Annotated in this window: 85 protein-coding genes, 2 tRNA genes and 3 pseudogenes; 44 read left to right on the top strand and 46 right to left on the bottom strand. The window is 68.0% G+C overall.

Annotated features, from left to right (window positions below; all coding sequences use genetic code 11):
* Window positions 1-91: 91 nt before the first annotated feature.
* Together HLA95_RS18410 and HLA95_RS18405 are read right to left on the bottom strand one after the other, a co-directional pair.
* Window positions 92-1,360 (bottom strand): annotated as a pseudogene (locus tag HLA95_RS18410) (HAD-IC family P-type ATPase); the annotation flags it as partial.
* A gap of 229 nt (window positions 1,361-1,589) precedes the next feature.
* Window positions 1,590-2,222 (bottom strand): helix-turn-helix transcriptional regulator, encoded by a 633-nt coding sequence (locus HLA95_RS18405; RefSeq protein ID WP_191061536.1) that lies wholly within the window; start codon window positions 2,220-2,222, stop codon window positions 1,590-1,592.
* A gap of 113 nt (window positions 2,223-2,335) precedes the next feature.
* On the opposite strand from HLA95_RS18405, the gene HLA95_RS18400 reads away from it, so the two are divergent.
* The 11 genes from HLA95_RS18400 (at window position 2,336) to HLA95_RS18350 (ending at window position 11,287) form a co-directional block, all read left to right on the top strand.
* Entirely contained in the window at window positions 2,336-2,731 is a 396-nt protein-coding gene (locus HLA95_RS18400) for a hypothetical protein (RefSeq protein ID WP_191061535.1), read from the top strand.
* A 74-nt stretch (window positions 2,732-2,805) separates the two neighbouring features.
* A complete protein-coding gene (locus HLA95_RS18395) occupies window positions 2,806-4,293 on the top strand; it encodes a portal protein (protein ID WP_222184100.1) in 1,488 nt (495 codons plus the stop codon).
* Window positions 4,290-4,520 (top strand): Bbp19 family protein, encoded by a 231-nt coding sequence (locus HLA95_RS18390; protein WP_222184098.1) that lies wholly within the window; start codon window positions 4,290-4,292, stop codon window positions 4,518-4,520. Before HLA95_RS18395 ends, HLA95_RS18390 begins: the two co-directional genes overlap by 4 nt.
* Window positions 4,521-4,556: 36 nt before the next feature.
* Complete coding sequence (locus tag HLA95_RS18385; protein WP_255592059.1) at window positions 4,557-5,354, top strand: capsid assembly protein; 798 nt, start codon at window positions 4,557-4,559, stop codon at window positions 5,352-5,354.
* A gap of 184 nt (window positions 5,355-5,538) precedes the next feature.
* The gene (locus HLA95_RS18380; RefSeq protein WP_191061922.1) at window positions 5,539-6,357 is read left to right on the top strand and encodes a phage capsid protein; all 819 of its coding nucleotides are present in this window, start codon (window positions 5,539-5,541) and stop codon (window positions 6,355-6,357) included.
* Between the two features lie 4 nt (window positions 6,358-6,361).
* Window positions 6,362-6,631: a hypothetical protein gene (locus HLA95_RS18375; RefSeq protein ID WP_191061923.1), complete on the top strand. Its 270-nt coding sequence runs from the start codon at window positions 6,362-6,364 to the stop codon at window positions 6,629-6,631.
* A 74-nt stretch (window positions 6,632-6,705) separates the two neighbouring features.
* Window positions 6,706-7,278: a phage connector family protein gene (locus HLA95_RS18370; RefSeq protein WP_191061924.1), complete on the top strand. Its 573-nt coding sequence runs from the start codon at window positions 6,706-6,708 to the stop codon at window positions 7,276-7,278.
* The gene (locus tag HLA95_RS18365; protein ID WP_222184096.1) at window positions 7,275-9,200 is read left to right on the top strand and encodes a phage tail protein; all 1,926 of its coding nucleotides are present in this window, start codon (window positions 7,275-7,277) and stop codon (window positions 9,198-9,200) included. Before HLA95_RS18370 ends, HLA95_RS18365 begins: the two co-directional genes overlap by 4 nt.
* Window positions 9,200-9,631, top strand: a complete 432-nt coding sequence (locus HLA95_RS18360) for a hypothetical protein (RefSeq protein WP_191058299.1) — start codon at window positions 9,200-9,202, stop codon at window positions 9,629-9,631. The genes HLA95_RS18365 and HLA95_RS18360 overlap by 1 nt, the downstream gene beginning before the upstream one ends.
* 31 nt (window positions 9,632-9,662) lie before the next feature.
* A complete protein-coding gene (terL, locus tag HLA95_RS18355; RefSeq protein ID WP_191058300.1) occupies window positions 9,663-11,150 on the top strand; it encodes a phage terminase large subunit in 1,488 nt (495 codons plus the stop codon).
* Between the two features lie 49 nt (window positions 11,151-11,199).
* Window positions 11,200-11,287: transfer RNA gene (locus tag HLA95_RS18350), tRNA-Ser, on the top strand.
* 308 nt (window positions 11,288-11,595) lie between these two features.
* Here the strand turns inward: HLA95_RS18350 and HLA95_RS18345 are convergent.
* Window positions 11,596-12,366 (bottom strand): SDR family oxidoreductase, encoded by a 771-nt coding sequence (locus HLA95_RS18345; RefSeq protein WP_191058301.1) that lies wholly within the window; start codon window positions 12,364-12,366, stop codon window positions 11,596-11,598.
* A gap of 443 nt (window positions 12,367-12,809) precedes the next feature.
* On the opposite strand from HLA95_RS18345, the pseudogene HLA95_RS18340 reads away from it, so the two are divergent.
* From HLA95_RS18340 to HLA95_RS28365, 3 genes and pseudogenes are all read left to right on the top strand, one after another.
* Window positions 12,810-13,636: pseudogene (locus HLA95_RS18340) on the top strand (LLM class flavin-dependent oxidoreductase); the annotation flags it as partial.
* A gap of 21 nt (window positions 13,637-13,657) precedes the next feature.
* The gene (locus HLA95_RS18335; protein WP_191058302.1) at window positions 13,658-14,140 is read left to right on the top strand and encodes a cupin domain-containing protein; all 483 of its coding nucleotides are present in this window, start codon (window positions 13,658-13,660) and stop codon (window positions 14,138-14,140) included.
* 486 nt (window positions 14,141-14,626) lie between these two features.
* Window positions 14,627-15,394 (top strand): LLM class flavin-dependent oxidoreductase, encoded by a 768-nt coding sequence (locus tag HLA95_RS28365; RefSeq protein ID WP_255513123.1) that lies wholly within the window; start codon window positions 14,627-14,629, stop codon window positions 15,392-15,394.
* Here HLA95_RS28365 and HLA95_RS18325 read toward each other — a convergent pair.
* Complete coding sequence (locus tag HLA95_RS18325; RefSeq protein WP_191058303.1) at window positions 15,366-16,109, bottom strand: sulfite exporter TauE/SafE family protein; 744 nt, start codon at window positions 16,107-16,109, stop codon at window positions 15,366-15,368. The two genes, HLA95_RS28365 and HLA95_RS18325, sit on opposite strands and share 29 nt — an antisense overlap.
* 211 nt (window positions 16,110-16,320) lie before the next feature.
* Between HLA95_RS18325 and HLA95_RS18320 the strand changes: the two genes are divergently transcribed.
* Window positions 16,321-17,565 carry an MFS transporter gene (locus HLA95_RS18320; RefSeq protein ID WP_191058304.1) on the top strand — a complete coding sequence of 415 codons (1,245 nt, stop codon included), beginning with the start codon at window positions 16,321-16,323 and terminating at the stop codon, window positions 17,563-17,565.
* Between the two features lie 53 nt (window positions 17,566-17,618).
* Here HLA95_RS18320 and HLA95_RS18315 read toward each other — a convergent pair whose 3' ends face one another.
* Window positions 17,619-19,319: a BCCT family transporter gene (locus tag HLA95_RS18315; protein ID WP_191058305.1), complete on the bottom strand. Its 1,701-nt coding sequence runs from the start codon at window positions 19,317-19,319 to the stop codon at window positions 17,619-17,621.
* 245 nt (window positions 19,320-19,564) lie between these two features.
* Between HLA95_RS18315 and HLA95_RS18310 the strand changes: the two genes are divergently transcribed.
* Entirely contained in the window at window positions 19,565-20,218 is a 654-nt protein-coding gene (locus tag HLA95_RS18310) for a hypothetical protein (protein WP_191058306.1), read from the top strand.
* Between the two features lie 1,016 nt (window positions 20,219-21,234).
* Here HLA95_RS18310 and HLA95_RS18305 read toward each other — a convergent pair.
* Together HLA95_RS18305 and HLA95_RS18300 are read right to left on the bottom strand one after the other, a co-directional pair.
* Window positions 21,235-22,191, bottom strand: coding sequence for an alpha/beta hydrolase (locus tag HLA95_RS18305; protein ID WP_222184094.1), 957 nt, complete (start codon window positions 22,189-22,191; stop codon window positions 21,235-21,237).
* The gene (locus HLA95_RS18300) at window positions 22,188-23,051 is read right to left on the bottom strand and encodes a hypothetical protein (protein ID WP_222184092.1); all 864 of its coding nucleotides are present in this window, start codon (window positions 23,049-23,051) and stop codon (window positions 22,188-22,190) included. The genes HLA95_RS18305 and HLA95_RS18300 overlap by 4 nt, the downstream gene beginning before the upstream one ends.
* A gap of 378 nt (window positions 23,052-23,429) precedes the next feature.
* On the opposite strand from HLA95_RS18300, the gene HLA95_RS18295 reads away from it, so the two are divergent.
* Together HLA95_RS18295 and HLA95_RS18290 are read left to right on the top strand one after the other, a co-directional pair.
* Window positions 23,430-24,350, top strand: a complete 921-nt coding sequence (locus HLA95_RS18295; RefSeq protein WP_222184091.1) for a PfkB family carbohydrate kinase — start codon at window positions 23,430-23,432, stop codon at window positions 24,348-24,350.
* Window positions 24,347-25,708 (top strand): glutathione S-transferase family protein, encoded by a 1,362-nt coding sequence (locus HLA95_RS18290; protein ID WP_222184089.1) that lies wholly within the window; start codon window positions 24,347-24,349, stop codon window positions 25,706-25,708. The genes HLA95_RS18295 and HLA95_RS18290 overlap by 4 nt, the downstream gene beginning before the upstream one ends.
* Before the next feature lie 47 nt (window positions 25,709-25,755).
* On the opposite strand, the gene HLA95_RS18285 is transcribed toward HLA95_RS18290, so the two are convergent.
* From HLA95_RS18285 to HLA95_RS18275, 3 genes are all read right to left on the bottom strand, one after another.
* Entirely contained in the window at window positions 25,756-26,655 is a 900-nt protein-coding gene (locus HLA95_RS18285) for a carbohydrate ABC transporter permease (protein WP_191059559.1), read from the bottom strand.
* Window positions 26,648-27,598 (bottom strand): carbohydrate ABC transporter permease, encoded by a 951-nt coding sequence (locus tag HLA95_RS18280; protein WP_191059558.1) that lies wholly within the window; start codon window positions 27,596-27,598, stop codon window positions 26,648-26,650. The genes HLA95_RS18285 and HLA95_RS18280 overlap by 8 nt, the downstream gene beginning before the upstream one ends.
* A 73-nt stretch (window positions 27,599-27,671) precedes the next feature.
* On the bottom strand, window positions 27,672-28,964 hold the full coding sequence (locus HLA95_RS18275; protein ID WP_223861499.1) for an ABC transporter substrate-binding protein: 1,293 nt from the start codon (window positions 28,962-28,964) through the stop codon (window positions 27,672-27,674).
* A 196-nt stretch (window positions 28,965-29,160) separates the two neighbouring features.
* Between HLA95_RS18275 and denD the strand changes: the two genes are divergently transcribed.
* A complete protein-coding gene (gene denD / locus HLA95_RS18270) occupies window positions 29,161-30,135 on the top strand; it encodes a D-erythronate dehydrogenase (RefSeq protein WP_191059556.1) in 975 nt (324 codons plus the stop codon).
* Window positions 30,136-30,176: 41 nt separating this feature from the next.
* Here the strand turns inward: denD and arsH are convergent, their stop codons facing one another.
* The 5 genes from arsH to HLA95_RS18245 form a co-directional block, all read right to left on the bottom strand.
* Window positions 30,177-30,887 (bottom strand): arsenical resistance protein ArsH, encoded by a 711-nt coding sequence (arsH, locus tag HLA95_RS18265; protein WP_191059560.1) that lies wholly within the window; start codon window positions 30,885-30,887, stop codon window positions 30,177-30,179.
* A gap of 2 nt (window positions 30,888-30,889) precedes the next feature.
* Window positions 30,890-31,969 carry an ACR3 family arsenite efflux transporter gene (arsB, locus tag HLA95_RS18260; protein WP_191059555.1) on the bottom strand — a complete coding sequence of 360 codons (1,080 nt, stop codon included), beginning with the start codon at window positions 31,967-31,969 and terminating at the stop codon, window positions 30,890-30,892.
* A gap of 20 nt (window positions 31,970-31,989) precedes the next feature.
* Window positions 31,990-32,412 (bottom strand): arsenate reductase (glutaredoxin), encoded by a 423-nt coding sequence (arsC, locus tag HLA95_RS18255; RefSeq protein WP_191059554.1) that lies wholly within the window; start codon window positions 32,410-32,412, stop codon window positions 31,990-31,992.
* The gene (locus HLA95_RS18250; RefSeq protein ID WP_191059553.1) at window positions 32,409-32,762 is read right to left on the bottom strand and encodes an ArsR/SmtB family transcription factor; all 354 of its coding nucleotides are present in this window, start codon (window positions 32,760-32,762) and stop codon (window positions 32,409-32,411) included. The genes arsC and HLA95_RS18250 overlap by 4 nt, the downstream gene beginning before the upstream one ends.
* A gap of 91 nt (window positions 32,763-32,853) precedes the next feature.
* Window positions 32,854-34,116: an MgtC/SapB family protein gene (locus HLA95_RS18245; protein ID WP_222184087.1), complete on the bottom strand. Its 1,263-nt coding sequence runs from the start codon at window positions 34,114-34,116 to the stop codon at window positions 32,854-32,856.
* 483 nt (window positions 34,117-34,599) lie between these two features.
* Between HLA95_RS18245 and HLA95_RS18240 the strand changes: the two genes are divergently transcribed.
* Complete coding sequence (locus HLA95_RS18240) at window positions 34,600-35,007, top strand: hypothetical protein (protein WP_191059687.1); 408 nt, start codon at window positions 34,600-34,602, stop codon at window positions 35,005-35,007.
* A gap of 211 nt (window positions 35,008-35,218) precedes the next feature.
* Here HLA95_RS18240 and HLA95_RS18235 read toward each other — a convergent pair whose 3' ends face one another.
* Entirely contained in the window at window positions 35,219-36,217 is a 999-nt protein-coding gene (locus tag HLA95_RS18235; protein ID WP_191059686.1) for a 4-hydroxyproline epimerase, read from the bottom strand.
* Between the two features lie 93 nt (window positions 36,218-36,310).
* Here HLA95_RS18235 and lysM point away from each other — a divergent pair, with 93 nt between their 5' ends.
* A complete protein-coding gene (gene lysM, locus HLA95_RS18230; RefSeq protein WP_191059685.1) occupies window positions 36,311-36,757 on the top strand; it encodes a peptidoglycan-binding protein LysM in 447 nt (148 codons plus the stop codon).
* Window positions 36,758-36,796: 39 nt separating this feature from the next.
* Here the strand turns inward: lysM and HLA95_RS18225 are convergent, their stop codons facing one another.
* The 6 genes from HLA95_RS18225 to HLA95_RS18200 form a co-directional block, all read right to left on the bottom strand.
* A complete protein-coding gene (locus tag HLA95_RS18225; RefSeq protein WP_191059684.1) occupies window positions 36,797-37,564 on the bottom strand; it encodes an SDR family NAD(P)-dependent oxidoreductase in 768 nt (255 codons plus the stop codon).
* Between the two features lie 37 nt (window positions 37,565-37,601).
* Window positions 37,602-39,113: a tripartite tricarboxylate transporter permease gene (locus tag HLA95_RS18220; protein WP_191059683.1), complete on the bottom strand. Its 1,512-nt coding sequence runs from the start codon at window positions 39,111-39,113 to the stop codon at window positions 37,602-37,604.
* A gap of 3 nt (window positions 39,114-39,116) precedes the next feature.
* Window positions 39,117-39,587 carry a tripartite tricarboxylate transporter TctB family protein gene (locus HLA95_RS18215; RefSeq protein WP_191059682.1) on the bottom strand — a complete coding sequence of 157 codons (471 nt, stop codon included), beginning with the start codon at window positions 39,585-39,587 and terminating at the stop codon, window positions 39,117-39,119.
* A gap of 15 nt (window positions 39,588-39,602) precedes the next feature.
* Window positions 39,603-40,589: a Bug family tripartite tricarboxylate transporter substrate binding protein gene (locus HLA95_RS18210; protein WP_370467503.1), complete on the bottom strand. Its 987-nt coding sequence runs from the start codon at window positions 40,587-40,589 to the stop codon at window positions 39,603-39,605.
* A gap of 89 nt (window positions 40,590-40,678) precedes the next feature.
* Window positions 40,679-42,028 (bottom strand): branched-chain amino acid ABC transporter permease, encoded by a 1,350-nt coding sequence (locus HLA95_RS18205; RefSeq protein WP_191059680.1) that lies wholly within the window; start codon window positions 42,026-42,028, stop codon window positions 40,679-40,681.
* Between the two features lie 6 nt (window positions 42,029-42,034).
* Window positions 42,035-42,838 carry an HpcH/HpaI aldolase family protein gene (locus HLA95_RS18200; protein ID WP_222184083.1) on the bottom strand — a complete coding sequence of 268 codons (804 nt, stop codon included), beginning with the start codon at window positions 42,836-42,838 and terminating at the stop codon, window positions 42,035-42,037.
* Between the two features lie 574 nt (window positions 42,839-43,412).
* On the opposite strand from HLA95_RS18200, the gene HLA95_RS18195 reads away from it, so the two are divergent.
* From HLA95_RS18195 to HLA95_RS18180, 4 genes are read left to right on the top strand one after another with little or no spacing between them, the layout of a single operon-like run.
* The gene (locus HLA95_RS18195; protein ID WP_191059714.1) at window positions 43,413-45,341 is read left to right on the top strand and encodes a serine protein kinase; all 1,929 of its coding nucleotides are present in this window, start codon (window positions 43,413-43,415) and stop codon (window positions 45,339-45,341) included.
* Between the two features lie 41 nt (window positions 45,342-45,382).
* Window positions 45,383-46,591 carry a YeaH/YhbH family protein gene (locus tag HLA95_RS18190; protein ID WP_191059715.1) on the top strand — a complete coding sequence of 403 codons (1,209 nt, stop codon included), beginning with the start codon at window positions 45,383-45,385 and terminating at the stop codon, window positions 46,589-46,591.
* Window positions 46,592-46,603: 12 nt separating this feature from the next.
* On the top strand, window positions 46,604-46,933 hold the full coding sequence (locus HLA95_RS18185) for a hypothetical protein (RefSeq protein ID WP_191059716.1): 330 nt from the start codon (window positions 46,604-46,606) through the stop codon (window positions 46,931-46,933).
* The gene (locus tag HLA95_RS18180; protein ID WP_191059717.1) at window positions 46,930-48,330 is read left to right on the top strand and encodes a SpoVR family protein; all 1,401 of its coding nucleotides are present in this window, start codon (window positions 46,930-46,932) and stop codon (window positions 48,328-48,330) included. Before HLA95_RS18185 ends, HLA95_RS18180 begins: the two co-directional genes overlap by 4 nt.
* Here HLA95_RS18180 and HLA95_RS18175 read toward each other — a convergent pair.
* Together HLA95_RS18175 and HLA95_RS29190 are read right to left on the bottom strand one after the other, a co-directional pair.
* Window positions 48,286-49,836 (bottom strand): M48 family metalloprotease, encoded by a 1,551-nt coding sequence (locus HLA95_RS18175; RefSeq protein ID WP_191059718.1) that lies wholly within the window; start codon window positions 49,834-49,836, stop codon window positions 48,286-48,288. The two genes, HLA95_RS18180 and HLA95_RS18175, sit on opposite strands and share 45 nt — an antisense overlap.
* Complete coding sequence (locus HLA95_RS29190; protein ID WP_222184082.1) at window positions 49,833-50,627, bottom strand: thermonuclease family protein; 795 nt, start codon at window positions 50,625-50,627, stop codon at window positions 49,833-49,835. Before HLA95_RS29190 ends, HLA95_RS18175 begins: the two co-directional genes overlap by 4 nt.
* On the opposite strand from HLA95_RS29190, the gene HLA95_RS18165 reads away from it, so the two are divergent.
* From HLA95_RS18165 to HLA95_RS18120, 10 genes are all read left to right on the top strand, one after another.
* Window positions 50,600-50,676 (top strand) — tRNA-Arg (locus HLA95_RS18165). The two genes, HLA95_RS29190 and HLA95_RS18165, sit on opposite strands and share 28 nt — an antisense overlap.
* Window positions 50,677-52,341: 1,665 nt before the next feature.
* Window positions 52,342-53,160 carry an ABC transporter permease gene (locus HLA95_RS18160; protein ID WP_191057760.1) on the top strand — a complete coding sequence of 273 codons (819 nt, stop codon included), beginning with the start codon at window positions 52,342-52,344 and terminating at the stop codon, window positions 53,158-53,160.
* Entirely contained in the window at window positions 53,150-54,607 is a 1,458-nt protein-coding gene (locus HLA95_RS18155) for an ABC transporter ATP-binding protein (protein WP_191057759.1), read from the top strand. Before HLA95_RS18160 ends, HLA95_RS18155 begins: the two co-directional genes overlap by 11 nt.
* Entirely contained in the window at window positions 54,604-56,112 is a 1,509-nt protein-coding gene (locus HLA95_RS18150; RefSeq protein WP_222184080.1) for a sulfotransferase family protein, read from the top strand. The genes HLA95_RS18155 and HLA95_RS18150 overlap by 4 nt, the downstream gene beginning before the upstream one ends.
* A gap of 64 nt (window positions 56,113-56,176) precedes the next feature.
* Window positions 56,177-58,006, top strand: a complete 1,830-nt coding sequence (locus tag HLA95_RS28955) for a glycosyltransferase family 4 protein (protein WP_191057758.1) — start codon at window positions 56,177-56,179, stop codon at window positions 58,004-58,006.
* Window positions 58,003-58,860, top strand: coding sequence for a glycosyltransferase family 2 protein (locus HLA95_RS18140; protein WP_191057757.1), 858 nt, complete (start codon window positions 58,003-58,005; stop codon window positions 58,858-58,860). Before HLA95_RS28955 ends, HLA95_RS18140 begins: the two co-directional genes overlap by 4 nt.
* Before the next feature lie 26 nt (window positions 58,861-58,886).
* A complete protein-coding gene (locus tag HLA95_RS18135; protein WP_191057756.1) occupies window positions 58,887-60,056 on the top strand; it encodes a glycosyltransferase family 4 protein in 1,170 nt (389 codons plus the stop codon).
* A gap of 2 nt (window positions 60,057-60,058) precedes the next feature.
* A complete protein-coding gene (locus HLA95_RS18130; protein ID WP_191057755.1) occupies window positions 60,059-61,186 on the top strand; it encodes a class I SAM-dependent methyltransferase in 1,128 nt (375 codons plus the stop codon).
* Window positions 61,187-61,608: 422 nt separating this feature from the next.
* Window positions 61,609-63,465: a hypothetical protein gene (locus HLA95_RS18125; RefSeq protein ID WP_191057754.1), complete on the top strand. Its 1,857-nt coding sequence runs from the start codon at window positions 61,609-61,611 to the stop codon at window positions 63,463-63,465.
* Between the two features lie 214 nt (window positions 63,466-63,679).
* Window positions 63,680-64,363: a GNAT family N-acetyltransferase gene (locus HLA95_RS18120; protein WP_191057753.1), complete on the top strand. Its 684-nt coding sequence runs from the start codon at window positions 63,680-63,682 to the stop codon at window positions 64,361-64,363.
* A 30-nt stretch (window positions 64,364-64,393) separates the two neighbouring features.
* Here HLA95_RS18120 and HLA95_RS18115 read toward each other — a convergent pair whose 3' ends face one another.
* Window positions 64,394-65,077 carry a protein-L-isoaspartate(D-aspartate) O-methyltransferase gene (locus HLA95_RS18115; protein WP_191057752.1) on the bottom strand — a complete coding sequence of 228 codons (684 nt, stop codon included), beginning with the start codon at window positions 65,075-65,077 and terminating at the stop codon, window positions 64,394-64,396.
* A gap of 175 nt (window positions 65,078-65,252) precedes the next feature.
* On the opposite strand from HLA95_RS18115, the gene HLA95_RS29185 reads away from it, so the two are divergent.
* Window positions 65,253-65,759 carry a flavin reductase family protein gene (locus HLA95_RS29185; RefSeq protein ID WP_191057751.1) on the top strand — a complete coding sequence of 169 codons (507 nt, stop codon included), beginning with the start codon at window positions 65,253-65,255 and terminating at the stop codon, window positions 65,757-65,759.
* A gap of 24 nt (window positions 65,760-65,783) precedes the next feature.
* On the opposite strand, the gene HLA95_RS18105 is transcribed toward HLA95_RS29185, so the two are convergent.
* The 5 genes from HLA95_RS18105 to HLA95_RS18085 all read right to left on the bottom strand — a co-directional run bounded on the left by HLA95_RS18105 (window position 65,784) and on the right by HLA95_RS18085 (window position 70,905).
* On the bottom strand, window positions 65,784-67,100 hold the full coding sequence (locus HLA95_RS18105; protein WP_222184078.1) for a M20 family metallopeptidase: 1,317 nt from the start codon (window positions 67,098-67,100) through the stop codon (window positions 65,784-65,786).
* Window positions 67,101-67,175: 75 nt separating this feature from the next.
* A complete protein-coding gene (locus HLA95_RS18100) occupies window positions 67,176-67,955 on the bottom strand; it encodes an N-formylglutamate amidohydrolase (RefSeq protein ID WP_191057749.1) in 780 nt (259 codons plus the stop codon).
* A gap of 17 nt (window positions 67,956-67,972) precedes the next feature.
* Entirely contained in the window at window positions 67,973-69,304 is a 1,332-nt protein-coding gene (locus tag HLA95_RS18095; RefSeq protein ID WP_191057748.1) for a type I glutamate--ammonia ligase, read from the bottom strand.
* Entirely contained in the window at window positions 69,301-69,954 is a 654-nt protein-coding gene (locus HLA95_RS18090; RefSeq protein WP_191057747.1) for a cysteine hydrolase family protein, read from the bottom strand. Before HLA95_RS18090 ends, HLA95_RS18095 begins: the two co-directional genes overlap by 4 nt.
* Before the next feature lie 39 nt (window positions 69,955-69,993).
* A complete protein-coding gene (locus HLA95_RS18085) occupies window positions 69,994-70,905 on the bottom strand; it encodes a MurR/RpiR family transcriptional regulator (protein WP_222184076.1) in 912 nt (303 codons plus the stop codon).
* 705 nt (window positions 70,906-71,610) lie between these two features.
* Here HLA95_RS18085 and HLA95_RS18080 point away from each other — a divergent pair.
* Window positions 71,611-73,074 (top strand): CAP domain-containing protein, encoded by a 1,464-nt coding sequence (locus tag HLA95_RS18080; protein WP_191060181.1) that lies wholly within the window; start codon window positions 71,611-71,613, stop codon window positions 73,072-73,074.
* A 3-nt stretch (window positions 73,075-73,077) separates the two neighbouring features.
* On the opposite strand, the gene HLA95_RS18075 is transcribed toward HLA95_RS18080, so the two are convergent.
* Together HLA95_RS18075 and HLA95_RS18070 are read right to left on the bottom strand one after the other, a co-directional pair.
* Window positions 73,078-73,584, bottom strand: coding sequence for a metallophosphoesterase family protein (locus tag HLA95_RS18075; protein WP_191060180.1), 507 nt, complete (start codon window positions 73,582-73,584; stop codon window positions 73,078-73,080).
* Between the two features lie 66 nt (window positions 73,585-73,650).
* Entirely contained in the window at window positions 73,651-74,136 is a 486-nt protein-coding gene (locus HLA95_RS18070; RefSeq protein ID WP_191060179.1) for a YciE/YciF ferroxidase family protein, read from the bottom strand.
* 241 nt (window positions 74,137-74,377) lie between these two features.
* Here HLA95_RS18070 and HLA95_RS18065 point away from each other — a divergent pair, with 241 nt between their 5' ends.
* Entirely contained in the window at window positions 74,378-75,661 is a 1,284-nt protein-coding gene (locus HLA95_RS18065) for a cystathionine gamma-synthase family protein (RefSeq protein ID WP_191060183.1), read from the top strand.
* Window positions 75,662-75,676: 15 nt separating this feature from the next.
* Here HLA95_RS18065 and HLA95_RS18060 read toward each other — a convergent pair whose 3' ends face one another.
* The 7 genes from HLA95_RS18060 to HLA95_RS18030 all read right to left on the bottom strand — a co-directional run bounded on the left by HLA95_RS18060 (window position 75,677) and on the right by HLA95_RS18030 (window position 84,455).
* Window positions 75,677-76,660, bottom strand: coding sequence for an FAD:protein FMN transferase (locus HLA95_RS18060; RefSeq protein ID WP_191060178.1), 984 nt, complete (start codon window positions 76,658-76,660; stop codon window positions 75,677-75,679).
* A gap of 14 nt (window positions 76,661-76,674) precedes the next feature.
* Window positions 76,675-77,187 (bottom strand): nitrous oxide reductase accessory protein NosL, encoded by a 513-nt coding sequence (locus tag HLA95_RS18055; RefSeq protein WP_222184075.1) that lies wholly within the window; start codon window positions 77,185-77,187, stop codon window positions 76,675-76,677.
* Window positions 77,184-78,011 (bottom strand): ABC transporter permease, encoded by an 828-nt coding sequence (locus HLA95_RS18050; RefSeq protein WP_191060276.1) that lies wholly within the window; start codon window positions 78,009-78,011, stop codon window positions 77,184-77,186. Before HLA95_RS18050 ends, HLA95_RS18055 begins: the two co-directional genes overlap by 4 nt.
* Complete coding sequence (locus HLA95_RS18045) at window positions 78,008-78,931, bottom strand: ABC transporter ATP-binding protein (protein WP_223861570.1); 924 nt, start codon at window positions 78,929-78,931, stop codon at window positions 78,008-78,010. Before HLA95_RS18045 ends, HLA95_RS18050 begins: the two co-directional genes overlap by 4 nt.
* Window positions 78,928-80,217, bottom strand: coding sequence for a nitrous oxide reductase family maturation protein NosD (locus HLA95_RS18040; RefSeq protein WP_191060275.1), 1,290 nt, complete (start codon window positions 80,215-80,217; stop codon window positions 78,928-78,930). Before HLA95_RS18040 ends, HLA95_RS18045 begins: the two co-directional genes overlap by 4 nt.
* Window positions 80,218-80,221: 4 nt before the next feature.
* Complete coding sequence (gene nosZ, locus HLA95_RS18035) at window positions 80,222-82,147, bottom strand: TAT-dependent nitrous-oxide reductase (RefSeq protein WP_191060274.1); 1,926 nt, start codon at window positions 82,145-82,147, stop codon at window positions 80,222-80,224.
* A 70-nt stretch (window positions 82,148-82,217) separates the two neighbouring features.
* Window positions 82,218-84,455 (bottom strand): 4Fe-4S binding protein, encoded by a 2,238-nt coding sequence (locus HLA95_RS18030; protein WP_322100147.1) that lies wholly within the window; start codon window positions 84,453-84,455, stop codon window positions 82,218-82,220.
* A gap of 197 nt (window positions 84,456-84,652) precedes the next feature.
* On the opposite strand from HLA95_RS18030, the gene HLA95_RS18025 reads away from it, so the two are divergent.
* Together HLA95_RS18025 and HLA95_RS18020 are read left to right on the top strand one after the other, a co-directional pair.
* Entirely contained in the window at window positions 84,653-85,537 is an 885-nt protein-coding gene (locus HLA95_RS18025) for a ferritin family protein (protein ID WP_222184073.1), read from the top strand.
* A 22-nt stretch (window positions 85,538-85,559) separates the two neighbouring features.
* The gene (locus tag HLA95_RS18020; RefSeq protein WP_223861625.1) at window positions 85,560-85,982 is read left to right on the top strand and encodes a c-type cytochrome; all 423 of its coding nucleotides are present in this window, start codon (window positions 85,560-85,562) and stop codon (window positions 85,980-85,982) included.
* A gap of 372 nt (window positions 85,983-86,354) precedes the next feature.
* On the opposite strand, the gene HLA95_RS18015 is transcribed toward HLA95_RS18020, so the two are convergent.
* From HLA95_RS18015 to HLA95_RS18000, 4 genes are all read right to left on the bottom strand, one after another.
* A complete protein-coding gene (locus tag HLA95_RS18015; RefSeq protein ID WP_191060885.1) occupies window positions 86,355-87,584 on the bottom strand; it encodes an NnrS family protein in 1,230 nt (409 codons plus the stop codon).
* Between the two features lie 65 nt (window positions 87,585-87,649).
* Complete coding sequence (locus HLA95_RS18010) at window positions 87,650-88,087, bottom strand: pseudoazurin (protein WP_223861626.1); 438 nt, start codon at window positions 88,085-88,087, stop codon at window positions 87,650-87,652.
* A gap of 112 nt (window positions 88,088-88,199) precedes the next feature.
* Entirely contained in the window at window positions 88,200-89,273 is a 1,074-nt protein-coding gene (locus HLA95_RS18005) for a DUF8744 domain-containing protein (RefSeq protein ID WP_191060887.1), read from the bottom strand.
* 4 nt (window positions 89,274-89,277) lie between these two features.
* The gene (locus tag HLA95_RS18000) at window positions 89,278-89,646 is read right to left on the bottom strand and encodes a metal-sulfur cluster assembly factor (protein ID WP_222184071.1); all 369 of its coding nucleotides are present in this window, start codon (window positions 89,644-89,646) and stop codon (window positions 89,278-89,280) included.
* A gap of 191 nt (window positions 89,647-89,837) precedes the next feature.
* Between HLA95_RS18000 and HLA95_RS17995 the strand changes: the two genes are divergently transcribed.
* Window positions 89,838-90,542 carry a Crp/Fnr family transcriptional regulator gene (locus HLA95_RS17995; protein ID WP_191058454.1) on the top strand — a complete coding sequence of 235 codons (705 nt, stop codon included), beginning with the start codon at window positions 89,838-89,840 and terminating at the stop codon, window positions 90,540-90,542.
* Here HLA95_RS17995 and HLA95_RS17990 read toward each other — a convergent pair.
* Window positions 90,514-90,774: a DUF1858 domain-containing protein gene (locus tag HLA95_RS17990; RefSeq protein ID WP_191058455.1), complete on the bottom strand. Its 261-nt coding sequence runs from the start codon at window positions 90,772-90,774 to the stop codon at window positions 90,514-90,516. The genes HLA95_RS17995 and HLA95_RS17990 overlap by 29 nt on opposite strands.
* A gap of 273 nt (window positions 90,775-91,047) precedes the next feature.
* Between HLA95_RS17990 and hemN the strand changes: the two genes are divergently transcribed.
* Both hemN and HLA95_RS17980 read left to right on the top strand, forming a co-directional pair.
* Window positions 91,048-92,361, top strand: coding sequence for an oxygen-independent coproporphyrinogen III oxidase (gene hemN, locus HLA95_RS17985; RefSeq protein WP_222184068.1), 1,314 nt, complete (start codon window positions 91,048-91,050; stop codon window positions 92,359-92,361).
* Between the two features lie 47 nt (window positions 92,362-92,408).
* On the top strand, window positions 92,409-93,602 hold the full coding sequence (locus HLA95_RS17980; protein ID WP_191058456.1) for an NnrS family protein: 1,194 nt from the start codon (window positions 92,409-92,411) through the stop codon (window positions 93,600-93,602).
* A 258-nt stretch (window positions 93,603-93,860) separates the two neighbouring features.
* Here HLA95_RS17980 and proA read toward each other — a convergent pair whose 3' ends face one another.
* Window positions 93,861-99,755: an anti-phage protein ProA gene (gene proA / locus HLA95_RS17975; RefSeq protein ID WP_222184067.1), complete on the bottom strand. Its 5,895-nt coding sequence runs from the start codon at window positions 99,753-99,755 to the stop codon at window positions 93,861-93,863.
* 1,142 nt (window positions 99,756-100,897) lie between these two features.
* Here proA and HLA95_RS17970 point away from each other — a divergent pair.
* A complete protein-coding gene (locus HLA95_RS17970; RefSeq protein WP_191058458.1) occupies window positions 100,898-102,202 on the top strand; it encodes a tyrosine-type recombinase/integrase in 1,305 nt (434 codons plus the stop codon).
* Here HLA95_RS17970 and HLA95_RS17965 read toward each other — a convergent pair.
* A pseudogene (locus HLA95_RS17965) lies at window positions 102,182-102,300 on the bottom strand (IS5/IS1182 family transposase); the annotation flags it as partial. The gene HLA95_RS17970 and the pseudogene HLA95_RS17965 sit on opposite strands and share 21 nt — an antisense overlap.

Below are 102,300 nucleotides of genomic sequence, written 5' to 3'. Positions count from 1 at the left end.
GGATACGTTGGTGCAGACGGATCAGGACAGAACGCACAAAACCACTTGCAGACGGGGCGGGCCATACGTTCCTGAATGTCGATCCGGCCTAGGCGACGAAGGCCAGGACCGCCACCAGGACGACCAGCGGGACGAACCAGCCCGACACCTGGTCCGCCAGCCGCTGGATCGGGGCTCGCGAGCGCTGGGCGTCGGCCACCATCTGCACGATGCGCGCCAGCACCGTCTCGCGCCCGACCTTCTCGGCGCGCAGCACGAGCGTGCCGGTCTGGTTGAGGGTGCCGCCGATGACCTGGTCGCCGGCGCTGCGGGTGACCGGCATGGATTCGCCGGTCACCATCGATTCGTCGAGCGAGGAGCGGCCGTCCTCGACGATGCCGTCCACCGGGACCTTCTCGCCCGGGCGCACCCGGAGCCGGTCGCCCGGCACCACCGCGTCGAGCGGCACCTCCGCTTCGGTGTCGTCCGGTGCGATCCGCCGCGCGGTCCTGGGCGTCAGGTCGAGCAGCGCCCGAAGTGCCCCGGAGGTCCGCTCGCGCGCCCGCAGCTCCAGCACCTGGCCCAGCAGCACCAGCACGGTGATCACCGCGGCGGATTCGAAATAGACGGCGACCGTGCCATCCGGTGCCTGGAACGCCTGGGGGAAGATCCCGGGTGCCAGGGTCGCGACGAGGCTGTAGCCCCAGGCGACCCCGGTACCGAGCGCGATCAGGGTGAACATGTTGAGGTTGCCGGTCCGGACCGAGGCCCAGCCGCGGGTGAAGAACGGCCAGCCGGCCCAGAGCACCACCGGCGTCGCGAGCAGGAAATGGATCCAGATCGATACCCTCGGCGGCACCAGGCCATGGACCACCGGCAGGAGATGGCCGCCCATCTCCAGGAGGAATACCGGCAGGGCCAGGACCAGGCCGATCCAGAACCGCCGGGTCATGTCGGCCAGTTCCTCCGGATTGGGCCCGGCCGCAGCGCTCGCCACGTCCGGCTCCAGCGCCATGCCGCAGATCGGGCAGCCGCCGGGCCTGTCCTGCCGGATCTCGGGATGCATCGGACAGGTATAGATCGTGCCTGCCGGCTGCGGCGCCGGTCCGGCACGGCTGCCATCGCCGGTCAGATAAAGCTCCGGGTCGCTTGCGAACTTCGCCCGGCATCCGGTGGAGCAGAAATGATAGAGATGGCTGCGATGCTCGGCGGTCGCGGCGGCGCGGTGCGGGTCGACCATCATGTGGCAGACCGGGTCCTGTACCCGACCATCGTCCGGCGCGGCCGCGGGGGCGGGCCGGTGTCCTGCATGGCCATGGTCATGGGCGGCGTGCCCATTGCCGACACCATTGCCGACGCCGTGCCGGGCTTCGCCTGCCATTGCTGGCCTCCTCGGACCAGCGGCCGTCGAACGGCCACTGCGCTGCATCCGGCTCAGGGGATAGGGCTGCCAGCCGCAGGAAGGTCAAGCAGCCGGGGCTGGGCCAGGCCCGGTCGAGGCCGAAGAAGCCCCGTACAGTACCGGTCGGGAAGCACGGCAGAAGGGCGAGCGTTGCGGTAGGAGAGGAAGCCGCCGATGCCCGGAGGCTGGTGGGCAAGGTCGGCCTGGCCTACTGGCTGGCCCAGACGATCCGGGCGATCCAGGCGACCTCGTCGATCGCGAAGTTCGCCTCCTGTCCGTCCGGGCGGTCGACCACCACGCGCTGCGCGGTGCGCCGGGACAGGCTGCCCAGGTGGAGCGTGCCCTTGCGGTCGGCCAGCACGATCCGGTCGCCGCGGCGGATCGAGGAGGAGGGCGACACCACCAGCAGGTCGCCGCGCCGCCAGGCAGGCGACACGTCCTCGGTCAGTTCCAGCGCGAAGGCGTGGCCGTCCTCCAGGCCGGGGAAGTCGACATCCTCCCAGGCATTGCCCTGCGGGAAGCCCGAGGCGTCGAACATCTGGCCACCCTGGGCACGGTCCAGCGGCAAGGAGCGCAGCCGCCGCGACACCGGCGGTGCGGCGGCACCGTCGCTCCCGTCCATGAGGGCCACGAACTCGGCCATGGTGGTGTTGGTCGCCTCGAGGATCTTGGCGATGCTCTCCGTGGAGGGCCAGCGGGCCTTGCCCTGCTTGGTGGCGCGCTTGCTCTTGTTGAAGGTGGTGGGATCCAGCCCCGCGCGCTTGGCCAGCCCGGAGGCCGAGTAGTTGTTCTTCGCGGCCAGGCGGTCGATCCCCACCCAGACATCGCCATGCGTCATCATAGGAACCAGCTCCGAGCAAACAAATAAAGATCCTACTGCACTAGGAACATCATCTTGACGATGCGCGGTCCTGTCACTAGGCTCATGATCCTAATTTTCGAGAGCCCACACCCATGGCAGAGCCCGGGTCAGCCCCCGCGATCGTCGTGTTCGAAGACCGGTCCGACTGCCGCTGGCTCGCCTGGCTGAAGCCGGGCTTCCGCCATTGCTACTGCCTGATTCGGGCCGAACGGGGCTGGATCCTACTGGATCCGCTGCTGCAGGACCTTCGACTCGCCTGGCTAGACCTGCCGGAAGAAATCGATCCCGTCGAGTATTATATCCACACTGGCCGTATCGTTCTCAGTGGCTGGACGCGGGAGTTCCCGCGCAGCTCACTGCGCGCGCGGCCCATTACTTGCGTCGAGGTCGTCAAGCGCGCGCTCGGGTTGGGTGGTCGATCAGCTTGGACACCTTACCAGCTACATTCCCTGCTGCTGCGCGAGGGCTGGACCCGTCACGCCGCTTGACGTTCCTAAAGTTATAGGAATATAAGCTTATTCACTGACCTGCGCGGATCGGCCCCCAGCACGGAGCCCAAGCGATGCCCCCCGTCGACCTCGAACTCGACCTGCGTTATCGCCGGGCGCGCGAACGGCGTCGGCCCTTCGAGCCGGTCTGGCGCGACTGCCTGGCCTTCACCATGCCGCAGCGCATGCCGGGCCTGGAGGCGGCACCCGGGCGTGGCAGCGACCGCCTGTTCGATGCCACCGCCGCCGATGCGGTCGAGCAGCTCGCCGCCTCGCTCCTGGGCGAGCTCACCCCGCCGGGCTCGCCCTGGTTCGGCCTGCGCGCCGGCCCGCAGGTGGCATCTGCCGAGCGGCCGATGGTCACCGAGGCGCTGGAGGCCGTGGCCGCCCGGCTGCAGGGCGCCTTCGACCATGCCAACTTCACCGTGGAGATCCACCAGGCCTTTCTCGACCTGGTGACGCTGGGCACCGCGACCCTGCTGTTCGCCGAGGCGCCGGCCGGCCGGCCCTCGCCCTTCCGCTTCTCCGCCATCCCGGCGACCGAAATGGCGATCGAGGAGGATGTGGACGGCGCCGTCGTCGGCCATTTCCGCACCAGCACCCTGCCGCTGGCAGGCCTGCGTAGCCGCTGGCCGGACGCGGTGCTGCCGCCCGATCTCGCCGCCGGCAATGGCGAGCAGCCCTGCCGCGTGATCGAGGCCGTGGTGCCGGGCGGCACCGGCTTCGACTACCGGGCCTGGCTCACCGACGACGACGGGTCCGGCCGCGCGATGGCCCTGCTGGCGGACGGCCGCTTCGAGCATTCGCCCTTTATCACCTTCCGCTGGGTGAAGACCGCGGGCGAGGTGTATGGCCGCTCGCCGATGATGACGGCCCTTCCCGACGTGCGCACTGCCAACAAGGTGGTCGAGCTGATCCTCAAGAACGCGTCGATCGCGGTGACCGGCATCTGGCTGGCGGAGGACGACGGCGTCCTGAACCCGGCCAACATCAAGCTGGTGCCGGGCAGCATCATCCCAAAGGCAGTGGGCTCGGAGGGGCTGAAGCCGCTCGAGATGCCCGGACGGTTCGACGTCAGCCAGCTCATCCTGGACGATCTGCGCGCCCGGATCCGGCACACCCTCCTGGTGGACCGGCTGGGCCCGGTCCAGAACGCGCGGATGACCGCGACCGAGGTCCTGGAGCGCTCGGCCGAGACCACCCGCCTCCTGGCCGCCGTGTTCGGCCGGCTGCAGGCGGAGCTGCTCACGCCGCTGGTGGCGCGCGGGCTGGCCATCCTGGCCCGGCGCGGCGAGATCCCCGACGTCCGGCTGGACGGGCGCATGGTGGAGCTGCGCTACCAGTCGCCGCTCGCCCGCCGCCAGTCGCGCCAGGACGTGCAGAACACCCTGCTCTGGCTGGAGAGCGTGCGCCAGATGGGCGACCACGCCGCGAGCGTGGTCGACCTGCCCGGCGCCGCGCGCTGGCTCGGCCACACGCTGGGCGTGCCGGCCGAGCTGATCCGCGAGCAGGGCCTGCTCGATGCCTTCCAGGCCGAGTTCCTGCGCGAGGTGCTGCCATGAGCGAGCCTCTGGCACTGCCCGGCGGCACGGGCGACGAGCTGGCCCGCTGCGCGGCCAAGGTGTTCGCCTCGCCCGAGGGCCGGCGGCTGCTCGACCATCTGGAGCGCACCTATCTCCTGCGCCGCATGCCGCCCCAGGCGAGCGATCAGGAGCTGCGGCACCTCGAGGGCCAGCGCTGCCTGGTGGCCCACCTCCAGTCCCTGGCGGCTCGCGGCCTCGGCCGCTGACCGCCCTCCCCACCGACCAGATCGAGACCTCCCGCCATGGAACAGGACCAGATCGAGAACGAGCCGGCGCAGGACGCTGCGGCACCCGCGATCGGCGAGCCCGAGCCGGAACCGCCGACGGAGCCCCTGCCCCTGCCGGAGGCGGCCGAGCCCGGGATCCCGGAGAAGTTCCGCGGGCCGGACGGCCAGCTCCGCGCCGACATTCTCCTGAAGAGCTACTTGGCGCTGGAGCGCAAGATCGGCTCGATGCTGCCGGCCCCGGACGACCCGGATGACCCGGCGGCGCGCGATCGGCTGCTCGCCGTGCTGGGCCGGCCCAAGGATCCGGCGGACTACCAGATCGAGCGCAAGGCCGAGTGGCTGGAGCAGGACCGGGAGCTGGATGCCCGGCTGCACGAGGCGGGTTTCACCAACCGGCAGGCCCAGCTCGTCTACGACCTGGCCGCCGAGCGGATCGCCCCCCTGGTGGAGGCGACGCTGGCCGAGTTCGAGGGGCTGCGCGCGGCCGAGGCCGGCCGGGCCCGCCTGGCGGAGCAGTTCGGCGGGCCCGAGCGGTTCGCCGCGGTGGCGGAGCAGCTCAAGGCGTTCGGCGAGCGCCACCTGGACCGGGCGACCTACGAGACGCTCGCCCGCTCCTATGATGGGGTGATGGCGCTGCACGCGATGATGCGCGCCAAGGAGCCGGAGATCGTGGCCGGCGGCGACCCGGCCACCGGGGCACCGGACCCCGACCGGCTGGCCCAGATGATGCGCGACCCGCGCTACTGGCGCGACCGCGACAAGGATTTCGTGGCGCGGGTGACCGACGGCTACCGCCGCCTCTACGGCGGCTGATCGCCAGAAGGGCATCCCGCGCCCGGGACCACGGCGGCGGCCGGGCGGACAACCCCGCAAGCGGGGCCCGCCTGCCCGCCATGGCTTCAACCAGCGACGGCTTTTCGCCAAGGCCCGGTCCCCTGCGGTCCGGACAACCCGCGCGCACGGCCACGCGGCGACCAACGACAAGGAAGGACCACCAATGTCCACCTCGATCGACCAGGCCTTCGTCAAGCAGTTCGAACGCGAAGTGCACGAGGCCTATCAGCGGCAGGGCAGCAAGCTCCGCCACACCATCCGGGTCAAGAACGGCGTCGTCGGCAGCTCGACCGTCTTCCAGAAGGTCGGCCGCGGCACTGCCACCACCAAGGGGCGCAACAGCGTCGTGCCGGTGATGAACGTGGAGTTCGCCACCGTCGAGGCCCGCCTCTTCGACTATTATGCCGGCGAGTGGGTCGACCAGCTCGACGAGCTCAAGACCAACATCGACGAGCGCAGCGTGCTCGCCAATGCCGGCGCCTTCGCGCTCGGCCGCAAGACCGACGAGCTGATCATCAACGCGCTCAAGACCTCGTCCCAGGTGGCCGGCACCGATGCCGACGGCCTGACCAAGGCCAAGGTCCTCAAGGCCTTCGAGATGCTGGGCGCCAACGACGTGCCGGACGACGGCCAGCGCTTCGCCGTGGTCGGCTGGAAGCAGTGGTCCGAACTCCTGAACCTGGCCGAGTTCGCCAACTCCGAGTTCATCGGCGATGCCGAGCTGCCCTGGAAGGGCACCCAGGCGAAGATGTGGCTCGGCACCACCTGGATCCCGCATTCGGGCCTGCCGCTCGAGGGCACCAGGCGCAGCTGCTTCTGGTACCACAAGTCGGCGATGGGCCATGCCATCGGCCAGGACGTGAAGACCGACATCAGCTGGCACGGCGACCGCGCCGCCCACTTCGTCGCTTCCTCGATGTCCCAGGGTGCCGTGCTGATCGAGACCGCGGGCGTCGTGACGATGCCGTGCCTGGAGGACTGAACCGATGGCCTATCAATCCGAGAACCTCAGCGTCCTGTCCTACGCCAACGGCTTCACGCTCTGGCACTACCGCACCCCGGACGCTGCGACCGCGGTGGACAATGCCGGCTATTTCAACCAGGCGGCCAAGATGCTGCGGGTCGGCGACTTCATCATGCTGAATGCCGGCCTGGGTACCTCACCCACCCACGGCATGATGGTGGTCGTCGCGAATGCGTCCGGCATCGTCGACATCTCCAACATGGTCCAGTTCGGCGTGCTGAACTCCGACTGACCGGCCAAGGCGGCTGCGATCGACCCGGGAGGCCCGCCGGCCTCCCGGGCCACCGCCAGCTCGAGGACAAGCTCATGGCGTACAGCGACGTCGATCTCTGCTCGCAGGCCCTGGTACGGCTGGGTGCCACCCCTATCGGGTCGTTCGCCGACGGCAGCGCGGAGGCCACGGTGGCGTTCCGCCTTTATGGCCTGGTGCGCGACGGGCTGGTCAGCGCCCATCCCTGGAGCTTCTCGATCGCCCAGGCGGCATTGAGCGAGCCCGCCGCCGCGGGATCCGCCGACTTCGCCTGGCGGCACATGCTGCCGGCCGACTGCCTCCGGGTCATCTCCGCCGGCTCGGACCGGCGTGGCCGCGGTGCGGAATACCGGGTGCTCGGCACCGCGCTGTTCACTGACGAGCGCGCCGTCACGCTGACCTACCAGCGCCGCACGCCGGAGAGCGACTACCCCGCCTTCTTCGCCGCGGCCCTGGTGGCCCGGCTGGCGGCCGAGTTCTGCCTGCCGGTGACCGAGAGTGCGAGCCGCGCCGAGGTCCTGCGCCGTGCCGCCGACCTGGAGCTGCGCCAGGCGCGGCTGGTCGACAGCCAGCAGAGCACGCCCCGGCGCTTCGAGGACTTCACCCTGATCGAGGCCCGCCTCGGATGAGCGCGGTCACCCTGATCAAGACCGGCTTCACGGCGGGCGAGCTCGACCCGCGCCTGGTCGGGCGCTCCGACCTCGACGCGCTGGCCAAGGGTGCGGCCCTGCTGGAGAACGTGGTGGTGCAGGTCACGGGCGGGGTCACCCGCCGGCCCGGCATGCGCCGGTCCACCGACGTGCCGGGCGGCATGCGCCTCGTCCCCTTCGACGGGGCGGATGGCGGTGCCGTCCTGGCGTTCGGCCCGTTCAAGGTCGACGTGATCATCGGCGACGCGGTCGCCGCCACGCCCAACACGCCGGCCGCGGCCAACTGGAGCAGCCTCCAGGTGCCGCAGCTCTCGTTCGCCCGGCTCGGCGAGAGCCTGCTGATCTGCCATCCCGACCTGGAGCCGCGCCAGCTCGTCCGGCTGGCCTCGGGCGGCTGGCAGTTGCGCAAATGGTCGTTCGCCATCCCGCAAGGTGCGCCGGCACCCTTTCCCTATCGCGAGCCGTTCGCCCGCTTCGCCGCGGACGAGGTGGCGCTCCAGCCGGTGAAGACCGGGCTGGCGGCCGACCAGCCGATCCCGCGCGATTCGCTGGTGACCCTCTCCGCGTCAGCGCCCGTGTTCACGGCACTCCATGCCGGGACGCGCCTGCGGATCAAGGGCCGCCAGGTGACGGTCCAGAGCGTGCAGAGCACCACGGAGGCGATCGGCCTGGTGCTGGAGGCGCTGAACGACGGCCAGACCACGCGCGACTGGGACGAGCAGGCGTTCAGCCAGGCGCATGGCTACCCGATCACCGTCGGCTTCTGGCAGGACCGGCTGGTGGTGGGCGGCTCGCGCGACCTGCCCGATGCCATCTGGATGTCCCGGACCGGGCGTTATTTCGACTTCGACGAGGGGACCGGCCTGGACGACGAGGCGTTCCGCTTCCGGCTCGGCACCGAGCGCAACCACGCGATCCGCGCCCTGGTCTCGGGCCGGCAGCTCCAGGTGTTCACCAGTGTCGGCGAATGGGCCCTGTCCGGCGACCCGCTGACGCCTGCCACGATCCGCGCCGACCAGCAGACCGGCATCGGCTCGCCGGTCGCCCGCAGCCTGCCGCCGGTCGAGGTCGATGGCGCCACCCTGTTCGTCAGCCGCAGCGGCAAGGAGCTCCGGGAGTTCCTGTTCACCGACGACCAGCAGGCCTTCCAGGCCGCCGACCTGGCGGTGCTGGCCCGCCATCTCCTGGCCGACCCGGTCGACATGGCGTTCGACCCGATCCGCCGCCTCGTCCTGCTGGTGCGCGCCGACGGCAGCATGGCCGCTGCCACGATCGACCGGGAGAACGGCATCGTCGCCTGGTCCAGGCTCACCACCAACGGCCTGGTCCGCGCGGTCACCCATCTGGATGGCCGTACCTGGCTGCTGGTGTCGCGCAACGGCACGGTTTCGCTGGAATATCTGGACGATGCCCTGGGCGTCGACGGCGCCCTGACGTTCACCGCCACGACGCCCCGCACCGTATGGGCGGGCCTGGAACGGTTCAACGACCGCCAGGTCTGGCTGATCGGCGATGGCCGGCCGATGGGCCGCACCGTCGTCACCGACGGCAGCGTGGTCCTGCCCCAGCCGGTCGGCACGTTCGTCGTGGGCCTGGCCTTCACCCATGTGATCGAGCCGGTGCGTGCCCTGCCCTTGCCGAACCGGGTCCAGGATGCCCGTTACCGGGTGGTCCGCCTCTCGTTCCGCCTGCTCACGACGCTGGCGCTGCGGCTGGATCTCGGCAGCGGCCCGGTCGCCCAGGCCCTGCCGGCCGTGCCCGGCGGCTTCACCGGGGACCATGCGGTCCGGGTGCTCGGCTGGCGGCGCGGCATCGAGACCACGCCCTGGCGGATCGCGCAGGACGAGCCCTCCCCCTTCACCCTCCTTTCCGTGTCCCACCAACTGCAGGTGATCGACTGATGGGTGCCGCAACCAGCCTCGCCACGCTCGGCCTCTCCGCGCTGCTGGGCCAGCAGAAGAAGAGCCGGGCCAACGACCTGATCGAAGCCGACCGGGTCCAGAACGCTCAGGAGATCAAGCTCCGGCAGAGCATCGAGCGCCGTCAGCGCGAGCAGCAACTCGCCAAGGCGCTGGCCAGTGCTCGCGCCCGCGCCGGCTCGGCCGGGATCGGCTCCTATCGGGGTGCCGCGGATGCGATCGCCAGCGGCCTCAAGCGCCAGGCCCGCACCGAGCAGGCCGAATCCGACGCCGAGGCCCGGCTGGCACTGCAGGGCAACGACACAAAGGCCGCGCTGCGCCAGCGCAACAACCTGCTGGACCAGCAGGGCAGCGTGCTGGGCCAGGGTGCCCGCGTGCTCGGCGGCCTGGCCGGCGGCTCCCTGCTGGACTGAGCCCACCCCATCCGCGTCCGGATCCGCCGCCATGCCAAGCCGCCGCAGCTTTCGCCAGTTCGTCTGGGTTTATAACCGGCTGCAGGGCCGCACGACCCCGGCCCTGCATGTCCGGATGACGGACTGGCTGGAAGCGTGCTGGCGCGGCGGCGACCGGCGCCTCTTGCTGATGGTGTTCCGCAATGCCGGCAAGTCTACTCTGGTCGGCCAGTTCTGCGCCTGGATCCTGGCCGAGAACCCGGACCTGCGGATCCTGGTGCTGTCGGCCGAGCAGAACCTGGCCGACAAGATGGCGCGCAATGTCCGCCGCGTCATCGAGCGCCATCCGTTCTGCGAGCATCTCCTGCCCGACCGCAAGGAGCAGTGGGCGGCCGACCGGTTCACCGTCGCCCGCCCCCACGACTTCCGCGACCCCTCCTTGTGCTCGCGCGGCATCACCGGAAACCTGACCGGGCTGCGCGCCGACGTCGTGATCTGCGACGATGTCGAGGTGCCCAACACCTCCGACACGCCCGGCAAGCGCGAGGAGCTGCGCGAGTGCCTGCGCGAGCTCGACTACATCCTGATGCCCGAGGGCACGATCCTCTATGTCGGCACGCCGCACAGCTTCTACTCGCTCTATGCCGAACAGGCCCGGGCCGAGTTGAAGGAGGCGGCGCCGTTCCTGGCCGGCTACCGGCGCCTGGCCATCCCGCTCCTCGACCCGCAGGACGGCAGCTGTGTGTGGCCCGAGCGATTCCCGCCGGACGTGGTCCGGCGGATCCGCGAGCAGACCGGCCCCGCCAAGTTCCGCTCGCAGATGCTGCTGGAGCCGACCCATGTCCACGAGGTGCGCCTCGAGCCCGAGCGGATGCGCCGCTACCGGGGCGAGATCGAGCTGGCCAGCAGCAATGGCGAGACCGTGCTCACGATCGGCGGCCGGCGCATGGTGTCCGCCACCTGCTGGTGGGACCCTGCCTTCGGCGCGCCGAAAAAGGGTGACGCCTCCGTGGTCGCCTGCGTGTTCGTCTGCGAGGCCGGCGACTACTGGCTGCACGGCCTGCGCTACTTGACCCACGACCCCGCCCGCGTCGCCGAGCAGGACGAGGCGGCGCAGCTCTGCCAGCAGGTCGTGACGTTCGCCGATACCATGGCCCAGCCCGCGATCCGGATCGAGACCAACGGCATCGGCCGCTTCCTGCCCTCCCTCTTGCGCCAGGCGGTCGCCCGCGCCCGGACCGGCTGCGCGGTGATCGAGCGGGTTTCCAGCCGCAGCAAGGTCCAGCGGATCCTGGACGCCTTCGACCCGCTTCTCGCCTCCGGCCGCCTCCACGTCCACGAGGAGGTGTGGCAGGGCGGCTTCGTCCAGGAGATGCGCGAATGGCTGCCCGACCGGGACAGCCGCGACGACGCCCTGGACGCGGTCGCCGGCTGCATCCTGGAGGAGCCGGTACGCTTGTCCGGCCTCCATGCCCTGCGCACCCGCCCGAACTGGCGCGCCGCCCGTCCCACCATCGCCCCGTCCAGCTTCGACCTCTGAGCCCAGTTGCATCCCCGGCGCTGGCACCGTATGCGCGTCGCTGCGGCAGGGAAGCGTGGCCGAGTGGTTGAAGGCAGCGGTCTTGAAAACCGCCAAAGGGCAACCTTTCGTGGGTTCGAATCCCACCGCTTCCGCCACTCCTTGCGGCCAACGTGTTGAAAAGCATTAGTTTGTTTCGCTCGTTGACGCAGAGCCCCTACACTGGCCCTCACACGCAGAACCGCCCCAGGTAGCCATTCCGGGGGCGGCTGGACGGTGTCGAGGCTGATCAGGTCGTCTGCGACATCCAGTAGAACTGACCCTCACCACAACTGGCATCCAAGGCCTCTCGAAAGCCCACCTCGACCCAGGTCGGCATCGAGCCGTCCAGGACGAGCTGACGGCCGATCCCTCTCGGCTGTTGCCCATGCCGTTCCACCGATTGGGGCACGGCGAGTTCGAGAACTCAGACGCCTCCCGACACGCGCACCACCGTTGCCGTCAGGTAGGACGCCTCGTCCGACAGCAGCCACAGCACCGCATGGGCGATCTCCTGCGGCTGGGCGATCCGCCCCATGGGCACGCGCGAGGCGACGCGCGCGGGCCGATCGGGATCGCCGCCGGCAGCATGAATGTCGGTGAAGGCGGTGCCGGGTGCCACGGCGTTGACGCGGATGCCCGAGGAAGCGACTTCCTTGCCGAGACCGACCGTCAGGGCATCCACCGCGGCCTTGGTGGCCGCGTAGTGAACATACTCGCCGGGTGCGCCGAGGGTGGCGGCGATCGACGAGATGTTGACGAGGCGCCCGGCGATCCCGGCCGCCTGCCACCGCCGCACGGCCTCCTGCGCCACCAGCATCGTGCCGAGCAGGTTCACGTCGATCGTGCGGCGGAGCACCTCCAGCGGCAGGGTCGCGAAGTTGCCGATCCGGCCGGTGATGCCCGCATTGTTGACCACGGCCGTGGGCGGCCCGAGCATGGCCGTAGCCTCGTCGAAGAGCACGGCGGCGAAGCCAGGATCGGCGACATCACCTCGAACGGCGTGGACGCGCGCGCCGCTCGTGCGAAGCTCCTCCAGCAATGCCTGCGCAGCGGCCGCATCCTCACGATAGCTGAAGCAGACGGCATAACCGCGAGCTGCCGCAGCCCGCACGATCGCCGCGCCGATGCCACGACTGCCCCCGGTTACTGCCAGGACATCGTCAACATGGTTCTGCTCGTTTCCGGTGTTGGACAACAGGTCGTCTCCCTGCCGAAAGTGGCTTTGCCGGAATAGCTATGGCGCAGTTCGCATCTGCCCGAACCCACCGAAGGACGTGAGGTTCTGATACGCCCGCGTAGGCAGCCGCGCGCCACCAATTCTTCCCTGAATAATAGCTTTTATAGTTTTCACGCCGGAGCCGGAGCCGGAGCGCGGCAAGCCGGGGCTGCATGAAGGTGCATGCCGCTGCGTGCCGACGACGGAAGCCATGATGACCAGGCAGATCCGCTTCAACGCCTTCGCCATGAACTGCGTCGGCCACCAGTCGCCGGGCCTGTGGGGCAAGCTGCTGGAAGTTAACTAGGAGGACGGCCCGGTCGTCCGGGGCCGGGAAAACCGCGTCTTCACCCACCCGGAGAAGGTCCATGAGATCGGGCACCAGGGCCGCTTCTTCCAGGTGCCGGGCTACCATCTGTGCGAGCCCTCCCCGCAGCGCACGCCCGTGCTCTACCAAGCGGCTGAGCGGCGGCCGTGCTGCAATCCACGTGATCTCGGGCGGCGACGATGCCGACCAGCAGAAGGACGGCGACTATCTTTCCCATGCCGAGCGCTACGCGCGCACCGACGAATATGTCGACATCCTGAAGCGGATCTGGACCGCCGATCGCCCGGTCGACCACGAGGGCCGCTACTACCGGTTCAAGGGCGCGTTCTCCGACGTGAAGCCTGTCCAGCAGCCGCACATCCCGATCTATTTCGGCGGCTCCTCCGACGCGGCGACCGAGGTCGCCGGGCGCCATGCCGACATCTATGCGCTTTGGGGCGAGACACTGGCCCAGGTGGAGGAAACGGTCGCAAAAGTGCGTGCGGCCGCTGCCCCGCATGGCCAAAGCCCGAGATTCAGCCTGTCGATCCGGCCGATCCTGGCGGCCACGGAGGCGGCGGCCTGGGCAAAGGCGGAGGCGATCTTGGCCGAGACCAAGCGGGTGCGCGGTCAGGCGATGCTGGGCGCCGCCCCCGATCCGGCCAACGCGGCCCGCAGCGCCTCCTGGAGGCGGCAGCCCAGGGCACGGTGGTCGACCAGCGCTTGTGGACCGCGATCGCCGCCGCGACCGGCGCGCGCGGCAACACCACCGCCTTGGTCGGCACCCATGAGCAGGTCGCAGAATCGCTGCTCGCCTATTACGATCTGGGCGTGACCACCTTCCTGATCCGCGGCTTCGATCCCTTGGAGGATGCCGAGCAGTATGGCCGCGAGCTTTTGCCGATCGTGCGGGCGGAAGTGGCCAGGCGGACCAGGCGATAAACGGTAGGGCCGGAGGAAACGATGAGCGACGAGACCAGGATCGACTGGCGCGAGCACGGCGTGCGGGTGGTGCCGGGCAGCAGCCTGGACACCAACACCCCGCAGACGCCCGGCATGAACCGTGCCGCCGCGATCAACTTCGCCCGGGTGGGCGCCCAGAAGATCTGGGCCGGCACCGTCACCATCCATCCCCATGCCAAGACCGGCGCCCATCACCATGGCGAGCTGGAAAGCGTGATCTACGTGCTGCGCGGCAAGGCCCGGATGCGCTGGGGAAACAACCTCGAGTTCACCGCCGAGGCGGGACCCGGCGACTTCATCTACGTGCCGCCCTTCGTGCCGCACCAGGAGATCAACGCCAGCGACAGCGAGCCCCTGGAATGCGTGCTGGTGCGCAGCGACCAGGAGGCGGTGGTGGTCAACCTGGACATCCCGACCGTCGAGCAGCCCGAGACCGTCCATTGGGTCGACCCGATCCACAAGGCGCCCGGCACCACCGGATGAACCGGAAGGCCGGCACCTCGGTGCCGGCAACCTCCCCACCAACCTGGCGTGCCGCCAACCCGGCACGATACCGCGTGATCGGGATGCCGTGAGCCGCGAGATCCGCCTCAACGCCTTAGATGAACTGCATCGGCCACCAGTCGCCGGGCCTTTGGCGTCATCCGGACGACCGCTCGCCGACTACCATGCGCTGGAATACGGGCCCGATCTCGCCCAGATCCTGAAGCGCGGCCGGTTCGACGGCCTGTTCTTGGCCGACGTGCTGGACACCTACAACGTCTATGGCAGCAATGCCGATGCCGCCCTGCACAACGCCGTCCAGGTGTCGGTGAACGACCCGCTCATGCCGATCTCGGCCATGGGGGCGGTCACCCGACACCTTGGCTTCGGAGTGACCGCGACCCTGCCCTACGAGCCGCCCTTCACCTTCGCCCGGCGCATGTCGACGCTCGACCACCTGACCCGGGCTGGATCGGCTGGAACATCGTGCCTAGCTATCTGGACAGCGCCGCCAAGGGCCAGGGCAGGGAACGCCAGACCGCGCATGACGACTGCTACGACCTGGCCGAGGAGTACACGGAGGTCGTCTACCGGCTCTGGGAAGGCTCCTGGGAGGACAATGCCATCCTGCGCGACAAGTCCCGCGGCATCTTCGCCGATCCCGCTAAGGTCCATAAGGTCAGCTTCGAGGGCCGGCACTACCCGGGTGGACGCCATCCATCTGTGCGAGCCCTCGCCGCAGCGCACGCCGGTGCTCTACCAAGCCGGCTCCTCGACCAGGGGCCGGGCGTTCGCCGCACACCAGGCCGAATGCTGTTCGTGTCCGGCCCCTCGGCAGGCGTGATCGCCAAGCGGGTGGAAAGCATCCGGGCCCGGCCTGCCGAGGCCGGACGCAACTCGGCCGCGATCCGGATCTTCAGCCTCGTGCCCCTGATCCCGGGCGAGACCGACGCGGAGGCCAGCGCCAAATTCGCCGACTACCGCCGCTTCGTCAGCGACGAGGCTGCCCTGGTCCTGTTCTCCGGCTGGACCGAGATCGACCTTGCCCGGTTGCGCACGGACGAGGTGGTCGAGCATGTCCGCACCGAGGCCGGCCATTCGGCGCTGGAAAACATCACCGTGGCCGATCCGGCAAAGCGCTGGACGGTAGGCGAGGTAGCCCGCTGGGGCGGGATCGGCCCCGTCCGTCGCGCGCGTCGGGCGGCTCTACCCTCGTTCCCGGAGGTCACGCCCACACGAAGCTGTACAGGCTGATGGCGGCCTGGGCCGACACTACGCTGGCGACCAGGCCCAGGGCCAGCTTCTGCGGCATGATCCGGATCAGCCAGCCGGTCAGCGGTGCCGCGAGCGCGCCGCCGATCACCAGCCCCAGCACGATCCGGCCATACTCGGCCAGGTCGAGATGCAGCATGAACGTTGCCGAGATCGCCACCGTGACGAAGAACTCGGCGCAGTTGGCCGACCCGATCGAGCGCCGCGGCTCCCCGCCCGTGGCCATCAGCGACGACGCCACGATCGGCCCCCAGCCGCCGCCCCCGATCGCGTCGAGAAAGCCGCCCCCGGCACCCAGGACCTGCGGCGGCGGCCTGAAGCCCTGGTGCACCCGTCCGCGCACCCGGTCGATGATCAGCAGCGCCATGCCGGCCAGGTAGAAGGCGACGAAGGCCTTCACGATGTCGGCCGGCAGGCCGGTGAGCAGGTAGGCACCCACCACACCCCCCGCCACGCCGGTGACGACCAGCTTGAGGAACAGGCGCTTGTCGACGTTGCGGTGCCAGACATGGGAGCCGCCCGAGATCCCGGTGGTCACGATTTCCGCCGCATGGACCGAGGCGCTCGCCATCGCGGGCGGCAGGCCGAACGCGATCAGGCTGGACGAGCAGAGCACGCCGAACGCCATGCCGAGCGCGCCATCGACCATCTGGGCGAAGAAGCCGATGGCCACGAACATCAGGATGTCGATGTCCATCGCTGCCTCCGCGAGGTCCGGACGGGTCGCTGATCCGGACGCGCAACGCCAGCAGGGGGCGGACGTTCCGCCCGCGGCCGCACCACGGCCAGGGGCGGGATGTCACAGGCAGGGCTCAGGCCCGGTCCCGTCGCATGGCCCCCTGGCAGCGCGGCGCGATGCTGTCCGCACCGTCAGTTGACAGGGCATCCCGCCCGCGCAAAGAGGCGCCATGCTCCAGCGTGCCCCCCTCATTACCCCTGTCCTGTTAGCCGGCAGCCTGGTGGTGCTGGTGGGCTTCGCCATCCGCGCCTCGTTCGGCGTGTTCCAGTTGCCGATCGCGACCGAGTTCCACTGGCCCCGCGCCGAGTTCTCGCTCGCCATCGCGATCCAGAACCTGGCCTGGGGTTTCGGCCAGCCGCTGTTCGGCGCGCTGGCCGAGAAGATCGGCGACCGCAAGGCGATCGTCCTGGGGGCGCTCGCCTATGCGCTGGGCCTGGTCCTCTCGGCCGGCGCCACCCTGCCGATCCAGCACCAGCTCTACGAGGTGCTGGTGGGGCTGGGTGTGGCCGGCACCGGGTTCGGCGTGGTGCTGGCCGTGGTGGGCCGGGCCTCGTCGGCCGAGAACCGCTCCATGTCGCTCGCCATCGTCACCGCCGCCGGCTCCGCCGGCCAGGTGCTGGGCCCGCCGCTGGCCGAGGGCCTGCTGGCAGCGATGCCCTGGCAGCACGTGTTCCTGGTATTCGCGGCGATGATCCTGGCGGTGCTGGTGGTGCTCCCCTGGATGCGCACCCCTGCCCCCGCCTCCAGGGCGGAGCTGCAGGAAAGCATGGGCAGCGTGGTGCTGGGTGCCCTGCGCGACCCGAGCTTCGCCATGATCTTCCTGGGCTTCTTCTCCTGCGGCTACCAGCTCGCCTTCATCACCGCCCATTTCCCGGCCTTCGTGGCCGAGAGCTGCGGGCCGATCATGCTCGGCAGCGTGCTGCACGCCATGGGGGTCACCACCACCAACGCGCTGGGGGCGGTCGCGATCTCCATCATCGGCCTCGGCAACATCGCAGGCACGCTGCTGGCAGGCTGGGCCGGCAAGCACTTCACCAAGAAATACCTGCTGGCCGGGATCTATGCCGGCCGCACCCTGATCGCCGCCTGGTTCATCCTGACCCCGATGACCCCCGCCACCGTGCTGATCTTCTCTGCGGTGATGGGCAGCATGTGGCTCGCCACCGTCCCCCTCACCTCCGGCCTGGTCGCCCATCTCTACGGGCTGCGCTACATGGGCACGCTCTACGGCATCGTGTTCCTGAGCCACCAGCTCGGCAGCTTCATGGGCGTCTGGCTGGGCGGCCGGCTCTACGACGCCTATGGCAGCTACGACACCGTCTGGTGGGTGGGCGTCGGCGTCGGCGCCTTCAGCGCCCTCGTCCACCTGCCGATCCGCGAGACCGAAAGCCCCCTGGCGGCCGCCGCACGCTGAGCCGGCAGGCCGGCCGCTCTGTCCGGCTGCACCCGTCCGCCTGCGCTGCTGTCTCACCCGTCCGGGCGAGCTTGCGTTGCCGGCCCGGATCGGCGGGGCTCGTTCATCAGGCCCCGCAGGATGGCATAGCACGCGCCGAGCAGGACGAGCGCGAACGGAAAGCCCGTGGAGACGGCCATCGCCTGCAACCCGGCCAGCCCGCCACCCAGCAGCAGCGCGATCGCCACCATCCCACCAAAGGTAGCCCAGAAGACGCGCTGGGGCGTGGGCGCGTTGATCTTGCCGCCGGCCGCGATCGTGTCGATCACCAGCGAGCCTGAGTCCGACGAGGTGACGAAGAACACCACCACGAGCACGATGCCCACCAGCGAGCTCAGGAAGGTCAGCGGGAGCCGGGTCAGCATGGCGAAGAGCTGCAGCTCCAGCGGAGCCTCCTGCGCGCCGGTGAAGCCACCGTTCAGCACCTGGCTGATGGCGGTGCCGCCCATGGCCGTCATCCAGAGGACGGACAGCATGGTCGGGACGAGCAGCACCGCCACGAGGAACTGCCGCACCGTGCGCCCCCGCGATATCCGGGCGATGAACATGCCCACGAACGGCGACCAGCTGATCCACCAGGCCCAGTAGAAGGCCGTCCAGCCATGCCGGAAATTGTCGTCGTCCCGCCCGAACGGGTTGGCGAGCGCCGGCAGGTACGCGGCATAGGCCACGATATTGGTGGCGAATCTGGTCAGGATGTCGAGCGTGGGGCCGGCCAGGATGACGAACAGCAGCAGGAGTGCCGCCAGGCTTAGGTTCAGCTCGGACAGGCGCTTCACCCCGGCGTCCAGCCCGGCCATCACCGATCCGAGCGCGATCGCGGTGATCACGATGATCAGGACGACGAGCGCCGCGTTCGAGGTCGGGAAGCCGAAGAGGAAGCTCAGGCCAGCAGCGATCTGCTGTGCGCCGATCCCCAGCGAGGTGGCCAGGCCGAAGATCGTGGCGAGGATCGCCACGATGTCGATCACGTGCCCCGGCCAGCCCCAGATCCTTTCGCCCAGGATGGGATAGAAGCAGGACCGCAGCGTGAGCGGCAGGCCCTTGTTGAACGAGAAGAGCGCCAGTGCCAGCGCTACCACGGCGTAGATGGCCCAGGGGTGCAGGCCCCAATGGAAGATCGTCGCCGCCATGCCGAGCCGCCGGGCGGCCACCGGGTCCCCCTCCGCACCCCCGAGCGGGGCCCAGTCGGTGCGGACCCCGGCCGCATCGGTCGTCACCCCCCCGAAGGCCGCGCTGAAATGGCCCAAAGGCTCGGAAACCCCGTAGAACATCAGCCCGATGCCCATGCCGGCGGCAAACAGCATGGCGAACCATGACACGTAGCTGTAGTCCGGCGTGGCCTGCGGCCCGCCCAGCCGCACGCTGCCCAGCGGCGTGACGATCAGGGCCAAGCAGAGCAGGACGAAGATGTTGCCGGCCAGCAGGAAGAACCAGTCGAGCGTTGCGGTCAGCCAGTCGCGCAGGCCGACGAACAGCGGCTCGACCTCGTTCTGGAACGCCATCGTCAGGAAGGTGAAGGCGACGATCGCGAGCGCCGAGACGGCGAAGACGACCTGGTGGATGTCGAACGACAGCAACCCGCTCCGGGCGATGTTGTGCTGCCCGATCTCGTACGAGGTCTCGATGATCTCGGTCCGGCCCTCGGGCTCGCGGATCGGTTCTGCGCCTGAAGTGCTGGCCGCGCCGTCGGCCCCATCGGTTGGCTGTGCCATGGGTCAGGTCCTTTGGTCCTCAACCGGGAAGCCGGCTGGATGTTCCCCGCCGGCATTGACCGGGGCGCGTCTCGAACGATCTCATGACACGGCGCCTGCGCCAGGAGGCCGATGAGCAGGGATGTGGTCGCCCGCCTTTCCGAGGCACCACGCACTCCTTGGAACTGCCACCGGACCGGTCTGCCCCGGGCGCTGGAGCCCTGCCATCCTCCCGTCCGGCAAGATCGACGAGCACCCGGGGACTCATGCTGAACTGGTTGAGCGAGCACAGCGAGGCGGTGAATGTCGTCCTCAATCTCGCCATGCTGCTCGTCTGGATCGCCTACCTTCAGGTCTTCGTCTCGAGCTACCGTCGCCAGCGGCAGGCCAATATCCTGATCAGCGTCGGCGGCGGATCGGGCCTCGATGCCCGCTGCCTAGTCAGCAACCTGAGCCAGGGCGCCATCTATATCCGGAGCCTCCTCCTCGACCTGACCACGGCGGAGGGCGCCTCCAGCCATTCCGTCACCGAGATCGAGGACCTCGAGGAGTGGCAGGGGCCCACCGATCTGAACCTGTGGACACGCCAGGGCCCGCTCGACCCCGGGTGCATCCGGGACATGGGCACGTTCCGCGCCATGCTGCACCATGCCATCCGGGCGGGGCGGCCCCCTGAGGAACAGGCCGCCATCCCGGCCATCGACGCGATCGAAGCGATCCGCGTGACCGTCATCGCCCATTATGGACCCGAAGACCTGCTGGTTGCAGCCGAACAGAGCTACACGCTCCATCGCCGGGATGGCTCGACCTGGCTCAGCCCGCAGGCGGTCACCCCCCGCCAGATCCGCTCCCGTGGCGAGCGCAAGCGGCTCAGAGCCCGGCTGGAGCAGGAGGTCAACGAGGACAGGCGGACGATGTAGCTCCAATGGACGAGGAGGGCCGGAAGAAGGCCTCGTGATCATCGGCGCACCGCTCGTACCGGACCGTCAGGCGGCGGAAGCAGCTGAACCGGAACAGGGTGCGCGCCACGACCCGGCGATGCCGGCCCGAGCGCTCGCTGCTGTTCACCCCGGGCCGGGCGATCCGAGGCTGGATCCGGCGCCGGCGCCGAGCCTCGCGGCAGCGTGGCACGTCACCAGCCTCGTCCGCGTGAAGCCTGGCCGGACGCTGCCGAAGGTCACCCGCGCCGTTGCCGGACCGGCGGCACGGCATCGATCGGATCCTCGAACACGCGGCTGTCATAGCCGTTGGCGGCCCAGCCGGACGGCGGAACGCGCCCCCCTGACCATTGCTGATGACGCGGCGCTCCCTGGCGGGCCTCCGCCCGTGGGGTCCGGGCCGTTACGCCACCACCGTACCACCACATCGCGGATCAAGCAGGAGGTCCCCAGGGCCGCCCTGAACTCACCGAGCGTAATGTCGAGCGTGCGATCCACAAGTTGCAGGATCAGCGCTGCATGCGCCTCGATCCGCGACGAGCGTCGGTCGCCACCCAGTGCCCCGGGCAGGATCGAACCCGTCTCGCGTAGCCGGGCACACCAGCGGATGGCACTCGACGCACTGCCCCCCACAGCGTGCCGCGGCCGTATCGGCACGACGCGCCTGCCGATACGGCCCGCACCACCCGCTCGCGAAGATCGACCGACAGCGCCTTCGACATTCCTCTGCCAGTCTCCCTACCGGCCAGCAGCTCGAATCACATCCTCAGCCCTTTGATAATCCCACCGCCTCAGTCCGATCGGAAACCGCTCCAGGGAATCCCTGCTCGCACTGCGGGAGCGATCTCGGGCCGCGCGGAGTGCCAGGATCGGACCAGGAATTGCTGTATCCACAGGGGCGCATGCACCTGGACGGCGCAAGTGCCCACCATCGCCGGGAGGTGCCGGGCGAACTCGGTGACGGGGCGAGCGCCCGGTCCCCCGGTTGCCTCCACGGGTCATGCCCATGGCCGGCTGCCGTCGGCCGAGCTCAGGCGCCTCGCGGCCGCCACCAGGCGAGCAAAGGCGGCACCGGCCGGGGCGGCGACGTGGCGGGCGCGCAGCCAGGCATGGGGCAGTCCCGCTTCCACCACCGCGTCGGCCGCGACCCCGGCAGCACGCAGGCGCGTGGCATAGGCGAGCATGTCGGAGGCCAGCGGATCGTACTCGGCGGCGGTGAGGAAGGTGGGCGGCAGGCCGGCGGGGTCGGCGGCCTCGCCTGGATGGAGGCGGAGATCGTGGCGGTCAGCGGGCTCGGTGGGGCGGCCCAGATAGAGCTGGAGGTAGCGGCGCATGTCGGCGGCGGACAGGCCAGGCGCGTCGGCCATCGCCGTGCGCGAGGGCAGCGTGTCGTCGGCGCATAGGGCCGGATAGACCAGCAATTGCCCCGCCGGCATGGCCAGGCCCTGGTCCCGGCAGGCCTGGCTCACTGCGGCGGCGAGGTTGCCGCCGGCGCTGTCGCCGCCGAGCAGCAGCCGGTCAGGTGCGATGCCCAGTTCGGCGGCAGCAGCCCGCACCGCCCGATAGGCTGCCAGCGCATCGTCGAAGGCGGCCGGGAACGGGTGCTCGGGCGCCAGCCGGTAGTCCACCGCCACCGCGACGCAGCCGGCCGCATCCGCCAGGTCCGCCACCACGCTGTCATGGCTGTCGAGGTCGCCCACCACCCAGCCGCCGCCATGGAACCACAGGATGCCGCCACCCAGCGGCCGCGCCGGCCGGTAGACCCGGCATGGCCGGTCGCCGAAGCGGCGATCCTCCGTCACCAGGCCCGGCGGGTGCGGCCTGCCGAAATGCCGCCAGGCCCGGGCATAGGCCCGGCGCTGCTCGTCGATCCCGGCGCCGGGCGGCAGCGAAGCCAGCCGCTCGCCCTCCCGGAGCCAGGCCTCGATCGCCGGATCCAGCCGGTAGCGGGTCATGTGCAGGTGCTGTCCGCCAGCCCGGCCTCCTGGGCAAACGCCCGGGTCTGCAGCCACCAGTCCGCCGCCGGGTCCCATTTCAGGCGCGCGCGCTTGCCGTCCGGCGTGGTCCGCTCCGGCGCGATCGTGCCCCACAGCACCGCACCGTCGCAGCCGCTGTCCTTCACCTTGTCCAGCTGCTGCAGCCAGAAATCGCCTTCGATCAGGGCCAGCTCCAGCTTGCGGTTGTGGTCGTGATATTGCGGCCAGAGGAACGGATACATCGGCTTGCCGATCGCATGGCCCGCCTCGAGCATGCCGTCGGCCATCCGCATCCAGCCGTCGCGGTCCTTGTAGTAGGCGTAGAGGGTCGGATAGAGGTCGTCGACCGCATCGGCGAGCTTCTGCCACTGCTGGACCTTCTGCCGGTAGACGACCAGCCGCCCTTCCCGGCCGGGCTGGAAGGCCCAGTAGTCGCGCACCGGCACCATCGAGTAGTAGCCCAGCCGGACCTTCGGCATGAGCTTGCGCATGTGCTCGATGATCTGGACGAACTTGTCGACTTCGTCGCCTTCCCAGTGCTCGATGTCCAGGACGATCCGGTCGTGCCCCTCGCCCAGGAGCTTGGGCACCAGCTTCGTCTCGACATGGTCCAGGTCCGGCTCGTCCCAGTTGCGGCTCGGCCAGAACTCGTAGGCATAGACGACCCGGATCGGCGTCAGCCCGCAGGCCACGAGATTGTCCGGCTTGCCGACGAAGCGCATGGCGTCGAACAGCCGGAACTTCGCCTCGGCCCGGGCCGGTGCCGCCGCCAGCAGCGGGGGCAGCGCGCCCGCGGCGGCAAGGCCGGTGGCACCAGCGACGAAGCGGCGTCGGTCCAATAGAATCGTCCTTCTCCCCCAAACTCAGTCCTTGCCGGCCCACGGAGCCGCACACGCGGAACGGCCCCGGCCGGCACGGTCCAACTGCCGGCGGCACCCTTTCCTGGCAACCGGGTGCGGCGATTGGCCGGCCCAGCCCTCGCCCAGCCGCCCGCCGGCCCCGCCGTCACGCATCATTCTCTAGCATCATCCGGTTAACCGGAAATGAATGCCGGGCAAATCTTCGTATCGGAGAACATGCCCCGGCCCATGGCATCTGGCGGGCGGATGCCCCCGCATGGCATGGCTGGACAGGCCGCGCGCTTGGCGGCATCACCGGCGCTGCATCGATCGGATCTGGGGATCGATCGGGCAAGGCGCGGGCGGAGGCATGCGGCCATGATCATCATTCCCGGCTCGATCAACGCCGACCTGCTGTTCCCGGTGCAGACGCTGCCGGCACCGGGCGAGACCGTGCTCTGCCCGTCCTACACCATGGCGCCCGGCGGCAAGGGCGCGAACCAGGCGGCCGCCGCGGCCAAGGCCGGGGCGGAGGTCCGCTTCATCGGCCATGTCGGCGACGACGCCTATGGGCCGGTGGTCCGCCAGCTCCTGGCCGATGCCGGGGTCGAGGTGGCGGGCTTGGCCGTGTCGCCCAGGCCCACGGCGGTTGCGGTGATCGGGGTGGACGCGCACGGCGAGAACCAGATCATCGTCGCATCCGGCGCCAATCTCGACACCCATGCCGGCCAGGTGCCGGACGAGCTGCTCGGGCCCGGCACCACGCTGCTCTGCCAGAACGAGATCCGCACGGAGGAGAGCTTCCGGGCCTTGCTGCGCGGCAGGGCCAGACGTGCCCGGACCATCTTGAACCTGGCACCGGCCACGTCACTGCCGGGCGAGGTCCTGGATGCGCTGGACCTGCTGGTGGTGAACGAACTGGAGGCCCGCACCGCCGCCCGCGCCGGTGCGGGCGACGGCGATGCCCGAGCCCTGGCGGAACGGCTGGTGGCAGGGCGCGATCTCGCCGTGGTGGTGACGCTGGGTGCCAAGGGTGCGATCGCCTTGCAGGCTGGCAAGCTGCTGAAGGTCGGTGCCCTGCCGGTCGATCCGGTCGACACCACCGGTGCGGGCGACGCCTTCACCGGCGTGCTGGCCGCCTGCCTGGACCGTGGCCTCGGCCTGGAGCTGGCGCTGCACCGTGCCGCGGTGGGCGCCGCGCTCGCCTGCGAGCGCCTGGGAGCCCAGAGCGCCCAGCCGACGCTGGCCGAGATCGAGGCGCGGGCCGGCCAGTTGCCCATGCCCGAAAGCCTCGGATGATGGCCACGGGGGCGGCCGCCGGCACGAAAGGGGCTGCACCCTCGCTCATGCTGGGCAGCCGGCAGGCCGGCTCGCCGGCACTCCCGGTCTGGCTGGTGCTGCGCCAGCTGGGCATCCCCTTCGAGGAGGCGCCGTTCCGGCCGGTGCCGGTGGCCGGCCGGCTGCCGTTCGCGGTCGAGCCGCCCCCGGACCAGGTGCCCCTGCTCCATGCGGGCCGGCTGCTGGTCTGGGGCGCCTTGCCGATCCTGGAACATCTGGCCGAGCGCCATGCCGGGGTCTGGCCGGCTGATCGGGCCGCCCGTGCGGCAGCTCGGGCAGTCGCGGCCGAGGCGGCGGATGGCTTCCCGCAGCTGCAGGCACTGGCAGCGGGCGAGGCGGCCGGCCTGCTGCCGCAGCCGCGCGCGATCGGGAGGCTCACCGGGGAACTGCGCCGTCTCCAGCGCCTGGTCGACCGGCACCGGCACCTGGCTGCTGCCGGCGGGCCATTCCTGTTCGGGACGTTCAGCGGTGCCGATGCGATGCTGGCCCCATTGCTGGGCCGCGTGCTCCGCCAGGCCTTGGCCGCCGACCCGGTCGCCACCGGCTATTTCCGGGCCCTGACAGCCCTGCCGGCCTGCCAGGCATGGCTGGCAGAAGCCCTCCAGCCGGCAGAGGCAGCCGCACCGCCGACCATGCCCACTCACCTGATCGCCCCGGAAGCGGCCGAGCAGGCGCAGGAGCAGACCGAACCGCAGCCCGACCCGCCGGTCGAGGAGCCGCCGGTGCCCACACCTCCGGTGGAGGAACCTCCGCCGGCCGAGGCACCCTCCTCCCCGCCGCCACCACCACCGCCGCCGCCCCGGCTGGAGGATGTCGACCGGCCGCCCATCACCTATCTGGAGGACCCGCCAGCGCTCCGCTGGCGGCGGCTGCCGTTCCTGGAGCGGATCGTCCCGCCGCCGGCGGCCCCCTCCCTGCCGCCGCTGCCGACGCGGGCATCCGCCCCCGCTGCCGCAGCGCCGCCGGTGCCGCCGCCCGCGGCGGCACCGGCCGAGCCGGTCGTGCCGGCACGACCGGTCCACCAGCCGCGCGCACCCGTCCTGCCGCCGGCAGAGCCCCCGCCCGCGGAGCCGGCCCGGCCGGAGCGGGCCGTGCCTGCGGCGGAGGGCGAGGATCCGCTCCTGTTCCGCCTGCGCCGGCCGGGCACGGTGGGCGAATCCGGCAGCCGGCCCGTGAACCGGTTCGCCCGGGCACTCGGCACCGGGCGCCAGCGCGACCCGCAGGCCCAGCCCCCGGACGACCCGAACGAGCCGCCGGGCGGCGGGGGCCGCCCCGCGGCGATCAAGCCGATCGGCTTCTCGACACAACGACGGCGCTGATCAGGACGCCGCCGAATGGCCCGACGCAATGACGCCGGGCCGCCCGGTCATTCCTTCACCGCCCCGGTCAGGCTCGACACGTAATAGTCGACGAAGAAGGAGTAGATCAGCGCTACCGGGATCGAGCCCAGGAGCGCGCCCGCCATCAGCGAGCCCCAGTGATAGACGTCGCCTTCCACCAGCTGGGTCAGCACCGCCACCGGCACGGTCTTCTTCTCCGAGCTCTGGATGAAGGCCAGCGCGTAGATGAACTCGTTCCAGGACAGGGTGAAGGCGAAGATCCCGGCCGAGATCAGCCCCGGCACCGCCAGCGGCAGCGTCACCTTCCACATGATCTGCAGCCGGGTGGCGCCGTCGATCAGCGCGCACTCCTCCAGCTCATAGGGGATCGACTTGAAGTAGCCGATGAGCAGCCAGGTGCAGAACGGCACCAGGAAGGTCGGGTAGGTCAGGATCAGCGCCAGCGGGCTGTCGTACAGGCCCATCTTGAAGATCATCGTCGCCAGCGGGATGAACAGGATCGAGGGCGGCACGAGATAGGCCAGATAGATGGCGAGCCCGACCCACTGGCTGCCCTTGAAGCGCAGCCGCTGCACGGCATAGGCCGCCAGTACCGAGACGAACAAGGACAGCACCGTGCTGCACACCGCCACCACCATGGTGGTCCACAGCCACTGCGGATAGTCGGTCTGGAACAGGAGGCGGTTGATGTGCTCCAGCGTCGGCGAAGAGACCCAGAACGGGCTGTAGTCGTTGAAGTTGTAGAGCTCCGCGTTCGGTTTGAACGCGGTGATCACCATCCAGTAGAACGGGAACAGCAGGGTCAGCAGGAACAGGATGAGCGGGACATAGACCACCATCATCCGGCGGGGGAGCGAGTCCCAATTGATCACCCCGGTGCGCTCGGTGGTGATCACCGGTGCCTTCTCGGCGGCGGCCTCAGTCATCGCTGCCTCCCTGCTGCCACTTGCGCCGCGCCAGCGCGACATAGGAGAAGATGGTGGATGCCACCAGGAACGGGATCATCGCGACCGCGATGGCCGCACCCTCGCCTAAGTAGCCGCCCGGGATCGCGCGCTGGAAGGCCAGCGTCGCCATCAGATGGGTGGCGTTGTTGGGCCCGCCGCGGGTGATCGCATAGACCAGCTGGAAGTCGGTGAAGGTGAACAGCACCGAGAAGGTCAGGACGACCGCCAGGATCGGCATCAGCATCGGCACGGTGACGTGGACGAACCGCTCCCAGGCGGTGGCCCCGTCGATCATCGCGGCCTCGTAGAGCGAGGGCGAGATGGTCTGCAGGCCCGCCAGCAGCGAGATCGCCACGAACGGGATGCCGCGCCAGACATTGGCCGCGATCAGCGACAGCCGCGCGTTCCAGGGCTCGCCCAGGAAGTCGATATTGGTGTCGATGATGCCCATGCCCTTGAGCACATAGGAGATGATCGAGAACTGCGGGTCGTAGATCCACCAGAACGCGATCGCCGAGAGCACGGTCGGCACGATCCAGGGCAGCAGCACGATCGCGCGGATCAGGCTCTTGAACGGCAGGTGGTGGTTGAGCAGCAGCGCCAGCCACAGGCCCAGCGCGAACTTCAGGATGGTCGCCAGGACCGTGTAGACGATCGTGTTGAAGACCGAGAGCCAGAAGACCGAGTCTTCGAACAGGTAGGTGTAGTTCTCGAGCCCGATCCAGATGCCGTCACGGCCGATCCGGGTGTCGGTGAACCCCAGCCAGATGCCCAGGCCCAGGGGATAGCTCAGGAAGGTGAGGAGCAGGGCTGCCACGGGCAGCATGAACAGGATGGCAAGCACGCGACGGTCGTCGAGCTTGCGCGACAGCCAGGACTGTTCCGGGCGGCGTCCGTCCCAGACAGTGGCAGCGCTGGCCATGGTTCCTCCCAGGGAATTGCGCATCGTGCGGTGGCCGGGCCGCCGAGGGCGGGCCCGGCCATCCGGTCAAGGCTCAGCGATAATAGCGCTCGGCGCGGCGGGTCGCTTCCGCAATCGCATCGTCGGGCGAGGCAGCGCCGCTGACCACGGAGGAAACCATGGTCACCACGATATAGTCGGCGAGCGTGCCGGCACTCGCATAGCCGAGCGGCCCCTTGTACCCGTAGGGCAGCGATTCGGTCATGATCTTCTGGTACGGCGTGTGCTTGGGGTCTGCCGTCCAGATCGGGTTGCCGTCATAGGCGTTGAGCGAGTGCGCCCAGTAGCCGATGCTGGCCTCCTGCCAGGGCCCGTACTGCTCCTTCTCCATCATGAAGCGCAGATATTCCTTGGCGGCGTTCGGGTACTTGGTGTGCCCGAAGATCATGCCGCTCACGGTCAGCGCCGTCTCGGTCGGCCGGCCGACCGGGCCGATCGGCATGGCGGCATGGCCGATATCCTCGGCCAGCGCCTTGACGTTCGGGTCGTCCGAGGTCTTGGCGGCGTAATAGACCGAGATGCCGTTGGCGACGACCGAGACCTCGCCGGCCAGGAACGCCTTGTTGTTGGACGGGTCCAGCCAGGACAGGGTGCCCGGGATGAAGGTCTTGTAGAGCTCGGTGCCATAGGCCAGGGCCGCGCGGGTCTCCGGCGAATCCAGCGTCACCTTGCCGTTCTCGTCGACCACCGAGGCGCCGTGCGCCCAGAGCATCCAGTGGCAGAACGTGTTGGCGTCGCCCTCGGCCTGGCCCAGCGTGAAGCCGACCGGATGGCCGATGCCCTGCAGCGCCTTGGCCAGCTCCAGGAAGCCCGCCGTGTCCTTCGGGAACTCGGAGAACCCGGCCTCCTTCATCCAGGAGTCGCGGTAGACCATCTTGCCACCGGAAGCACCCACCGGGATGCAGATCCAGTTGCCGTCCGGGCCCTTGCCCATGGTCTCGGCGAGCGGCGCCCAGCCGCCGTACTTCTTGCCGAGATAGTCGGCGAGATCGGTCAGATCGAGGATCTTCTCCGGGTACTGGTGCGGGTCGTCGTTCCAGGCCAGCACGATGTCCGGCCCGGTGCCGACATTGGCGGCGACGGCGGTCTTCGGCCGCAGATCCTGCCAGCTTTCCTGGTCGACCCGGACGGCGACCCCGGTCTGGTCGGTGAACTTCTTGGAGTTGGCCAGGAACAGTTCCTCGTCACCGGCCACGAACTTGGCGGGGCGCAGGACGCGCAGCTCCGCACCACTCTCGATCTCGTAGCCGGGTGCCGGCACGTCGGCCGCCACGACCTCGGCCCGGGCACCCCGGCCGAGCAGCGTCCCGCCGGCCACGCCGGCCATCAGTCCTCCGGACATCAGTCCCAAGGTGGATCGACGGTTGAACGACCGCATCCTGTTCGCCTCCCTGCAGGCATTAATCATCTTTGTTACCCGACCTGTCATGCGGAACCCCAAGGGATCGGTCAAGGCGCGATGGTCACGGGATCGGTTGCGGGCTAGGAGATCGCCAGCGAAGGCGCGGCAGGGAGAATTGGGGATGCGCGTTCTGGTCACGGGCGGGGCCGGCTTCATCGGCAGGAAGCTGATCGCCCGCCTCCTGAAGGACGGCCGGGTCTGCGGCGAGAAGATCGAGCGGATCACCTGCTTCGACGTGGTGGCCCCGCAGGGCCTGCCCGCGGACGACCGGCTCGAGGTGATCACCGGCGACCTGTCCGCTTCCACCCAGGTGGGCATCCTCATGGGCAACCAGCCCGGCATCGTCTGGCACCTGGCCTCCGCCGTCAGCGGCGAATGCGAGCAGGACTTCGACCTGGGCTATCGGGTCAACCTGACCGGCACGCTCAACGTGCTGGACGCCGCCCGCCGGGCCGGCCATGTGCCGAAGCTGATCTTCACCTCCTCGGTCGCGGCCTTCGGCGGCCCGCTGCCCGACCCGATCCCGGACGCGCAGATCCTCACCCCCCAGACCTCGTACGGCGCGCAGAAGGCCGCCTGCGAGCTGCTGGTCGCCGACTATTCACGCAAGGGCATGATCGACGGCCGCTCGCTGCGCCTGCCCACCATCGTGGTCCGCCCCGGCCGGCCGAACGCCGCCGCCTCCAGCTTCGCCAGCTCGATCGTGCGCGAGCCGCTGGCCGGCGAGAGCGTGGTCTGCCCGGTGGCCCCGGAAGCCAGGATGTACAGCCTGTCGCCGCGCAAGGTGATCGACGCCCTGGTCCACGCCGCCACCATCCCGTCCGAGGAGATCGGCCAGGTCCGCTCCCTCACCCTGCCGGGCCTCACCTACACCCAGGCCGAGATGATGGCGGCCCTGGAGCGCGTCACCTCCAGGCAGGTCGTCGATCGCGTCACCTGGACCCCCGACCCGTTCATCCAGAAGATCGTCGCCGGCTGGCCCACCACCTTCGCGCCTACCCGCGCGGAGCAGCTGGGCTTCCAGCGCGACAGCAGCCTGGAGGAGATCATCCAGGCGCATATCGACGACGAGCTCGGCGGCAGCTGGGCGAAGTAGAGCCCGTTGTCCTGCCGGCGGATGCCCCGCCGGCAGGCGGCTCACATCGCTTCGGGAAGCCTGAAGCGCTCCTTGCGCTCGCTGTACCGGTCGGTGAGCTGGTCGACATGGGAGCGGGTGAGCAGGGTGAAGCGCACCAGTTCCTCCATCACGTCGACGATCCGGTCATAATAGGGCGACGGCCGCATCCGCCCCTGCTCGTCGAACTCCTGATAGGCCTTGGCGACGCTGGACTGGTTGGGGATGGTGAACATCCGCATCCAGCGCCCGAGCAGCCGCAGCGTGTTGACCGCGTTGAAGCTCTGCGAGCCGCCCGAGACCTGCATGACCGCCAGCGTACGCCCCTGGGTCGGGCGGATCCCCCCGATCGCCAGCGGCAGGTGGTCGATCTGGGCCTTGATCAGCCCGGTGATCTGGCCGTGGCGCTCCGGGCTGCACCAGACCTGCCCTTCGGACCAGATCGCGTGCTCGCGCAGTTCCTGCACGGCCGGGTGGACCTCGCCCTGCACCTGGTCGGGAAAAGGCAGGTCGGACGGGTCGAAGATCCGGGTCTCCGCGCCGAAGAAGCGCAGGAGCCGCGCGGCCTCCTCGACCGCGAGGCGCGAGAAGGAACGCGGGCGCAGCGAGCCGTAGAGCAGCAGGATGCGCGGCGGGTGCCCGTCGCTGGCAAGACCGGTGCCCGGGCGCTGAAGGGCACAGGCCATGTCCAGGGCCGGCAGATGGTCGGGGTCGGGAAGGTCGCGCAGGCGCATGGTCATGCCTTGATGGCCGCATGGACGGCACGGTCTCGGGGGAAGAAGCGCTGGCCCAGGCGGAGCGCTACATGCACCAGCAGGATCAGCACCGGCACCTCGACCAGCGGGCCGATCACCGCGGCAAACGCCACCGGCGAGGCCAGGCCGAAGGCGGCGATGGCCACCGCGATGGCCAGCTCGAAATTGTTGCCGGCGGCGGTGAACGCGATTGCGGTGGTGCGCGGGTAGTCCGCCTCGATCAGCCGGCCCATGGCGAAGCTGATCACGAACTGGATCAGGAAGTAGAGCGAGAGCGGGATGGCGATCCGCAGCGCGTCGAGCGGCAGCCGGACCAGGTCGCCGCCCTTCAGGCTGAACATCGCGACGATGGTGAACAGCAGTGCTGCCAGCGTGACCGGCCCGATCCGCGGCAGGAATTCCCGCTCGTACCAGCCCTGTCCCTTCCGGGCGACCAGGATGCGCCGGGTCAGAAAGCCCGCCAGGAACGGGATGCCCAGATAGATCAGCACTGCCTCGGCGATCGTCCAGAAGCCGACATCGATCACGCTGCCCTCCAGCCCGAACAGAGGCGGCAGGACGGTGAGGAAGATCCAGGCATAGATGCTGAAGAACAGGATCTGGAAGATCGAGTTGAACGCCACCAGCCCGGCCACATACTGGTTGTCGCCGCGCGCCAGCTGGTTCCAGACCAGCACCATCGCGATGCAGCGGGCCAGGCCGATCAGGATCAGGCCGGTCATGTATTCGGGCTGGTCGCGCAGGAAGATCACCGCCAGCACGAACATCAGCACCGGCCCGATCAGCCAGTTCTGGACCAGGGACAGGGCCAGCACCCGCTTGTCGGCGAACACCTGGTGCAGCTCCTCGTAGCGCACCTTCGCCAGCGGCGGGTACATCATCAGGATCAGGCCGATCGCGATCGGGATGTTGGTGGTGCCCACCGACAGCCGGTCGAGGGCCGCCGGCAGCCCGTCGAACAGGGTGCCGAGCAGGACGCCCAGCGCCATCGCGGCGAAGATCCAGACGGTCAGGTAGCGGTCGAGAAAGGACAGCCGGGAGGCCGGCGCTGGCGAAGCCATGGGATGTTCCTGGCAGGAGATCAGACGAGGCGGCGGCCGTCGGCGGCGACGACCTGCTGGCCATCTTCCCTGGTGAACGCGCCCTGCTGCGGGTTCGGCAGGATGTCGAGCACGGTCTCGGACGGCCGGCAGAGCTTCACGCCCAGCGGGGTGACCACGATCGGCCGGTTGATCAGGATGGGATGTTCCAGCATCGCGTCGACGAGTTGCTCGTCGGTGAGGGAGGGATCGCCCAGGCCCAGCTCGGCAAAAGGCGTGCCCTTCTCGCGCAGGAGGTCGCGCACGCCGATGCCCATGCGGTCGATCAGGCTCACCAGTTCGTCCCGGTCGGGCGGGGTCTTCAGATACTCGATGACCACCGGCTCCTCGCCGCTGTTGCGGATCAGGCCGAGCGTGTTGCGGGACGTGCCGCAGGCCGGGTTGTGATAGATGGTGACGGTCATGAGGATCTCGGCTGAGGCGGGCAGCAGGGCAGCAGCTCGGTGAGCAGCGGCCCGCACAGTTCGGGGCTTCCGGCGCAGCAGTCCTTGACGAGGTAGAGGGTCAGCGCCCGCAGCCCGTCCAGCCCGGCCCGGTAGATGACCGACCGCCCCTGGCGCTCCGATCTGGCCAGCCCCGCCCGGGCGAGGATCGCCAGATGCGCCGACATCGTGTTCTGCGGCACGCCCAGCAGGCGCGCGATCTCGCCGGCCGGCAGGCCATCCGGCTCGTGCTTCACCAGCAGGCGGAAGGTTTCCAGCCTGGTGGCCTGGGCCAGGGCCGCCAGGGCCTCGACGACGGCAGGTGCATCCATATATCCAGATTTAACGATATGATCGTCGGCCGTCAATCGGCCTGCCCTCAGGGTGCGGCCGAACCAAGGATGAGCGGGACCGCCTCGCCGTTCAGCCCTGGGCCAGCAGGAACGCACCGGCCCCGGCAGCGATCGCGACCGCGCTCCCGCCGGTCACCAGCACCGCCAGCCGTGGTGAGCCGAGCGCACCCGCCATGACGCACTTGACGGCCGTGTTCACCGCGACGGCGATGGCAATCGCCCCCGCGGCCACTTCCAGCGAGATGCCGCTGCCGGCCATCCGCGCCATCGACAGGGTCAGGGCGTCCACATCGGCGAGGCCGGAAACGGCGGCCAGGACGTAGAGACCGGTATCGCCGAACCGGTCGCCCACGAGCTTGGCCAGCAGCATGACGACTGCGATGATCGCCGCCATCTTCAGGGCGACCCCGAGCTCCAGCGGGTTGGTCAGCGTCAGCTCCGGCCCCTCGCCCTCCCCGCCGGTACGGCGCAGCAGCAGAAAGCCGCCGCCCGCCAGGAACACCAGGATCGCCGTGCCGAGTGGCCAGGCCAGCGGCAGCACCAGCGCCGGGTTCAGCGCAAAGGTGACCACCAGCACCCGGCCGACCATTACGGCACTCGCCAGCAGGATGCCGCCGGCCAGCACGCCCGCTCCCTCCGCCCTCCCCTTGGCCATCCGCGCCAGGGTGAGCGTCACCGCCGTGGACGAGGCGAGTGCCCCGGCCACGGCCAGCAGCACGATCCCGGCCCGCGCGCCGATGATCCGCACCGCGACATAGCCGACGAAGGACAGGGCCGCGATGATGATCGCCAGCAGCCAGATCTCGGCCGGGTTGAGCGCGTCCCAGGGATCGACCGGGCGGTCCGGCAGGAGCGGCAGGAGCAGGAAGCTCATCGCCAGCAGCACCAGCCCGGCGCGGATCTCCGGCCAGGTCAGCCGCCGCAGCCAGGCATGGAGTGGCTGCTTGAGCGCCAGCAGGGCGGCGACCGCCACGGCCGCCGCGACCGCGACCCGGACCTCGCCCAGCACCGCATAGGCGCCGAGCGCGAAGGTGAGGATGCCCGCGACCACGCCGGTGGCGCTGAAATCCTGGTCGGCCTGCGCCTCCAGCCAGTGGAACGCGGCAAAGGCCAGGCTGAAGGCCAGGAGGCCGGCTGCCAGCACCAGCGCCCCGGCGAGCGGCACCAGGGCCGCACAGATGCCGCCCAGTAGGCCGCTCAGCGCGAAGGTGCGAAAGCCCGCGGCACGCTCGCCCTCCCCCTCGTCCCGCGCCCGCCAGCCGCGCTCCAGCCCGATGAGCAGGCCGATGCCCAGTGCCACCGCCAGCCGATGGAGAAGTTCGTCCGAGAACATGGCCCGCCCCAGTATTCGGCGGGACGGACCGGTCGTGCGGCTCGTCCCCCGGCCAGGGCAAGCATGGCTGCCGCAAGCTGGCTAGCCGGTCCCGGCCCCGACCCTATCGAAGAACCGGCTGGCGAAGCAGCGCAGCGACGCGCACAGGGCCATGCCGCAGATCTCCGTCAGGGACAGCCGGCACGCAGAAGCCGGCATCAGGCGATCATGCGCGGTCCCGCAACCGCCGCCGGCAAGTAACCGCCGGCCGCACATGAACGAACGTCATCATGACGGCGACCTGGACGTCCGCATCCTCCACCCCGGGGCAGCATGACCGGCACGTCACAACCTGCTGATTTCTTCGTGCATGCCGCAACTGCTCCTGGCGCGGCCCACGGCCCGCTCGTAGAAGCCGCGCATACTTTATCCATACGACAGGTGCCCCATGTCCCGGCCCGCCCTTCATCGTCATGCCCATTCATTTCATTTCGGATATTCATCATGGCATCGAAATGGCGCCGAATCGGAGCCTGGCCCGAGAACGTCCTGATCCAGGCCCAGCAGGACGAGCGCGACGGCAAGTTCCAGGCCCTGGTCGGCCAGCGGATCCTGGTCGGGTACACCTTCAAGGACCGTGACGGCAACGTGCAGGATCACGCCCAGTACACGGGCTGGATCGTGGCGGCCTCGCCCGACGCGATCGAGATCGAGGACGACGTGACCGGCGATGTGTTCAGCATCCCGGCCATCCTGGACAATCTCACCGTACCGGCGCCTGGCCGGTACCGGCTGAAGAAGTCCGGGCGCATCGTGATCGACCCGGATCTCTACACGACCTTCGACATCTATCCGGCCCCGGAAGACTACGAGACCGGGGAGGACGAGGAGGAGTTCGGGATGCAGGCCTGAATCCCGGTCGGGCCGACGGCGCCCTGCGGCGTCGCCGGTACCTCGCAGCCGATCGGCGATTTCCGGACATGCCGGAGCCTGGTCATGCTATCATCGCCGGCCAGATCTTCAGGCCAGGCTTTGGCCCCAAGCGAAGGCGGCGATTCGCTTTTTGCACAAACGAACCCGAGCGGCCAATTTTCTTCAGCTAACTCAGTGACTTAACTAGCCCTCAGACCAGTGAGAACCCGCGCCAGAACGGGTCACGGTCGTCCACGATGATGGTGTTGTAGCCGGTGGTGCGCGCCCAGCCGGCGATCGACGGGATGATCGCCGGGATGCCGGCCAGCTCGGTCGCCGCCTCCACCCTGCCCTCGAACAGCGAGCCGATGATGCTCTCGTGGACGAAAGCGTCACCGACCTTCAGCCGCCCCTTGGCAACCAGCTGCGCCATGCGCGCCGAGGTGCCGGTGCCGCACGGGCTGCGGTCGATCGCCTTGTCGCCATAGAACACGGCGTTGCGGGCATGCGCCCCCTTCTGGGTCGCCTTGCCGGTCCACTGGATGTGGCTGACCCCCCGGATGGTCGGGTCGAGCGGATGGACCGGCTCGACCAGGGCCTGCAGGCGGCGGCGCAGCTCCGGCGAGAGGCGCTGGATCTGCCCGGCCGAGAGCTCGGCCATGTCCCGGAAGCTCGGCTGCGGCTCCACGATCGCGTAGAAATTGCCGCCATAGGCGATGTCGACCACCAGCTCGCCCAGTTCCGGGCACTCCACCCGCACCTCGCTCATGGCGAGATAGGAGGGCACGTTGGTGAGCCTGACCTTCTCGACGAACCGCCCGTCCCGCTCGTACTCGGCCACCACCCGCCCGGCCGGCACGTCCAGCAGCAGCCGGCCCTTGGCCTTCGGCACGACATGGCCCTGCTCGATCGCCATGGTGACCGTGCCGATCGTGCCGTGCCCGCACATCGGCAGGCAGCCCGAGGTCTCGATGAACAGGATGCCGACATCGCCGTCGGGCGTGGTCGGCGGATAGAGGATCGAGCCGGACATGACGTCGTGGCCGCGCGGCTCGAACATGAGCGAGGTCCGCACCCAGTCCCAGTGCCGCAGGAAGTCCTGGCGCTTCTCGGACATGGTCGCACCCTGGAGGTCCGGCCCGCCGCCGGCCACCAGCCGCACCGGGTTGCCGCAGGTATGGCCGTCCACGCAGAAGAAGGTGCGGTTCAAGCTCGGCTCCTCATGCTGGGCACCGTTGTCGCCAGCGGCACCGCGGTCCCCGGCCGCCGTTCCTCCTTCAATCGCAAATCAAGGAGATGCGCCATGGGCCTCATCGATTTCGTCAAGGCGGCCGGCCGCTCGCTGGGCATCGGCACCGCCGATGCGGCGCCCACCGCCGACGAGCTCAAGAAGGAGGCAGCGAGCCATGGGCTGGACGTCTCGGGCGTGGACGTCGCGGTGGACGGCGACAAGGTGACGGTGAAGGGCGGGGCCAAGTCCCAGGAGGAGAAGGAGAAGATCATCCTGGCCATGGGCAACGTCGCGGGCGTGGCCAAGGTCGAGGACCAGATCGCTCCCGCCGTGGCAGCAGAGGCGGAGGGCGCCAGCTTCTACACGGTCGAGAAGGGCGACACGCTCTCGGCCATCGCCAAGGCCCAGTATGGCGATGCCAGCAAGTACCCGGCCATCTTCGAGGCCAACAAGCCGATGCTGAAGCACCCGGACAAGATCTATCCGGGCCAGGTCCTGCGCATCCCCAGGCAGGGCTGAATCGAAAAGGGGCCGGTCGCCCGGCCCCTCCTTCTTGCCTCAGACCCAGCCGCCGTCCGCGATATAGGTCTGGTTGGTCATCGCCGAGCTGTCGTCAGCGGCCAGGAACAGAGTGAGCCTGGCCATCTCGGCCGGCTGGAGCTGGCGCTTCAGGCACTGGCGCTTCATCAGCTCCTCGATGCCCTCCGGGGTCAGCCAGAGCGACTTCTGCCGCTCGGTCATGATCCAGCCGGGGGCGATGCAGTTCACCCGGATGTCGTAGGGGCCGAAGTCGCGGGCCAGCGCCCGGGTGAGCCCTGCCACCGCCGACTTGGCCGTGGTGTAGCCCGGCATGCCGCCCTGGCCGATCATCCAGCTCGTCGAGCCGAAATTGATGATCGAGCCGCCGCCGGCCTCCTTCATCATCGGGAACACCGCCTGGGCGGCGAAGAACTGGTGGCGGAGGTTCACCGCGAACCGCTCGTCCCAGTATTCCGGCGTCACCGTGTCGAAGGCGTGCCGGTCATCGCGCGCGGCATTGTTGACCAGGACCGTGACCGGCCCGTTCGCCTCGGCCGCCTTGGCGATCGCCGCCTTGAGCTGGTCGATGTCGCGCACGTCCGCCTGGCAGAACAGGACTTGGCCGTGGCCTTCTTCGGCCAGCCGGGCGACCAGCGCGTTGCTGGGCTCTTCGGCCAAGTCGCAGAACGCCACCTTCGCCCCCTGCTGGGCGAAGGCCTCGGTGATGGCGGCTCCGATCCCGGAACCGCCGCCTGTGATGAAGACCGACTTGCCCTTCAGGCTCGGATAGATCGCCCAGCCGCTCACCGTTCTGCCTCCTCGATGCCCGCAAACGTCCTGCGGCTCATGTGACCGAAGCTTCCTCGTCCGTGACCAGCGGCGGCTTGGCCCGGATCATCGACCAGATCAGCCAGATCCAGGCCGCGATCACGATCACGCCCAGGACCGCGGAGATCGGCCGCTCGAAGAACGCCAGGAGGTTGCCGTCGGCCTTCATCATCGAGGTCATGAAGTTGTTCTCGACCAGCCCGCCCAGCACCAGGCCCAGGATGGTGGGTGCGATCGGAAAGCCGTTCTCCTCCATGAAATAGGCGATGATGCCCATGGTCAGCATGATGCCGACGCCGAACAGCGTGTTGTTCATGGCGAAACTGCCGACGACGCAGGCCATCAGGATCAGCGGCATCAGGACCTCGCGCGGCACCTTCAGCACGTGGCGGAACGTCTTGATCGCTACCCAGCCGAGCGGGAGCATCACGATGTTCGCAATCATGAACACGATGAAGATCGCGTAGAGCATCTCCGGCTGGTCGAGCATCAGCGTCGGGCCGGGGTTGAGGCCCTTCATGTAGAGCACGCCGATCACGATCGCGGTGATCGAATCGCCGGGAATGCCGAACACCAGTGCCGGGACCCACGCACCGCTGAGCGAGGAATTGTTGGCCGCACCGGCGTCCACCACGCCCTCGATATGGCCGGTGCCGAACTTCTCCGGTTCCTTGGAGAACTTCTTGGAGATCGCATACGTCACCCAGGCGGCGATGTCCGAGCCTGCACCCGGCAGGAAGCCGATCATCACGCCGAGGACGGAGCTGCGTAACGTGTTCCACTTGTACTTCAGGAACAGTGCCCACTGGCCCCGGAACACCGAGCCCAGCTGCTTGGTCTGCAGGCTCTCCACCTTGCGTGTGCCCAGCACCCAGCGCAGCAGCTCGGAGATGGCGAACATGCCGATCATGACCGGGATGAAGTCGATGCCGCCCAGGAGCTCGACCGAGCCCATGGTAAAGCGCGGCTGCCCGGCCGTGGGGTCGATCCCGACCGTCGCGATGAACAGGCCGAGCAGGACCGAGACCAGACCCTTGATCGGGTGGCCGGTGCTGATGAAGATCGCGCAGGTCAGGCCGAAGATCGCGATCCAGAAGAACTCGAAGGACGAGAACCTGAGCGAGATCTCGGCGAGCGCCGGGGCGGCGAACGCCAGGGCCAGGCTGCCGAAGATGCCGCCGATCGCGGAGAACACCAGGCAGCAGCCGAGCACCAGTTCGGCCTGCCCCTTCTGGGTCAGCTTGTAGCTGTCCGCGACATAGGCTGCCGAGGAGGGGGTGCCGGGAATGCGGATCAAGGCACCCGGGATGTCGCCGGCGAAGATCGCCATGGCGGTCGCGGTCACGATCGCGGCCACCGCAGGGACGGGCGGCATGAAGAAGGTGACCGGGATCAGCAGCGCGGTGGCCATGGTGGCAGTGAGCCCGGGCATGGCGCCCACGAACATCCCGAACAGACCGGCCAGGGTCATCACGGTGAGGTTATAGGGATCGATGACGATCCAGAATGCCTGAAGGATCGGGTCCATGGCCTACCACATCCACCTGGACAGCGGCCCCAGCGGCAGGGGGACCAGGAGCAGCTTCCGGAACAGCCAGTCGATCACCACCGAGCCGATGACGCCGACCAGGAGGGCCTGCGGGATCTTGCCACCCCAGTAGCGGGCGGACAGTACGGTCAGGACGATGGTGGAGGAGATCAGGAAACCCAGCACGTCCCAGACCAGCATCAGGAACACGACGCTGCCGAGGGTCAGGAGCGCGTCGAAGATCCTGCCGGGCGCGCGCGCCGCCGGATCGAGCCCGAACGCAGGTGCCCGCGCCCGGATGCCGGTGAAAATGAGGACCAGGCCACAGATCGTGAACCCGGTGGCGATCAGCGACGGGACAAATGCCGGGCCATAGTCCTGGCCCGGCATGTCGGCAAATCCCGCCGCCTGCTGAAAGATCAGCCCCGCTCCGATCAGGAGGATGAGGCCGAACACCCAGTCGGCAACGCGCATGTAGAAAGCTGCCCTTTACTCGGCCTTGGCGAGGCCGATGTCCTTCATGATGCCGCCGAACATCTCGTCACGCTCGGCCATGAACGCCTTGAACTCTTCTGGCGGCAGGTAGACCGTACCGAAGCCCCGGCCGCTCATGAAATCCTGGTAGGCGGCGGAATCGTAGATCTTCTTCATGGCGGGCACCAGCTTGTCGACCGCCTCCTGGTCCATGTTCAACGGACCGGCGAAGCCGCGCCAGGAGCCGACGCTGAAGTCGATGCCTTCCGCTTCCTTGACGGTCGGGACATCCGGGAAGGCCGGGTTGCGCTCGTCCGCCATGACCGCCAGGCTCTTCACCCGGCCGGCGTCGATCAGCGCCTTGGCCTCGGGGATCGAGCAGGGTGCGAAGTCGACACCGCCCGAGAGCATGTCCTGCAGGCCGGCCGCGGCACCCTGGCTGGGGATCCACTGGACCTTGTCGGCGGGGATGCCGGCTGCCTTCAGCAGGCCGCCCAGGCCCACGTGCCAGATGCCGCCCTGGCCCGTGCCGCTCGCCTTGAACGTGCCGGGCTCGGAGTTCCTGATGTCCTCCAGCAGCTCGCCGACCGTGTTCCACTTGGCATCGGCCGGGACGTTGAGCGCCGGCGGGTCGTCGTTCATCAGGGCCAGCGGCGTGTAATCCTCGCCGCTCAGCTCGGTCAGGCCCTGCCAGTGCATGATGCCGATCTCGGAAGTGATGATCCCGATCGTGTAGCCGTCCGGCTGCGCGGTCGCGATGGCGCTGTGCCCGACCACGCCGCTGCCGCCGGTGCGGTTCACGACGTTGACCGGAACGCCCAGTTCCTTCTCGAGCTCGGAGGCCACGATACGGGCCGTCGCATCGGTGCCGCCGCCGGCACCCCATGGCACGATCATCGTGATCGGCCGCTCGGGATAGGCAGCCTCGGCTGCGCCCAGCGTTCCAAGCGTCAGCATGGTGGTGGCCAGAACGGCCAACGCGCCACGACGGATCATCATCATCCCCCTTTGTTGGAGCCCGGCCCTTCGGCAAAGCCCGGATTGTCGCGCGGACGCTAGACGAGGGTGCCCGGCCTGTCACCGCTTTAACTTTAACCAGAGTGAAGCTGCTCTTCAGGTGACGGCTGCCGCGGGGTGCCCAGCAGGCCTTGCGGCCGGAAGACCAGCAGCGCCACCAGCACGGCCATCACGTAGACGTCGCGCCACGCAGCGCTGCCATAGCCGGCAGCGGCGGTCTCGACGACCGCGATGATGAAGCCGCCGGCAAAGGCGCCGGGCACCGAGCCCAGCCCGCCGAGCAGGGCGGCGGTGAGCGCCTTGAAGGTGATGGCACCACCCATGAGGTGGTCGGCGACCCCATACTCCGCGACGAGCGCCAGGCCGCCGATGCCGCCCAGCGCACCGCCCAGGAGAAAGGTCCGCCCCACCACCCGGTCGACGTCCACACCGACCAGGCGCGCCGCAGCGAGATCCTGGCTCACCGCGCGCAAGGAGCGGCCATACTCGGTCCGGCCGATCAGCCAAGCCAGCCACAGCGCAACCAGGCAGGTCCCGGCCGCCACAAGGAGATGGCCGGACGTCACCGAGACGTCGAAGCCATGGCCCTCGATCAGCACGATCCGGGCATCCGCCACCACCGACATCTGCCGCGGCCGGTTGCCGACGGCCAGTCGCACCGCCTCGTTGCCTGCGATCATCAGGCCGATGGAGGCGATGAGCGCCCCGCTGCCGTTCCGGTCGCGGATCGGGCGGAAGACCAGGCGGTCGGCGAGCCGGGCGCCCTGCCCCGCGATCAACGCCACGACCGGCAGGGCCAGCGCCACCACCACGCCTGCCGGCAGGCCCAGCCGGAGCTGCAGGCCGACATGGACGATCAGGAACAGCCAGCCGCCCAGCGCCACCAGCGGGCCGAAGCCGAACATGATGGTGCGGGCCGCAGCGGCGATCAGGGTGAAGGCCACCGCCACCAGCGCATAGACACAGGCGAGTGTGAGCGCGTTCAGCACCTGCTGGAGGAGATAGAGCAGCCGGACGGTCGGGGTGGCCGGCACCTTCTCCAGCACCACCCGGGCCTCGCGCTGCTTGAGGCGCAGCATCTTGAGTGCCTGCTGCACGTCGTAGCGGCTGAGACGGCCGAACCGGGAGCTTTCCACCTGGGTGAACTGCCAGGCACCGCCGCTGGCCGATCGCGGCAGGAACCAGCAGCGGATCCAGCCTGGCCCGGCCCTGCCGCCGGTCCAGGCGATCCGCACCCCGAACGGGCGGTCCTCGCCTTCGTCGTCGGTGGCGACCGTGATCGAGGCCGGGTTCGTGACGAAGACCGGGAGCAGTTGCTGGCAGGCGCCGATCGCGTCGCTATGCCCGGCCGCCGCCACCTGTCCCGGCAGCAGGAGGCAGGCGAGCAGGGCCAGGCACGGCCCGGCACCTCCCGCCCGCCTCATCGGGGCTCAGCCGTAGGGGCCGGCCGGCCGCCCGGGCAGACCGGCGCCGCCGCGCACCCGGGCGAGGTCGGCGCGCGCCGCGGCAGCCAGGAGCGGCACGTCGCCGGCACCCGCCACGAGGGCATAGCCTTCCGCGAACAGTTGCTCAGGGGTGCGCGCCGCACTCGGCACCGTCCCGTAGGGCTTGCCCACCTTCTTCAGGTTGCCTTCGGCCAGCTCGACCAGGGCCCGGACCTCCGGGTCGGCGAGCTGCTCGAGCTTGCCGATCGTGCCGGCCATGTCGTTGACCCCGATCAGCACCATGTCGACCCCGTCGACCCGGGCGATGCTTTCCGCGCGCTCGGCGGCCCCGGCACTCTCGATCTGGGCGATCAGGAACAGGTTCTCATGCCACTTGGCGCGGTAGTCCGTGTCGCGCCCGTAGCCGGAGCAGCGCAGCGCCGGGGCGGCGTAGCCGCGGCGGCCGTAAGGCGGGTAGAGGCAGGCGGCCACGGCGGCCTTCGCCTCCGCCTCGTTCTCCACCATCGGGATCATCACCGAGGTGGCGCCGGCATCCAGGATCCGCTTCAGATAGACCTGATCGTTCCACGGCACCCGGACGATCGGGTCCGCACCGCCCACGATGCAGGCGCGCATCAGCTCGATCGCGGTCTCGATGGAGGCTGCGCCATGCTCCTGGTCGATCACCAGGAAGTCGTAGCCGGCCGCGGCCAGGAGCTCGGTGTTGGCGGTCGAGCCGGTCGATACCCAGGCACCGTAGAGCTGCTCGCCCTCGGCGAGCCGCCGCTTGATCCGGTTGCCACCCTGCATGCTTGTCTCCTCCCTGGGCCCGCGCCGGGATAGCCCCCGGGCGAGAGCCATGGCAAGGGCGCCACCCGCGCACGGGGGCCGCCGCGGTCGCCCGGCCGGTCATTCAGGCCACAGTTCGATCGCGTGCCGGAGGAAACGACCGGCCTGCGGCGTCCCGCCGCTTGAGCGGGGGGTAGGGCTGCATACCATCGATTGGGCAGACCTGCCGCCGAGCCACGTGCGCCCGCCCCGGCCAGCTTGCCTTTGCTTCGCTGCGCCGTAACTTTCAGGTTTCACCAGAAGTCCAGCGCGCAAACTATGGCGTATGTCACTTTATCGGGCGATTCCGATCTTGGCGGGTCCGCCCTGGCTGGGCTACCTTTCCTGATCCGAGAAGGAAGGCAGCAGCCAGGTGTGGGTTGACTGCATCTATACGCAGCATTCGGGCCATGCTGCTTGCGCGAGGCGCGAATTCGTTTAGTGTTCTCAACCATTGGATATACTCAGGAGTCGTAGAGCTGGAAGACAGGACGGACTGACTGCCGTTCGAGGTTCGTGCGTTGAACGTAGCCCCCTTCCGAAGGATGCGGAGACCGTGAGCACTACCGTCGACTTTGCCGCCATCATCGCCGAAGACCGCAAAGCGAGGGCGCAGGAAGAATGGCAGGGAACGTTCCTTGACTACCTGGAAAAGGTGAAGGCCGAGCCCAGCCTGGCGCATCATGCGCATCGGCGGTTCCACGACATGATCATGGCCAAGGGCGTGCACCATCTGGATGCCGAGGCCGACCCCAGGATCAAGCGCCTGTTCGGCGACCAGCCCGTCAACGCGTACGGCTTCTTCGAGGACGAGTTCTTCGGGATGGAGCGCACGCTCGACAAGATCGTGCGCTATTTCCATTCCGCGGCGATGGGCGGCGAGGAAAGCCGCCAGGTGCTCTATTTCCTGGGCCCGGTGGGTTCGGGCAAGAGCTCGCTGGTGGCGCGGCTGCAGCGCGGGCTGGAGGAGCTGCCGCCGGTCTACGTGATCGATGGCTGCCCGACCTTCGAGGACCCGCTGCACCTGATCCCGCGCCACCTGCGCTCCGCCTTCGAGGACATGCTGGGGGTGCGGATCGAGGGTGACCTCTGCCCGGTCTGTCGCTGGAAGCTGAAGGAAACCTGGGAAGGCAAGTACGAGGATGTGCCGATCCGGACGGTGCGCTTCTCCAAGCGGGCCCGGCGCGGCATCGGCGTGGTGCCGCCGGTCGACCCGAACAACCAGGACACCTCGGTGCTGATCGGCTCGGAGGACATCTCCAAGCTCGACCGCTATTCTGAGGGCGACCCGCGCGTGCTCGAGCTGAACGGCGCCTTCAACGTCGGCAATCGCGGCATGGTGGAGTTCATCGAGGTCTTCAAGAACGACCCCGAATATCTCCACACCATGATCACCGCCACCCAGGAGAAGTTCGTCCCGGCACCCGGCCGGCACGGCACCATCCATGTCGACACGGTGATCGTGGCGCACTCCAACGAGGCCGAGTGGCAGCGCTTCAAGGCCGACCACACCAACGAGGCGATCCTCGACCGCATGGTGGTGGTCAAGGTGCCCTACAATCTGCGGCTCTCCGAAGAGACCAAGATCTACGAGAAATTCCTGAACAAATCGCAGTTCAACGCCAAGATCGCGCCGCATACGCTCGAGATCACCTCGATGTTCGCGATCCTCTCCAGGCTTGAGCCGACCTCCAAGTGCGATCCGCTTACCAAGCTCAAGATCTATAACGGCGAGGAGGTCCTGGAGAAGGGCCGGCCGAAGAAGGTCACCTCGCACGAGCTGATGGAAGACGCCAAGCGCGAGGGCATGTTCGGCATCTCGACGCGCTTCATCATGAAGGCGATCGACACGGCGCTCACCAAGAACGACGGCGTGATCCACCCGATCAACGTGCGCGAGTCGCTGATCGGGATGGTCAAGGAGACCGAGCTCCCGGACAACACCAAGAAGCAGTATCTGGAGTTCCTGCAGGACACGCTGCACAAGGCCTATCTCGACCTGCTCGAGAAGGACATCACCAAGGCGTTCGTCTACAGCTTCAAGGACCAGGCCGAGACCCTGTTCCAGAACTATCTCGACCACGCCGAGGCCTATGTCACCAAGACCAAGGTCAAGGACAAGCAGACCCGCGACGAGATGCAGCCTGACGAGGGCTTCCTGAAGTCCATCGAGGAGCAGATCGCGGTGATCGGCCCGGCCGCCGACGGGTTCCGCCAGGAGGTGATCGCCTATCTCTGGTCGGCCACGCGGCGCGGCGAGAAGGTCGCCTACACCTCGTACGAGCCGCTCAAGGAGGCGATCGAGAAGAAGCTGATGAACTCGGTCCGCGAGATCAGCCGGATCGTGACCAAGGCCCGGACCCGGGACGAGGAGCAGCGGCAGAAATATGACAGCATGGTCACGAATCTCATCGCGCAGGGCTATAGCGAGGAGAGCATCGACACCATCTTGAAGTATGCTGCCAACCATCTCTGGAAGGATTGAGGGGGCGCGTTTTCCGGTAATCCAGACGCAGGGGAGCTTCCTTGACGACTGTCTTCCGTCCTTATGAGGAAAGCGACGCGCTGCGATCCGACCGCAGCGCCGGCGACCGTCAGCGCCATCGCGAGAAGCTGCGCCGCTCCCTGCGCGAGAATATCGCCGACATCATCGCCGAGGAGAGCATCATCGGCCGGGATGGCGACAAGATCGTCAAGGTGCCGATCCGCGGCATCAAGGAATACCGGTTCGTCTATGGCGACAACGAGGGCGGGGTGGGCACCGGCAACGGTGACACCAAACCCGGCCAGGTCGTGGGCCAGGCGGGCGACGGCGAGCCCCAGCCCGGCCAGGGCCGCGCCGGATCGGATCCCGGCGTCGACTATTACGAGACCGAGATCAGCATCGACGAGCTGATCGAGATCATGTTCGAGGACCTCGAACTGCCCGACATGGAGCGCAAGATCCTGCGCGAGGTCATGTCGGATTCGACCTTCAAGCGGCGCGGCTACCGCAAGCGCGGGCCGCGCGTGCATCTGGACCGCAAGCGCACCGCCAAGGCCCGCATCCGGCGGATGATCGCTGCGGAGACCGACACGGCCGAGCTGCGCAGCAACCTGCTCAACGAGCCGGAAAGCCCGGAGGAACGGTTCCCCTACCGGCGCGAGGACCTGACCTACAAGCGCGTGATCACCGACGTCCGCGAGGAAAGCAACGCGGTGGTCATCTGCATCATGGACACGTCCGGCTCGATGGACCGGATGAAGAAGTACCTGGCGCGCTCGTTCTTCTTCCTGCTCTACCAGTTCGTGCTGACCCGCTACCAGAACGTGGAGCTGGTGTTCATCGGCCACCACACCGAGGCCAAGGAGGTCAGCGAGGAGGATTTCTTCCACAAGGGCGAGAGCGGCGGCACGATGATCAGCTCCGGCTACAAGAAGGCGCTGGAGATCATCGAGGAACGCTTCCACCCGGAGCTGTGGAACATCTACGCCTTCCACTGCTCGGACGGCGACAATTTCGACAGCGACAACGAGGCGACCATCGCCGCGGCCAGGCAGCTCTGCGAGATCTGCAACCTGTTCGGCTATGGCGAGATCAAGCCGCTGGGCTCGCACTATTACGAGAGCTCGATGCTGGAGCGGTTCCGCGCCGTGGATGCCAAGAACTTCCACAGCGTGCTGATCGAGCGCAGGGAGGACGTCTACCCGTCCTTCCGCCAAGTCCTGTCCAAGGAACGGGCGGACGCCGGCTGAAGGACCGCGCCCATGGCCTACTGCGTGATCGTCGACGACCTCTACCACTACATGGACGAGGACGCCCGCTGCGAGGCGGGCGTGTTCGCCACCGCGGACGAGGCGCTGGCCTGCTGCATCCGGATCCTCCAGTCGGACCTGAAGGCAATCGCGGCCAGTTGCAAAACCGCGGACAGCCTGTACGGCCAGTGGCTGAGCTTCGGCGAGGACCCGTTCATCGTCACCACCGACGGTTCACCCCCCGTCGAGTGGAGTTCGCGGCAATATGTGTTCGCCCATGGCGCCGAGGTGATCGCTTCGGTCCAGGGCGCTGCCTCCCCGCCTGATGGAGCGACCGCATGACCAACTGGACGCTCGACGAGCTGGCCCGCTGGGACGACAGGATCCAGGAGAAGGTCCAGGAGTTCGGGCTGGACTGCTACCCGCAGGAGTTCGAGGTCTGCGACCAGACCGCAATGCTGGGCTACATGGCCTATCACGGCATGCCCTCGCACTATCCGCACTGGTCGTTCGGCAAGTCGTTCGAGAAGACCAAGACCATGTACGACCATGGCGTGTCCGGCCTGCCCTACGAGATGGTCATCAACTCCGACCCCTGCCTCGCCTACCTGATGCGGGACAATTCGCTCTGCCTGCAGATCCTGACCATCGCCCACGTCTACGGCCATAACGACTTCTTCAAGAAGAATTTCAACTTCGCGGCCGGCACCCGGGCAGGCGAGACGGTGGCGATGTTCAAGGCCCGTGCCGACCGGGTCCGGCGCTACCAGGAGGACCCGTCGATCGGTGCGCTCGCGGTCGAGGAGTGGCTCGATTCCTGCCACGCCCTGTCCTTCTCGCGCTCGAAGAACCCGTCCGTGCCGCGGCTGAGCCAAGCCGACCAGGTGCGCCGCGCGATCGAGGCGGCCAACCCGCCCGAGGACCCGTTCCCGCTCCTGTCGCGCCGGGCCGAGGTGCGACCCCCGGACCTGTCGCGCGTGCCGCTGGAGCCGGACGAGGACCTGCTCCTGTTCATCCGCGACTACCGCCGCGACCTGGCCGACTGGCAGCGCGACATCCTGACGATCGTGGACGACGAGGCGCGCTACTTCATCCCGCAGATCGAAACCAAGATCATGAACGAAGGGTGGGCCAGCTTCTGGCACCACAAGATCATGAATTCTCTCGATCTGCCCCAGGACATCCACCTGGAGTTCCTGGTCCGCCACAACCAGGTGGTCTGCCCGCACCCCTGCTCGATCAACCCCTACCATCTGGGCTTCGTGCTCTGGCACCGGATCGAGGAGAAGTTCGGCGGCGCCGATACGCCCGAAGGGCGGAGGAAGATGTTCGAGGTCCGCGAGAGCGACCGGGACAGCTCGTTCCTGCGCCGCTTCCTCGATGCCGAGACCATGCGCGAGATCGACATGTTCTCCTATGCCCAGCGCGGCGAGCACTACGTGGTCGACGAGGTGGCCGAGGAGGGCTGGGAGGACATCAAGGCCAAGCTGATCCGCCAGACCGGCACCGCCTCGATGCCGACCATCAAGATCCACGACGCCGATTATGGCGGGGCGCGCGGCCTCTACCTCGTCCACGAGCACGAGGGGCGCGACCTGGAGGTGACCCATGCCGAGAAGACGCTGGGGCACCTGCGCCATCTGTGGGGCGGCAAGGTCTGGCTGCGCTGCATCCTGCGCGGCAAGCCGACTCTCCTATGCTCCGGGCCCGACGGGTTCGACGCCAAGCTGATCAACTGATCCTTCGGCCTCCGGTCCGGCCTCGGCCACGGGCGTGCCGCCGGTGGCCGGAACGATCAGCTTGACCCGCTGCCCCGGCTCGGGCTGGCCGCCGTCCAGCGGCAGGCCGTTGATCAGCCGGGCCTCGGCCAGGAGGTCGGCGTCGCTCGTACCCATCAGCGTCTCCAGTCGCTCGCCCGGGCGCACCTCGTGGACGCGGATCATCTGACCGGGATAGCGCGCCGCCTCGGCGGGCGAGAGGAAGCGGAAGGATTCGATCGCCGCCTGGTAGGTGCCGACGCTGCGCTGGTCGAGCTGCGGCGCCACGAACTGGAAGCGCCACACTTTGGCATCCGCGGCATCGATGGCGCCGACCAGCACCTGGCGCACCTGATTGCCGACCCGGCCGACCGCCAGGCCGGTGGCGGCCGCATGGCCATCGATCTGGCCAGGCCACACCGCCCGGGTCGCCCCCTGCCCCGGCCATTCCCGCTGCAGATAGCTGGCCACGTCCGGCGTGGACCGCTGGGCACCGTCGAACACCATGACCGCGCCGTCCGCGGAGCGGCCGATCACCTGCGTGGGCGAGTTGGCGAGGGTGAAGCCCGGTGGTGCATCGAAGCGGAAGCCCAGGCCGGGATGGACGAAGCTGCGGCCCAGCACCAGGCCCTCGGCCGGATCGTCGCCGTAGCGCATCCCGTCCACCGCCAGGAGATAGGCGTCGCGGTTGCGCCGGATCGGCCCGTCGGCCCGCTCCGCCGCGGCCTGGGCTGCCCGGGCCACCCGATCGAGCGTGCGTGGGTGGCTCGCATAGATGGTCTGCTCCGGGTCCGCGCTGCGGCCGGTGCGTGCCGCCTCCAGCTGGGCCTGCCCTTGCAGTCGGCCGAGGAAGCTGGCCATGGCCCGCGGGTCGTAGCCTGCCCGGGTCAGGTAGCGGATGCCCAGTTCGTCGGCCTCGAACTCCTGCTCGCGCGAATAGCTCATCACCCAGGCCGGGGCTGCAGCCTGGGCGAGCTGTGCGGCCGCCCTCGCTCCGGCCTCCCCGCCGAACAGCCCGCCCATCAGTACGCCAAGCATGCCCGTGCCCTGCGCGACCGTCGACTGGGTGTGCCGCTGCGCCGTGTGCCGGCCGGTGACGTGGCCGATCTCGTGCGCGATCACGCCGGCCAGCTCGGCCTCGTCGGCGGCCAGCGCCAGGATCCCGCGGGTCACGTAGACATAGCCGCCCGGCAGGGCGAAGGCGTTGACCACCGGGCTGTTCAGCAGCGTGAAGGTGAATTGCTGCTCGGGCAGCTCGCTCACCGCCACCAGCCGCTGGCCGACCTCCTGGACGTAGGCAGCGGTCCGTTGACCCTCATAGGCGTCGCCGAACTCGGCCAGGACCTTCGGGTGCTCCTGCAGGCCCAGACGCAGCTCGTCCTCCTGCGACAGGGTCGTGTACTGCAGCTCCCCGGTCGCAGGGTTGCGGACCTGGGTGCAGCCGACCAGCGCGGCGCTGATCAGGAGCGAGAGAAGGATCCGCTTCATGGCATCGGCTCGAGTTCCAGTGGATGACGCAGTTCCAACATGGGGCCGCTGGCGAAGAACGGCCAGCCGCGCACCTCCACCTCCCGCCCCACCAGACCAGCCGGGTCGCACCCGGCGGCGATGAAGGCGGGCAGATTCGCCTTGGGGATCCGGACGCCGAAATCGGTCCGCCAGTCCGGCCCGAAGTCCAGAAAGTCCGCCTCGAAGCGCCGGCTGTGCGCCACCACCCGCCCCCGGACCAGCGCGAACCGGCCGATCCGGCGCCCGGCATCCTCCGGCGTGGCCACGGCCCGGTCCAGCTCGCCCCAGATGCCGCGCCCGGCCCGGCGACCCTGAGCCTCCTCGGCCAGCAGGCCCTTGAGGGCTTGGTCGTCCTCCTCCCCCGTCCGCACCACGGCCAGCCCCGCGCGCAGCAGGGCAGCCCGCAGGTCCCGGCCCTGCCCGTCCCGGAGGCTGCCGACCAGGCGCCCGAACCGGTCGGCCCGGTCCAGGACCGAGGGCACCAGCTCGCTCCCCTCCGCCAGCTCGCGCGCCCGGGCCAGCCCCCTGCCGGCCAGCCCGTCCGGCCGATCCGGCACCACGATCGAGGCCAGCCGCAGGAGGCGTCCATCCGCCAGCCGCCACTCGTCCGCCCGCACCGGCACCAGCGCCGCCTGCCCGAACGCCGCGGGCGCCACCAGGCCGCCCGCCAGCCCGGCCAGCAGCCTCAGGACGCTGCGACGACTGGCCGAAGCCCGGCGCCAGTGGTACAGGACAGCGGAGCGCGCCCGTAGCTCAGCAGGATAGAGCACAGGATTCCTAATCCTGGGGTCGTGGGTTCGAATCCCGCCGGGCGCACCAGTCTTTTCAAAGGCTCGGTCTGATCCTGCTGCCGAGCATTCTAGCATCGGCCGGTTCCAGCCATCCAATCGCCATCCTTATGATGCACTGCCCACCTCGAGGCTGCTGCATGCTTGCGCGCAGCCGCATGCGAGGAGGCATGGCAGCGGTTTGCCAAACCCTTATAGGGCCTACGCTCCGGACCAATATCCGCACGTCATGTAAGCAGGGCTGCCCTGCCCTTCGGTAATGCAGCGCACTGCAAATCCGCTGCCCATGAGTTCAAACTCGGAACGGATCCGAACCCACAGACTCGCCAGCCGGCGGTTTTCAAGACCGCTGCTGCCGGTGGCATCCCCCTCAGGATGCGGAGGCTCTGGCCAGCTTGCCTTGCTCGTTGGCGTTCGCAGTGCGCGGCTAGGCAGCAGGGAACTCGATCACATTCCGAGATCGAGCGGGCGTCCCAGCCTCCTCGTGTAGGCTGCCCCACATCTCGATGTGGTTCGCAAAGTACCGCAGGGCGCTACGCTCCGCCTCGCCGGCGATCGATACAACGACAGTCAGCTCGACCAGGTGCCATGGCCCACCAACCTGCCGATGGACGATCCGCTCGACAGTTGCTTGGTACCGGTCGGGGCATGACCGCCGTCGCGTCCGTACAGCTGGCTTGGTGCACCACAGCGATTGCGGCGTGCAGCATATCTCGATCCGCTACACCGAGCGGCCCAACAGCCGTCCGGGTTCACCGCAGATCCAACCCACTACACCCTGGGACCAAGCAGCCAATGCCTTTGCTCGGCTCGCCGATCGCTCGCTACCTTACCTTCGCCGGACCATCTGGCTGCGCAGCCTTGGCGAGATGACGCGGCTTTTGCCCTTGCATGTGCTGCCTCGGGAGCAAGAATCATCGCCATTGAACTTTTTGAGGCATTCGCAGCTCATGTTCCAGCAAGCCAAAGTGATGGCCCTGCCCAAGCCGAGCATAGCTGCAATGCGGTGCTGTCCCTGCTGATCCTGGACTCCCTACCCCGGACGAGACGAGCAGCACGGGAGATGGTCCGGATCACCGAGCCAGAACGCACCGTGGCTGGGGCAGCATGGATCTCTGGGGACGGGTTCTCCCTTCCTTGCGTCCGGGCAGACACTGCGGCTCTGGTTGATCCGGAGAGAGGCGCGTTTTGCGCGAAGCAGCCCTCTGGTCCGTCGGCCGAGCCCATCGGACTGGCAACCTTGTGGATGGACGGCAGCTTGCTGCAGGTCGAGCAGACTTCGCCCACCATCCGCATGAATCGCACCTGCGATGGCAGAGGCCCGCTCCCCCGGACAGGGCAGAGCTGATGCCCAGATCTCAGGTCGTACGACGGAGCAGTTCGCGCCGATCGCACGCCATCTCGAGCTTGCTTATCCTGTCGACCTTGAAGACCTGCCTCGTTCAATCGCCGCAATGCCCGAGCGGCGGCGGTATGCGCGACGGAGGAACGAAGCCCAGGGCCAATCGAGCCATGCCAATGTCTATCCGGGTCGGAACACGCTTCAGAGGCCTTGATCATGTACAGACTTGATGCAGGAGTTAGTCGCACGGACAGGGTGGGCTGCAACTATTCGAAGATCATTAATCAAGACTACAGTGTTCTTTGGATGGCCGCATGGATATGACGATCAGGCCTGCTCGGGGGTGTTCATTTTATGCAGATCTATAGCGCCTCCCCGGTCGAGCTGGTGGCGAGCCTATGGCGCAACCGCCATCTTGCCATGGTCCTGGCCAGGCGGGAGGTGGAAGGACGCTATCGCGGTTCCATCATGGGAATCCTCTGGTCTCTTTTTCAGCCCATGCTGATGCTGGCGGTCTACACGTTCGTCTTCAGTGTGGTCTTCAATGCTCGCTGGGGAAGCAGCGACGCATCGCGAGCCGAGTTCGCATTGACGTTGTTTGCAGGCCTGCTGGTATTCAACATTTTCGCCGACTGCCTGACTCGCTCTTCCAACCTCATCATAATGAACACGAATTTGGTCAAGAAAATAATGTTCCCAATAGAGATTCTTCCTGGTGTCATCATGGCTTCGGCATTGTTTCATGCCGCAGTGAATCTTCTCGTATGGTTGGTATTTTATGTCTTGATCATAGGGCCGCCGCACCTGGGTATTCTCATGTTCCCGATAGTCATAGCTCCATGCGTTGCGTTTACCATGGGGCTGTCATGGATGATTGCTGCTCTGGGTGTATTCCTTCGGGATGTTGCTCAGGTTGTCGGAGTGCTCGTCACGGCGCTGATGTTTCTCTCGCCAATCTTTTACCCGGTATCATCGCTGCCTGCCTCCTACCGGCCGCTGATGCTGATCAACCCGCTCACCCCCGCGGTGGAGCAGGTGCGCGACGCGCTCATGTGGGGAAAAGCGCCGTCCTGGGACCTATTTGTGGTCTATCTACTCGCAGGCATGGTGGTGGCGTGCCTGGGCTTCGCATGGTTCCAGAAGACCCGCAAAGGATTTGCTGATGTCCTCTGAAGTCGCCATCAAGGTCAGCGGCCTGGGGAAGTGCTATCATATTTACGACAAGCCGCATGATCGGCTGCTGCAGATGCTCAGGCGTGGGCGCAAGCAGTACTATCGCGAGTTCTGGGCGCTGAGGAATGTTTCGTTCGAGCTGAAGAAAGCCGAGACCGTCGGCATCGTCGGCCGGAACGGCAGCGGCAAGTCGACCCTGCTGCAGCTCATCTGTGGCTTGCTCAATCCGACCGAAGGCAACGTCCATACCAGTGGGCGCATCGCCGCCCTTCTCGAATTGGGTTCGGGATTCAATCCCGATTTCACCGGCCGGGAGAACGTCTTTCTGAATGCAGCGGTCCTGGGTCTCAGTGAGGCAGAGATCAAGGCCCGGTTCGACCAGATCGCTGCCTTCGCCGATATCGGGGATTTTCTCGACCAGCCGGTAAAGAGCTATTCCAGCGGCATGAGCGCCAGGCTGGGCTTTGCCGTTGCGATCAATGTCGATCCCGACATTCTCGTGGTGGATGAAGCGCTCGCGGTCGGTGACGAGGCCTTTCAGCGCAAGTGCTTTGCCCGGATTGGCGCTCTCCGTGCCGGAGGAACCACCGTTCTCTTCGTCAGCCATTCGGGCGCGACGGTCGTGGAACTATGTGATCGGGCGATCCTGATCGACCGCGGCGAATCCATCCTGATTAGCGACCCCAAGCTCGTGATCGCGAAATACCAGCGCCTGGCCTACGCGCCGCCTGCCCGACAGGAACAGGTCCGCCGGGCCATCCTCGCGATGCACGAGGACGAGGCTGGAACCGCCGCGCCGTTCAGCCGTGAAGACGATGCAGAAGACGACGAAGTCGGGCAGGCCGGTGACAACGATGCGCCCGAACGGATGCCCGGCAAGCATGAAGCGAGCGCCTACTATGACAAGAACCTGGTACCGGCCAGCACGGTATCCTACACGCCCAACGGCGCCGTGATCGACAACATCAGGATCCTGGACAAGACGGGCGCTACCGTCAATATCATCACCTCTGGACAGACCTACCGCTATTGCTACGAGGTGCGTTTCACGCATGCGGCATGCGCCGTCTACTTCGGGATGGTGCTGAAGACCATCAGCGGATTCGAGATCGGTGGCATGGGTTCGCACGAGGTCTCGGATGCCGAACCGTATATAGCAGGTGGTTCGGTGGTTCGCGTGACCTTCTGGTTTCGCAACATGCTGCGTCCAGGGATCTATTTCGCGAATGCCGGGGCCTACTCCTATGCGATGGAGAACCAGCAGGTCCTGCACCGGATCATCGATGCGCACATGTTCCGGGTCATTGCCGCTCCGTCCATGCGGTGGAACCTGAGCGGCGTCGTCGACATCTCGAGCCCGCCGCGATGCCATCTCGATATCGTGACCGACGCCGTGCCGGTGCCTTCGGATCACGATGAGATGCAGGAAAGGCGGGTCACGACGTGATCGACGCTGATGGCCAGTCACTGGCGTTCCTGCTGGGTGTTCCCCGCTCGGGCACGACTCTCCTGTCCCATCTGCTGGACAGTCATCCGGACATCGCTTCGCCCCCCGAGCCCTGGCTGATGTTCGCGGTGGAGGCGATCGGCAAGGCCCATTCGCTTCATCCGGCCGGAAGCCAGCTGATCGGGCAAGGCTATCTGGAGTTTTCCCGCGACCTGGATGTACGGTGCGCGAAAGCCTCCTACGCAGCGACGCTCTACAACGAGTATCTTCAGAAGAACGACAGCCGGATATTCGTCGACAAGACGCCGAGATATTATCAGATCATCGATGAAATCGCCCTGATCTTTCCCAGGTGCAAGTTCGTCTACCTGAAGCGGCATCCCTTCGCCGTTGCGGGGTCCTTGAAGTCCACCTGGAACTTCGACCTGACCGCGGCCATGGCTGCCTCGGACAACGAGCTGTTGTTCGACCTGGTGCTGGGTTACCGCAGGCTGGAGCGTTTCGCTGCCGGCAACCCGTCCCGGGTGCATGCATGCACTTATGACGAGCTCGTCACCGATTCGGGGCAGGTCCTGCGGTCGGTGCTGGCCGTTCTCGGTGCCGATCCGGATGTGGCTTCGCCGTCGTTCATCTCCGAGAAGCTCGAGCGTCGCCGGGGCCGCCTGGGTGACCAGAAGATCCTGGAGACTCGCTCCATCCACCAGAACAGCCTCTGGGCCTGGCGTGATGTCCTCACCCGCGAGGAGAAGCAGGCCGTCCACGACATCTTCTCGGAGGAAGGAATCGTGGCGCTGGGCTTTGGCGATCTCATTCCTGCGCTTCGTGCGGAAGGGATCGTCGATCATGGACCGGCCCGGGCCCAGGAGATCGCAGCCGAGGTCGAGGAGAGCTACCGTTCGTGGCTGAACCTTGTCGACGCAACGACGCGCGAGCACCCGGAGGCACCGAAGCTGGCCGCAGCGCTGCGCAAGGCGGCAAGGCAACCCGATGACGCGATCAAGCTGCTCGGGGTGGAAGAGGATCCACTGGCGCTGATCGAGAGGCAGGCGACGACGCTGGGACGTCTGGAGAACGAACGGGCACGCCACCTGGAACGGATCTCCGAGCTCAGCCAGATGCTTGAAGGGCTGGAGCGGGAGCGACCAGCATGGCAGAGCCTGGAACAGACGGTTCGCACGCTACTGGAGGAGACGGGGGGCGAACGAGCAGCACGGCAAAGCCTCGAGCAGATGATCCGCGCACTGCTGGAGGAGACGGACAGCGAACGAGCGGCACGACGCAACCTCAAGCAGATGGTCCGCGCACTGTTGGAGGAGATGGGCAGCGAACGAGCAGCACGACGCAACCTCGAGCAGATGGTCCGCGCGCTGCTGGAAGAGACAGGCAGCGAACGAGCGGCGCGGCAGAACATCGAGCAGGTCCTTACTCATGTTCTGGATATCGTGAAAAATAATCAGAAGAAGTTGTCCTCCGGGCTGCATAAGCTCATTGGTGGATGGAAATAGTGCCACCCGCGATGGCAGGAAGGTCGGCGGAGGCATAACTCTTCCAGGAGAAAGCTGGTCCAGCGTGATCGTCGACATCAATCAATTGGACGACGAGAAAGCATCCTGCCCGAAATTAGGGTGCAATGGCAGAAAACACTTCGAATATCTTGTGGATGACAGTTCGATTTTTGCTAGAAATCCGCTTCCGAGGTTGGCAGAATTCGTTTCAACATTAATAATACTGGATGATTATGAGGGGGTCGAAATGCGTAGCCTGAAGACGGTTGCGGTAGATTTGACCCCAATCCTGCCCGGGGCACAGAATGGCGGCGCGAAGATATTCGCGATCGAACTGGTTAGAGAGCTGGCGAAGCTGGCGCCGGACACGCGCTTCATCCTGATGACGCAACGGGCAGCGCATGACGAACTCTCTCATCTCGATGCGCCCAACGTCCAGCGTGTCCTGGTGCCGGGTATCGGAGCGATCGAGCGCGAGCGAGGCGTGGGCAGGTTATTGTATAGCCTGCGCGCTGCGATATTCCGGCGCGTTCCCAGAAGGCTGGCGGTCGTCATGTCGCACGTCGCGGCGCACCTGATCAAAGGAACCTTCGTCCGGCCGCCGGTTGCGGATACCAAGGCGGACTTGCTGTTCTGCCCGTTTACGGCGCCGGTGTTCTACGAGCCGGGTGTCCCGACCGTGACAACGATCCATGACATCCAGTACATGGTATATCCTCAGTTCTTTTCTGCCGAGGATTCAGCCAACCGGGACCTGGCGATCCGGAACTCCTTTCGTTTCTCGAGCGCGATCGCGGCCATTTCCGATCATGTGCGCGAGGCCGTGCTTGCGCATGGCCCGCCTGACCCGAACCGCGTTCGGACGATCCACCACCGGATGGCGCGCCGGCTCGAGAACAAGTGGTCGAGCGCGGATCGGGACAAGGTCTTTACGATGCTCGGCCTCGAGCCCGACCAGTATCTGGTTTACCCGGCCAACTTCTGGCGGCACAAGAATCACGAAATGTTGCTGACGGCCTTCGCCATGGCTCGTCATCGCGGGCTGCCGGATCATGTCCGCCTGGTCTGCACGGGAGCGCCAGATCCCCGGCGGGATCATGTGATGGATTTGGCGGAACGAATGCAGCTGGGCGGGAAGGTCATCTTCCCCGGACATCTCGCGGATGCCGAGTTCGCGGCACTCGTCGGCGCTGCCCGCGGCCTGATCTTTCCTTCGCTCTTCGAAGGCTTTGGCCTGCCGGTGGTCGAGGCGATGGCCCTGGGCGTACCGGTTGCCTGCAGCAATGTCGCCTCGCTGCCAGAGGTCGCGTGCGGTGCGGCGATGTTGTTCGATCCGCGTGTCCCGGATGAGGTCGCCGAAGCGATCATGCGTCTGGTCACGGATGAGGCCGCGCGGGAAGCCTGGAGAACGGCTGGCAGGCAGCGGGCGGAACAGTTCGCCGACTCAGGGGCGATGGCGCGCGAGTACTGGGCCCTGTTCGGCTTTGCGCTGGACACGTTCGCCGGACGTCGTCGTCTTTCGGGCGTTCACCCTGACGGCTGGGCCGGCGCTGAGATCCTGCTCGAGCTTGCGCATGACGATGATGCGGGAGCCGTCGAGATCGACGTCCTCGCCCCAGAGTGGCTTCCCCATCCTGCGGTCCTAGTCTGGGCCGTCTTCTCCGACGGCACGACGATCAAGACGCAGCCGCTCCAGCGGAGCGAACGCCGCACGCTCCGGTTCGACCTGCCTGGCGCCGGTGGGGTCGCGAGGATCCGGGTAACTCCCTCCTTTGTCCCGGCACGGCTCGGATCCAGCCCGGACCACAGGAAGCTTTCGATCATCGTCGAGCGCTGCGAGCTCATCCGCTCCGACAGTGACCGCTTGCGGCTGTTCCCGGAGGCTCACGTGTGACGGTCAGCATCGTTACGCCGTCCTTCAACCAGGCTCGTTTCATCGAACGGACACTGGAGAGCGTGATCGAGCAGGATGTCCCCGGACTGGAACATGTCGTGTTCGACGGAGCCAGCACCGATGGCACGGTCGATATCCTCAAGCGCTATGACGATCGGCTGTACTGGGTGAGCGAGAAGGATCGTGGCCAGACCCACGCCGTGAACAAGGGGCTGCACGCGACCAAAGGATCCATCATCGGCTGGCTGAACTCGGACGACATCTATTATCCCGGTGCCGTCAGGAAGGTGCTCCGCGTCCTGGACGAGAACCCGGACATCGATGTCGTGTACGGCTTGGCCGACCATATCGATGTGCAGGACCGGGCCTTCGAGCCCTACCCGACCGAACCCTGGGATTTCGACCGCCTGCGGGACACCTGCTTCCTCTGCCAACCCGCCGTGTTCTTCCGTCGCCGGGTCGTCGAACGTTGCGGCATGCTCGACGAGCGCCTGACCTACTGCATGGACTACGAGTACTGGCTTCGCATCGCGACGATGGGAGCGAGGTTCTGCTACCTGGAAGAGAAGCTGTCCGGCTCGCGGCTGTACGCCGAGAACAAGACCCTCGGATCCCGCGTGAAGGTTCATGCGGAAATCAACGATATGCAGCGGCGGCTTCTCGGCAGGGTGCAGGATGCCTGGCTGTACAACTATGCCCACGCCGTCGTCGAGGCACGGGTCGACCGGTCGAAGCACCCGAGACGCTTCGTCTGGGAAGTCGGAGCAAGGTCATTGCTGGCAGCGATGTGGTGGAACCATGGGATATCCAGCGACATGTGGCAGGTGACGAAGAACTGGCTCCTCAAGCGCTGAGAAATAGACCAGATCCAAGGCAAGTGATGCATATCGGGTTCGATGTCAGCCAGACCGGCGCGGGGAAAGCGGGTTGCGGCTATTTCGCGGATGCCATGGCCCGCGCGCTGGTGGATGTCGCGCCCGAGCACAGCTACGCGTTCTATCCCAGTTTCGGCGATTTCTATCTCGACCCCAAGATCCCTGCGCGGAACCCTTATCCCGGCCGCGCCGTGCATTACGGCCCGCGCTTCCTCACGCGCGAGAGTGCCGCCGCCTTCTGGAACGCTGCACGGCTCGAACAGGCGCTGCACCATCCGGACATCATTCACGCGAACAATTTCTGGTGCCCCACCCAGGTCCGGCAGAGCCGCGTGGTCTACACGCTGCACGATCTGGGGTTCACCATCCAGCCCGACTGGACCACGGAAGCCAATCGCGTCGGATGCTTCGACGGCGTCGTCCGCGCCGCAGCCTATGCCGACTGGATCATCGCGGTGTCCGACGCATCCAGGCGCCATTTCCTGAAGCTGTTCCCCTTCTTCCCGGAAGACCGTGTCGCCGTGGTTCATCCCTGCTCCCGGTTCCACGAGCCGCTCGGCAAGGGCGTAGCGCCCAAGTCTATGGCGCATGTCGAGCCCGGGGCATTCTGGCTGTCCGTCGGGACCATCGAGCCGCGCAAGAACCAGATCCGGCTGGCCGAGGCCTACGCCGCCTACCTCCGGGCAGGCGGGCCCGCCATGCCGCTGGTCTTCGCCGGGGGAGAAGGCTGGCTCATGAACGACTTCCATCATCGGCTCGAAGAGCTGGGCATCGCCTCGAACGTGATCTGCACGGGATATGTTTCGGACGAGAACCTGGTCTGGCTCTACCGCAACTGTTACGCCAATCTCTATCCGTCCCTCTTCGAGGGCTTCGGGCTGCCCATTCTCGAGGGGATGCAGTTCGGCGCGCCTACGATCTCGTCGAACAGCAGCTCACTGCCGGAAGTAGGCGGCGACGCCGCTCTCCTGCTCGATCCGGAGGCGACCGAGGCATGGACGGCGGCCATGTTGATGCTGGCGCGCGACCGCACGCAGCGCGAACGGATGTCCGCCGATGCCATCGCGCGCAGTGCGCTGTTCGATGGGGTGTCCAGCGCCAGGAAACTGGAAGCGGTCTATCAGGCGGCATTGGCGCAGCCCAAGCGCCAGATCCAGACTCGTACAAGGGGATAGAGTTGAGCAAGCGGCCATGGATCAACCTCCTCCGGCGGTCGTTCTCCGGATCGACCGATCTTCTGCCGAACCATGGCAGGCCGGCTTCTGCAGCGGGCGGGACGATCCCGGCCCAGTCGACGGGCGAGCCGGCCTTCAGCCCCGAGAAGGTGGTCGCCAGTCTCTACGAGGTCGCCCTGCGGCGCGCCCCCGATCGCAAGGGGCTGGAGGATCACGCCCGGTCGCTGAGGAATGGCGCGTCGCTCGATGACGTCATGAGGAGCTTCCTGCACTCGAAGGAATTCGCGGCGAAGGTCTACGACTATGTCGACCGCTTCCCGCTGGATGCGAGCGGCCCGCTGCGCATCGACCTCGACGGCGCCGAAGGCCGACATGCCGGCCTTTGGCGGCACGTCGCGGAGGTATGGTCCGAGTACGGGGTGAGCGACCCGTACTGGTCGGTCCTGACGGACGAGCGCTGGCGGGCACGCAACATGGTCCGTGCCGATGTCCTGGAGGAGTTCTACAAGAGCGGCGCGAACGGGCTCCGGCGGCTCGAGACCTGGTTCGCAAGGAACGAGCTCGAGATCGATCCCGAAACCGTGTGCGCCGAGTACGGCTGTGGCGTGGGACGCTGCACCCTGTGGCTCGCGCGCCGCTTCCGCCGGGTCGTGGCGTTCGACATCTCGCAGAATCACATCGACGCGGCCCACAAGGCGCTCAAGGAACGGGGCGTCACCAATGTGGACTTCGTCCTCGTGCGAGGGCCCGAGGATCTGAGGCATCTTCAGGGGGTCGACCTGTTCTTCTCGATCATCGTGCTCCAGCACAACCCGCCGCCGATCATCGTCGACATCCTCGAGGCCGCGTTCGAAGGGCTGAAGCCGGGCGGGATCCTGTACTTCCAGGTGCCGACCTATGGCGCGGACTACTCCTTCATCGAGCAGGAATACCGCCACGTGCAGCGAAGAAAGACCATGGAGATGCACTGCGTACCGCAACGCGTGATCTTCGATCTCGCTGCGCGCCACGGCCTGCGCCTCATCGAGGTCCAGCCCGACAACATGACCGGCGCGCCACAGATCTGGGTCTCCAACACCTTCCTGATCCACAAGCCGGCAGAAGCCGGTGCCGGCCTTGCCGCTGTCTGACCAGGGAGGGCTTTCCGCCGGCTCATCGAAAGTGACGGGCAGCCGCTTCTAAAATGACCATCAGGTCATGTCCGTCACTCGCGGCCGGCACCGGCGTCATTCTGGAGATCACCTTTCATTGAATCGGTGCCACAACCTTCTGGCGTGAAGATCTATGCCCACGAAGCCCGGTCGGATAGGATGGTTCTGCTTGGCCGCAAGCCATCTTCTCAGGCAGGAGGGTACTTTTGGCAATTTCCATTAGGTTGCAGAAGAACCCACAGTACCATCTTGCAAATCATGAACTAAGCTCCGCGGAACAGATTGCTCGGCAAGTTTCTATATGGCTACTGACGTCTTTATCTGTATTTCTCATACTTCTATGGCACAACTGGATTTACCTGGTATCGGATACGGCCCCTCACAGTGACATCGCCGCCGACATGCTGCTGATTGAACGGGCACGGCATGACTGGCTGCTGGTCGGCCACTACTCGCGCTTCGGCTTCAATCACCCAGGACCGTTCTTCCTTTATCTTCGCCACCTCGCCGAGGTTCTGAGCGGGCATCGATTGCCCAGCCCCTACAGCGCCCATCTGCTGGCAGTCATCGCCACCAGCTCGTTCTTCGTCGGGATCGCGGCGTCCGCCGTGGCGGCGCTTCTGGACACCCGCCGGGGTGCCGCCGTCGCTGTCGCCGCCACCACCGTTCTCGTCCTGCTGGTCCAGGACAATGGTGTCGGCATCCTTGCTCACCCCTGGATACCTTTTCAGCTGGTTGCGCCGTTCCTGGCCTTCATCCTGTTGCTGGCTGGCACGGCACAGGGACGGCTCTGGATGCTGCCGGCCGCCAGCCTGTGCGGTGGTGCGCTCGTCCATGGCTATTGGCCGCTGGTTCCGTTCGTCGGGCTGCCATGGCTGCTGGCGCTGGCATGCGGCTCCATCCAGTATCGTCGGCACGACCCCAGGCAAGCCGGGCTTCCGGCCGCCCCGTTCGCAATCTCGGCCACGGTCATCGCCTTATTCGTGGCACCTCTGCTCTTGGACATGGTGATCAATCCGCCAGGCAACCTCGTCATGCTCTGGAACGTCACCCGGGCAATCACGCCCGAGAGCGGGGCTTCCGTGGGCGAGGTTGCGGCGTTCGTTCTGCAGTTCTGGAAGCCTGCCCTGCCTGCCTATTCCGACCTGGCGATAAGCTCGGTCTCGCCGATCCTGTGGGTCGCAGCGGCGGTCGGCAGCGTGGTCATGTTCCGGGACAGGGAAGCCCGGGCCGTCGTGCTGCACGTGGTTGCTGTGACGGCGCTGATGACGCTGCTGCTGGCTTTCTATGCGTGGCGGGCCCCAGGCCCGCTCTACCCATTCATCGCGCAATTCTATCTCGGCGCGCCGCTGGCGGTGGTCACTATCGCCATTGCTGCCGGGATCAAGGGGGCGATGCGCCGGGCCTCTCAGTCTGTCGGCATCGTCGTCGCGGCGTTTGGCATTGGCTTGGCGTTCCACGGGGCCTTCACTACCCCAAATCAGCACGTCGCCGGGCTTCGTGAGCTGTCGGATGGCGTGGTGAAGGATCTGCATGACCGGGCAGACGACGCTGTCCGAATCGAGTTCGAGGACCACCAGCACTGGGTGTTCGTGACCGGCTTGGTGCTCGATCTCGAACGCGCGGGCATCCGCACCTGTGTCGAAGCCCCCCATCTGGCCGTCATGTTCACACCGGAACGCGTCTGCAAGCGATCGACACCCGGCCAGACCTATGTGCTGACCACGAGCTCGGCCTGCGCCGGCGAGTGCATCGTCCGATCCCAATCACTGGGCCTCGGTCTGGCCGTGCCTGCCAAGGTCCCACCCTACCAGGTCGGGCAGCTTCTCGGCTTCTCCCCCGACCACGACACGAGCCGACCCTATCGCGCCAGCGGCTGGTCGATCCCAGACCTCGATGGCACCTTTTCCAATGCATCGGAGGCGGAACTGATCCTGCCGGTTCGACTTGAGACAGACGCTCCCCTGCAGCTGCGGGCCCAAGCATGGAGCTTCGTGGCGGAGGAGCTGTCCCGCCAGGAGATCGAGATCCTGGTGAACGGACGCTTCGTCGGGAGGTGGGAATTTACTCTCGCAGACGCACGCGGTGAACGCACAGCGATAATTCCCGCCGAGATCGCAAGAGAGCAGGAACCTATGTCCATCGTCTTCCGCATGCCGAACGCGACATCGCCGCTGTCGCTCGGCCTGTCCACGGACGCACGCCAGCTCGGCATCGGCCTTCAGTGGTTGAGGCTCGATGCGGTAGCAGGCGGTTGAACATCGGCCGGCCATGGCCCTGGCCCTGGCCCTGGCCCTGGCTCTGGCGAATGGCGTCACCTGAACCGGCCGATCGAGATGTGGCCGCAGCCAGCAGTGTGACGTTCCCGGGATTTCCGCATACTCGCTGCGGTGGCAAGCTGCCGGCACGCCAGGCATCCATGGCATTGCCCGGGGCTGGAGGTTCGGCTTCGTCGGCGGAGAACGGAACAGCATGCAGCGCCAGGTCCTCCAGTTCCTGCAAGGCTACCTGAACGCCCGCGGCAATGCCGGCTCCGAGATCGACCTGTCGGACGATCTCGCCGTGGTCCGCTACCGGGTGCCGATGGGCCGGTCGGCGGAGCTCTTCTACTGGGGCACGGGGCGCCGGCAGTTGCCCCTGGAGGCGGGCATGTGGCTGACGGTGATCGGCGCCGAGGCCATCGCCCACCTGCCGGTTCTTTGCCCGTCGATGCAGAAGCTGGTCGACGAGCACCTGATGGCAGCCGACCTTCCGCTCGCTGCCGGGGCAGCGGCAAAGGTCGAGGTCGCCGAGATGGAGGGTCCCGAGGCGGTAGCGGCGTTCAACCGGCTGGGGCTGTTCGCGCCGATCCCGGACGATCCGGCAGATCGCGCCCAGGCTGCCTTCATCCGTGCCGACTACCAGGGAGAGCCGGCGGCAGCAGCTCGGTTCGGCTGGGCCGACCCTGACCTGGACGTGGTCGACCACGTGCTGACCCAGCCGGCATTCCGGCGCCGCGGGCTGGGCGAGACGCTGATGGCGGCCATGGCCGCCAGGGCAGGCCGGGATGGTGCGCGACGCATGTTGCTGATCTCATCGCAGCAGGGCCGGCGGCTGTACGAGCGGATCGGCTTTCGGACGCTGGCGCCGGTCGAGGTCTACCAGCACGACGGCTGACGATCACCCGGCGAGGTTGCCGGTCGGCCTTCAGCCGGAAGGATCGGGCTCCGCTCCGGTCGTGGACGGGGTCGGCCAGCCTTCGGCGCCGATCAGCGGCACGAACCAGACGGCGCCCAGGTCCTCCTCGCGGAAGTGGGTCTCGCTCTGCCGGGTGAGCTTGAGCAGGCACTGCTCGCCGCCCGGCCCCACCGGCATGACCAGCCGTCCGCCGATCGCGAGCTGCCGCTTGAGCGTGGCGGGCACGACGGGCCCGCCGGCGGCGGTGATGATCGCATCGAAGGGGGCTGCGTCCGGCCAGCCGAGCGAGCCGTCGCCCAGGTGGACCTGGACGTTGCGGTACTTCATGAGCTCCAGGCGCGCCCGGGCGATCTCGGCCAGGCGCGGGTGCCGCTCGACCGTGTGCACTTCCCGCACGATCTCGGCCATGATCGCGGCGGCATAGCCCGAGCCGGCACCGATCTCCAGCGCCCGGTCATCCGGCTGGAGCTCGGCCGCCTGCAGCATCATGGCGACCACGAAGGGCTGCGAGATGGTCTGGCCCTCGCCGATCGGCAGCGGGCCGTCGACATAGGCGGCGTCGCGCTGGCTCTCGGCGATGAACGCCTCCCGCGGCACGCTTGCCATCGCGGCCAGCACGCGGGGGTCGGTGATGCCGCGGCCCTTGAGCTGCCGCTCGACCATCCGTGCCCGGGCCAGCACCAGGTCCGTCATCGTCCAGTTCCCCGCCTGCCCGGGCCCCGCCGCCCTTGGCCGCAGCCCGCCAGGGTTTCAGGAACGCCCGTCCTGCCACAAGGTTGCGGCTCCGGGCATGCCGCGCTGCTTGCCGATCGGCGGAAAACGCAGGACACCGGCGCGAGCGGCGGGCGTGAACGGGCGGGAGAAACGGGTGAGCGTGAACCGGGTGTCCTATATCGACGGGATGCGCCGCCTGGCGGCCAGCGTGACGATCGTGACCACTGGCCAAGCACCCGACCGGTTCGGCCTGACCGCGACCGCGGTGACCTCGGTGTCCGCCGACCCGCCGACCCTGCTCGCCTGCATCAACCGCGATTCCGATTCCTTCCAGCCGATCCTGCGCAATCGCCGCTTCGCGGTGAACCTGCTCCGCCCGGAGCATGGCGAGCTGGCCAGCCGATTCGGCGGCCGCTTCGCGGAGAGCGGCGAGCCGCGCTTTGCCGCCGGCAATTGGGTGGCGGGCGAGCACGGCGTACCGGTGCTGGCCGATGCGCTGGTCGCCTTCGAGTGCGCGCTGGAAACCGTCCATGACGGCGCCAGCCACGGCATCCTGGTGGGCCAGGTCCTCTCCGTCACCATGACCGGCAGCGGCAGCCCGCTGCTCTGGTTCGAGGGCGACCTCGCCCAGGCCACGCGCCTGGTGCCGGCCGGCGACTGAGCGCCGGCCGGCAGGCTGCAGCGGTCAGCGCACCCCGCACCAGTCGATGACCGCGCCGGCGATCACCTTGGTGGCCTCGACCAGTGAGGCGAGGTCGACATATTCGTCGACGCCGTGGAAGCCGTCGCCCGAAGGGCCGAAGATCACGCCATCCACCCCTGCCCCGGCATAATGGGCAGCGTCGCAGACCGCGACGAAGCCCCGGATCTCGGGTGCCTTGCCGAGCCTGGTCTTGTGCTCGACCAGCGAGCTGACCAGCGGGTGGTCGACCGGCGTGTTCAAGGCCGGGAAATGCAGCCCGCCCAGCTCCCACTGCACGGTGGGCGGATGATCACGCAGCCAGCTATCGGTCTGGGCGAAGTGGTGGACGAAGGCCTCGAAGTCGCGGCGGACCTCGGCCGAGCTCTCGTTCGGCAGGAACTTCATGTCCAGGTCCAGCACCACCACGTCGGGGATGATCGCCGGGTTGGTCATGATCGTCGGCAGGCCGTTCTCGCCGAGCCCGGCACCCCCCTGGATCACGCCGACATTGATCGTGTTGAGGCCGACCGGCACCAGCGGATGGTCCTTGGCCCGGCCACGGTCGTTCTCGTAGTGGCGCAGCGCCTGCATGAAGCGGTTGACGAGGTCGATCGCGTTCACGCCCGGCTCCAGCCGGTCACCTGTGTGCCGCTGCGGGTAGATCTCGTTGTAGCGCCAGCCGGCATGGGCGGTGCGGCCGCGAATGGTGACCCGCACCCATTCGAGCCCGCCCTCGGCCGGCAGCACGTCGCCCCAGGTGGGCTCGGCGACCAGCACCGCCTTGGCGAGCTTGCCCCGCTTGACCGCGTCCATGGCGCCGAAGCCGCCGGCCTCCTCGTCGACCACCGCGTGGAGCGCGAGGCGGCCCTCCAGTTCCAGCCCGGCCCGGCGGATCGCCCGGGTAGCCGCGATGCAGGCGGCCACCCCGCCCTTCATGTCGATGGCACCCCGGCCGTAGAGCCGGCCGTCCCTGACCTCGCCGCCGAACGGGTCGACCGTCCAGTCCGACGCAGCGCCCACCGGCACGACGTCGATATGGCCGCACAGGATCAGGCTGCGCTCCTCCGTGCCTGGCCGCTCGCCCACCAAGTTCGGCCGGCCCGGCAGGACGTCCCACTGCTCGGTGGCGAAGCCTTCCTCCTGCAGGATCGGCTCCAGCAGCGCCTGCAGCTCGGCCTCACGGTTGATTGCCGGGTCCGTCTCGAATTTCGGGTTGACGGTCGGCACCCGCACCATCCGGCTGGTCAGGTCGACCAGCCAGTCGCGCTCGGCATCGATCTGCGCCTGCACGGCCGCAATCGCCGCGTTCCGGTCCGACATGAAGGCTCCCTTCTTGTAACAGCCGCTCATTCCCTGCGGCTCACCACATCATGGATGACGCTGCCCGCGCCTCGTTCACACGGCTTCTTCCAGGGCCGCGCGCAGCCGCTCCACCCACTCCGCCACCCCCGCCTCGTCCCGGATCAGGTCGTGGCGGATCTCCACCAGGATCGCCGGCAGCGCCCGGTCGGTGCCATGGACCGGCAGGGCGTAGTCGGTCTCGCGGTCGACCTGGTAGGGCTGGTTGGTGCCGATCACCAGGGCACGGTCTTTCGCCAGCGCCCCCACCACCTGGAGTGCCAGTTCCTCCGAGCGGTCGAACAGGATGCCGGCATGCCAGGGGCGCCGCTCACCCAGGAACACCGGCGTGAAGCTGTGGATGGTGACGATCCGGGTCGGCAGCCCGGCTTCCCGGCGCCGGTCCAAGAAGGAAGCGACCCGGCGGTGGAACGGCTCGAAGATCCGGGTGCGCCGGCGCAGGATCTCGGCCGGCGGCCGGTCGCGGTTGCCGGGGATGTCGGTGGCTTCCGAACGCACCGGGATGCTGGACGGCACGCCGAACGGCCGGTTCAGGTCGACCAGCAGGCGCGAATAGGTGCCGAGAAAGGCCGGCGCGTCCAGGGCTCGGGACAGGCCGCGCGTAACCGACTCGGCACCGATGTCCCAGGCGATGTGCCGCTCCAGATCGGCGGGTCCGAGGCCCAGGCCGCGATACTCCGCCGGCAGGTGCCGCGAGGCGTGCTCGCAGATCAGGACGGTGGGCGAGCTGCCGGCCTCGTTCAGGACGGCCACCGGCTCCGGCCAGTCCTGAGATGGGTTCTGCGGCCCGGCATCCACGGCCGGCCCCTCACCCATCGTCCATCCGTCCGCCATCAGTAGAGCGCCCGGTAGATCGCGCAGATCTCGGATTCGTCCCGGCCGTCCAGCCGGGCGATCTCGGCACGCTTGACCGCCAGGTAGCTCTCGACCAGTGCCGGCCCGAACCAGCCGGTCACGGTGGCATCGGCCTTGAACGCGGCCAGCGCCTCCTCCAGCGAGAGCGGCAGGCGGTGCAGGCCCAGGTGATGGCACTCGGCCGGATCCATCAGGGCCGGATCGCCGCTGACCACCGGCGGAGGGGCCAGCCGCTCGGTGATGCCGGCGAGCCCGGCCCGGACCAGTGCCGCCAGCGCCAGGTAGGGATTGCCGGTGGCATCGGCCGCCCGATACTCGACGTTGAACTGCCGGGCGACGTCCCGCCCGCCAATCCGGACCGCCGGGCAGATCCGCAGGGTCGCCTCGCGGTCGCGTTCGCCCAGCCAGGTGTAGGAGGCGCTCCAGTTGTGCGGGGCCAGGCGGTAGTAGGAAGGGACACTCGCCGCGGTGAGTGCCGTCAATGCCGGCAGGTGGCGCAGCACGCCGGCCAGGAACGCCAGGGCGACCTTGGACAGGCCGCCCGGTCCGGCCGCGTCGTGCATGGCCGGCCGGCCTGCCTCGTCCAGGAAGCTGAAATGGATGTGCACGCCGTTGCCGACGCCGCCGCGCTCCGGCTTGGGCGTGAAGCTGGCCCGCCGGCCGAGATGCAGCGCCACCTCGCGGGCGATCTCGCGGATCGCGATCGCCCGGTCCGCCGCGGCCAGCGCGTCGGCCGGCGCATGGGTCACCTCGAACTGGTGGGGGCCGTATTCGGCCAGCACCATCTCCGGCTCGATGCCGGCCTGCTCCATGGCGGCCATCATTCGCGGGGCGAACGGATCGGCAGCCCGCAGCGCGCCGAACGAGAAGGCATGGCCGGGTGGCGTGGCCGGATCGGCCGGTGCCAGCTGGAACTCCTGCTCGAAGGTCGCCTGCATGCGCAGGCCGGTGGCCTCCTGCAGTGCGGCGAGGGCGGCCTTGAGCTGGCTGCGCGGGCAGCAGGACCAGGGCGTGCCGTCCAGCTCGGTGAGGTCGCCCATCACCATGTCGAACAGGGTCGGCGCCCCGCTCCGGTCAGTGGAGAAGCGCGCCTCCATGTCCGGGATGATCCGCAGGTCACCGGTCGAGCCCCAGGGGTTCGGGTCGGCGATCACGTTGAACGCGGTCAGGCACAGATTGGCCGGGACCCAGCCCACGCCGGTCTGGGCGATCCGGTCGAGTCGGTCATGGGTCACCGGCCGGCCGCGGGTGATCGCGGCCAGATCAGTCGTGACGATGCTGGCGAGCGGGGTCGTGTTCCAGTCGGTCATCGGGCCGCCTCCATGCCGAGCGCCTGGAAGCGCGCCTCGACCGTGGCGGTGTCCGTCACCCAGCAATAGCCGCCGAACGCCTTGAGCGCCGTGGCGTGCCGCTCCGGCGTGGGTGCCGCGCAGGCATCGGCCACGCAGGTGATGAGGTAGCCGCGATCGGCACCGTCGCGCACCGTCATGTCAACGCACTGGTCGGTCAGTATGCCCGCCACCACCAGGTGCCGGATGCCCAGGTTCTTCAGAAGATAGTCGAGGTTGGTGGAGTTGAAGACGCCGGACGAGGTCTTGGGCAGCATGATCTCGTCGCCCACCGGCGCCAGCTCCGGCGGCGGCAGCCCCTCGGGCAGGCTCGGCGGAATGTGGATCGGCGTGAGCTTGTGGTCGAGCGAGCGGTCGCGGCCGTCCTCGGTCAGGCTCTGGATGATGGTGTGCAGCACCTCCACGCCCGAAGCGCGCGCCGCGGCCAGGAGCCGGCGCTGGTTCGGGATCACCACCTCGCGGTTGATCTTGTAGAAGTAATGGTCAGGGGCCCAGTCGGCATGGTCGGGGTCGAGCCCCGGCTCCAGCCAGATGCGCTGCATGTCCACCAGGAGCAGTGCCGTCCTGCCCCGGGCATAGGGCTCGTCGCGGCGCGGCAGGGTCTCGGTCATCTGCGAAACTTTCTCCAGGTCGAACGGTGGGCCGATGGTTCAGGATGGTAGCGGCTTGCGGCGCCGCCCGGCAGCGGCCGCGGGCGGTTCCGGCGTCGGGCCGTCCAGGGTGACGGCATTGGCGTGGCGGATCCGCTCGACCTCCGCGATGCGCCGCCGCGCCGGCTCGTCCAGCCGGGCGATCACGTGGGCCAGCAGGGCCTCCATCTGCGCTACCACCGGTGCCAGCGTGTCGTAGGGCGAGCCCGCCTCGATGGGTGCCACCAGCACCACCTCGGCACTCTCGGCGATCGGCGAGCGCCAGGGATCGGTGAACAGGACCACCGCAGCACCGCGCTCAGCAGCCTGTCGGGCGAACGCGACGACGTCGGCCTGATAGCGGCGATAGTCGAACACGATCAGGAGGTCGCGCCGGCCGAGATCGACCAGCCGGTCGAAGTCCACCGGCGACAGGATGCCCAAGTCCTGCACGCCCGGCCGGAGCTGGCCCAGATAGCTCGCCAGCATGGCGCCGACATTGCGGCTGAACCGGCCGCCCAGCACCAGGACACTGCCCCGGGTCTCCCAGATCAGCCGGGTGGCCCGCTCGTAGCTGTGGACCGGCGTGGCCGCGCGCAGGTCGTCCAGGTTGCGCAGCACGGTGGCGAGATAGGCCTGGCCAATGCTGTCGGCAGCACCGGACGGGCGCTTGGCCTCCATCATCAGCAGCGGCGAGCGCAGCCTGGCCTCCACTTCCTCCAGGAGTTCCGCCTGGAAGGCAGGGAAGCCCTCGTAGCCGAGCTTGACCACCAGGCGCACCACGGTCGGGTCGCTCACGCCGGCACGCCGGGCCAGGCTGGTGGCGGTGCCCAGCCCGGACATCGGGTAGTCGGCGAGCAGGACCTGGACGATCTTCGCCTCCGAGGGAGTGAGCGACAGGCCGGCCTGCGACAGGCGATCACGCAACCCCATCCGTTCTCCGGCAAAACGCGCCACCCGCTGCGACCATGGCGGCGCCGACCATGGACCAGCCGGCGGGGATAGTGAAGAGGAACCGACAGAAACCCGCCGGATCGCTGCTCCTGACAGGTGATCGACAGCCGCGGGTGGATGTCGGCCCGGTCGATCACCGCGGAAGATTGCAGGGAGATGAACGAGCTGAGGCAGGCGTAGCGGATCCGGCTCTTGGAGCGGATCGCGTCATGATGGAACTCCGGAAGCGGCACCTGTCGTTCGGTCCTGCCGTGTCCGGTTCAAGATGGCGGCTTGGTACGCGGCTCGGCCGACGGGGTCCGGCCGACCTCGTGGCGGGTCCTGCGACAGGAGCAACAGTCATTCCGCAGAGCTAACACACTACCAATGAAGACAATTATAAGTTGTGGGTCATTATTCAAATACTATCATCACTAGTATCGGAATTCGAGATCCACCGTACAAGCAATGGTATTAATCAATATATACGTCTATTTAATCTTTTCCGGAAAATTTTTTCTATCGTACTGAACAGGGACGAGGTAACATCTCCGTACGGGCCGAACCTGCAAGATCACGATGCCGGGATCGTGTGCCGCGTGAATCGAGCGCCGGCATGCCAGAAGCATGCGCAACCGGCCGAGCGCTCCACGACGCAATCGGGCCCATCAGGACGATCCCGGCGAACGGACAAGGACCAGTGACGTGCCTACGCAACCCACTGTTGACGAGCAGTACCTCCTCGAACTCGTCAATATCGAGCGCGCCGAGGCCGGCGTGCAGCCGCTCGCCTTCGACCTGAACCTGAACAGCGCCGCCGATAGCCATACGGCGTGGATGCTCAGCACCGACACCTTCTCGCATACCGGTGCGGGCGGCTCGAATGTCGGCGACCGGATCGAGGCCGCCGGCTATACCGGCTGGAATAGCTGGGCCGAGAACATCGCCATGCAGTCGGTGGGCGGTCCCGCCGGCCTGCACGACGAGGCCGACCGGATGCATGTCGGGCTCATGAACAGCCCCGGGCATCGCGCCAACATCCTGAACGGCAACCTGCGCGAAATCGGCATCGGCCTGCAGTCCGGCGAGTACCGGGGCGGCACGGCCGCCATGGTCACCGAGGTGTTCGGCCGCCAGGGCGGCCCGGCGATCCTGACCGGCGTGGCCTTCAAGGATGCCGACGGCGACAAGGCCTACGATCCGGGCGAAGGACTGGGCGGCGTGACGGTCAAGGTGACCGGCAGCGGCGGCAGCTTCACCACCCAGACCATGGCCACCGGCGGCTATCAGCTCGACCTGGCGGCAGGGAGCTGGACGGTCACCTTCTCCGGCAACGGCGTGAGCCAGACCCGGCAGGTCACCATGGGCACGCAGAACCTGAAGCTGGACGCGAACGGCACCGGGGCGACGCCGGCCCCGGAGCCCGAGCCGACGCCGACCCCCACGCCTCCTCCTGCCCCTGTGCCGGAACCGGACAGCCTGCTCGACCTGCCCTACAGCCAGGCGGCCACCACGACCAGGCTCGGGACGAGCGGCAATGACCGGCTCTACGGCACGGACGGCCACAACCTGATCGATGGCAAGGCCGGCCAGGACTATCTGAGCGGCGGGCGCGGCGACGACACCTACCGGGTCGACAGCACCGGCGACACCGTCGTGGAAGGCCGCGGCAAGGGCGTGGACACCGTGCTGAGCAAGGCGAGCTGGCACCAGCTCTCCGCCCATGTCGAGAACCTGTTCCTGCAGGGCGACACGATGCAGGTCGGGATCGGCAACAGCGTGGGCAACATCCTGAAGGGCAACGGGGTCGCCTCCTACCTGGACGGCGGGGCCGGCGACGACGTGCTGATCGCGGGCAAGGGCAGCCAGACGCTGAAGGGCGGCGAGGGCGACGACCTGTTCGTGTTCGAGACGGCCGGGAGCGGCCGCCGGGTCACCGACTTCGAGCCGGGCGAGGACCAGATCGACCTGCGCGACCTGTTCGAGGACTTCGACGGCGGCGTGCCGGTGCTTGGCCAGCATGTCCTGCTGAAGGCCAACACCGTCGGCGGTACGGAGATCCGCGTCGACCTGGACGGGGCCGGCGGTGCCGCACCGAGCCTGGTGGCGACGCTGGACCAGGTGGCGCCTGCGGATCTGCAGGCCGGGCGCGACCTGATCTGGTCGTGACCGTCAGGTGACACGATAGCGACGCCCGGCCAGCATCGTCGCGAGGCTGACCGGGCGGAACTTCCAGGCGTCCACGCCAACGTCGATCTGCCGGGTCAGCGGCTTCAGCCGGCCATGGGAATGGCCGTGCAGGTCGATCGCACGCTTGCCCATCCCGTTCCAGGTGCGGAATGGATAGTGGCAGAGGACCAGGCGCACCCCGTCGGCGGTGAGCTCGCGGTAATGCGCCATGCTGGACCAGCCGCTGGCCTCCAGCGTGGCGTGCCCGTCATTGTTGCCGATGATCAGGTGCTTGGTGCCGTTGAGCTGGGCGAGCAGGTCCTCGACCCTCGCCCGGTCGCCCCGGGCGAAGTCGCCCAGATGCCAGACCTCGTCCCCTGCCCCGACGGCCGCGTTCCAGCGCTCCACCAGTGCCCGGTCGTGCTCGGCGAGCGAGCCGAACGGGCGCCGGTCGATGCGCAGGACGCGGGGGTCGCCGAAATGGGTGTCGGCGGTGAAGTACCAGGCCAAGCGTCCGCCTCGTGCGCTGGCGGGTCGATCAGCCGCCCGGCCCGGTGGGCGGGCGGCTGGCCCGGCTCACGCGGCCTTGGGGTTGATCGCATCCTCGGCCAGCTCGGACAGCGCCTCGTCGGTGCTCTCCTCCTCGGCCAGCGTCTCCTCCAGCAGGCCCTGGGCCTCGGTGTGGCCGAGCTGCTTGGCCCAGGCGATCAGCGTGCCGTAGCGGGTGATCTCGTAATGCTCGACGGCCTGGGCCGCGGCGATCAGCCCGGCATCCAGGGCACCACCCTGGAACTCGGACATGATCTCCTCGCCTTCCGCGATGATGCCCTGGATCGCCTTGCACTCCACGCCCTGGGGCTGCTCGCCCAGTTGCTGGAAGACCTTCTCCAGGCGCTTCACCTGGTTCTTGGTTTCCTCCAGATGCACCGCGAACGCACCGCGCAGATCCTCGCTCTGCGCGGCCGCGGCCATCTGCGGCAGCGCCTTGATGATCGCGTTCTCCGCGAAATACGTGTCCTTCAACTGATGCAGAAACAGAGACTGCAGGTCTTTGTCCGCCACGTTCGTGCTCCGTTCCAGGTAGGAAAGCACAGCCTCAACCTCGCGATGCCGGCACCGGTTCCGCCCGGCTCCCCGTCCGGAGGGCGCCCACTCGCCCGCCGATCAGGATGCAACGGACCCGCCTCCTGCGCGTTCTGCCGGGCAGTGCGACGAAACGGTCCCCTCAGCGGTGGTTGCCCTGGACGAAGGGATGCCGCCACCCTTCCTGTCCGGGAGCCCAAGGAGAACAGCCATGCCGCCGATGACCCCCAAGCACTCCAAGCGGACCCATATCGGCAACCATCTGCTCCACCCCGAGACGCAGATGATGAATTACGGCTTCGACCCGTCCCTCTCGGAGGGCGCGGTCAAGCCGCCGGTCTTCCTGACCTCGACCTTCGTGTTCCGCACCGCCGAGGAAGGGCGGGACTTCTTCGACATGGTGGCCGGCCGCCGGGAGCCGCCGGCCGGCGAGAGCGGCGGCCTCGTCTATTCCCGCTTCAACCATCCCAACAGCGAGATCGTCGAGGACCGGCTGGCCGTGTTCGAGCGGACCGAAAGCTGCGCGCTGTTCTCCTCAGGCATGTCGGCCATCTCCACCGCCATCCTGGCCTTCGCGCGACCGGGCGACGTGGTGCTGCACTCCCAGCCGCTCTATGGCGGCACTGAGACCCTGCTGACCAAGACGCTCCTGCCGTTCGGCATCAGCGCGGTTGGGCTGGAGGACGGCACCGACGAGGCGGTGATCCGTGCTGCCGCCGAGCGGGCCATGGGCCAGGGCCGCGTCTCGATGATTCTGGTCGAGACTCCCGCGAATCCCACCAACAATGTCGTCGACATCGCGATGCTGCGCCGCGTCGCCGACGAGATCGGCAGCCGGCAGGGGCACACCCCGGTCTTCGCCTGCGACAACACCATGCTGGGGCCGGTGTTCCAGCGCCCGATCGAGCATGGCGCCGACCTGTCGCTCTACAGCCTGACCAAATATGTGGGCGGCCATTCCGACCTGATCGCCGGCGCCGCTCTCGGCTCCCGCGCCGTGATCCGGCCGATCAAGGCGCTGCGCGGTGCGATCGGCACGCAGCTCGACCCACATTCCTGCTGGATGCTCGGCCGCTCGCTGGAAACGCTCAGCCTGCGCATGGAGCGCGCCGACCGCAACGCGCACGCCATCGCGGAATTCCTGCGCGACCACGCCAAGGTCGCCAAGGTCCACTACCTGCCGTTCAGCCCGCCGGATTCCGCCGCCGCACGCATTTCCGCGGCCCAGTCGACCGGGGCGGGCTCGACCTTCTCCTTCGACATCCAAGGCGGCCAGGAGGCGGCGTTCCGCTTCCTCAACGCGCTGCAGATCTTCAAGCTCGCGGTGAGCCTCGGCGGCACGGAGTCCCTGGCGAGCCTGCCGGCGAGCATGACCCATTCGGGTGTGCCGGTGGAGGTGCGCGAACGGATGGGTGTGCTGGAATCCACCATCCGCCTGTCCATCGGCATCGAGCACCCGGACGACCTGATCGCCGATCTCGCCCAGGCGCTCGCAGCGGCATGAGGCGTGTGCAGGCGGCTAGCCCGCCTGCACCACCCGGGTGCCATCCGGCAGGGTGAAGTGAGCCTCCAGCCCTAGGCTGCGGACGATGGGCGCGGTCTGCTCCAGCGGCATCAGCGCGAATGCCGTGGAGGCGGCATCAGCGATGGTGGCATTGGCGGCCACGACCGAGACCGACCGGTAGCGCCGGCTGGTTCGGCCATCCGCCGGGTCGAAGATATGGTTGAAGCGGCCGGTCGGATCGAGCCGGGTGCCCGAGCCGGCCGAGGTCGCGAGCGACCGGTCCTGCAAGGCGACCTGGCCGGCGATCCGCGCCGGATCGTCCGGATCGGCCAGCCCCGCGGACCAGGGGCCGCCATCGGGATGGCCGCCGATCGCGCCGATCTCGCCCATGTCGACCAGCGCATGCTCGATGCCGGCCAGGCGCAGGCGCTCCACGATCCGGTCGGTGACATAGCCCTGCGCGATGCCGTTCAGGGTAAGCTGCATGCCGCGCCGTGCCAGGCGGATCCCCCGCGGATCCGGGTCCAAGCCGCTCTGACCTACCAGGGCCAGGGCCGCTTCGATCGCCCCTGGCGGCGGGCCGGCCGGGTCCGCATCCGCCTTTGCGAAATGGCCGGCATAGAGCTTCCAGAGCGGCTGCACGGTGACGTCGAAGGCACCCCCGGTCAGCGTGCCGAAGCGCTGGCACTCGGCCAGGAGGCGCACCAGGTCCAGCGGCGGATCGTCCAGCCGGCCCTCGCGGTTCAGGCGGACCACCGCCGATTCGCTGCGATACAGGCTGAAGATCCGCTCCAGCCGCTCGAGCTCGGCCAGACTCTGCCCGATCAGCCGGTCGGCCATGGCTTGGTCGGGATGATGGATCTGCATGGTCGCGGCCGCACCCAGCGCGGTACCGCGCCAGACCCGCGCCTGCGGCAGTGGGGCCGCGTGCAGGCTGGCCAGCGGCAGCCCGGCCGCCGCAGCCGTGATGGTGATGAAGCGGCGGCGGGACGTGCTCATGGCCGGGCCTTTCCTCACGACATGCCCTCGGCGCCAGGAAACACCGCATCCTCCGGCATCTCGTCGAAGCGGACGACCGTGCCGCCCTGCTCCGCGGCGAAGGCCCGGGCCGCGGCCTCGTCGCCGAACGGCACCAGCTCGTCGGTGTTCATGCCGCTGCGCTGCCGGCTGCCGATCACGTAGAAGGCCTTTTCCGCCTCCATCCAGGTGCCGGGCTCCGGCTGGTCCCAGTTCTGGGCGCGCGCCATGTCGTTGACATAGATGGCGGCGACGTCCTTGGGCATCTCCGGCAGCATGGTGAAGGCGAACAGCTCGCGCACCGTGGCGAACCACAAGGGCTCCGGCTCACCGCGCACGAAGATCTGCCCCTTGGGGCCCGGATGCTCCACGAGATCCATCCCGCAGAACTCGCCGACCGTGTCTGCGGTCACCTCCTGCGGCGGCGGCGCCTCCGCTTTCTGTTCCTCCCCGCAGGCGGCGAGCCCGAAGAGGAGGACCGCGGCCAGCAGTTTCGGGCCGTGCCTCATACCTGCCTCCGGTTGAACAGCGTGATCGCCGCGAGCAGCGGCAGCACCGTCCAGCCGACCAGTGCCGCCAGCAGGGCCGCCTGCCCCGGATGGTCCTGGGCGGCCAGACCGGACATGCCGGAGAACATGCTGATGTCGGCGGTGCCGGCCAGGTTCAGCAGCCGGTAGGCGTCGGCCGGGTTGAACAGCAGGAGGCCGTTCAGCACCGCACCGTTCACCGTGCGCCCCTGGTCCGCCACCAGCACCCCCAGCAGCGCCATGTCGTAGACCAGCACGAACAGGAGCCAGACGCCGATCGCGATGCCGCCGGCCGTGCCGCGGTCGCGCACCAGCGTGCTGATCAGGTAGCCCATGGCGACGGAGGCGGCACCCAGCAGGACCGAGGAGCCGACCATGCCCGCAAACGGCCGCCAGGCTTCGGTGCCGCTGTCGGTCGACAGGACCAGGGCCAGGCCGGCCGCGCCGTAGCCGACCACCGTGGCGAATGCCAGGATCGCCAGGTGCCCCAGGAACTTGCCGAGCACCACCTGCCAGCGAGCCACGGGGTAGGCCAGGAGCAGCGCCATGGTGCCCCGGTCCACCTCGCCGACGATGGCGTCATAGGCCAGGAGCAGGGCGATCAGCGGCACCAGGAAGATCGTCAGGCTGGACAGGCTGACCACGGTGATCGCCAGCGGGGCGACCTTCACCGACCCGGTTGGTGCCGCACCCAGAAAGGCCAGGGTCAGGGCGAAGATCGCCAGGAGCAGGGTCGTGGCGACGACCCAGCGGTTGCGCATCCCGTCGCGCAGCTCCTTGCCGGCGATGATGAGCGTGGCCCTCATGCCGTCTCTCCCGGTGCCGCCCGGTGCCGCAGGAACTCGGCATAGATGTCGTCGAGGCTGGGGCGGATGACCTCCACGTCCTGGCTGCCGGGCGGCAGGCACTGCAGAAGCGAGGCGATCTCGTCCTCGTCGCACTCGGCTTCCAGCATGCCCCGGGCCGGCTGCGACCAGCCCTGCCAGAGCGGCGGACCGTTCGCCATGGCGCGCAGGCCGCCATCCAGGCGCAGGCGGACGCGCGGCCGGATGCCGGCCAGCCGGCGCAGCTCGTGGATGGTGCCGTCGGCGACCTTGCGGCCCTGGTTCATGACCACGACCCGGTCGACCCTGCCTTCCAGCTCGGCCAGAGCGTGCGAGGACAGCAGGACCGAGGCGCCCTCGTCGCGCAGGTCCGCGATGATGTCGTAGAAGCTCTGCCGCAGCTCCGGGTCCAGCCCGCTGGTAGGCTCATCCAGCAGCATCGCGCGGGGGCTGCCGAGCAGGGCCTGCGCCAGGCCCAGGCGCTGGCGCATCCCCTTGGAATAGGTGCCGACCCGCCGCCCTGCCGCATGGGCCAGGCCCACCCGCTCCAGCAGTTCCGGATTGCGTGCAACCGGCTGGCGCTTCAGGCGCGCATAGAAGGCCAGCGTCTCCAGCCCAGTCATCGATGGATGCAGTGCCACGTTCTCGGGCAGGTAGCCCAGCGCCAGCCGGACATTGGCGGCACTGCGGGAAGCGGGATCCTCGCCCAGCACCCGGACCCGGCCAGCCGTCGGGCGCAGGAGGCCCAGCATCATCTTGATCATGGTGCTCTTGCCGGCACCGTTATGGCCGACCAGGCCCACGCAGGTGCCGGGCTCGACGGCGAGGTCGACCTCGGACACCGCCATCTGGCGGCCGAACGCCTTGGCGACGCCTTCCAACAGAACGGTGGGCTCGCTCACGGTGCCGTCTCCAGCCGGGCCAGCGCCGGCGGGCGCGGCGGCGTCATCAAAGGCGCACTGTCGAACACGCCGCCTGGATGGATCGCCGGGAACTGCGCCTGCGCCCAGCGCACCACCTGCACGGCCGGGCTGTTCATCAGGAGCTTGGCGGCCGGAGCCCGCCAGACCACCTGGTCGATCACGTCGTTGGGCCGGTACACGGTGTCGCCCAGCCCGTCGCCGTTCAGGTCGAAGGTCGGGTTGTCGCTCCAGTAATTGCCCTGGCCGTCCACCGCCCAGTCCAGGAGGCGGGTGCCGACATATTTCACCTGGTTGGCGCTGGCGACGAAGCTGTTCTGCGTGATCTCGTTGCGTTCCGATCCCGCGGTGAAGTGCACCCCGATCTCACAGTTCTCGAACCAGTTGTTGCGGAAGGAGTTCTTGTTGGCGTTGTAGATGAAGACACATTTCTCGCTGCCACGGGCGACGTTGCCGACGATCTCGGAACTGTTCGCGTAGTTGAACAGCAGGCCGTGATCCTTGGCCCCATCCGACAGGTTGTCCTCCAGCTTCAGATGGTCGGAATACATCATCACGTAGCCGACATCGTTGCCGAAGGAGGAGTTGCCTCTGACCTCGCTGTGGTTCGTGTACATGAAGTGGACCGCGAAGCGCAGCTCGTGGAAGACATTGTCCTGGATGAGGTTGCCGCGGCTGGTGACGCTGAAGATCCCGTCCCGGCCCGCGCGGATGTCGTTGCCGATGATCCTGGTGCCGGGCGTGTTCCAGAGATTGACCGCGGAGCCGCGCTCGGTGCGGCGCAGGTCCTGCTTGCCCACGATCCGGTTGTTCTGGACCAGGACGTCATTGGGACCGCGCACATAGACCGAGATCAGGTTGTCCTCGATGTCGTTGTCCTCGATCACACCGCGATGCGCGGTCTTTTCCAGGTAGATGCCGGAATCCATGGCGATCAGGCTCTTGCCCGAGCCGCGCACGGTGAGGCCGCGGATCGTCACGTCCGGCGCCTTGATCCAGACCACCTTGCCCTTGCCGCTGCCGAGGATCACCGCACCCGGATCACCCTCCAGCGTGACCCGCTCCGTGGCGATCACGATGTCACCCCGGTGGGTGCCTTCGGCGAGATGGAGCGTGTCGCCGGGTGCTGCCCGGTCCAACGCCGCCTGCAGGCTCTGGTCGGGCGTCACCTCGATGCGGGCCGCCTGCGCGCGGCCGATGCCCAGCGCTGCCGGCCAGACCAGCAGGACGGCGAGCAGGGAGCGCCAGCTCGCGCGCAGGCGGGTCATCCGGTCAGGCCTCCCTCGGCTTCACCAGGAGACGGCCGGACATCTCCATGTGCAGGGCGTGGCAGAACCACTGGCAGTACCACCAGTGCACGCCGGGCCGGTCCGCGGTGAAGGTCACCGAGGTGGTCTGCTGCGGCCCGATCTCCATGGCGATGCCGTAGCGTACCAGGGTGAAGCCGTGGGTCAGGTCGTCCACGTCATCCATGTTGGTGATGATGAAGGTGACCTCGTCGCCCTCGTTCACCTCGACCAGCTCGAGGCTGAACTGCGGCGCCATCGAGGTCATGTAGACCCGGACCTTGTTGCCGTCGCGGATGACGTCGGCCGCCTCTTCCAGGACGACGCCGTCCTGCTTGGCCCACTGGCGCGCGTCTTCCCAGCTCGGGTCGTTGCGATCCCAGACGCTGACCGGGTTCACCTTGGAGCGGTGGACGATGCAGATGTCGTGCGGCTCGGCGAAGCTCGGGCCGTCATGCACCAGCACCATCTCGTCACCCGAGATGTCGATGAGCTGGTCGTTCTCCGGCTTCAGCACGCCGGTGTTCAGGAAGCGGTCCTTGGAGAACTTGTTGAGCGACATCATCCACTTGCCGTCCGCCTCCTTGGTCTCGCCCATGGAGGTGTGGTTGTGGCCGGGCTGGTAGTGCACGTCGAGCTTCTGGATGATCGGGTCCACGTCCTCGCCGTTGAAGGCGCGGATCGCCAGATCCATGTTCCACTTCACCATCTGACTGTCGATGAACAGGGTGGTGTAGGCGTTGCCCTTGCCGTCATAGGCGGTGTGCAACGGGCCCAGGCCCAGTTCCGGCTCCGCCACGACGACCCCGCGCGGCTCGATCTTGTCGTCGAACAGGTCGTCCAGGCGGCGCACGTCGATCATGGTGACTGTCGGCGAGAGCTTGCCGGCGAACACGATATGGATGCCGTCGGGTGCTGCGTTGCAGCCGTGCGGCGAGTTCGGCACCGGCAGGTAGCGGGTGTACTTGGAGCCCTGGCGGCCGTCGACCACCTTGACCCCGCCCATCTCCTGGTAGTCGCCGTTCCTGATCGCCTCCTCGATCCGCCCGATATTGAAGATCACTGCCCAGGCCTGCTCATGGTCGGTCATCTCGGCGACCGTCATGCCCTTGTTCGGGTTGTAGCAGGTCGAGAAGGCGTACTTGCCCTGGTAGTCGGCGTCGCAATTGTCCAGGTTGCCGTCCACCAGCACCTGCCAGGCGACCTGCATCGTGTCGCCATCGACCGCGGTGAACACCGACCAGTAGTTGTTCAGCGGGTCGTCCATCACCTTGCCGTCATTCGGGATCGGAATGACGTGCTCGCTGTTGGCGAAGACGTAGCCGGTGCGCGGGTACCGCTGCAGGCGCAGGCCATGGATGTCCGACGCGTTCGGGATCTCGATGATCTTGTCGGTCTTCATCACGTCGCAGCGGATGCGCGCGATCCGGCAGTTGGCCTTGTCGTTGATCCAGAGATAGCGCCCGTCATAGGTGCCGTCGGTGAACGACATGTGCGGATGGTGGGCGTCGCCATTATAGTATTCGCCGCCGCGGCTCTCCAGGAACCGGCGGGTCTCGGGCAGCAGCCCCTCGGTCAGGATCTTCCGGCTCTCGTTGGTCAGGCCCCAGCCCGTGGCGCTGTCACGGTTGAACACCGGGATGCGCATCAGCTCGCGCATCGAGGGCATGCCGATGATGCGGATCTCGCCGCACTGGCCGCTGCTGGAAAAGCCGTAATACTCGTCGAGGTCGCCCGGCCTCACCTCGATGCTGGCATGTTCCTCGCGCTGCTGGGCGATCGCCTGCCGGACCATGGCGACCGTGGCGCCGCCACCGGCAGCGCCGGCCAGCCCGGCCATGCCGGCGACCTTGGCCGTCCCTTCCAGGAGGCTGCGGCGCTTGAAGCCCAGGGCTGGCTTGTCATTCTTCATGACCGGTTCCTCTTTGGGCAGTTCCCGATGAACTGCGGCAACGATGCTGGAAAGACGAGAAGCCGGGGCGTCATATCGCCCCCTTGCTGACCGCCCGCACGACGGTGGCGGGGCGCGGCGGCAGGACCGGCTTCTCCGAGGCGCCGATGGCGCGCTTCTCGCGCTTGAGGCGCTTTTGGATCATCACCGGGCACTTGCGGTCGTGGTGGTAGAGCATCTGGCAGTGCAGGCACTGGATGCACTCGTTGGGATTGATGTGCCCTTCCGGATGGATGGCCTGGACCGGGCACTCGTTGGCGCAGCGCTGGCAGGGGTTGCCGCATTCGCGGTAGCGCCGGAGCCAGTCGAACATACGCAGCCGGGCGGGAATCGCGAGGGCCGCGCCGAGCGGGCAGAGATAGCGGCAGAAGAACCGCTCGACGAACAGGCTGGCCACCAGCAGCAGCACCGCATAGGCCACGAACTGCCATTCGCGCATGAAGCGGAGCACGATCGCGGTCTTGAACGGCTCGACCTCCGCCGCCTGCTCCGCCGCCGCCAGCGCGCTGAACGACAGGCCGAACAGGCCCAGGAAGATGATGTACTTGATCACGGTCATGCGCTGGTGGACGCCGAACGGGATCTTGAGCTGCGGGACGCGCAGCACCCTCCCCACCCGGTTGACCAGTTCTTGCAGCGCGCCGAACGGGCAGAGCCAGCCGCAGAAGGCGCCCCGGTTCCAGAACAGCAGCGACGCGGCGGTGGCGGCCCACAGGATGAAGATCAGGGGCGCCATCAGGAAATATTCCCAACGGAAGTCCGTCCTGAGCGAGTTGAAGAAGGTCAGGACGTTGACGACCGAGAGCTGCGCCTGGGCGATCCAGCCGATCCAGACCAGGGTGAACAGGAGGAAGCCGATGCGGATGCGGTCGTAGAGCACCGGTCGCTTCACCAGCCAGTCCTGGAAGAAGAAGATCGCGGTCAGGATCAGGATGGCGACGGTCAGGATCGCGATGTCGACGACCTTGCTCTGCCAGATGGTCACCCAGAGCGGCGTCTCCTCCGGTGCCAGCGCCTCGCCGGGCACCGGCGCGCTGACGCCCTGGGAGACGGCTTCCGGCGCCGGTGCCGCAGGCACGGGCTGGGCCAGCGGCGCCGCGGGCGGCTCCACGACCTTCGTGTAGGTCGCCGGCAGCTCGTAGCCGAGGTCGAAGGTCAGGAAGGCCTTGTCCCGCCCGCTCGTGGCGCGCTGCACCAGGAGCTGGAGTTGCCAGGGCGCCACCGGATCCAGCGTCGCCCCTTCGGGCACGATGAACAGGTCGACGTCGCGGAAGCCGGGAGCTCCCTCGGCCATGACGTCGGCGAGCCTGGTGTGGGTGCGGTCACGGAAGCGGATGCTCGCGTCGCCCTGCAGCACCTCGAAGCGGTCGAAGATCCCGCCGCGCACATAGCCCGACCCCTTGAAGGAATAGGCCCCGTTCGCGGCGATCAGGATCGCCTGCTGGCCCGGTTCGAGCCTGCTCTGCAGCCGCTCGTAGGCGACATCGCCCAGGAGGCTGCGACCGATCGTGGGCACGCTGGCCAGGCCGACATACAGGTCGATGAAGGTGTCCTCCGGCACCCTCGACTCTGGCCGTGCCGCGGCCTGCGGATTGCCGGCGCGCTCGAAGGCCTGGTTCACGTCGCCGACCGTCAGGAACAGGCGCCGGACGGAACCGTCGCCGACCAGTTCTTCCCAGCTCCTGGTCTCCGTGCCCGGGTCGTCCAGGACCCGCTCCGCCTCGGGCGCCGCTGCTGCCTCGGTTCCCCCACCGGCCGCGAACAGGTCCTGCGCGCGGGCCACCGCGATCCCGGAGCGGATGATGCTGTCGCCGATCACCATCACGGTCACGGTCGCACCGCTGACGATGTCGACCTGCGGGCGCGACCTGGGCCCCGCCTGGGCGATCTCCAGCACGTTCGCCCCGACATGGGCCTGGATATATTCGGTGATGCGCTCGGGCGGGATGCCGATGAGCACGATCGGCTCGTGATGGTCCATGAGCCTGGCGCCGGTGATCCTGCCGTCGACGCTAAGGCCGACCAGGACCTCGATCGGGCGACCGGAATAGCCGGTGGCGTTCACCCAGTCCGCGTTGACGAAGGCGTGGCCGAGCAGGCGGTCCCCGGCGAAGACGGGTGCGGTGGGCGGGGTGCCCGCGGGCGGGCCGAAGCGGTCGGCACCGGGTACGATGTCGGCCGGCTGCACGGCTGCCAGGAACTCCGACAGCCTGCTCCCGTTCTGTGCCAGCGCCATCTGCGGCACCAGCAGCGAGAGCAACAGGAGCATCATCGGAATCCGGCCGATGCACCAGCACCGCCTCATGACCTGCAAGATCGGCTTCCCGTCTTCACGCCGAGCTGGCTCGCCCCGCGAGACGGGCTTGATTGAACACGCACCGCTCTGACCCGAAGTTGCGCCAGAACAAACAACGGCCCATTTCGGGGCGGTAAGGTCCGCCAGCTTCTTCGGCCGGGAGGCACACGATGCAGCCGAACGCGGAACCGTTCTTTCGTCCGGTAGCCAGCCTGGAGGAACTCCTGGCGCTGGGCTGCCGGGTGCAGCGGGAGGCGGCCGCGAGCTATCGCCGGCTCGCGGCCGCCATGCGCGGGCGCGGCGACCGGCAGCTCGAGGCGCTGTTCACCTCGCTGGCCGAGCTGAAGGACGGGCATGTCGCGCGGATCGAGCAGCGCAGCCGCGAGATGCTGGGCCGCCTGCCGGCCACGCCCGTTTCGGTCGGGAGCCTGTGGGGCGGCGACGCAGACGAGGAGGAAGCCGCGGGCTCCGCCAGCCTGACCCCTTATCGTGCCCTGGCGCTGGCGGTGCGCAACGAGGACCGCGCCTTCGCCTTCCACACCTATGTCGCGGCCCATGCGAAGGATGCCCCGATGCAGGCGCTGGCCGAGGAGTTCGCCACGCAGTCGCTGGACCATGGCGTGGCCTTGCGTCGCAGGCGGCGGCAGGCCTTCCATCTGGAGCGGCCGGAGACGCCCGTGCTGCCCGAGACCGAACAGGAGCTGCGGGCGATCGCGGCCGAGCTAGACGATCAGGCCGCACAGCTGCATGGCGAGCTGGCGCTCCGGCTCGAGGAACGGGCGGAGGCGGATGCAGCCGGGCTGTTCCGGCGCCTGGCGGAGGAGGGCCGGCAGGCGACAGCCGGCTTGGCCACCCCGGCCGAGCCCGGGCCTGCCACCATCGCCGAGGGCATCCGCATCCTGGAGCATGCCTTCGAGCGCTACTCGGACATAGCGGAACGGGCGCAGCAGGAATCGGTTGTGAGGGAAGCACAGAGGCTGGCCGAACACAGCCTGCGGCGGCTATCCCTGGCGTGCCAGGCACGTGACCTGGCGCAAAGTTCATCCATGGCATGAACGCCACGGGCATGAAGTGGCCATGCCGACCGTGGCATATGCCGGCCAAGCGATCTGGGAGAGGCAGAACATGCGCATCATCGGCTGTACCATCGCCGCAGTGGCATTGGCATTGGTGTGGGGCAACGCTGCCCAGGCTCAGGATGCCGCGGCGGGCGAGAAGACCTTCAAGCGCTTTTGCGCCGTCTGCCACACCGTCGAGCCCGACAAGAACCGGGTCGGGCCCACCCTGCACGGAGTCTACGGGCGGACCGCAGGCAGCGTGGAGAATTTCAGGTATTCGGACGCGATGAAGGAGACCGGCTGGACCTGGGACCAGGAACACCTCGACACCTATCTGGCGAACCCCAAGCAGGCCATCCCGGGCAACAAGATGATCTTCGCCGGCGTCAAGAAGGACGAGGACCGGGCGAACCTGATCGCCTATCTCGAGACCGTGAAATGACCGGATACCGGCGGCTCCATTCTCCTGAGGGCAGATCCCGCGGTTGCCGGATCGCCCGGATGCGGGTGAGCGGCCGGTCTTCAGTTACGACCTAGACCAGAGTGAGAACAAGGCGCCGCCCCCGACGTCCAACCCGTCGGGGCGGCCCTTCCTGCCTGCGCCGCGGGACCTCATTCGGCAATGACGACCACCCTGGTGCTGGCGCGCTGCTGAAATCGCTGCGCGGGCTGAGCTCGGGAGACCAGCCGGCCACGCCCGAGGTCCCGCCCGAACGGTTATGGTCGGCCTGCGGGAACTCGGGGCCAATATGAGTTGCACGTGGACCGCGTGGGGCAGCCGCCGCAATATTGAGCTGCCCCTGCCGCCCCAGGATCAGGCGGATGCCGGGCGCAGGAGCAGCATCCGGCCATAGCCGACGGCGAAGCCCAGATAGGCCAGCGCCCAGGCCAGCGCTGCGACCTCCAGAAAGCGCTCCGTCACATCCGGCGCATAGGGTGCCGCCACCCGTGCCAGCGCACCGAGCAGCACCAGGGCGAAGATGGCGATCTCCAGGCGGCCCGCCTCGAGCTTATGGCCGGAATGCCCGCGGCTGGCCCGCGTCATCACCGCGAGCGTCATCACGCCGAACGTCCCGACCGCCCAGACATGGGTGGCGCTGGCCGGGTCGATGGAGCCTGGTGCCAGGATCGCAGCGCCGACCGCCACGAAGCCCAGGGGGATCGTGGCATAGCCGAGATGGAGGATCGACAGGAGCGGCTCGGCCCGGGTCTCGAGCCCGCACCAGCGGGACAGCCGGATCGCGTGCAGAATCCCCGCACCGATCAGCAGTGCCGCCGTCCAGGCCCGGTCCGGAACAGCGCTCCAGGCGAGCAGGGCCGCGCCCGCGACGATCATGGCGGCAGCGTCGAACCGCGTGAACGGCGCTGGCAGCACCGGTGACTGGCGGGCCATCAGCCAGTTCCTGGTGAACGCGGGAATGATGCGCCCGCCCACCAGCATGACGAGCATCAGCACGACCGCGATGCCGCCCCGCAGCGCATGGTCGGTAGCACCAAAGGCCATGGCTTCCAGGTGGAAGCAGGCGTTCGCGACGCCCAGCAGCGCCACGACCGCCACTACCCTCAGGTTGCGATAGTTCTTCGCGCTCACGACCTCGCGCGCGAACACCCAGACGAGTGCTGCGAAAAAGGCGAGATCGGCCAGTGCGGCGGCCGGCGCGCCGATGATGGCCGAGGTCGACACCGCGACCCTGCCGCCGAGCCACAGCACGACCAGCATCAGCAGCTCGCTGCCCGCCACATGGGGACGGCCCGTCCAGTTGCTGACCGCAGTCAGCGCGAAGCCCGCGATGATCGCCGGGATCGCGCCGAACAGCATGGTATGCACGTGCCAGTCGCGCGGGGCGAAGCTGGTCGGGATCTCGTAGAGGCCGAACAGCACCGGCAGCCAGAGGAGCACCGAGGCCGCCATCGCCAGGGCGCCCAGGAAGAAGAAGGGTCGAAAGCCGCCGCTCAACCAGTACGGCAGGGTTTCGACCTGCTTCTTCGCGGGCCGCTCCTTCGGCTGCTCCACCTGGGACTGGTTCGACAGGGTCTGATCCATGGCTGCTGTCCTGCCGGCGGAAGGGCGGGGCGTCCGTCAGCGTCGGCCCCGCCCCCTCCCCCGGCTCAAAGGCCTTCGAGGATCCTGGCGAAGCGCTTCTTCGCCTGGCCCGGCTGCTTCACGGCCTTGGCCGCATCCAGGTTGACGGGCTCGCCCACCACCACCGCGGCCACCATGCCCATGACGTAGTGCGGCTTGCACTCGACGCCATAGACGCCCGGCTCGGTGAAGGTCACGACCACCTCCTTGCCGACCTTGCCGACGAACGGCTCGGCGCCGTCCGGGATCATGTCCTTGATGGTCTCGGCATTGTGGCCGGGATCGGTCGGGACGAACCTGACGCTGTCGCCGGGCGCAACCTTCACCAGCTCCGGCTCGAAGACCATCATTCCGGTCTCGCCCTTGTTCAGCATCTTGACCTCGAACTCCTCGGCCATGGCCGAGGTGCCGGCAAGCGCGGTGGCGATAAGAACCGTCAGGCCGAAGGACTTGAGCATTGCCATCTTCATTTCCGTGCGAGGCCCCCATGGCCTGCTTCCGGAACATTGGGACCTTTGGTGGTCACCAGCTTTGCGCCATCGCAAACAAGGAGCAGGTAGGGCACCCCGCAGCCGGTCAAGCAGGATTGCGGACCCGCGGGCGGATGAAGGACGTGGCCAGCAGGAGGCCCGCATAGAGCAGGATGCTGGTGACGGTGAGGATCGCCGCCCCCTGCCGCCAGGCCGGCGCCAGGGCCAGGTCGGCTGCCAGACGCAGGGCCACGGCGCACTGGAGGAGGGCTGCGGGCGCATAGAGGGCCGGGACGTAGCGCACGGGAGCGCCGGTCACCGCGGGCAGGATGACGGGTGCATGGGCGAACACCATCGACAGGACGAAGCCTGTCCCGATCGCGTGGACCGCCGCATCATGCCCGAACACCGTCGTCGCCGGCGGCAGGAGGAGGAGGCAGCAGGCGGCAGCGACCAGCCAGGCATAGCCCGCCAGCAGGCAGGCCGCGGCAAAGCGGGCGGTGCCCTGCCCGCGGATCGTCCGAAGGGCGATGTCGTATCGCAGGAGCCATGCCGCGATGGCAGCGAGCGATCCGCTCAGCATCGCGCTTGCGCCAGTCCAGGGCTGCCCCAGGGCCAGGGCCAGGACGAAGCCGGCCAGGAACAGGGCCAGCACGGCATGGGCGACGGCACCGGGCCGGGCGAGGCGGGAGAGTTCCAGCCGTTCGGCGGCGATGGTCAGGATCAGGAAGCCCAGCCAGACATAGCTCACTTCGGTGACGCTGCTCCCGGCGAGCCACTGCCAGCTTCCCCAGGCCCACAAGGCGGCACCGAGCGTCATCACCGCGGTGAACATCGCCGGCAGCCGGACGGCCGAGGCTGCCGTAAGCACCGTCAGGCCCAGGGCCGCCAGCAGGAAGGCCACCGCACCGGCCTCGTCCTGGCCAGCGATCAGCAGGACCGCACCGGTTGCGGACAGGCTCGGGATCAGCAGGGCCGGCCAGGCGCCGCTCGCGACGGCGCGCTCCAGGCTGATCAGGGTGCCGAAGAAGCCGCAGATCATGATGGGGCCATGGAGGCCGGCGGCCGGCACCGGCCCGGCCAGCATGCCCAGCCGGCCAAGTCCACCAGCGACCCCCAGCGCCAGCGAGACGACGGCCGCCAGGATCAGGCCCAGCTGGGCCGCAAGGAGCGCCGCCATGGTTTCAGGCTCTGGCGAAGAGCTGCGCCAAGCCGGCCTTCAGCCTGCGGCCGATCCGGGAGGGACGCGGCGCGAACGCGGCGCGCACGGTCGGCGCGGCCCGCTCCGGCGTCCACACCGCCGCGCGATCCACCGCCACCCGCACCGTCCAGGGCGATCCCAGCTGCTGGCGCACCGCGAGTTCCGCCGTCTCGGCGATCAGCCGGCCGATCGGGCAGGTCGGGGTCGTCATCATCAGGACGATGTCGATCTGCCCAGGGGCGATGGCCACCGACTGGACCAGGCCCAGATCGACGATGCTCACCCCGAGCTCCGGGTCATCCACCTGCCTCAAGGCAGCCCGCACCTCGCCCTCGATCCTGCCCAGAATCATCGCATTCTCCGCCATGGCACGAGGCGGATCATAGGGCCGGCTGGCGTACCGCTCCTTGCCGCAGGACAAACAGGGTGCGCCCCCCTGCCAGGGCAGCCGCAAAGGAAGCCCGTGCGCGCGCCTGCGGCGAGGGATAGAAGGGACACGGATCGCCGCCATGGATCCTCGCCGCACCGCATCCGGAGTGCCTGATGGCCAGCCAGAACATCCACCGCTCGCTCATCCGCGACCTGGCGATCTTCCGGTCGATGGCGGATGACGAGCTCGATGCCATCCTGGCGACGGCGTCGGTGCGCCGGCTGCCCGAGGGCACCCCTGCCTTCCGGCAGGGTGCCACGGCCGACGAGTTCTTCGCCCTGCTCCATGGCCGGCTCAAGGTGATGCAGACCACCCAGGACGGGCAGCAGATCGTGGTGCGGCACGTGAACCCGGGCGAGATCTGCGGCATCGCCAAGGCGATCAGGCGGACCGACTATCCGGCCACCGCCTCGGCCATCGTGGACAGCCTGCTCCTGGTCTGGCCGATGAGCCAGTGGGAAGCCTTCATCGCCAGCAGCCCTGCCCTTGCCGCCAATGCCATCGGCATGGTCGGCCAGCGGCTGCAGGACGCACATACCCGTATCCGCGAACTGTCCACCGAGGAGGTCGAGCGGCGTGTCGCCCATGCGCTGCTCCGGCTGGCCCGGCAGGGCGGCCGGAAGACCGAAGAGGGGGTGCTGATCGACTTCCCGGTGACCCGACAGGACATCGCGGAGATGACCGGAACCACGCTGCACACCGTCAGCCGGGTGATGTCTGCCTGGGAAACGCGCGGGCTGGTGGCGAGCGGCAGGAAGCGGGTCACTGTGTGCGACCCGCATCGGCTCTTCATCCTGGCGGAACGGCTGCCGGAATAGGCCCCTCCGGGCCCTGCTCGTCCGGGCCGCGTCGCACTCCTGCGAGCGAGGCATGCAGCTCGCACAGGAACGCCGCCAGATCGACGCCATGGGCCGTGCAGGCATCCGCGACCGTATGAAGATGCCCGATCGGGCAGCCCATGCAATGCATCCGGTGCCGGAGGAACACCGGGATGGTCGGCCGGTGGGCCGACATCAGCTCGTTCACGACGGTATCGCTGGTGACGATCATGGCACCCGTTCCCCTGCTGAGGGATCACGCTAGCGGCGAGCGGCCGCTGCATCTTTGCGCTCTCGCAACGATCGTTCCCGAAGCCTGGTCCATCTGGCTGCCAAGCGCCGGTTTTCGGCGCAGCCGTACCGTCTGCCGGCACCGCCAGGTGCGGGCGGGGCGGCCGGATGGACCAGATCGCTTGCGCCGGACGCAGGCCAGAGCGGGAAACGACGACGGCATGAGCGCTTCCCTTGCCCGACCCCGCTGCCGCTCGACCTGGCGAGCCTGACGGTGCCCCGCTACACCTCCTATCCGACGGCACCCCATTTCGACGCCGCCATCGGGCCGGACATCCATGCCGGATGGCTGGCGCAAGCCGGGCGGTCGGGCGAGCCGGTCTCGATCTACCTGCACATCCCGTTCTGCCGGACGATCTGCAACTATTGCGGCTGCACCACCCGGGCCAGCCGCGGCGACGACCCGATCCGCGCCTATGCCGCCCTGCTCCGGCGGGAGATCGCGCTGGTCGCCGAGCGGCTCGGCCGCGTGGAGGTCGCGCACATCCACTGGGGCGGCGGCACGCTCAGCCTCCTGCCGCCGGACTGGTTCGAGGCGATCGTGGCTGACCTGGCGGACGCGTTCCGCTTCCGCACGGACATGGAGCATGCCATCGAGATCGACCCGCGCCACCTCACGCCGGACGGGGCACGCCATCTGGCCAGGCTCGGGATCAACCGGGCCAGCCTCGGCGTGCAGACGCTGGATCCCGCGGTCCAGGTGGCGATCCGGCGGGTGCAGCCGCTTTCCGTCGTCGCAGGTGCCGCCGCCATGCTGCGCGCTGCCGGGATTGATGTGCTGAACTTCGACCTGATGTACGGGCTGCCGTTCCAGAACCTGGACTCGGTCCAGGACACGGCCCGCCAGGTGCTGGCGCTCCGCCCCGACCGGCTGGCCCTGTTCGGCTATGCCCATGTGCCATGGCTGAAGTCGCACCAGAAGCTGATCGACCCGGCCAGCCTGCCGGGCGGCGGGGAGAGGCTCCGGCAGGCGAACGCGGCGCGCGAGATCCTGGAGGACAGTGGCTATCGCGGGATCGGCATTGACCATTTCGCCCTGCCGGACGACCCGCTGACGGAAGCCCTCGCCAACCACCGGCTGCACCGGAACTTCCAGGGCTACACGACCGACAATGCCGCCACCGTGATCGGGTTCGGTGCATCCGCCATCGGCCGGACCACCGGCGGCTTCGTCCAGAACGCGGCCGACAACCATGGCTGGCGCCGGGCGATCGAGGCCCGCCGCCTGCCGACGGTCCGCGGCAAGGCGTTCGCGGGCGACGACCGGCTGCGTGCCGACGTCATCGAGCAGCTCCTCTGCTACTTCGCTGTCGATCTCGGCACGGTCGCGGCCCGCCACGATGCATTGCCCTCGATCTTCGACGATGCCCTGACCCGCCTGGCCCCGCTGGTCGAGGCCGGCTGGGTCGGCATCGACCATGCCCGGGTCGTCATCCGCCGGCACCGGCAGGAGCTGGCCCGGCTGGCGACGAGCGCCTTCGACGCCTATCTCGCCCGGGGCGGCGGCAGGCATTCGCTGGCGGTCTGAACCTTGATCCTGCAGCCCCCGGGCATGCCACCACCGACGGGATGACCATGGCGCGATCTTCCGCAGCGGACCGGAGCCAGACCGAAGTCGGCTGGCTGTTCGCCGCCTCCTTCCGGCCCTTCTTCTTCGGCACTGCCGCCTATGCCGCAGCCGCGATACCGATCTGGCTATGGCTCTATCTGTCGGGCATCGACACGGTGGCCGGCATCCCGGCGCTGCGCTGGCACGCCCATGAGATGGTGCTGGGCTTCCTGCCGGCGATCATGGCGGGCTATCTCCTCTCGGCCACCCCCAACTGGTCGGGCAGGCTCCCCGTGTCCGGCATCCCGCTCCTGTGCCTGTTCGCGGTCTGGCTGGCCGGACGGCTCCTGCCGCTGTTCGTGCCCCCGCCACTGGGCACTGTGCTCGACGCCCTGTTCCCCCTGACCATGGCAGCGCTGTTCCTGCAAGAAGCCCTGGTCGCACCGCGCAAGGGCTCCCGCCATGGCCTGATCCTGTTCCCGATCCTGGCGGTCGCCACGGCCGCCGACCGCATCTTCGCGAACGACCCGGAGCTGGCCGCCTTCTTCTCCCGGCTGGGCATCGCCATCGGCGCCCTGCTCATCGCCGCGGTGGGCGGACGCCTGGTGCCGAGCTTCACCCGGACCGACCTCGCCGCACGAGGCGAGCGGGACAAGGTACCCGAGCCCTATGGCAGATTCGATCTGCTCGTGCTGCTCGCGGCGTCCGCCGGCCTGTTCGCCTGGGTGGCCATCCCCTTCCACCCGGTCACCGCCATCCTCGCCATCGGCGCCGCCATCCTGCACGTCATCCGCCTCGCGCGCTGGCGCGGCTGGCTGCTGCGCGCGTTCGACACGCTGGCCCTGCATCTGGGCTATGCCTGGCTGGCGGCCGGCACCCTGCTCGTCGGCTTGGCCGCCGACCCGATCGCCCTGGTCCCCCCCGATGCCGCCCTGCACGCCTACACCGCCGGCGCGATCGGCACGATGACGCTGGCCGTGATGGCGCGGCTGGCGACCACCCGCGGCCCCGGCAAGCGACCCCAGCGCGGCTGCTGCATGATCGCGCTGCTGCTCGTGAACCTCGGCGCCGCACTGCGGACAGCAGCACCCCTCCTGCCCGACGCCTATGCCCCCCTGCTCATCTGGAGCGGCCTCGCCTGGTCCGGCGGCTTCGCCGCCTTCGTCCTATCCGCCCTGCTGCCGGCGCCGAAGCCCGAGCGTCAGCCAGCGGCCAAGTGAGGACGCTTGAACGCTCGTGCAGTTCGCCCGTTCTGGCAGCGTCGCATGAACGTCTCGATGGCGCAGCGCAGTTCGTGATGTCGGGCCTCGGTACGGGCGGCAGATCCCGGTCGAGAACACCGAGACCAGCCGCTGCCTATCCGCCAGCACACCCCATGCATGAGCATCTGCTGCTGACCGCATGGCGGGATGAGACTTCAGACGCCAATCAGCCCTGAAGCATGGTTCATTCCGGCGGTAACGATCAGGACGACATGCTCAAGCGATGGAATCGGAAGCGACTTCTTCCCTGTCTGAACGGGAATCACCTTGCACTGTCCTTGCTTGCAGGATCGCCAGTTCCAGCCGTGCCCGGGTTGCCTCCCGGATCTTCCCCAGTTGCAGGTACTGCCCCATCCGCCGAACCACGTCACCTGCGTTCTCGGCAAGACAGGCCGCGGCCAGCCCGACGAGTTCCTGGAAAGGCACATCGGCACTGTCGCGCTGGCCCTCGGAAAGGCGAAAGCTCACCCGGTCCGCCGGGGGCATCCCGCATGGCCAGAGGATGAGCCGGTCCGCTTCCTCGCTTCGTGGGAAGCGGTCATGCACGGCAGCCATGACCGCCGCACGAATCCGTCCGCCCGTGCGCTGGAAGCCATGGGCGCGGGCGATGCGTACCGTGAGCACGTCGACAAAGATCGGCCCTTCGATCTCGATCACGTGGCTGACCATTGCCTCCAGTGTTGTGAGATAGTCCGGGTCATGGAAGCGATCGGGTTCGGCCGGCTTGCCGCAGTCCAGCGGGTTGGCGAGGACATAGCTGCGCATCGCCGCCGGCAGCATGGGCTGAGGCTGCTCCGGTAGGATCGGCTCGACCGGCAGCGAGTCCGCGACCTGCACCGGCTGGCCGGCGGGCGCCGCGTACACTGGCGGCCGCTCCACAATGATGGCTTCCTGCTGCGCTGCGCGGTCGGCGGCCAGGCTGGTGCTCAGCCGATCATGCAGCTTGGCCAGCGCCGCCTCCTTGTCGCCCCACCATTCGAGGCTCCACACCCGGTGGATGGTCCAGCCGAGGTCGGTCAGCACCATCTCGCGCAGCCGGTCGCGGTCGCGTGCCGCTGCCGAGCGATGATAGGTGGCGCCATCGCATTCGACCCCTGCCAGGTAGCGGCCGGGCGCATCGGGATGAACGATGCCGAGATCGATGCGGAAGTTCGAGACGCCGACCTGCGGGTGGACCTGCCAGCCCTTCGCTTCGAGCGCCGCCTTCATCGCCTCCTCGAACGGCGATTCCGTGCCGCGCCCGGTGAGCGTGAAGGCCTCGGCCAGCGCCCTCGGCCCACGCTCGGCGAACTCCAGGAAATGCTTGAAGTCGTGGACGCCCCTGGCCCGGCTGCGCGACAGGTCGATCTGCTCCGGCCGCAGCGTCGCGAAGACACAGAGCTCGCGCCGGGCACGGGTGACGGCCACGTTCAGCCGCCGGTGCCCGCCCTCGCGGTTCAGGGAGCTGATCGTGGCGCCCACGCGACCGTCGGCATCCAGTCCGACCGCGACCGAGAAGATGATCGCGTCGCGCTCGTCACCCTGGACGTTCTCCAGGTTCTTCACGAAGACCGGCTCGTGCCACTGCTCGCTGCTGAAGAACGGCTCGATCTCGGGATGCGCCCGCCGCTCCTGGTCCAGCAGGTTCTCGATCAGGCGCTGCTGCTCGGCATTGAAGGTCACGATGCCGAGCGACCGGCGGCCGGAGGCAAAGCCCGGGTCCTTGAGCCGCCGCACCACGTCGGCCGCGACCGCCCGCGCCTCCTCGCGATTCACCCGGCTCGTCCCGCGCTCGTAGACGCCGTTGGGCACATGGACGTAGCGCACGGCCCGGTCCTCGGTGACCGGGGACGGAAAGGTCACCAGCCGGCCCTGATAGTATTTCTGGTTGGAGAACGCGATCAGGCTCTCGTGGCGGCTGCGATAGTGCCAGCTCAGATAATGCCGCGGGATGTTGCAGGCGATGCACTCGTCCAGGATGCTTTCCTGGTCGGTGACATCCGAGCCGTCGTCGACGCTGTCGACGCCCTTCTCGCCGACGCTGGTCGGCGGGAGCTGCTCCGGGTCGCCGACCACGATCACCTGCCGGCCGCGGGCGATGGCGCCGATGGCATCCCAGACCGCCATCTGTGATGCCTCGTCGAAGACGACGATGTCGAAGAGTTCGGTCTCCGGCGGCAGGTACTGCGCGATCGAGAGGGGGCTCATCATCACGCAGGGCGCGAGCCTGGTGAGCACGGTCGGGATCTTCTGGAACAATTGCCGTAGCGGCATGTGCCGGGCACGCTTGGTGATCTCCCGGCTCAGCGTTCCCCATTCCGGGTCCGAGCCGAAGGCGGTCGGCGGCGGGACATCCCCGAACAGGCGCGCCCGGACGATCGTCTTCGACAGTGTCCGGATCTCCTCGTCGAGCTCGCGGAAGCGGGTGATCCGTTCCTCATGCGCTTCCGGCAGGAAGCGGCGCAGCACGGGGTCCTCGGACACCACTTTGTCCGCCCACCAGCGGGCATGGGCGGCCTCGAAGGCTGCTTCGATCTCCCCCGGCGCGATGGTGCCGGCGCTGGCGGCGTCGGCCACCGGGCCCAGTCCGGCGGATCTCGCCTGCCGCTCGGCGAGAACCCACTGGCTCCACGCCGCGGCCGGCGTCCCGAGGCTGCCCCTCCAGCGGCCAACCAGTGCGATGGTGGCATCGATCCAGTCCGGCTGCCCCATGGCCGGCAAGCCGCTGCCGAGATTCGCCAACTCGGCTACCCGCTGTGCTGCTTCCTGCACCGCCTGCCATCCGGTGCGCAGGCGCTCATGCGCATCGCGACACTGGTTCAGCCCTGCGGCCGGATCGGCACCACGGAACAGGTCGGCGACGATGCGGTCGAGCAGCCGTCCAGACGGAGAAGCATGTCGCTCCACCTGCTCGACAGCGCGCTCCGTCGCAGTGGCCCAGGCTACCAGGGCGTCCAGCCGGTCGATCGGCGTGTCGATGCCTGCCCAGATGCCCCTGACCAGCGGGCTGAGACTGGGTGCCAGCCCCTCTGCCCGCCGGTGCAGTTCCTTCAGCTCGACCAGCTTCGCCAGGTCATCGGCCGGATCGGCCGGTGGCTGACCATCTGTGAACGCCGCCAGGGCCCTGAGGAAGCCGCGCTGCCTCAGGGCGCGGGTGACGAAACTGGCGCGGGTCGCCGCCTGCCACTCGGAAAGCAGCGCTGCCGGATCCTGCTGCGTCCAGAGCTCCGGGCGGTAGCCGGTGGAAAGGCCGCGGACGAGCTGGGCATGCCGACCCTGCAGCCGCCGAAGCGCTTCGACATCGCTGACGACCGGCCGGCCGTGACCGCCCAGGAGCCGCCACGCCACGGCCGCTTCCGGCTGGTGCAGGGCGACACACAGGTTCGACAAGGCAGCCAGCGCAGCGGGAGCAACCGGATAGTCGTCGAGGTCGATGCTGCGCGCCAGTTCCGCGATCTGCGCCGGAAATGCAGCGAGGAGACGGGTCAGGTCATCGATGGCGCGGGTCATGTCGTTGCGCCAGGCCGGCGACCATTCCTCGACCGCCAGCCCTTCCAGTGAGTGGCCGGCAGGGCTGCCGATTGCGCGCAGCGTCATCGAGAGATCGCGGCAGGTACGGCGAAGCGTTGTCAGTTCCTCCGCGCTCAGCTCCCGCTCCATCGACCAGTCGAGCACCACCGGATCAAAGCGCCCGGCCGAAGCCACGACCTTCCCGATCGCCTGATGGGCGGTCATGCCGTTCCCGTGGCGCCGGTGCAGCGCGCCGACGAGGTCGTTCAACTGCTGGCGGATTTCGTGGAGTTCATCCGCCTTGAGCCGCCAGTCGCCCTCGCCGAGGCTCGAACGCTCGTGCCAAGCGTTCTTGAGCTGGGCCAGCACGGCCGATTTCTGGGCCTTGGACGAATGGATCTCCAGGCAGAAGTCGCCGAGGCCCAGGCTGTCCAGCCGGCGCTGAACGACCTCCAGGGCGGCGGTCTTCTGGGACACGAACAGGATCTTTTTCCCCTGCGCCAGGCAGTGGGCGATCAGGTTGGTGATCGTCTGGCTCTTGCCCGTGCCGGGCGGACCGAACAGTACGAAGTCCTTGCCGGCCGCTGCGGCCAGCACCGCGGCGAGCTGGGACGAATCCGCCATGAGCGGCGCGAACAGCTCGGCCGGGTGGACGGTCCGATCGATGTCCGAATGGCAGGGGAAGCCCTGGCCGTCGCCATAGGCATGCTTGGGCGTGTCGATCAGATGCCGGACGATCGGGTTGCGCTTCAGGATGTCGACCCGGTCGACCAGGTCCTTCCACATCAGGAACTTGGTGAAGGAGAAGGTCGACAGCACGACCTCCGGCGTCACCTCCCAGCCCTTGAGCGGCAGGATGTGGTGGCGCACGATCCGCCAGATCTTCGCGACGTCGATGCCCGACTGGTCGGCCGGGAGATCGCCTTCCAGTTCCGGCATCCGCAGCTCGAAGTCCTGGCGCAGCATCTGCAGGAGTGTCGGGTTCAACCGCGCTTCTTCCTCATGCAGGGACAGCCGGAAGCCGGCACGCACGCTGCTCCGCTCCAGGCGAACTGGAATGAGAAGGAGCGGCGCCCGCAGGACAGGGGCATCCTCCTGCTGCTTCCAGCGCAGGAAGCCCAGCGCCAGGAACAGGACGTTGGCGCCACCCTCCTCAAACGAGGTCTTGGTGATGCGGAAGAGGTCGGTGAGATAGGCGTCGAGATCCCGCTCGGGCGTCTGGGTGTGCAGCACGCCCTGCCCCATCGCCTCCAGGACGAACTGTTTGCGCCCGTCGTCGTGGTGACGTTCCGCCAGCAGTGCCGCACTGCGTCCGTCGCCCTCGGCCAGGACCGTCGTGCGCGGCAGCAGCTTGAAGCGCTGGCCCTGCGCCAGGAGATCCTCGAGCCTCGCCGGATCCGGGCACTCGATCTCGATGGCGTTCTTGCCGCCCTTGAAGTTGATGAGCTTGTTGCGCAGCGTCAGGTCCAGGAGCCGCCGCTTCCAGCTCTCCAGCCGGTCGAGCGTCCTGTCCTCCGCGGGCTGGACCGACACTTCCTCGACGAAAACCGGCGGAACGTCGAGCTCCAGCTCCCGGGGAGCAGGTTCCGCGGCTACCGGTCGTCCCGTGACGGGCGTGTCGGAGCCGAGATCCAGGGGGCGGATCTGCCGCGCCCATGCCTCGCGCACGTCGATGGCGAGCTCGAACGGCTTGGACGTGTGCTCGGCCAGATGCGCCGCCGTGGCCTGGATGGCAGCGGTGAACCGGCCCGGCGGCTCGTGGGTGAGCAGGGTCGTCTCGACGAAGATCATCTCGTCGAGGTCACGATGCTTGCGCAGGAGCTGGGCATCATCGACGACCGAGGTCGGAAAGCGCTCGCCCTTCAGCCACAGGCCGACGAAGGCGTGGCCCTCGATCAGGACCAGCAAGGGGTTGAGGCTCGCCTGCGCCAGGCAGGCGGCGTAGCTCAAGGTGAGGTCCAGGCAGGTGCCCACACCGCGCTCGACGATGTCGCTGGGGTGGCGGACCTTCTGGCCGATCCGCTCGAAGCTGGTGGGCGGATAGACATAGCGGATGCTGCGCGAGGCGAGCGCGTTCCAGATCGCCTCGGCGACCTCCCAGACATGGCTCTTCTTGCCCGAGCCATAGCCGTCCAGCGCACTGTTGCGGCCCGCCCGCGCCAGCCGGGAGGCGGCATCATGCAGGATGACGTCGACCACGGGGTCGTTGGGCCGCACGAAGGCCGCCAGAAGCTCCGGCGCGGCGCCCGTCCCGCCCCAGTGGGACGATGGCAGCAACCGGACATCCTTGCTGGACCGCACAAGTTCGACGTCACCCTGACGTACGACGACTGTCGCCTCCGCACGGATCCCCTCCACCAGCTTGAGCAGCGTGGCCACGTCGAGCTTGAGGTCCGGCGTGCGGAGATGATGGGTCGTGCCGCCGGGGATGGCCTGGATCTGCCAGCTCGTCGGCGTGAGGAAGGCCGGTTCCGTCGTGAGCGTCACCGTGACATCGGTCAGCTCGGTGTCGCCCGTGTTGCGAACCGCGATTTCCTGGACGACCGGAATGGCATTCTGATGGAAGGCGAGGCTGATGTGATCGACGATCGAATATGACAGCTCGACAGAAGGAATATTCACCGCACGCTCCGTACGTATCATCGGCTGGAGCATATGCGAATTTTCCGGAACAGTCGTCCATGCGCACGGCGGATGTTCTGAAGCCTCGAGTTCTCCAGGTACAGTCTGATGAACTCGCGCCGCCGCCGTGCCCCCGCAGCCACGCCAGATCAACAACCGCGTGGAAACAGGAGCTGGTCCGATGAACCGTCACCCATGGCCGTGACGAGCAGCCAGTTCGCCGGAACAGTCCCATCAGCGTCGCGACGGAACCGAGCCTGCTACCGTCATGCAGCGCACTGCTGCATCAGCCCGGCCGGAGATCCGCAGCTGCGGGGCTGCATGTTTGCTGATGCAGTAGGCAGACCACCTCACGGGCACGCTCACGGACCTCCAAGAGCGCTACGGATACGGGCGGAGGAAGGCATGTCAGATCCGGAGGAAGCTCTGGGACCTTCACGACATCACAGTCCCCGGGACTGAACCTGAGCCACCTCGTCCACTATCCGGGCAGTCTTCATCCATCCCCGCTGATCCCACCCGTGGCTACCGGCAGCAATCCGCTGATCAAAGGGATTCACCGGCTGCCTTCCCGGCAATGCCGTTCTACACGGGCGCCTGTCATCCAGGCAGCGGTGTCGGAGACCTATGCACGGGCTCGGGCTACGCTGGCGCGCTGCTGGTGACACATGGCCAAGCTTGCCGGGATGTGCTGCTGCTGCGAGCTGGAGCCGCAGACGGATGGGGCTCATCGGGCCGCTGGGCGAAAGGGGATAGGCGGGAGCCGTACTTGGTGGCGGGCGGACCGCAGCAGCTCAGGCGACGGGAACCGACGGAAGTGTCCAGCAGCAGTAGCTTGCTGCCTCAGGTGCAGAACGCTTCCTGCCTGCTACCTGGCCACTGGCTTCAGGAAGCACAGCTACCCACAAGCTTCTAAAAAGAATGGTCGGAGCGGCGAGATTTGAACTCGCGACCCCCAGTCCCCCAGACTGCGGGGTTTGGCACCTAAAGAAACCTCATGCGCCCATTTCGGCCTAGTGCTACTGGGTACGAGCACTTATACCCTCAGTCTGCAAGCTTCATAGGGTTGCGCTAGGGTCCACCTAGGTACCACCGCTTCGGTACCTGGATGGCACCTAAAATTTCGACTGAGAGTGCAAGCCATGGCCTTTTCCAACCAGCGAGACGTTGATCGTCTCGTCGCTCCAGCTGGTAGTTCTGATGCCCTCTTTGCCGATTCATCAGTACGTGGATTGTATATAAGGATTCAGGGGACGAGGCGGACGTGGGTCTTGCGCTACAACGCCAACGGCAAGCGCAAGAAGTTGCTGATCGGTGAGGTTGCCGCGATCAGCCTCAAGGACGCGCGCACTGAAGCCGTCAAGGTACTGGGCCAGATCCGCGATGGCGCCGATCCCCTGGCCGACCGGAAAGCCCGCGCGGCTGCTCCGAAGAAGATGACCGTGGGTGAGCTGGTCCACCGCTATCTGGCCATCTACGCAAAACCGAGCCAACGCCCAAGGACCTTCTTGGAGACGCAAAGGGCACTCGCTACCCACATTGAGCCGCTCCACACTATCGAAGTTGATGCGCTGACGCGCCGAGACCTAGCTGAACGGCTCCTATGCATCCGCCAGATGTCAGGACCAGTGGCAGCGAACAGAGCCAGAGCACAGGTGTCGGCACTCTATGCTTGGGCCATGGGAGAGGGTTTGGCCACCGTCAACCCGGTAGTCGGCACCAACAAGTTCAACGGCGAGAAGCCACGTGCGCGGACGCTGACCGAGGGCGAGATGCGGCTGATCTGGAAGGCCACTGAGGGTAGTAGCGACTACAGCAGGATCGTCCGCCTTTTGCTCCTGACCGCCCAGCGGAGGGAAGAGGTGGCGGCAATGGAGTGGTCGGAGATCAGCGCGGACGGCCGGACCTGGACGATCCCACCTGGCAGGGCGAAGAACGGCCGTGCGCATGACGTTCCTCTGAGTGTCTCGGCCCAGACCATTCTCGCCACTATCGAAAGGCGAGACGGCCGCAGTCATATCTTCGGGCGTGGCGCTGGCGGCTACTCTGGGTACTCCAGGTCAAAGGTAGCACTGGACCACCGACTGGCTACCGTACGCGCCGAGGAACGGCGAGGTCGGCCGCTGCGGCCCGACGAGCGACCGGCGGTCGAGGACAAGTTGCCGTCGTGGGTGCTTCATGACCTTCGCCGTACGGCGGTTACCATGATGGCAGAGATCGGTATCCCTCCGCACGTGGTCGAAGCAATTGTGAACCATGTAAGCGGCCATAAGGCAGGTGTTGCCGGCATCTACAATCGCGCGACTTATGCTGGCGAGAAGAGGCAAGCTCTTGAGCGGTGGGCCAACCACATTGACGAAATCGTCAGTGGCCAGCGCACCGAATATGGCAACATTCTGCCTCTGAGAGCCCGTTTGAGAATGCACTCAGTGGCTGATGCGGCGTAGCAGCAGGCTGCCCATGGCGACCTGCACGAAGGCTTCGGACACATCGAGCCTGGCCTCGTAGTCCCGCACCAGGCGGCGCCAGCGAACCATCCAGCCGA

The organism is Geminicoccus harenae (genome assembly GCF_019800005.1).
Taxonomy (GTDB): Bacteria; Pseudomonadota; Alphaproteobacteria; order Geminicoccales; family Geminicoccaceae; genus Geminicoccus; species Geminicoccus harenae.
The sequence above is the reverse complement of the archived record's forward strand: the minus strand, read 5'-3'. Positions and strand labels throughout refer to the sequence as shown.

Coding starts and splice junctions, on each gene's coding strand:
- HLA95_RS18050 (WP_191060276.1), bottom strand. CDS start 78,011: ATGAGGGCCACGCTCATCATCGCCGGCAAGGAGCTGCGCGACGGGATG.
- HLA95_RS18100 (WP_191057749.1), bottom strand. CDS start 67,955: ATGGGTGAGGGGCCGGCCGTGGATGCCGGGCCGCAGAACCCATCTCAG.
- HLA95_RS18085 (WP_222184076.1), bottom strand. CDS start 70,905: ATGGGGTTGCGTGATCGCCTGTCGCAGGCCGGCCTGTCGCTCACTCCC.
- HLA95_RS18220 (WP_191059683.1), bottom strand. CDS start 39,113: ATGGACCCGATCCTTCAGGCATTCTGGATCGTCATCGATCCCTATAAC.
- HLA95_RS18280 (WP_191059558.1), bottom strand. CDS start 27,598: ATGGCCAGCGCTGCCACTGTCTGGGACGGACGCCGCCCGGAACAGTCC.
- arsB (WP_191059555.1), bottom strand. CDS start 31,969: ATGGCTTCGCCAGCGCCGGCCTCCCGGCTGTCCTTTCTCGACCGCTAC.
- HLA95_RS17990 (WP_191058455.1), bottom strand. CDS start 90,774: ATGATCGTCACCAGCGATACCGTCGTGAACGAGCTGATGTCGGCCCAC.
- HLA95_RS18310 (WP_191058306.1), top strand. CDS start 19,565: ATGCTGAACTGGTTGAGCGAGCACAGCGAGGCGGTGAATGTCGTCCTC.
- HLA95_RS18015 (WP_191060885.1), bottom strand. CDS start 87,584: ATGGATCAGACCCTGTCGAACCAGTCCCAGGTGGAGCAGCCGAAGGAG.
- HLA95_RS18175 (WP_191059718.1), bottom strand. CDS start 49,836: ATGAAGCGGATCCTTCTCTCGCTCCTGATCAGCGCCGCGCTGGTCGGC.
- HLA95_RS18375 (WP_191061923.1), top strand. CDS start 6,362: ATGGCCTATCAATCCGAGAACCTCAGCGTCCTGTCCTACGCCAACGGC.
- HLA95_RS18060 (WP_191060178.1), bottom strand. CDS start 76,660: ATGAGCACGTCCCGCCGCCGCTTCATCACCATCACGGCTGCGGCGGCC.
- HLA95_RS18385 (WP_255592059.1), top strand. CDS start 4,557: ATGGAACAGGACCAGATCGAGAACGAGCCGGCGCAGGACGCTGCGGCA.
- HLA95_RS18295 (WP_222184091.1), top strand. CDS start 23,430: ATGATCATCATTCCCGGCTCGATCAACGCCGACCTGCTGTTCCCGGTG.
- HLA95_RS18405 (WP_191061536.1), bottom strand. CDS start 2,222: ATGATGACGCATGGCGATGTCTGGGTGGGGATCGACCGCCTGGCCGCG.
- HLA95_RS18390 (WP_222184098.1), top strand. CDS start 4,290: ATGAGCGAGCCTCTGGCACTGCCCGGCGGCACGGGCGACGAGCTGGCC.
- arsH (WP_191059560.1), bottom strand. CDS start 30,887: ATGCGCCTGCGCGACCTTCCCGACCCCGACCATCTGCCGGCCCTGGAC.
- HLA95_RS18120 (WP_191057753.1), top strand. CDS start 63,680: ATGCAGCGCCAGGTCCTCCAGTTCCTGCAAGGCTACCTGAACGCCCGC.
- HLA95_RS18200 (WP_222184083.1), bottom strand. CDS start 42,838: ATGCAGGGTGGCAACCGGATCAAGCGGCGGCTCGCCGAGGGCGAGCAG.
- HLA95_RS18210 (WP_370467503.1), bottom strand. CDS start 40,589: ATGATGATGATCCGTCGTGGCGCGTTGGCCGTTCTGGCCACCACCATG.
- HLA95_RS18380 (WP_191061922.1), top strand. CDS start 5,539: ATGTCCACCTCGATCGACCAGGCCTTCGTCAAGCAGTTCGAACGCGAA.
- HLA95_RS18315 (WP_191058305.1), bottom strand. CDS start 19,319: ATGGCACAGCCAACCGATGGGGCCGACGGCGCGGCCAGCACTTCAGGC.
- HLA95_RS18115 (WP_191057752.1), bottom strand. CDS start 65,077: ATGACGGACCTGGTGCTGGCCCGGGCACGGATGGTCGAGCGGCAGCTC.
- HLA95_RS17980 (WP_191058456.1), top strand. CDS start 92,409: ATGGCGCGATCTTCCGCAGCGGACCGGAGCCAGACCGAAGTCGGCTGG.
- HLA95_RS18320 (WP_191058304.1), top strand. CDS start 16,321: ATGCTCCAGCGTGCCCCCCTCATTACCCCTGTCCTGTTAGCCGGCAGC.
- nosZ (WP_191060274.1), bottom strand. CDS start 82,147: ATGAAGAATGACAAGCCAGCCCTGGGCTTCAAGCGCCGCAGCCTCCTG.
- HLA95_RS18275 (WP_223861499.1), bottom strand. CDS start 28,964: ATGGCCGGCGTGGCCGGCGGGACGCTGCTCGGCCGGGGTGCCCGGGCC.
- HLA95_RS18000 (WP_222184071.1), bottom strand. CDS start 89,646: ATGATTCTGGGCAGGATCGAGGGCGAGGTGCGGGCTGCCTTGAGGCAG.
- HLA95_RS18395 (WP_222184100.1), top strand. CDS start 2,806: ATGCCCCCCGTCGACCTCGAACTCGACCTGCGTTATCGCCGGGCGCGC.
- HLA95_RS18245 (WP_222184087.1), bottom strand. CDS start 34,116: ATGTTCTCGGACGAACTTCTCCATCGGCTGGCGGTGGCACTGGGCATC.
- HLA95_RS18370 (WP_191061924.1), top strand. CDS start 6,706: ATGGCGTACAGCGACGTCGATCTCTGCTCGCAGGCCCTGGTACGGCTG.
- HLA95_RS18125 (WP_191057754.1), top strand. CDS start 61,609: ATGCTGCTGATTGAACGGGCACGGCATGACTGGCTGCTGGTCGGCCAC.
- HLA95_RS18105 (WP_222184078.1), bottom strand. CDS start 67,100: ATGTCGGACCGGAACGCGGCGATTGCGGCCGTGCAGGCGCAGATCGAT.
- HLA95_RS18185 (WP_191059716.1), top strand. CDS start 46,604: ATGGCCTACTGCGTGATCGTCGACGACCTCTACCACTACATGGACGAG.
- HLA95_RS18005 (WP_191060887.1), bottom strand. CDS start 89,273: ATGGCGGCGCTCCTTGCGGCCCAGCTGGGCCTGATCCTGGCGGCCGTC.
- HLA95_RS18250 (WP_191059553.1), bottom strand. CDS start 32,762: ATGGATGCACCTGCCGTCGTCGAGGCCCTGGCGGCCCTGGCCCAGGCC.
- HLA95_RS18325 (WP_191058303.1), bottom strand. CDS start 16,109: ATGGACATCGACATCCTGATGTTCGTGGCCATCGGCTTCTTCGCCCAG.
- HLA95_RS18055 (WP_222184075.1), bottom strand. CDS start 77,187: ATGAGGCACGGCCCGAAACTGCTGGCCGCGGTCCTCCTCTTCGGGCTC.
- HLA95_RS18010 (WP_223861626.1), bottom strand. CDS start 88,087: ATGGCAATGCTCAAGTCCTTCGGCCTGACGGTTCTTATCGCCACCGCG.
- HLA95_RS18095 (WP_191057748.1), bottom strand. CDS start 69,304: ATGACCGACTGGAACACGACCCCGCTCGCCAGCATCGTCACGACTGAT.
- HLA95_RS18065 (WP_191060183.1), top strand. CDS start 74,378: ATGACCCCCAAGCACTCCAAGCGGACCCATATCGGCAACCATCTGCTC.
- HLA95_RS18290 (WP_222184089.1), top strand. CDS start 24,347: ATGATGGCCACGGGGGCGGCCGCCGGCACGAAAGGGGCTGCACCCTCG.
- HLA95_RS18090 (WP_191057747.1), bottom strand. CDS start 69,954: ATGACCGAGACCCTGCCGCGCCGCGACGAGCCCTATGCCCGGGGCAGG.
- HLA95_RS18240 (WP_191059687.1), top strand. CDS start 34,600: ATGGCATCGAAATGGCGCCGAATCGGAGCCTGGCCCGAGAACGTCCTG.
- arsC (WP_191059554.1), bottom strand. CDS start 32,412: ATGACCGTCACCATCTATCACAACCCGGCCTGCGGCACGTCCCGCAAC.
- HLA95_RS18285 (WP_191059559.1), bottom strand. CDS start 26,655: ATGACTGAGGCCGCCGCCGAGAAGGCACCGGTGATCACCACCGAGCGC.
- HLA95_RS18400 (WP_191061535.1), top strand. CDS start 2,336: ATGGCAGAGCCCGGGTCAGCCCCCGCGATCGTCGTGTTCGAAGACCGG.
- HLA95_RS18335 (WP_191058302.1), top strand. CDS start 13,658: ATGAGCGACGAGACCAGGATCGACTGGCGCGAGCACGGCGTGCGGGTG.
- HLA95_RS18180 (WP_191059717.1), top strand. CDS start 46,930: ATGACCAACTGGACGCTCGACGAGCTGGCCCGCTGGGACGACAGGATC.
- HLA95_RS18360 (WP_191058299.1), top strand. CDS start 9,200: ATGGGTGCCGCAACCAGCCTCGCCACGCTCGGCCTCTCCGCGCTGCTG.
- HLA95_RS18040 (WP_191060275.1), bottom strand. CDS start 80,217: ATGACCCGCCTGCGCGCGAGCTGGCGCTCCCTGCTCGCCGTCCTGCTG.
- terL (WP_191058300.1), top strand. CDS start 9,663: ATGCCAAGCCGCCGCAGCTTTCGCCAGTTCGTCTGGGTTTATAACCGG.
- HLA95_RS17995 (WP_191058454.1), top strand. CDS start 89,838: ATGGCCAGCCAGAACATCCACCGCTCGCTCATCCGCGACCTGGCGATC.
- HLA95_RS18205 (WP_191059680.1), bottom strand. CDS start 42,028: ATGAGGCGGGCGGGAGGTGCCGGGCCGTGCCTGGCCCTGCTCGCCTGC.
- HLA95_RS18030 (WP_322100147.1), bottom strand. CDS start 84,455: ATGCTCCTGTTGCTCTCGCTGCTGGTGCCGCAGATGGCGCTGGCACAG.
- HLA95_RS18305 (WP_222184094.1), bottom strand. CDS start 22,191: ATGACCCGCTACCGGCTGGATCCGGCGATCGAGGCCTGGCTCCGGGAG.
- HLA95_RS17970 (WP_191058458.1), top strand. CDS start 100,898: ATGGCCTTTTCCAACCAGCGAGACGTTGATCGTCTCGTCGCTCCAGCT.
- HLA95_RS18135 (WP_191057756.1), top strand. CDS start 58,887: ATGCATATCGGGTTCGATGTCAGCCAGACCGGCGCGGGGAAAGCGGGT.
- HLA95_RS18215 (WP_191059682.1), bottom strand. CDS start 39,587: ATGCGCGTTGCCGACTGGGTGTTCGGCCTCATCCTCCTGATCGGAGCG.
- HLA95_RS18025 (WP_222184073.1), top strand. CDS start 84,653: ATGCAGCCGAACGCGGAACCGTTCTTTCGTCCGGTAGCCAGCCTGGAG.
- HLA95_RS18160 (WP_191057760.1), top strand. CDS start 52,342: ATGCAGATCTATAGCGCCTCCCCGGTCGAGCTGGTGGCGAGCCTATGG.
- lysM (WP_191059685.1), top strand. CDS start 36,311: ATGGGCCTCATCGATTTCGTCAAGGCGGCCGGCCGCTCGCTGGGCATC.
- HLA95_RS18365 (WP_222184096.1), top strand. CDS start 7,275: ATGAGCGCGGTCACCCTGATCAAGACCGGCTTCACGGCGGGCGAGCTC.
- denD (WP_191059556.1), top strand. CDS start 29,161: ATGCGCGTTCTGGTCACGGGCGGGGCCGGCTTCATCGGCAGGAAGCTG.
- HLA95_RS18155 (WP_191057759.1), top strand. CDS start 53,150: ATGTCCTCTGAAGTCGCCATCAAGGTCAGCGGCCTGGGGAAGTGCTAT.
- HLA95_RS18020 (WP_223861625.1), top strand. CDS start 85,560: ATGCCGACCGTGGCATATGCCGGCCAAGCGATCTGGGAGAGGCAGAAC.